The organism is Gammaproteobacteria bacterium, from assembly GCA_013816845.1.
Lineage (GTDB): Bacteria > Pseudomonadota > Gammaproteobacteria > DSM-16500 > DSM-16500 > Aquicella.
Window position 1 is genome coordinate 1 of record JACDDU010000003.1, and the last position, 115,343, is coordinate 115,343.

Annotated in this window: 113 protein-coding genes and 1 riboswitch (1 of these 114 running past the window's edge); of the genes, 52 read left to right on the forward strand and 61 right to left on the reverse strand. The window is 41.2% G+C overall.

The features are described from left to right. Positions 1-92 precede the first annotated feature (92 nt). The 12 genes from H0W64_05835 to H0W64_05890 all read right to left on the reverse strand — a co-directional run bounded on the left by H0W64_05835 (position 93) and on the right by H0W64_05890 (position 10,710). On the reverse strand, positions 93-1,379 hold the full coding sequence (locus H0W64_05835; GenBank protein MBA3661225.1) for a DUF2807 domain-containing protein: 1,287 nt from the start codon (positions 1,377-1,379) through the stop codon (positions 93-95). Positions 1,380-1,441: 62 nt separating this feature from the next. Further along, a complete protein-coding gene (locus H0W64_05840; protein ID MBA3661226.1) occupies positions 1,442-3,055 on the reverse strand; it encodes a tetratricopeptide repeat protein in 1,614 nt (537 codons plus the stop codon). Between the two features lie 7 nt (positions 3,056-3,062). Beyond that, on the reverse strand, positions 3,063-4,142 hold the full coding sequence (locus H0W64_05845; GenBank protein MBA3661227.1) for a hypothetical protein: 1,080 nt from the start codon (positions 4,140-4,142) through the stop codon (positions 3,063-3,065). A 214-nt stretch (positions 4,143-4,356) separates the two neighbouring features. After that, positions 4,357-5,454, reverse strand: coding sequence for a hypothetical protein (locus H0W64_05850; GenBank protein MBA3661228.1), 1,098 nt, complete (start codon positions 5,452-5,454; stop codon positions 4,357-4,359). After that, positions 5,454-6,542, reverse strand: a complete 1,089-nt coding sequence (locus H0W64_05855) for an FUSC family protein (protein ID MBA3661229.1) — start codon at positions 6,540-6,542, stop codon at positions 5,454-5,456. The genes H0W64_05850 and H0W64_05855 overlap by 1 nt, the downstream gene beginning before the upstream one ends. Before the next feature lie 76 nt (positions 6,543-6,618). Then, a complete protein-coding gene (locus H0W64_05860) occupies positions 6,619-7,332 on the reverse strand; it encodes a cytochrome c1 (protein ID MBA3661230.1) in 714 nt (237 codons plus the stop codon). Then, on the reverse strand, positions 7,329-8,567 hold the full coding sequence (locus H0W64_05865; protein MBA3661231.1) for a cytochrome b N-terminal domain-containing protein: 1,239 nt from the start codon (positions 8,565-8,567) through the stop codon (positions 7,329-7,331). The genes H0W64_05860 and H0W64_05865 overlap by 4 nt, the downstream gene beginning before the upstream one ends. Before the next feature lie 36 nt (positions 8,568-8,603). After that, the gene (gene petA / locus H0W64_05870; GenBank protein MBA3661232.1) at positions 8,604-9,209 is read right to left on the reverse strand and encodes a ubiquinol-cytochrome c reductase iron-sulfur subunit; all 606 of its coding nucleotides are present in this window, start codon (positions 9,207-9,209) and stop codon (positions 8,604-8,606) included. Positions 9,210-9,400: 191 nt separating this feature from the next. Then, positions 9,401-10,165 carry a twin-arginine translocase subunit TatC gene (gene tatC, locus H0W64_05875; GenBank protein MBA3661233.1) on the reverse strand — a complete coding sequence of 255 codons (765 nt, stop codon included), beginning with the start codon at positions 10,163-10,165 and terminating at the stop codon, positions 9,401-9,403. Continuing rightward, on the reverse strand, positions 10,128-10,325 hold the full coding sequence (locus tag H0W64_05880) for a twin-arginine translocase TatA/TatE family subunit (GenBank protein ID MBA3661234.1): 198 nt from the start codon (positions 10,323-10,325) through the stop codon (positions 10,128-10,130). The genes tatC and H0W64_05880 overlap by 38 nt, the downstream gene beginning before the upstream one ends. Then, a complete protein-coding gene (locus H0W64_05885; GenBank protein MBA3661235.1) occupies positions 10,306-10,488 on the reverse strand; it encodes a twin-arginine translocase TatA/TatE family subunit in 183 nt (60 codons plus the stop codon). Before H0W64_05885 ends, H0W64_05880 begins: the two co-directional genes overlap by 20 nt. 12 nt (positions 10,489-10,500) lie before the next feature. Next, the gene (locus H0W64_05890; protein MBA3661236.1) at positions 10,501-10,710 is read right to left on the reverse strand and encodes a twin transmembrane helix small protein; all 210 of its coding nucleotides are present in this window, start codon (positions 10,708-10,710) and stop codon (positions 10,501-10,503) included. 91 nt (positions 10,711-10,801) lie between these two features. Here H0W64_05890 and H0W64_05895 point away from each other — a divergent pair, with 91 nt between their 5' ends. From H0W64_05895 to H0W64_05920, 6 genes are all read left to right on the forward strand, one after another. Next, complete coding sequence (locus tag H0W64_05895) at positions 10,802-11,524, forward strand: SURF1 family protein (GenBank protein MBA3661237.1); 723 nt, start codon at positions 10,802-10,804, stop codon at positions 11,522-11,524. Between the two features lie 12 nt (positions 11,525-11,536). Further along, positions 11,537-12,532, forward strand: coding sequence for a COX15/CtaA family protein (locus tag H0W64_05900; protein MBA3661238.1), 996 nt, complete (start codon positions 11,537-11,539; stop codon positions 12,530-12,532). After that, entirely contained in the window at positions 12,525-13,382 is an 858-nt protein-coding gene (locus tag H0W64_05905) for a protoheme IX farnesyltransferase (GenBank protein ID MBA3661239.1), read from the forward strand. Before H0W64_05900 ends, H0W64_05905 begins: the two co-directional genes overlap by 8 nt. Before the next feature lie 13 nt (positions 13,383-13,395). Continuing rightward, positions 13,396-14,052 (forward strand): SCO family protein, encoded by a 657-nt coding sequence (locus H0W64_05910; GenBank protein ID MBA3661240.1) that lies wholly within the window; start codon positions 13,396-13,398, stop codon positions 14,050-14,052. Next, positions 14,045-14,890 (forward strand): phosphatidylserine decarboxylase, encoded by an 846-nt coding sequence (gene psd, locus H0W64_05915; GenBank protein ID MBA3661241.1) that lies wholly within the window; start codon positions 14,045-14,047, stop codon positions 14,888-14,890. Before H0W64_05910 ends, psd begins: the two co-directional genes overlap by 8 nt. 73 nt (positions 14,891-14,963) lie before the next feature. After that, a complete protein-coding gene (locus tag H0W64_05920; protein ID MBA3661242.1) occupies positions 14,964-15,248 on the forward strand; it encodes a hypothetical protein in 285 nt (94 codons plus the stop codon). 341 nt (positions 15,249-15,589) lie between these two features. Here H0W64_05920 and ppa read toward each other — a convergent pair whose 3' ends face one another. Then, a complete protein-coding gene (gene ppa, locus H0W64_05925; protein ID MBA3661243.1) occupies positions 15,590-16,123 on the reverse strand; it encodes an inorganic diphosphatase in 534 nt (177 codons plus the stop codon). Between the two features lie 111 nt (positions 16,124-16,234). Between ppa and H0W64_05930 the strand changes: the two genes are divergently transcribed. Both H0W64_05930 and folE read left to right on the forward strand, forming a co-directional pair. Next, a complete protein-coding gene (locus tag H0W64_05930; protein MBA3661244.1) occupies positions 16,235-16,576 on the forward strand; it encodes a histidine triad nucleotide-binding protein in 342 nt (113 codons plus the stop codon). A gap of 13 nt (positions 16,577-16,589) precedes the next feature. Then, positions 16,590-17,132 (forward strand): GTP cyclohydrolase I FolE, encoded by a 543-nt coding sequence (gene folE / locus H0W64_05935; protein ID MBA3661245.1) that lies wholly within the window; start codon positions 16,590-16,592, stop codon positions 17,130-17,132. A 7-nt stretch (positions 17,133-17,139) separates the two neighbouring features. Here the strand turns inward: folE and H0W64_05940 are convergent, their stop codons facing one another. The 7 genes from H0W64_05940 to H0W64_05970 form a co-directional block, all read right to left on the reverse strand. Further along, a complete protein-coding gene (locus H0W64_05940) occupies positions 17,140-18,360 on the reverse strand; it encodes a phosphopentomutase (GenBank protein ID MBA3661246.1) in 1,221 nt (406 codons plus the stop codon). Positions 18,361-18,370: 10 nt separating this feature from the next. Beyond that, positions 18,371-19,666 carry an MFS transporter gene (locus tag H0W64_05945; protein ID MBA3661247.1) on the reverse strand — a complete coding sequence of 432 codons (1,296 nt, stop codon included), beginning with the start codon at positions 19,664-19,666 and terminating at the stop codon, positions 18,371-18,373. A 191-nt stretch (positions 19,667-19,857) separates the two neighbouring features. Further along, entirely contained in the window at positions 19,858-20,649 is a 792-nt protein-coding gene (gene deoC, locus H0W64_05950; protein MBA3661248.1) for a deoxyribose-phosphate aldolase, read from the reverse strand. Continuing rightward, entirely contained in the window at positions 20,636-21,460 is an 825-nt protein-coding gene (locus H0W64_05955; protein MBA3661249.1) for a purine-nucleoside phosphorylase, read from the reverse strand. Before H0W64_05955 ends, deoC begins: the two co-directional genes overlap by 14 nt. Positions 21,461-21,503: 43 nt before the next feature. Further along, positions 21,504-22,547: a type I glyceraldehyde-3-phosphate dehydrogenase gene (gene gap, locus H0W64_05960; GenBank protein ID MBA3661250.1), complete on the reverse strand. Its 1,044-nt coding sequence runs from the start codon at positions 22,545-22,547 to the stop codon at positions 21,504-21,506. 25 nt (positions 22,548-22,572) lie between these two features. Then, entirely contained in the window at positions 22,573-24,618 is a 2,046-nt protein-coding gene (gene tkt / locus H0W64_05965) for a transketolase (GenBank protein ID MBA3661251.1), read from the reverse strand. Between the two features lie 61 nt (positions 24,619-24,679). Continuing rightward, positions 24,680-26,776: a sulfatase-like hydrolase/transferase gene (locus tag H0W64_05970; protein ID MBA3661252.1), complete on the reverse strand. Its 2,097-nt coding sequence runs from the start codon at positions 26,774-26,776 to the stop codon at positions 24,680-24,682. 284 nt (positions 26,777-27,060) lie between these two features. Here H0W64_05970 and H0W64_05975 point away from each other — a divergent pair, with 284 nt between their 5' ends. The 5 genes from H0W64_05975 to H0W64_05995 all read left to right on the forward strand — a co-directional run bounded on the left by H0W64_05975 (position 27,061) and on the right by H0W64_05995 (position 33,302). Further along, the gene (locus tag H0W64_05975; GenBank protein ID MBA3661253.1) at positions 27,061-28,227 is read left to right on the forward strand and encodes a methionine adenosyltransferase; all 1,167 of its coding nucleotides are present in this window, start codon (positions 27,061-27,063) and stop codon (positions 28,225-28,227) included. A 3-nt stretch (positions 28,228-28,230) separates the two neighbouring features. Next, positions 28,231-28,647, forward strand: a complete 417-nt coding sequence (locus H0W64_05980; protein ID MBA3661254.1) for a DUF3757 domain-containing protein — start codon at positions 28,231-28,233, stop codon at positions 28,645-28,647. A gap of 12 nt (positions 28,648-28,659) precedes the next feature. After that, positions 28,660-28,875, forward strand: a riboswitch (cobalamin riboswitch). Between the two features lie 24 nt (positions 28,876-28,899). Beyond that, on the forward strand, positions 28,900-30,810 hold the full coding sequence (locus tag H0W64_05985) for a TonB-dependent receptor plug domain-containing protein (protein MBA3661255.1): 1,911 nt from the start codon (positions 28,900-28,902) through the stop codon (positions 30,808-30,810). Then, the gene (locus H0W64_05990; protein ID MBA3661256.1) at positions 30,807-31,367 is read left to right on the forward strand and encodes a TonB family protein; all 561 of its coding nucleotides are present in this window, start codon (positions 30,807-30,809) and stop codon (positions 31,365-31,367) included. Before H0W64_05985 ends, H0W64_05990 begins: the two co-directional genes overlap by 4 nt. A gap of 63 nt (positions 31,368-31,430) precedes the next feature. After that, positions 31,431-33,302, forward strand: a complete 1,872-nt coding sequence (locus H0W64_05995; protein MBA3661257.1) for an ATP-dependent Clp protease ATP-binding subunit — start codon at positions 31,431-31,433, stop codon at positions 33,300-33,302. Here H0W64_05995 and H0W64_06000 read toward each other — a convergent pair. After that, positions 33,273-33,815, reverse strand: coding sequence for a cytochrome b (locus H0W64_06000; protein MBA3661258.1), 543 nt, complete (start codon positions 33,813-33,815; stop codon positions 33,273-33,275). The two genes, H0W64_05995 and H0W64_06000, sit on opposite strands and share 30 nt — an antisense overlap. 56 nt (positions 33,816-33,871) lie before the next feature. After that, a complete protein-coding gene (locus tag H0W64_06005) occupies positions 33,872-34,321 on the reverse strand; it encodes a hypothetical protein (protein MBA3661259.1) in 450 nt (149 codons plus the stop codon). A gap of 138 nt (positions 34,322-34,459) precedes the next feature. On the opposite strand from H0W64_06005, the gene H0W64_06010 reads away from it, so the two are divergent. After that, positions 34,460-35,128, forward strand: coding sequence for a carboxylesterase (locus tag H0W64_06010; protein MBA3661260.1), 669 nt, complete (start codon positions 34,460-34,462; stop codon positions 35,126-35,128). Between the two features lie 107 nt (positions 35,129-35,235). On the opposite strand, the gene H0W64_06015 is transcribed toward H0W64_06010, so the two are convergent. From H0W64_06015 to glyQ, 3 genes are read right to left on the reverse strand one after another with little or no spacing between them, the layout of a single operon-like run. Further along, positions 35,236-35,835 carry an outer membrane beta-barrel protein gene (locus tag H0W64_06015; GenBank protein MBA3661261.1) on the reverse strand — a complete coding sequence of 200 codons (600 nt, stop codon included), beginning with the start codon at positions 35,833-35,835 and terminating at the stop codon, positions 35,236-35,238. A gap of 59 nt (positions 35,836-35,894) precedes the next feature. Beyond that, positions 35,895-37,976, reverse strand: a complete 2,082-nt coding sequence (locus tag H0W64_06020) for a glycine--tRNA ligase subunit beta (protein MBA3661262.1) — start codon at positions 37,974-37,976, stop codon at positions 35,895-35,897. Next, positions 37,973-38,881, reverse strand: coding sequence for a glycine--tRNA ligase subunit alpha (gene glyQ / locus H0W64_06025; protein MBA3661263.1), 909 nt, complete (start codon positions 38,879-38,881; stop codon positions 37,973-37,975). The genes H0W64_06020 and glyQ overlap by 4 nt, the downstream gene beginning before the upstream one ends. Positions 38,882-39,036: 155 nt before the next feature. Between glyQ and H0W64_06030 the strand changes: the two genes are divergently transcribed. From H0W64_06030 to epmA, 3 genes are all read left to right on the forward strand, one after another. Further along, complete coding sequence (locus H0W64_06030) at positions 39,037-41,070, forward strand: M3 family metallopeptidase (protein MBA3661264.1); 2,034 nt, start codon at positions 39,037-39,039, stop codon at positions 41,068-41,070. Between the two features lie 66 nt (positions 41,071-41,136). Continuing rightward, the gene (gene efp / locus H0W64_06035; GenBank protein MBA3661265.1) at positions 41,137-41,706 is read left to right on the forward strand and encodes an elongation factor P; all 570 of its coding nucleotides are present in this window, start codon (positions 41,137-41,139) and stop codon (positions 41,704-41,706) included. Further along, a complete protein-coding gene (gene epmA, locus H0W64_06040) occupies positions 41,684-42,667 on the forward strand; it encodes an elongation factor P--(R)-beta-lysine ligase (protein ID MBA3661266.1) in 984 nt (327 codons plus the stop codon). Before efp ends, epmA begins: the two co-directional genes overlap by 23 nt. Before the next feature lie 83 nt (positions 42,668-42,750). Here epmA and H0W64_06045 read toward each other — a convergent pair whose 3' ends face one another. The 9 genes from H0W64_06045 to H0W64_06085 form a co-directional block, all read right to left on the reverse strand. Further along, entirely contained in the window at positions 42,751-43,680 is a 930-nt protein-coding gene (locus H0W64_06045) for an acyl-CoA desaturase (GenBank protein ID MBA3661267.1), read from the reverse strand. 155 nt (positions 43,681-43,835) lie between these two features. Next, on the reverse strand, positions 43,836-44,297 hold the full coding sequence (locus tag H0W64_06050) for an EVE domain-containing protein (GenBank protein ID MBA3661268.1): 462 nt from the start codon (positions 44,295-44,297) through the stop codon (positions 43,836-43,838). Positions 44,298-44,312: 15 nt separating this feature from the next. Next, on the reverse strand, positions 44,313-45,569 hold the full coding sequence (gene rho / locus H0W64_06055) for a transcription termination factor Rho (GenBank protein ID MBA3661269.1): 1,257 nt from the start codon (positions 45,567-45,569) through the stop codon (positions 44,313-44,315). A 203-nt stretch (positions 45,570-45,772) separates the two neighbouring features. Continuing rightward, entirely contained in the window at positions 45,773-46,096 is a 324-nt protein-coding gene (trxA, locus tag H0W64_06060; GenBank protein MBA3661270.1) for a thioredoxin, read from the reverse strand. A 102-nt stretch (positions 46,097-46,198) separates the two neighbouring features. Then, positions 46,199-47,482 (reverse strand): MFS transporter, encoded by a 1,284-nt coding sequence (locus tag H0W64_06065; GenBank protein ID MBA3661271.1) that lies wholly within the window; start codon positions 47,480-47,482, stop codon positions 46,199-46,201. Positions 47,483-47,502: 20 nt separating this feature from the next. Continuing rightward, on the reverse strand, positions 47,503-50,322 hold the full coding sequence (locus H0W64_06070; GenBank protein MBA3661272.1) for an AMP-binding protein: 2,820 nt from the start codon (positions 50,320-50,322) through the stop codon (positions 47,503-47,505). A gap of 9 nt (positions 50,323-50,331) precedes the next feature. Next, positions 50,332-51,546: an FAD-dependent monooxygenase gene (locus tag H0W64_06075; protein ID MBA3661273.1), complete on the reverse strand. Its 1,215-nt coding sequence runs from the start codon at positions 51,544-51,546 to the stop codon at positions 50,332-50,334. 58 nt (positions 51,547-51,604) lie between these two features. Next, positions 51,605-52,918 carry a Xaa-Pro aminopeptidase gene (gene pepP / locus H0W64_06080; protein MBA3661274.1) on the reverse strand — a complete coding sequence of 438 codons (1,314 nt, stop codon included), beginning with the start codon at positions 52,916-52,918 and terminating at the stop codon, positions 51,605-51,607. A gap of 17 nt (positions 52,919-52,935) precedes the next feature. After that, positions 52,936-53,505 (reverse strand): UPF0149 family protein, encoded by a 570-nt coding sequence (locus tag H0W64_06085; protein MBA3661275.1) that lies wholly within the window; start codon positions 53,503-53,505, stop codon positions 52,936-52,938. A 49-nt stretch (positions 53,506-53,554) separates the two neighbouring features. On the opposite strand from H0W64_06085, the gene H0W64_06090 reads away from it, so the two are divergent. Continuing rightward, complete coding sequence (locus H0W64_06090) at positions 53,555-54,067, forward strand: dihydrofolate reductase (protein MBA3661276.1); 513 nt, start codon at positions 53,555-53,557, stop codon at positions 54,065-54,067. Here H0W64_06090 and H0W64_06095 read toward each other — a convergent pair. The 3 genes from H0W64_06095 to H0W64_06105 are packed head-to-tail and all read right to left on the reverse strand — an operon-like array spanning position 54,064 to position 56,119. Next, positions 54,064-54,873, reverse strand: coding sequence for a symmetrical bis(5'-nucleosyl)-tetraphosphatase (locus H0W64_06095; GenBank protein MBA3661277.1), 810 nt, complete (start codon positions 54,871-54,873; stop codon positions 54,064-54,066). The two genes, H0W64_06090 and H0W64_06095, sit on opposite strands and share 4 nt — an antisense overlap. Positions 54,874-54,875: 2 nt before the next feature. After that, positions 54,876-55,670, reverse strand: coding sequence for a 16S rRNA (adenine(1518)-N(6)/adenine(1519)-N(6))-dimethyltransferase RsmA (gene rsmA, locus H0W64_06100; GenBank protein ID MBA3661278.1), 795 nt, complete (start codon positions 55,668-55,670; stop codon positions 54,876-54,878). Then, positions 55,670-56,119: a sel1 repeat family protein gene (locus tag H0W64_06105; GenBank protein MBA3661279.1), complete on the reverse strand. Its 450-nt coding sequence runs from the start codon at positions 56,117-56,119 to the stop codon at positions 55,670-55,672. Before H0W64_06105 ends, rsmA begins: the two co-directional genes overlap by 1 nt. Before the next feature lie 125 nt (positions 56,120-56,244). On the opposite strand from H0W64_06105, the gene H0W64_06110 reads away from it, so the two are divergent. Further along, positions 56,245-57,723, forward strand: coding sequence for a nicotinate phosphoribosyltransferase (locus H0W64_06110; protein MBA3661280.1), 1,479 nt, complete (start codon positions 56,245-56,247; stop codon positions 57,721-57,723). Between the two features lie 188 nt (positions 57,724-57,911). Here the strand turns inward: H0W64_06110 and H0W64_06115 are convergent, their stop codons facing one another. Beyond that, positions 57,912-58,676, reverse strand: a complete 765-nt coding sequence (locus H0W64_06115) for an aldo/keto reductase (protein MBA3661281.1) — start codon at positions 58,674-58,676, stop codon at positions 57,912-57,914. Beyond that, positions 58,648-59,862, reverse strand: a complete 1,215-nt coding sequence (locus tag H0W64_06120) for an FAD-dependent oxidoreductase (GenBank protein MBA3661282.1) — start codon at positions 59,860-59,862, stop codon at positions 58,648-58,650. Before H0W64_06120 ends, H0W64_06115 begins: the two co-directional genes overlap by 29 nt. 134 nt (positions 59,863-59,996) lie before the next feature. Between H0W64_06120 and mnmG the strand changes: the two genes are divergently transcribed. Genes mnmG through H0W64_06135 form a run of 3 tightly spaced genes read left to right on the forward strand, consistent with a single transcriptional unit; the run spans position 59,997 to position 63,311 of the window. After that, positions 59,997-61,889 (forward strand): tRNA uridine-5-carboxymethylaminomethyl(34) synthesis enzyme MnmG, encoded by a 1,893-nt coding sequence (gene mnmG / locus H0W64_06125; protein MBA3661283.1) that lies wholly within the window; start codon positions 59,997-59,999, stop codon positions 61,887-61,889. Then, positions 61,870-62,502 carry a 16S rRNA (guanine(527)-N(7))-methyltransferase RsmG gene (rsmG, locus tag H0W64_06130; GenBank protein MBA3661284.1) on the forward strand — a complete coding sequence of 211 codons (633 nt, stop codon included), beginning with the start codon at positions 61,870-61,872 and terminating at the stop codon, positions 62,500-62,502. Before mnmG ends, rsmG begins: the two co-directional genes overlap by 20 nt. 38 nt (positions 62,503-62,540) lie before the next feature. Beyond that, positions 62,541-63,311 (forward strand): ParA family protein, encoded by a 771-nt coding sequence (locus H0W64_06135; GenBank protein MBA3661285.1) that lies wholly within the window; start codon positions 62,541-62,543, stop codon positions 63,309-63,311. Here the strand turns inward: H0W64_06135 and H0W64_06140 are convergent. Further along, a complete protein-coding gene (locus H0W64_06140; protein ID MBA3661286.1) occupies positions 63,223-64,500 on the reverse strand; it encodes a hypothetical protein in 1,278 nt (425 codons plus the stop codon). The two genes, H0W64_06135 and H0W64_06140, sit on opposite strands and share 89 nt — an antisense overlap. A 180-nt stretch (positions 64,501-64,680) precedes the next feature. On the opposite strand from H0W64_06140, the gene H0W64_06145 reads away from it, so the two are divergent. The 4 genes from H0W64_06145 to ubiB are packed head-to-tail and all read left to right on the forward strand — an operon-like array spanning position 64,681 to position 68,520. Beyond that, complete coding sequence (locus H0W64_06145; GenBank protein ID MBA3661287.1) at positions 64,681-65,541, forward strand: UbiA family prenyltransferase; 861 nt, start codon at positions 64,681-64,683, stop codon at positions 65,539-65,541. Between the two features lie 17 nt (positions 65,542-65,558). After that, positions 65,559-66,317 (forward strand): bifunctional demethylmenaquinone methyltransferase/2-methoxy-6-polyprenyl-1,4-benzoquinol methylase UbiE, encoded by a 759-nt coding sequence (gene ubiE / locus H0W64_06150; protein MBA3661288.1) that lies wholly within the window; start codon positions 65,559-65,561, stop codon positions 66,315-66,317. After that, positions 66,317-66,949 carry an SCP2 sterol-binding domain-containing protein gene (locus tag H0W64_06155; GenBank protein ID MBA3661289.1) on the forward strand — a complete coding sequence of 211 codons (633 nt, stop codon included), beginning with the start codon at positions 66,317-66,319 and terminating at the stop codon, positions 66,947-66,949. Before ubiE ends, H0W64_06155 begins: the two co-directional genes overlap by 1 nt. Next, positions 66,946-68,520 carry a ubiquinone biosynthesis regulatory protein kinase UbiB gene (ubiB, locus tag H0W64_06160; protein MBA3661290.1) on the forward strand — a complete coding sequence of 525 codons (1,575 nt, stop codon included), beginning with the start codon at positions 66,946-66,948 and terminating at the stop codon, positions 68,518-68,520. Before H0W64_06155 ends, ubiB begins: the two co-directional genes overlap by 4 nt. A 3-nt stretch (positions 68,521-68,523) precedes the next feature. On the opposite strand, the gene dacB is transcribed toward ubiB, so the two are convergent. Continuing rightward, positions 68,524-70,032: a D-alanyl-D-alanine carboxypeptidase/D-alanyl-D-alanine-endopeptidase gene (gene dacB, locus H0W64_06165; protein MBA3661291.1), complete on the reverse strand. Its 1,509-nt coding sequence runs from the start codon at positions 70,030-70,032 to the stop codon at positions 68,524-68,526. 169 nt (positions 70,033-70,201) lie between these two features. Between dacB and H0W64_06170 the strand changes: the two genes are divergently transcribed. The 4 genes from H0W64_06170 (at position 70,202) to H0W64_06185 (ending at position 75,413) form a co-directional block, all read left to right on the forward strand. Beyond that, positions 70,202-70,399: a hypothetical protein gene (locus tag H0W64_06170; protein MBA3661292.1), complete on the forward strand. Its 198-nt coding sequence runs from the start codon at positions 70,202-70,204 to the stop codon at positions 70,397-70,399. Positions 70,400-70,408: 9 nt separating this feature from the next. Continuing rightward, on the forward strand, positions 70,409-70,645 hold the full coding sequence (locus H0W64_06175) for a hypothetical protein (GenBank protein MBA3661293.1): 237 nt from the start codon (positions 70,409-70,411) through the stop codon (positions 70,643-70,645). Next, positions 70,642-71,904: an MFS transporter gene (locus H0W64_06180; protein ID MBA3661294.1), complete on the forward strand. Its 1,263-nt coding sequence runs from the start codon at positions 70,642-70,644 to the stop codon at positions 71,902-71,904. The genes H0W64_06175 and H0W64_06180 overlap by 4 nt, the downstream gene beginning before the upstream one ends. A gap of 110 nt (positions 71,905-72,014) precedes the next feature. Beyond that, positions 72,015-75,413 (forward strand): NAD-glutamate dehydrogenase, encoded by a 3,399-nt coding sequence (locus H0W64_06185; protein ID MBA3661295.1) that lies wholly within the window; start codon positions 72,015-72,017, stop codon positions 75,411-75,413. A gap of 76 nt (positions 75,414-75,489) precedes the next feature. Here the strand turns inward: H0W64_06185 and H0W64_06190 are convergent, their stop codons facing one another. From H0W64_06190 to H0W64_06205, 4 genes are all read right to left on the reverse strand, one after another. Further along, positions 75,490-77,217 carry a hypothetical protein gene (locus H0W64_06190; GenBank protein MBA3661296.1) on the reverse strand — a complete coding sequence of 576 codons (1,728 nt, stop codon included), beginning with the start codon at positions 77,215-77,217 and terminating at the stop codon, positions 75,490-75,492. Between the two features lie 111 nt (positions 77,218-77,328). Further along, entirely contained in the window at positions 77,329-77,880 is a 552-nt protein-coding gene (locus H0W64_06195) for a 5-formyltetrahydrofolate cyclo-ligase (GenBank protein ID MBA3661297.1), read from the reverse strand. Between the two features lie 41 nt (positions 77,881-77,921). Further along, positions 77,922-78,251 (reverse strand): cell division protein ZapA, encoded by a 330-nt coding sequence (locus tag H0W64_06200; GenBank protein ID MBA3661298.1) that lies wholly within the window; start codon positions 78,249-78,251, stop codon positions 77,922-77,924. Beyond that, positions 78,248-78,454 carry a hypothetical protein gene (locus H0W64_06205; protein MBA3661299.1) on the reverse strand — a complete coding sequence of 69 codons (207 nt, stop codon included), beginning with the start codon at positions 78,452-78,454 and terminating at the stop codon, positions 78,248-78,250. The genes H0W64_06200 and H0W64_06205 overlap by 4 nt, the downstream gene beginning before the upstream one ends. Positions 78,455-78,712: 258 nt before the next feature. Here H0W64_06205 and dapF point away from each other — a divergent pair, with 258 nt between their 5' ends. Beyond that, positions 78,713-79,510, forward strand: coding sequence for a diaminopimelate epimerase (gene dapF / locus H0W64_06210; protein ID MBA3661300.1), 798 nt, complete (start codon positions 78,713-78,715; stop codon positions 79,508-79,510). Between the two features lie 52 nt (positions 79,511-79,562). On the opposite strand, the gene H0W64_06215 is transcribed toward dapF, so the two are convergent. From H0W64_06215 to H0W64_06275, 13 genes are all read right to left on the reverse strand, one after another. Then, entirely contained in the window at positions 79,563-80,303 is a 741-nt protein-coding gene (locus tag H0W64_06215; protein ID MBA3661301.1) for a hypothetical protein, read from the reverse strand. Positions 80,304-80,305: 2 nt separating this feature from the next. After that, a complete protein-coding gene (locus H0W64_06220) occupies positions 80,306-81,538 on the reverse strand; it encodes a hypothetical protein (GenBank protein MBA3661302.1) in 1,233 nt (410 codons plus the stop codon). Further along, positions 81,538-83,148 carry a hypothetical protein gene (locus H0W64_06225; GenBank protein ID MBA3661303.1) on the reverse strand — a complete coding sequence of 537 codons (1,611 nt, stop codon included), beginning with the start codon at positions 83,146-83,148 and terminating at the stop codon, positions 81,538-81,540. Before H0W64_06225 ends, H0W64_06220 begins: the two co-directional genes overlap by 1 nt. Beyond that, entirely contained in the window at positions 83,148-83,597 is a 450-nt protein-coding gene (locus H0W64_06230) for a hypothetical protein (GenBank protein MBA3661304.1), read from the reverse strand. Before H0W64_06230 ends, H0W64_06225 begins: the two co-directional genes overlap by 1 nt. A 119-nt stretch (positions 83,598-83,716) precedes the next feature. Further along, the gene (locus tag H0W64_06235; GenBank protein MBA3661305.1) at positions 83,717-84,688 is read right to left on the reverse strand and encodes a prepilin-type N-terminal cleavage/methylation domain-containing protein; all 972 of its coding nucleotides are present in this window, start codon (positions 84,686-84,688) and stop codon (positions 83,717-83,719) included. Positions 84,689-84,700: 12 nt separating this feature from the next. Further along, positions 84,701-85,465: a type II secretion system protein gene (locus H0W64_06240; GenBank protein ID MBA3661306.1), complete on the reverse strand. Its 765-nt coding sequence runs from the start codon at positions 85,463-85,465 to the stop codon at positions 84,701-84,703. After that, positions 85,466-86,527, reverse strand: a complete 1,062-nt coding sequence (locus H0W64_06245) for a type II secretion system F family protein (GenBank protein MBA3661307.1) — start codon at positions 86,525-86,527, stop codon at positions 85,466-85,468. Between the two features lie 8 nt (positions 86,528-86,535). Further along, positions 86,536-88,128 (reverse strand): Flp pilus assembly complex ATPase component TadA, encoded by a 1,593-nt coding sequence (gene tadA / locus H0W64_06250; GenBank protein MBA3661308.1) that lies wholly within the window; start codon positions 88,126-88,128, stop codon positions 86,536-86,538. A 213-nt stretch (positions 88,129-88,341) separates the two neighbouring features. Further along, on the reverse strand, positions 88,342-90,756 hold the full coding sequence (gene gyrB, locus H0W64_06255; GenBank protein ID MBA3661309.1) for a DNA topoisomerase (ATP-hydrolyzing) subunit B: 2,415 nt from the start codon (positions 90,754-90,756) through the stop codon (positions 88,342-88,344). 10 nt (positions 90,757-90,766) lie between these two features. Then, complete coding sequence (gene recF, locus H0W64_06260; GenBank protein MBA3661310.1) at positions 90,767-91,870, reverse strand: DNA replication/repair protein RecF; 1,104 nt, start codon at positions 91,868-91,870, stop codon at positions 90,767-90,769. 106 nt (positions 91,871-91,976) lie between these two features. Beyond that, positions 91,977-93,080, reverse strand: coding sequence for a DNA polymerase III subunit beta (locus H0W64_06265; GenBank protein ID MBA3661311.1), 1,104 nt, complete (start codon positions 93,078-93,080; stop codon positions 91,977-91,979). Between the two features lie 15 nt (positions 93,081-93,095). Then, positions 93,096-94,457: a chromosomal replication initiator protein DnaA gene (gene dnaA / locus H0W64_06270; GenBank protein ID MBA3661312.1), complete on the reverse strand. Its 1,362-nt coding sequence runs from the start codon at positions 94,455-94,457 to the stop codon at positions 93,096-93,098. Positions 94,458-94,596: 139 nt separating this feature from the next. After that, positions 94,597-95,007, reverse strand: a complete 411-nt coding sequence (locus H0W64_06275; protein MBA3661313.1) for a DUF4383 domain-containing protein — start codon at positions 95,005-95,007, stop codon at positions 94,597-94,599. 79 nt (positions 95,008-95,086) lie between these two features. On the opposite strand from H0W64_06275, the gene polA reads away from it, so the two are divergent. The 21 genes from polA to H0W64_06380 all read left to right on the forward strand — a co-directional run bounded on the left by polA (position 95,087) and on the right by H0W64_06380 (position 113,763). Further along, the gene (polA, locus tag H0W64_06280; GenBank protein ID MBA3661314.1) at positions 95,087-97,783 is read left to right on the forward strand and encodes a DNA polymerase I; all 2,697 of its coding nucleotides are present in this window, start codon (positions 95,087-95,089) and stop codon (positions 97,781-97,783) included. Positions 97,784-97,861: 78 nt separating this feature from the next. Then, a complete protein-coding gene (locus H0W64_06285; GenBank protein ID MBA3661315.1) occupies positions 97,862-98,728 on the forward strand; it encodes a hypothetical protein in 867 nt (288 codons plus the stop codon). Continuing rightward, positions 98,706-99,149, forward strand: coding sequence for a Holliday junction resolvase RuvX (gene ruvX / locus H0W64_06290; protein ID MBA3661316.1), 444 nt, complete (start codon positions 98,706-98,708; stop codon positions 99,147-99,149). Before H0W64_06285 ends, ruvX begins: the two co-directional genes overlap by 23 nt. Before the next feature lie 24 nt (positions 99,150-99,173). After that, positions 99,174-99,662 (forward strand): disulfide bond formation protein B, encoded by a 489-nt coding sequence (locus tag H0W64_06295; GenBank protein ID MBA3661317.1) that lies wholly within the window; start codon positions 99,174-99,176, stop codon positions 99,660-99,662. 258 nt (positions 99,663-99,920) lie between these two features. Next, positions 99,921-100,391, forward strand: a complete 471-nt coding sequence (locus tag H0W64_06300; GenBank protein ID MBA3661318.1) for a hypothetical protein — start codon at positions 99,921-99,923, stop codon at positions 100,389-100,391. 19 nt (positions 100,392-100,410) lie between these two features. Then, entirely contained in the window at positions 100,411-101,376 is a 966-nt protein-coding gene (locus H0W64_06305) for a pyridoxal-phosphate dependent enzyme (GenBank protein ID MBA3661319.1), read from the forward strand. A gap of 1 nt (position 101,377) precedes the next feature. Continuing rightward, on the forward strand, positions 101,378-102,535 hold the full coding sequence (locus H0W64_06310) for a PLP-dependent transferase (protein ID MBA3661320.1): 1,158 nt from the start codon (positions 101,378-101,380) through the stop codon (positions 102,533-102,535). Between the two features lie 105 nt (positions 102,536-102,640). Continuing rightward, the gene (locus H0W64_06315) at positions 102,641-103,072 is read left to right on the forward strand and encodes an ATP synthase subunit I (GenBank protein ID MBA3661321.1); all 432 of its coding nucleotides are present in this window, start codon (positions 102,641-102,643) and stop codon (positions 103,070-103,072) included. Then, positions 103,059-103,850: a F0F1 ATP synthase subunit A gene (gene atpB / locus H0W64_06320; protein ID MBA3661322.1), complete on the forward strand. Its 792-nt coding sequence runs from the start codon at positions 103,059-103,061 to the stop codon at positions 103,848-103,850. The genes H0W64_06315 and atpB overlap by 14 nt, the downstream gene beginning before the upstream one ends. 44 nt (positions 103,851-103,894) lie before the next feature. Further along, positions 103,895-104,194, forward strand: a complete 300-nt coding sequence (gene atpE, locus H0W64_06325; protein ID MBA3661323.1) for a F0F1 ATP synthase subunit C — start codon at positions 103,895-103,897, stop codon at positions 104,192-104,194. 28 nt (positions 104,195-104,222) lie between these two features. After that, on the forward strand, positions 104,223-104,693 hold the full coding sequence (locus tag H0W64_06330; protein ID MBA3661324.1) for a F0F1 ATP synthase subunit B: 471 nt from the start codon (positions 104,223-104,225) through the stop codon (positions 104,691-104,693). 2 nt (positions 104,694-104,695) lie between these two features. Then, entirely contained in the window at positions 104,696-105,232 is a 537-nt protein-coding gene (locus tag H0W64_06335) for a F0F1 ATP synthase subunit delta (GenBank protein MBA3661325.1), read from the forward strand. Between the two features lie 19 nt (positions 105,233-105,251). Further along, complete coding sequence (locus H0W64_06340; protein ID MBA3661326.1) at positions 105,252-106,805, forward strand: F0F1 ATP synthase subunit alpha; 1,554 nt, start codon at positions 105,252-105,254, stop codon at positions 106,803-106,805. Between the two features lie 9 nt (positions 106,806-106,814). Next, a complete protein-coding gene (gene atpG, locus H0W64_06345) occupies positions 106,815-107,678 on the forward strand; it encodes a F0F1 ATP synthase subunit gamma (protein MBA3661327.1) in 864 nt (287 codons plus the stop codon). 83 nt (positions 107,679-107,761) lie between these two features. After that, the gene (gene atpD, locus H0W64_06350) at positions 107,762-109,138 is read left to right on the forward strand and encodes a F0F1 ATP synthase subunit beta (protein MBA3661328.1); all 1,377 of its coding nucleotides are present in this window, start codon (positions 107,762-107,764) and stop codon (positions 109,136-109,138) included. Continuing rightward, positions 109,135-109,572, forward strand: coding sequence for a F0F1 ATP synthase subunit epsilon (locus H0W64_06355; GenBank protein MBA3661329.1), 438 nt, complete (start codon positions 109,135-109,137; stop codon positions 109,570-109,572). The genes atpD and H0W64_06355 overlap by 4 nt, the downstream gene beginning before the upstream one ends. A gap of 76 nt (positions 109,573-109,648) precedes the next feature. Further along, positions 109,649-110,755: an amino acid dehydrogenase gene (locus tag H0W64_06360; GenBank protein ID MBA3661330.1), complete on the forward strand. Its 1,107-nt coding sequence runs from the start codon at positions 109,649-109,651 to the stop codon at positions 110,753-110,755. 195 nt (positions 110,756-110,950) lie between these two features. Continuing rightward, positions 110,951-111,325, forward strand: a complete 375-nt coding sequence (locus H0W64_06365) for a hypothetical protein (protein ID MBA3661331.1) — start codon at positions 110,951-110,953, stop codon at positions 111,323-111,325. Between the two features lie 69 nt (positions 111,326-111,394). Further along, on the forward strand, positions 111,395-111,925 hold the full coding sequence (locus H0W64_06370; GenBank protein ID MBA3661332.1) for a YbhB/YbcL family Raf kinase inhibitor-like protein: 531 nt from the start codon (positions 111,395-111,397) through the stop codon (positions 111,923-111,925). Between the two features lie 32 nt (positions 111,926-111,957). Then, positions 111,958-112,863, forward strand: a complete 906-nt coding sequence (locus H0W64_06375; protein ID MBA3661333.1) for a pseudouridine-5'-phosphate glycosidase — start codon at positions 111,958-111,960, stop codon at positions 112,861-112,863. Between the two features lie 12 nt (positions 112,864-112,875). Continuing rightward, positions 112,876-113,763, forward strand: coding sequence for a phytanoyl-CoA dioxygenase family protein (locus H0W64_06380; GenBank protein ID MBA3661334.1), 888 nt, complete (start codon positions 112,876-112,878; stop codon positions 113,761-113,763). Between the two features lie 71 nt (positions 113,764-113,834). Here the strand turns inward: H0W64_06380 and H0W64_06385 are convergent, their stop codons facing one another. The 3 genes from H0W64_06385 to mnmE all read right to left on the reverse strand — a co-directional run. Further along, positions 113,835-114,461 (reverse strand): phosphoribosyltransferase, encoded by a 627-nt coding sequence (locus H0W64_06385; protein ID MBA3661335.1) that lies wholly within the window; start codon positions 114,459-114,461, stop codon positions 113,835-113,837. Positions 114,462-114,464: 3 nt separating this feature from the next. Further along, positions 114,465-114,833, reverse strand: a complete 369-nt coding sequence (locus tag H0W64_06390) for a hypothetical protein (GenBank protein MBA3661336.1) — start codon at positions 114,831-114,833, stop codon at positions 114,465-114,467. A gap of 98 nt (positions 114,834-114,931) precedes the next feature. Further along, a protein-coding gene (mnmE, locus tag H0W64_06395; GenBank protein MBA3661337.1) for a tRNA uridine-5-carboxymethylaminomethyl(34) synthesis GTPase MnmE crosses the window boundary here: on the reverse strand, positions 114,932-115,343 show its final stretch. 926 nt of this gene lie beyond the right edge of the window; the window shows 412 of its 1,338 coding nt (coding positions 927-1,338); its start codon lies beyond the right edge, outside the window; its stop codon occupies positions 114,932-114,934.

Here is a 115,343-nt window from a genome sequence, read left to right on the forward strand (position 1 = left end):
GCTGCGCTCCTCCCAGGAGCTACCTCCATACTTATTAGTAGTCTGGGAGGAGCGCAGCGAAACCCAGGACCTTTGAAACTGCAGAGAAATCTCTAACCCGCGCCCCAGCGTCGATTGACTGATCTCCCGGCGCGATGCCGTTTGGTTTTCAACTTTCCTATGACGGGGTAAATCTCACCGGTTGGCTGGATGAGGCAACTTGTTGCATAACCGGGTCCCCACATCGGGATCACGACGCCATTATCTCTTACAAATTGTGACAAGGCGTTCGGTGAGCCGAAGAAATAAACGCTGCCCGTTTGCGTGGCGGATGCAAAAATTTTATTGTTGGAAGCGACATTAATATGGGCTTGATCATAAGCACGGACAAAAGCTTCGCGCGTACAGAGATTACGTCCAAAGAAATGACTCATATTAAAAGCATTCACAATAAGACTGTTCGTTCGACCCGCCACACCGACGCGTGCCCGTTGTGATGTCGTAACGGCCAGTAACGAACTATTAACATTATCAGCAAACACACAAACCCCATCGCTTGCACGCACAGCTTTCAAACAAACAGGTCCGTTAATACTAATCTTACCGCCACCGTCAGCTAAGATACGTAATGAATCACTATTAGCACCAATGATGTTGATATCAACATTGCCGTGATGGAGGATGTTTGAAATACCCACATTACCCGCTAGACTTACAACGCCCCGGCCCTGGGTGAGAATATTGAGATGGGGCGTCATTGCACCAAAAACACTAATCGAACCGCCGCCTGCTTTATCGATGCGTCTGACATTCATATTACCTGATAAGTAAACATTGCCTAATCCCGACGGTGTCATAGTGATAGAGAGACCGCAACTTTGAATTTGCACCCCTTCAATCTTGCCGCATCCTGCTTGTGTTAAATGCGTTAAATTTTTAACACCGATGCGAATAATAACGTTTTGCATCGCCCGTGGTGCTTTCGGTATTTGTGTAACACACAACGTATCTCCCCGCATGTCGACTACGGTATTACGCACGCCTTCATTGGGCCCGTAAACGTAAACGGAATTATGGCCGTAAGTTGTGCCAAACAATTGGACTTGGAAATCACCATTGACTCTAATTTTTGTAAAATTGGGAACTTTAACCATCATCGTGCTCATGGCTGTGTTGAAGCCTGCTTCCCGATTATGAATTTCGGTTAAACTTGGCGCACCGGTTAAAAACCAACGATCCGCGCCACGTGTCCAAAGCTTTGTATTTTGGCTAATTCCCCCTTGTAGCCAAGTTTCTCTGGCCCAATCACCCGTCAAAGTGGGATTTTGATGGCGGACCGCGCAACTGATAAGTTGAAACAAGCATACCAACATCAAGGCCAGCGATAAAAAACGTTTCATGGTCATCCTTTTGGACAATAGGGAAGACAAGCAGAATTTAAAAAATTTATCATACCCCTTTTTTAAGTGCTAGCTAACTCGTTCCCTGCACTCTTTTGTAATATATATAGATGACCCGAGACAAGCTGTTTATTTTGTAATCTCATGGGGATGATTTGTTTTTTAATAATATTAAAATGATGTTGCTCTGCTAGGTAATCTAAATAAGTTTCACTATGCGCAAAACGACCAGAAGGAAGCATTTCAAATTGCACCTGCTGTGCAATTTCAGCATTAAATATAAAAATACCACCCTGTGAGAGCACTTTTGCAACACCTGTGAAGAAAGGAGCGACATCTCCGTAATAGACCAATACATCTGCTGCTACGACGAGATCAAATGAAAGCGACTCAGAAGCTAAGTAAGTAACCAAGTCAGATTGGATTAACTGATCATATATTTTTTTTTCTGCAGCAAGATCCAGCATATTCTCTGCGATATCAACCCCAACGAGACGGGATGCCAAGGGTTTAAACTGCGCGCCAGATAAACCCGTTCCGGATCCTAAATCCAAAACACGGATTGGTTTGGTAATAAGTTTCGTTTCTTGAAGGGCATGAAACAATTGCTCCGGAACTTGATAATGCAATACTTGCTGCAAATGAGCATCGTAATGATCAGCATAGGAGTTAAACAAAGAGCGCACGTAATCAGGAGGAGATGTCACAATATCTTTATTATTTGTCAAAATATGAATGGTATGAGTCACTGAGATATTGTCCGGATCTAAACGTTTCACTTCTTGAAAATGTTTTAAAGCCAAATCATTTTGACGCATCGCAAGATAAGCAAAAGCAAGGTTATGATGAGCATCAATTAAATCGGGATTCAGTTGAATTGATTGTAAATAATATTCGACCGCTTCTGGGAGTCGCCCTTGTTGCATTGCGATGACACCTAAATTAAATATAACCTGCAAATCAAGGGGCACTAACTCATGCGCTTTTTGATAAGTTAGGTGAGCTTCATTTAATTGACCTAATTTTAAATACGTTGTGGCAAGATTCACTTGCGTTTCAAAATGAAAAGGATGCTGGACTGCAATAACGGTAAAATATTGACGGGCTTGCTCGTAATTTTTTTGCATCATACTGAGGCAACCTGATTGAAAAAGTGCACCACTGTGCTTTTCTTCTAATGCAAGCACCGCTTCAAAAGCGGCTTTGGCACGATCAAGCTTCTGCATTTTTGTTAAAGCTAAGCCTAAATTATAATAAGCATCAACATAATCCGATCTTACATCAATAGCTTGTTGATACCATTTTACCGCTTCAGGAAATTGGAGCAGGGTTGCATTGATTGTGCCTAAATTATTCATTGCAGGGGCATAATTACCGTCGTATTTTAAAATATTGAGCAGTACCTTCGTCGCTTCCTCAAACAACCCTCTGCTTTTTAAAACATTCGCCAAATGCAAAGCAGGCGCAGAATCAGAAGTAAGCGCGACAACCTTTTCTAATGTTTCTTGGGCATGTGCTAAATCGCCTTGCTCTGCATAAAGCAAACCCAATCCATGCAGCGCAGTTACTTGATGAGGATCTTCGGTAAGGATAGCCAAATACCCCGTTTGCGCTTCGACCAATCGACCTTGTTGATGTAAAATTTGAATGGTATGAATAGCTGGCGTTTTTTTCATCGCGAAATCATTTTATTTTCTTAGCCGTTGGCTTTTGTATAACATTCTGTAAGTAAAGCAATGCTTGCAGTATAAAACAAGCAATCACAATATATTGACCATACTTTACGATATAGCCAATAAAAGGTTTCGTTGCATAAGGAATATAATAAGCCAAGCTAAATGCATACATGACAGCGATCGCAAAAGGCCGCGCCCATTGGGCGACGTGATAAGACCAAGCCGCACGTCCCCTGTTTCTCAGTAAAAGGAATACTCGGAGGATATCCACGGTTTCAATAATAATAAATAATATCGCAGAAATTGCCCAAATCAAGGTAACCACAGCTTCTGAATAACTATGGGTATTAATCATTGCCATTCCAGATAAAGCGAGCGCAGCATAGAGCAACACATATTCCACCTGGAATTGTTTAATTAAATTCTTGGAAGACATAATTTGCGTACGAACAAATACAAAAAATAAAACGACATAACAAAATAAGCCAAATAAAATGATACTTTGATACACGATGAGGGGAATACTTTCCCGCATAAGGTCAAAAAGTAAAATAGTTACTGCTTGAATATTTAAAACAATTAAAAATATATTGGCGTCGAACACTTCCAGCCCCTTCAAATAACGTTTCAGCCATCTTAGGGTTAATGGAAAAAAAATAATTAATAAAAAAATAACGATCAAAGTTTGTAAAAGAATAAAACCATAAAGCGTTGGCGCAATCTCAATAAATAGAATTAGAGGAAAAATGGTCCCCAAAATCCAAGTACCAGTTGCAAGTCCTAAAGAACCATCTGATAACGATAAGTCTTCATTCAAATAATTTTCAATTAAATTAGCGGCGAGATAAAGCCAAATAATAATAATCTCCATGCCGATCAATTTTGTCACCACGTGCGAAACATTAAATGCACTAAAAAAAACAATGGCCACCATGGATAAAGCTAATGGAATATAACCAACTTTACTTTGAGCTTTGGAATTTCTAAATAAAATTAAATAAACAAGGTGGGAAAAGAGCAACAATAAAAAGAACAAAACGAAATTAGAATTAGCATTCCAAACCCATCGTTCCCAAATTGATAACATGATATGTCCATTGGTCTATAGTTTGAGATATTATAATACAGATGACTCTATTTTCGAGATAAACTTACTACCGAGTTATGGATCACGTGATAAAAAAATCGTGTACTTTTAATTTTTTCTCCATCAATTGAAAAGATGCCAAGCCATTATCAATAAGATTCTGAAATTTGCTGAGTGATGCAAACCGGAGATAGTAATGATTACAATCTCGTTATCATACGCTCGGCAATAAAACAGGAGAGTTGACCGGTACATTCGGCAAAGTTAATAATAACTGCAATAGTTCATGACGTATATCTTTAAGATCCCGAACCACAGCAGTTGCGGTAAGGTAATCAGGAGACAAGTCGAGTAAATCAAGACTTTGTGGTAAGTATTTCTTTAACTCATTTTCAAGCTCAATCAAGTCTTGTGTAAAATCGCCTTCGGGAGAATGAAGTATCCCTTCCTGGAAATAATGCCTTAATGTAGCCAACAAATTTTGATTTTTTTGCAGTGTCTGAATTAATTGATCCCGTAAATTTGCTAAGAGTTCTGCGCTAAGGGGAAAAGAAGCCAGATAATTCATTGAGAAAATAAGTTCAGTCAAACGCCCTAAGTGGACTAGAAAATAACGATAGCCAGATCTCAATCCCATATTAAAACCGATGTCAAAAACCCATTCTGGATAAGGGCCGGGGTTAGCCTGCAAAGCATGCATGAAATTCAATCTACTTTGGATGAGTTGCGATCGGTCAGCTACTTCTTGCATTAATTGCCCCTCGATCGCACTGAGGTAGTTAGCCCCCCGTTCAATAACAGGCAACACGCCATTCCGAAAAGATTGAAAAAGAGATTGGGGAAAAATAAAACAACTACAAAATCCGCCGATCAATCCGCCGATCAATATTTGTAATAAATCACTCTGCAGACGCATCGTTGAAAAACCGGGATTAAAAAACATCATCAAAAATATGAATAACGGTATGAGTGCCAGGTTAAAAAGTTTATTGCGCAAGGGCTGCATAACAAGTGCAACGGTACCGGTCAGAAGATAGGTAACCATCAAAACAAAATAGGCAACAAAAAAATTATGTGTAATGATTAAAGTAAAATAGCCGCACAGATAAACCGTAATAATAATAATCAAACTTCTTAAAGCTGCAGTGATTGGCATGATGCGACTTGCTTGCACGACAAGGAAAGCACTCATTACGATCCAATAAGCACGCTCGCCAAAAAAATTAAAATAGGTTAAGAGAAATGCAGCACCGACTGCAATGCTGACGCGTAATGCGTATTGCAATGCATAATAGTAAGTAAGGCGATGCATCAACTCATCCCTTTCTTTAGTAAATTATTTTTTAAAACATCGCTTTCAGTCATAAAAATCTGTAATTGTTCTTGCAAAGCTTTTAACGTGGTCAAGTACAGCATCATCACGACGGGTTCGGGTGCAGTGACTTGTAATACACTAAGATAAATAGATTCAAATTGTTGGATACTTGCTTCAAGACGCGCTGTATCGACTAATAAAACATTTTTTTTGCCGCCATAAAACTTAGAAAGTTGAGAAAAAAGCATGTCAAATGATAGTTTGATGGCACGTAATTCTTCCTGACAGATAGAAAATACAGCTGGATCTGTCACACGGAAACGCAGCAAAGCAAGGTCTTGTACCATATCAAACATGAGTTGCATGCATTGCAAAGCTCTTTGGATCGATTGAGCTCGTATGTCGCCACCTTTTTTTCCTAAGAGAGAAGCAATGTAATAAACCTTTTTTGCTGACCAAAGAGCGCGCTGTTGTTCTGCATGAATACGTTTTTCAAAAAGATAAACATTTTCTGAATAACTTTCATTTAATAAAGTGGCAAAAATTTCTTGAATTAACCTATTGAGGTGCTGCATCAACATCATGATGTAAAAACCCAGCTTATCTTGAGTGAAGCGTCGAAAAAAAATGATTTGTAAAAAAAGCGCAATCGCTACACCACCTGTTACAAAAATTAACCTATCATCTACATTGTAGGAAGCTACGGGAAATATAGCTGCTAGCACAACGGTGAAATTAACAGCAAAAAAAGGGTAGAAATAACGGATCGTTTTAATAGTAAGGAGAATAATAATTACAGTCGTTAAGCATATAAAGCTTAGCGTTATAAAAAAAGGTACAGGGAGTTGAGATAGCGCGCCTATTATACCGATAACGCCGATCATCACACTTCCCATTAAGGTGAGCAGTACCATCCGCTTGGTAAAAGTCGCTCCTGGGGTGGCAAACCCTAATAGTAATGCACTAAGTACAATCCAATAACTTTCATGAGCGGATGATATAAGATAGAAAAATAACGCGATGAGACTGACGAGCGCAAGGTATGAAAGACGTTTGATGACAAGGCTACTATTGAGGAATTCCATTTCCAAGTCCTGGGAAGCGTGAGAGGTAGCCTAAAAACGCAGCGCGTAATACATTTACGCGCTTATCGAAGTACGTTTACTTTCTTCGTTTCACATCTTTCCAATATTCTCGTTTTAACATCAACATCAAGGGGAATAAAAGGGCTAAAAATCCTAATACCCACCAGCCTATACGATGTTGTTCTAAATAATAAGGTTCTGCGGCATAAGCTAAAAAGTTAACGACATCTGTAATTGCTGCATCATATTGTTCAGGGGTCATTGAGCCTTGTTTAGTAAGTTCAAGGTAGGAATAATATTGTAAATCGCCGTATAAAATACCAGGACTTTGTTTATGGGTCGTTAAGACTTGCTCGCCTTGATACGGCGCCAAAATATTAGGCATTGCAGTGTTAGGGAGCATCAAATTATTCGAGCCGGTAGGACGGGTAGTATCTTTATAAAAACTATGGAGATACGTATAAATCCAATCAGGGCCACGAATTTCAGTTTCCAAAGACAAGTCTGGTGGCGTTACGCCGTAAGGCCAATTTTTAACGTTAATGGGCATTTTAGCCAGCGTAATGCCAGCTTCTGCCGCTAACTTGTTATAACGTAAATAAACGAGCGTATGACAACTCATGCAATTGGTAGAAAAAAACTTTGCACCGCGTTTGATTGATTCAATGTCAGCTCGATTGATAGGAGCCTCTGTCACAACCAACCCGGGAAAAGCACTTTCTTCAGCCCAAAGCGTTGCACTTCCCAGAAAAAGTAAAATAGCAATGAGGCATCGCATTGTCTTCATCATGTCACCCGTTCTGGTACGCGTTTAGTTTTTTCAATGGAAGTATAAATTGGCATTAACAAAAAGAAACCGAAGTAGCCAGCCGTGAAAATCCGAGCAAGGATCGTGCGTACTGTTGAAACCGGTTCGCCACCCAAATAGCCTAAGCTAATAAAGCAAATGACAAAGATAACAATCGCAATTTTCGACAATTTACCTTTATACCGAATAGAACGAACGCGACTGCGATCAAGCCAGGGCAAGACGAACATAATAGCAATGGCGGCTGCCATGGTCATTAAGCCAAAAAATTTATTCGGAATGGCGCGCAACATGGCATAAAACGGAGTCATATACCAGACGGGAGCAATTTCTAATGGTGTTTGCAAAGGATTGGCGGGAATAAAGTTATCATGTTCAATAAAATAACCACCCATCTTTGGTGCAAAGAAAACAACAAGCGCAAAAACAAACAAGAAGACCACGACACCTACTAAATCTTTGACGGTATAGTAGGGGTGAAATGGGATGCCGTCTAAAGGGATGCCATTTTTATCTTTATGTTTTTTAATATCGATTCCATCAGGATTATTTGAACCAACCTGGTGCAGCGCAACCAAATGGACAAAAATGAAGATAGCTAATAAAAAAGGAATCGCAATAACGTGGAGTGAGAAAAATCGATGCAGTGTTACGCCTGCAACACTATAATCACCCCGCAACCAAATGAGGAGGATTTCACCTAAGTAAGGAATGGCACTCGCAAAGGAGGTGATAACTGCCGCACCCCAAAATGACATTTGGCCCCAAGGGAGTACATAGCCGGTAAATGCCTCGATTAACAGCATGAAATAAATCATCATGCCAATGAGCCAGACTAATTCGCGCGGCTTTTGGTAAGAACCATAGATGAGTGCGCGATACATGTGCAGATAAACAACAATAAAAAAGGCTGAAGCACCTGTTGTATGCATAAACCTAAGTAACCAGCCAAAACGCACTTCTCGCATAATATGCTGAACGGAAGAAAAGGAACTTTCTCCGGTTGGAACATACTCCATGACCAACCAAACGCCTGTGACAATTTGCATGACAAAGACGAGCAAAGAAAAAGAACCGAAATAATACCAAAAGTTAAAATTTTTTGGGGCGTAATATTCGGATAAATGTTTGGTCCAAAACTCACGCCAGGGATAGCGTTCGTAAAACCAACGCAGTAAGCGATTTTCACCTGATTTACCGTCTGCATGTTGCGTCATTGGCTACTTTCAACTCCTTCTTTTGCTTTTTTTTGGTTAGCTAATTGAAATGGCACCTTGAACGCCATCTTTATCTTCACCAATTGTAATTTCGGTTTCACTTAAATACATGTGACGAGGAATTTTAAGATTTAAAGGAGCGGGGACATCTTTGTATACACGCCCAGCTAAATCATATTTGGAACCGTGACAAGGACAGTAAAATCCACCTAACCAATCAGGCGCTAAACTTGCTACATCAGGACGATACGTTGGAACACAGCCCAAATGGGTGCAAATGCCAATACCCACGAAAATATCGGGCTTAATCGAGCGATGAAGGTTTTTACAATATTCAGGTTGCTGATCTTGTTCGCTCAACGGATCACGTAAGGTTGGATCAAGCTTGGGTAACGTATTCATCATTTCTGGATCGCGTAAAATAATCCAGATTGGCATACCACGCCAAGGCACCGTCAATTGCTCTCTAGGTTTTAAAGCACTAATGTCAATCTTGATAGGTTCTGCTGCAGCCTCAGTATCAGCGCTCGGCATCCAGTAAGAAAAAAACGGAACGGTTGCTGCCGCTAAGCCTATACCGCCTACTGCAGTCGTTGCGCGACGCAAAAAACACCGTCTTTTTAGGTCTATATCATCCTTCACGCTTGGTCCTTACTTGACTTTTTTAGTTCTAGGAGAGTTAAAGTTCGTAAGTTTAATCATTCAAAAATGAGATAGCTAGCGTTTTTTAACGCGCTATCGGGGGTAGAGTTATACCCATTTTGCAGGAACGATTCAAGTTTTCTGTTGGGATTGTAAATAAGACGTTAAGTTCATTCGGAATAGTTCGCTTTCTACAACACTTCCGAATCCTGAACTTGCTCTTCTTGCTTAACGAATCGGGTAAAGAATAAGCCCAGTTCGTAGAGTAGCCAGATAGGGATAGCGAGGATGGTTTGGGAAATCACATCAGGTGGGCTAAAGAGCATACCGATGATAAAGGCGCCTACGAGTGCATAAGGACGCATCTTTTTCAATTTCTCCCGAGTGGTCACTCGTAAAAGCACAAGCAGACACATCATCATGGGAATTTCAAATAAGACGCCAAAGACTAATAAAAGTTTAATCGTAAAGTCGAGGTATTCTCCAATGTCGGGACTTAGCTGAACACCGACTGGAGCAACTTGCGCAAGAAAATGAAACAACATGGGAAAAATGACTGTGTAGGAAAATACGATGCCTGCATAAAACAATACGATACTCGCTAGTAAGAAAGGACCGACTAAACGACGTTCGACACCATAGAGTGCAGGGGTAATAAAGGCCCATATTTGATAAAGAAAATAAGGCATGCTGATCAGTGTCGCAGTCAGTAATGCTAATTTAAAGGGAACAAAGAAAGGTGAAACAATTTGGGTCGCAATGAGATGGCCTTGGGGAATGTAACGCAACAAAGGGAGGGCGAGGAAATGATACAAGTCATTGGCAAAATAAAGCAAAACCGCCGCCAATAGTAACAAAACAATGCAGGCATTAATTAAACGCGAGCGCAGTTCAGTTAAAAACCGAATTATTTCAGGGTTACGATGGGTCGTGTTTTTGTTTTGGCTCTGTGTCATGCACTATATCATTTAATTCTTTTTTAAATCCTGAGAATAGACGACGAATCTTTCTGACTGCCTGAAATACAAATCGCCCAACTTCTGGCAACTGCTCGGGCTTAATCACTAAAAGTGCCACTAATAAGATGACCAATATTTCACTGAGGCTTATGTTCATCAATTTCCCCTTTGGGTACCTCTGGGTCTTCTTGCATGCCTTTACGGAAATTACGAATGGCAACTGCTAAATCATTTCCTATGTCGCGCAAACGATGGGTACCAAAAACCATCATGATCAGTAAAAAAACAATTAGTAATGAACCGAAATTCCGCATACCCATAACCAACCCTCCTCACCTTAAAATTGAATGGGGTTGAATCCACCCCAATGCAAATGCGACAAATAATAATATGAATAATAGTAGCGACAGACCAATTCGCCAGGTCAACGCTTTAACGGTGCGTTCGGAAAATCCCTGATCACGTACTAAATAAAATAGTGCACTTCCCAACGAAAAAAAGATGAAAACCAGCATTAAACAAATAATTATTTTGATTATCATGGCCATCACCCTTACAATCTCGCTGTTGTCGCGTTGGTGGTCGGTAAATCACGCGCTAGTATAGAGAGATAAAGCGAGAATTGCATCTTAAATGTCTACCCCTAAATCCTTCACCCTGAGCTCCAGTTGGTGCGTTGCTTTAATTTTATTATTCTTTGTAACCTGCACGGGTTTAGGCTTTTGGCAACTTCAACGCGCCCACGTGAAAGAAGCTATCCTGGCTGATTTTAAACGACGTATACAGGCCAAACCGTTTGATGAAAATACCTTGCCCGCACAGGGCGATTTGCGATTTTATCCCGTTGAAATCAAGGGTCACTATGATTACGATCACCCCCTCTTGCTAGACAATAAAACGCATGAGGGTCGCCTTGGTTATGAACTTTATGTACCTTTTAAGCCAGAAAATGCCACTGAACTTATTTTGGTCGATCAGGGTTTTATTCCACGAGGAAGTTCTCGTCAAACACTTCCCACCCTTCCTACCACGTCGAAAGCCCTTACCACGGTAAAAGGGTTACTCAACTTGCCTCCCGCTTATTTTGCGCTAGGCTCTATGCTGGAACAGTCAGCTGTGCATTGGCCTTTACGTATCCAATATGTCGACTTGATTGAACTTAGCCGCGTGACACAAAGGACTTTTTTTCCCTTTGTTATTCTTGCAGGTGACTCAGTTACTTCGTTTCAAGCTGAGCAAATGGTAACCATTACACCGGATCGACATCGTGGCTATGCATTGCAATGGTTTGCGTTAGCCTTGACCTTGTTGGTATTATCTGCCCTCTCCATGCGTGGCATAAAAAATAAAGAATGAGGATGCGGGGCGTTGGCACATTGGTTTATTTCTACAAAGTATCGAAAAAATACTAAATTATCACTTATTACTTTTACTGTTGTATGTGTTGTCATTTTATTGGGCGCTTTCACCCGCCTAACGGATGCTGGCTTATCGTGTCCAGACTGGCCGAATTGTTATGGCTTTATGACAGCGCCTCATACAACAAGTCAAATTGAAGATGCAGCCAAGCTTTATCCGGCTCACCCCGTTGAAACTAAAAAAGCGTGGACCGAAATGGTTCATCGTTATTTTGCGGGTAGCTCAGGATTATTAATATTACTACTAGCGGGCACCATTCTCTTTAACCGAAAAGCCAAAGATTTAAAATCGAAACTGATTGCGCTTGCGTTGTTAGGTCTACTGGGGATTCAAGTCGCATTAGGTGCATTGACAGTGACCGCAAAATTAAAACCCATCATTGTTACCTCCCATTTGCTGACTGGCCTTTCAATCCTTAGCATTTTATGGTGGATATATTTAGAAATTCACCTTCAAGATGATAGCTTTGTTGAAAAAAAATCAACGCGAGCCAAAGGATTTTTATGGATTGGATTGTTACTCCTTGTGATGCAAATCACATTGGGTGGTTGGGTGAGCTCCCATTATGCGGGACTTGCTTGCATTGACTTACCCTATTGCAACAACCAACTTTTACCGACACTTCATTGGCAACAATGGGGAAGTGACCTCATCACTATTCATATGCTACATCGAATGGGTGCAATCATTACCGGCACTTACCTTTTGAGCTTAGGCCTTTTCTTAATTAGAAATCCCGCCTTTCGAATCATAGGAATCAGTCTGTTGATCTTAACGCTTGTCCAATTAACTTTAGGCATCTTCAACATTCTTTGGCTCCGTCCTGTTTGGATTGCTATGTTGCATCATGCCACAGCGCTCCTTTTGCTTCTGACGCTTATCACCGCGCTTGTTAAAACAACATTTATGACGAGTAATCGTTACGGTTCATTGCATCATGCGTAACTATCTAACTTTATGTAAACCCCGCGTTGTTTTACTCATGTTACTCACCATGTGGGCAGGCATGTATCTAGCTACTACGCATCCCTTGCCTTGGTCATTATGGATCGCCGCAACCTGTGGTATTGCTTTAATATCGGGTGCATCAGCAACCATTAACCACATCATTGATCATCGCATTGATGCCATCATGGAGCGGACCAAACGCCGACCTCTTGTTCGCGGCGAAGTTTCGTTGCAAGCGGCCACCGTTTTTGCTGTACTCCAAGCCGTTATTGGTTTCCTCATTTTGTATTTTTTTGTAAATAGTGTGACCGCCTTGCTCACGGTGATGGCGGGAGTCGGCTATGCTGGTTTTTATTCGCTTTATTTAAAACGGGCAACTTCACAAAACATTGTGATTGGCGGTCTTGCTGGTGCCATGCCACCGCTTTTAGGATGGACTGCTGTTACGGGTACGCTTGATGCTGAAGGATGGCTCTTAGTATTAATTATATTTACTTGGACACCTGCGCATTTTTGGGCCCTTTGTTTACATCGATTTGAAGAATATAAAAAAGCAAATATTCCCATGCTCCCTGTAACGCATGGTATATTTTTTACTAAATTAAATATTATTTTTTATAGCTTACTCACCATTGCCTGTAGTCTATTGCCTTATGCGATAGGTATGAGCGGACCCATTTATTTGGCAAGTGCAGTCATCCTTGATGCCGGTTTAATAGCTTATGCATTGAAATTACAATTTGCCGAAAACAGTTTGACTGCTTTAAGAACTTTCCATTATTCACTTGTCTATCTAACTGGATTATTTATCATGTTATTACTAGATCATCATCTAGTTTTGAATTGAGAGCGCCTGACTCATGCAAAATTCACCTGTCATTTCAAACACCAAACTTATTACCCTCATCGTATTTATTTGTGCAGCCTTAATCACATCGCTATTTGTTTATCATAGTGCGCATAAAAAAGAATTAACGCAATTGAGCGATGATCGCGGTATTGTTTTTCCCGTTCCGCGTGACATCAAAACGTTTGATTTGCTTAAACACAATCAAGCTTCTTTCAAACCCGTTGATTTTCGCAATCATTGGACATTATTGTTTTTTGGTTTTACACATTGCACGACTATCTGCCCGACAACGTTACACATGCTTAAAAATGCTTATACCGAACTCCACCCTCGCTATCCCAACTTACAAGTGATTCTCGTTTCTTTGGATCCCCATCGCGATACACTCACCGAGCTTGCAGCGTATACCACATCTTTTCATTCTGATTTTGTCGGGGTGACAGGAAAGCTGCAAGAAATTCGTAAACTACAAAGTCAGCTCGGCGTATTCGCTGCACGTGATGAAGCAACCAGTGATGATGATTATCAAATCCAACATACATCTTCAGTCATGCTCATTAATCCTCAAGGAAAATGGGCTGGCTTATTCCAGTATGGAATGAGCAGCAAGGAATTCGTGCATGCCTTTAATGAAGCCATGCAAAAACAGATGCACGATCATGCTTAAAAAGCTGTTCGCTTATTTCCAATATATTTTACCGCAACATTTGCTTACGAAATTATTTGCAAGATTGGGACAAGTATCTACGCCTTGGGTTAAAAATAACTTAATTCATTCTTTTGTTAAATATTACCAAGTCGACCTCAACGAAGCCGTCATAGAAGATGTAACCAACTATCCTACTTTTAATGATTTTTTTATTCGTCATTTAAAACCCACTTGTCGTCCAATTAATCACGATGATAGCTTCGTCGTAAGTCCGGTTGATGGAACGATTGCTCAAGGGGGAAAGATTAGGAAAAACCAATTGTTGCAAGCAAAAGGGCACTCCTTTTCTCTGGAGGCTTTACTTGCTCATGCTAAAACCGCAGCTTTGTTTGAAAATGGTGAATACGAAACGTTTTATCTCGCGCCGCGTAATTATCACCGCGTTCATATGCCTTTTAGTGGCAAATTGTTAAGTGCAACATATATTCCAGGGCGACTGTTTTCCGTCAATAAAATTACCGCTGAAATCATTCCTGATTTGTATGCGCGCAACGAACGTTTAGTGATGCTGTTTGAGACCGAACTGGGTCCCATGGCCATTGTCATGGTCGGGGCGCTAATCGTCGGCGGCATGCAAACCATTTGGATGAATCGTCCCGTTAAATACACCTCGATCCAGGAACTTTTAATCCCTACTAACCTTGTCCTAAATAAAGGCGATGAGTTAGGATATTTCATAGTAGGATCCACCGTACTCTTACTTTTTGGTCCTCAGACTATTCATTGGGATCCAGAAACCCCTCGCTCCATCCACTTCGGTCAAAAAATTGCTACAAAAATCATTTCATTACATTAAGTTTCTGTTAAGAATAAATACTTACAATGGTCGGGAGCCATAAAAAATAATATTAACGAAATGAATGAAAGCTATGAAATTATTTAAATTTAACTTCAGCACTTTAGCCATGCTGATTATTTTATACTATGGGGTCTATTACCTTCTTCTCACTGAGAGTTTTCATACTTCTATTGCTGCTATCATTTCTTATTCAAATCATTTACCCTTCAAAGGTCATATTCTCGTCTTAGCTTTGCTGCCCATTTACATTGCCTTGATCATTTTTGGCGCAGCTATTTTGGCTGTTTACCTTGGGTATTTCGTTCAATACTTACTCAAGCGTCATAAAGCTTCTTTGATCAAACCCAATTCTTAAAAAAACCTGGTAAGATTTTAACCATAGATCATGTAAGTTTTTTACCATAAACGAGATAAGCTTGAGCTTACAAAGATCTGCACTGATCCTTCTATCCCATTGAAATAAAAAGCATTTGATATAATCCAGTTTCAATCCTTCAGGGATGGTCATTTTTTGCTAATTGTGGCTTTCAAAACCCTTTTGCTACGCTATAAAAGTTCACGGAAGATTTAATGGATTACAGCACACAGGGAAGATGAAGCACGGATGATACTCTGCCAAGGATAGGGCAGGAAAGGCTCGGACGCCTTGGGTAGGCAAAGAGGGGCAGTTTAATGATTAAACTGCCCCTTTTGCGTTTATGCAGTTTTCTTATAGCGTTCAATTCCAGCTAGAATTTCTTGAGCAGCACTTTTTTCATCTTGCCAGCCTTCAATTTTGGCCCACTTTCCTGGCTCTAAATCTTTGTAGTGTTTAAAAAAATGCTCAATTGTATTTAACGTATCAGACCCTAAGTCTTCAGGCTTATGGACATGCTGATAGCGTTTAGTCAATTTATCGATAGGCACACAGAGTATTTTCGTATCTTTACCCGATTCATCGGTCATGAGTAACATCCCTACCGGTCGAGCTCGAATAATACAACCAGAGTGCAATGGATAAGGCGAGATCAATAAAACATCCACAGGGTCGCCATCTTCCGACAACGTATGAGGAATAAAACCATACTCACAAGGATAAAACATTGCGGTGCCTAAAAATCGATCTACTGACACCAAGCCTGTTTCTTTATCTACCTCGTATTTCACAGGTGGAGCATTGGAAGGGATTTCTATTACCACATTAATATCTTGTGGAACAGCCACGCCTGGTTTGAGATTTTCTAATCCCATAAAAAATTCCTCTTAACTATCACGCAAAGTGGTTTATGATTGCGTGCTAAATTGTATTCGCAAAAGTTGTCAAAGATATAGCCACAATTATAGATAAGCAAGGAGTTTTGTATGGATTGTTTATTTTGCAAAATAGCTGAAGGCACAATCAATGCTCAAATCATTTACCGCGATGACAGCGTTATTGCGTTTGATGATATCATTCCTCAAGCTCCGATTCATAAACTTATCATCCCGCTCAAACACATTGCCACGCTAAATGATTTAAAAGTAGAGGATACACAGCTTGTCGGCCACATGATTAAAACTGCAGAGCACCTTGCAAAACAATTGAGTATCGCCGAAGAAGGCTATCGCGTCGTCCTCAATTGTAATGAAGCGGGTGGCCAAACGGTTTTCCATATTCACGCACATTTATTAGGTAATCGGCCTATGCTATGGCCCCCAGGTTAGAGTACTCCTTATGATGGAAACCTATTTTAAAAAAATTATCGAAACACTAGGCGAAGATCCAAATCGTGAGGGTTTAAAGAACACCCCCAAACGTGCAGCGCAAGCATTTGCTTTTTTAACCCAAGGTTATAAACAATCTGTAACCGATATTGTTAATGGGGCTTTATTCCCCTCGGATAATGACGAATTGGTCTTGGTGAAAAATATCGAACTTTATTCATTATGTGAACACCATCTATTGCCCTTTATTGGCAAGTGTCATGTGGGTTATCTACCTCAGGGAAAAATTTTAGGCTTATCAAAAATTGCGCGTTTAGTAGATATGCATGCGCGGCGCTTACAAGTTCAAGAAAATCTCACGAAAGAAATTGCCGAAACCATCTATGACATCACTGGTGCTAAAGGTGTCGGCGTTATTATTGAAGCACAACATTTATGCATGATGATGCGTGGTGTAGAAAAACAAAATTCGACAATGACGACAGCTGTCACCTTGGGATTAATTCGTGACGATGCAGGCTTAAGATCAGAGTTTTTGAGTCTAGTGCGAAATTAAATCAGACTTAAGCTAAAAAATTCTCGCCGTAAAGAAGAGGTTGTAATCCTAAATGGGTCGCAACACTTTGCCCAATATCTGCAAATGATTTTCGTTTTCCTAAATTCTTAGATTGAATACCGGGCCCAAAGACAAGCACCGGGACATGCTCACGTGTATGGTCGGAACCTCGATAAGTTGGATCGCAGCCATGATCAGCCGTAATGACCGCAATATCACCTGGGCGTAATAATTCTTCAAAATGAGGTAAGGCGGCATCAAAATCTTCCAAAGCTTTCGCATAACCCACGACATCACGCCGATGTCCATACAGCATATCGAAATCGACAAGATTAACAAATGTAATGCTACGATCAGGCGCTATCATGCTTTCAGCAATGAACGTTGCAAAGAGAGCCGGATTACCATGTGCTTTAACTACTTTTGAAATGCCGTGATGAGCATAAATATCAGCGACTTTGCCAATCGCAATGACTTCCCCACCTTGTTCAATTAAATGATCCAACAAAGTAGGTGCAGGCGGCGGCGTTGCATAATCACGACGGTTGCCCGTCCGGTAATATTGCCCAGGAACACCTTCAAAAGGACGTGCGATGACACGCCCCACATTAAATTCATCGACTAACCCGCGCGCATACTCACAGACTTCATACAACCGGGTTAAACCAAATGTACTTTCATGCGCAGCAATTTGAAACACGCTATCCCCTGAAGTATAAACAATGGGCATGCCTGTTTGTTGATGACGCTCACCTAACTCTTCAATAATTACGGTGCCTGACGCATGTTTATTGCCTAAAACACCCGGTAGCTGAAACCGTTCAATGAGTTTATCCAAGAGTGTTTGAGGAAAGGACGGATAATTTGGTGGAAAGTATCCCCAATCAAATAAAACAGGAACACCGGCCATTTCCCAATGACCACTTTGTGTATCTTTACCTAAACTTAATTCTTCAGCGCAGCCATACATCCCCGTAATTTTTGAATTTTTATCAAGGCCTGCAACATCATGACCGCGACTTATTTTTGCAGCCGCATTCAAACCTAAGCGGGTTAAATGGGGTAAATTTAAAGGGCCAGATCGAACATTTGGTTTATCAGCACGCCCCTCAGCACAAAATTCGGCTATATGGCCAAGCGTATCTGCGCCGACATCACCATACTTAACCGCATCGGCCGTCGCACCGAGGCCAAAGGAATCCAACATGATAATGAATGCACGAGGCATCCCTAATCTCCTATGAAGCTTGTGATTTACAATAAGTTTCGCGCATAAAAAAAGTAGCAAGCAAAGCTAGCGTAAAGGCAACTGGCAATATCAACATAGCAAAATTAAAATCGAGCGCAGTATAATGAATGACACCATTTTGTACTTCATGCGCCCCCCGTGATTTCATAAGCCATCCAAACGCAGGTTGGAAAATAAACCCCCCCACCATAATACACACCGAATCGATGCTAACCGCTGTGCTGGTTAGATAAGAAGGATTCAGTTCCGCAATAGCAGGGTAAGAAAGCACTTGGCAACTCGTTACAAAGCCGATTAAAAAAAACAAAAACACGACGGTCGGCAACGCTAAATTCGGTGCGTACATTAAAATGAAAATAACAATAAGGGATAAGACTGCCCCAATCCGCATGGGTAAAATCCGCAATCCGATTCGATCAGAAAACCAACCGAAAGCAGGAGAGCCTGCCATCACGCCGACAAAGAAAAAAGTTGTGGCATAAGAGGCTTGAACCAGAGAAATGTTGCGCACTTCAACTAAATAATGCATCCCCCAAAGCGCACCGAGTAAAAAGACGGGCAAATTCATGAGCGAAGTATAAATACCCCCTAACCAATTTTGCGGATTCATGGCAGAGAGTTGAATGCATTTCCACAATCCAAGATTTTTTAACCGTTGCATATCTAAATGCGCTTCTTCATGAGCATCAGGCGGACGGTCAACCACGACTAAAGCAATGGCGATGAGAATAACTACCCCAAGAATGCCATCGATAAATACAGCTTCCCGCCAATTTCCTAAGGCTTGCACTAATAAAGCAAACGGCGTTTGGGCAACTAACCCTCCTAGCATCGCCATCACAACGATGAGCCCGGTCACCAAAGCCATGCGTTGGGGTGGAAACCAGCGTGATGCAATTCTGATACAAGCTAAGAAACAAAAAGCTGCACCTGTCCCAACCAAGAACCGACCTACCGCTGCTATACCAAACGAATGCGCATAACCAAAAACGAAAGTACCCAGTGTCGAAATGAAAATAGAAGCGATTAACAATTTTTTGGTGGAAAATCGATCAAGGAGCATGCCGGCGGGGAAGAGAAAAATGGCATTAGCATAAAAATACATAGAAGATAACTGGCCCACTTCAATTGCATCGACACCAAAATCTTCCATAAGCGGAATAGCGATAGAATTAAAAAAATTGAGCTGGATAAAGGCATAAAAGAAGAATAACGATGCGGTTAACGTCACTATCCAGGCGCGGGTGGTGTGATATGTTTTGGGGTAAGGAAGCGTACTTTCCATCTTATTTTTATAGACTCCGGGGGCTTAAGAATGCCGACATTCTAAACTTAATCCCTTCCCCCTGTCAGCCTCTTTGTCTATGAATCGGAATCTGATGGGTCGGGTGACCCCGAGAAAAGAAGTTTATTCTGAATTAAGCTTCGCTCGAACCGAGAAAGCAACAAAGTTAAGGCTATGAATGTCTGCTTTCGTTATATCCTCACGCTACTTAGCTCATCGACTAATTTGCTGGTACCGATGCGGAAAGTATGGGGACTCACCCACTCAGGCCCCATGATATGGTCAGCGAGGGAAATATATTGAGCCGCTTGCTCTAGGGTCTTGATACCCCCTGAGACTTTCACGCCTAAGGGTCGCACTGTTTGACCGTTGACGTGCTTAACAACTAAAAGCAAGGTTGCTGCTGCTTCTAATGATGCACCAGGTCCATTTTTCCCGGTGGATGTTTTGACAAAATCAGCGCCTGCACTGAGTGCATCATGAGCTGCGTCGGCAATGATGGCAAGATCAGCAAGGATGCCTGTTTCTAAAATGATTTTTAAGCCAAGCCCCGGACCACAAGCGGTTTTACAGGCGGTAACAAAATCTTGGGCATAACGCCTTTCCCCGGCAAGATAACGATGATAGGGGAATACAACATCAATCTCATCTGCCCCATCTCGCAGTGCACATCCAATTTCAACTAACACTTCTTCTAAAGTTAATTGAGCTTCAGGAAAATTGGCGACCGTAATCGCTTTTAGGGGAAGCTTCCCAATACTTGCCTTCACCATTCTTACGAAGGGCAAACCAACGCATAATCCTGCGACAAATCCGTAAGGGGTTTCAACCTGTTCACATAAAGAAGCGATAGTTTGCTCGGTGTCGGATTCATTTAAACTCGTGTAATCGATGACAGCTACTATTCTTTGTTTAAGTTCATCGTCTATTTTGATGGTATTTAATTCACTAATATATTGGTTGGTGACTTCAGACCATTCCATTCGCTGTAACATCCTTTATGAATTCCGGAATTAATTTAATTAATTTGCGAGCAGCTACTTCACCAAACTGTAATGTATGTTCATGAGTAATTTTTTCATCCGAAAGCCCGGCCGCCGCATTGGTAATTGCTGCAATGCAAGCAACCCGCATGCCACAATGCCTGGCAATGATGACTTCAGGTACGACAGACATGCCGACAGCATTGGCACCTAATGTCATAAACGCACGGATTTCTGCGGGTGTTTCAAAACAAGGACCAAGGGTTGAAAGATAGACACCTTTGGATAAAGGAATATGGAGACGACCTGCTGCCTCTTCCATGACTTCTTGTAAATCCAGGTCATAAGCATTTTCCATCGGTAAAAAACGCGGCCCAATTGATTCATCATTTGGCCCAACTAAGGGGCTGCCCGGTTGAAAATTAATGTGATCGGTAATCATCATTAAATCGCCTGGACCTGCTTCACGCAACATGGACCCCGCAGCACAAGTCACAATAAAAATACTGCATCCCAAGTTTTTTACAATGCGAACAAGCGTCCTTATAGGAGCGTAAGATAAACCTTCATATAAATGCAATCGTCCACGAAGACAGACGATGGGAACGCCATTGAGATAGCCCATAACAAGTAAAGAAGCATGTCCTGCAACTTCACTACTGACCAATCCTGGAATCGCTTGATAAGGAATGGAAATAGGATTCTCTATTTGCTCTGCAAGAGAGGCAAGCCCCGATCCTAAAATAATACCAATTTTTGGTACGAAATCACGCGGCGCATAGCGGTGAATTACAGCCATGATATCCGTCATCGAAGGGGCAGCCATATCTATCTCCATTTCTCTTACATTATTGTTATTGGGTGCCTGTTGATGTCTTATTAGCCGGAACTTGTTGTAAGTTCATCCAAGCAAAGGCTACATCAAGCATACGATTTGAAAAGCCCCACTCATTGTCATACCAAGCCAAGACTTTTACTAGTTTACCAATGACTTTAGTGCCAACTTTATCAAAAATGGCTGATGCATCATTATGATTAAAATCGATGGAAACTAGCGGCTCTTCATTAAAATCAAGAATGCCTTTCATCGGGCCGCTTGCAGCTTTCTTCATAATATTATTAATCTCTTCCACCGTAGTTTCACGTTTCGCTTCAAAAGTTAAGTCGACTAGCGATACATTGACGGTAGGCACGCGAACAGCAAAGCCATCTAATTTTCCATTGAGTTCAGGTAGCACTAAACCCACAGCTGAAGCAGCCCCGGTCTTGGCTGGAATAATTGATTGGGTTGCAGAACGTGCACGACGTAAATCACTGTGATGGACATCAAGCAAACTTTGGTCGTTGGTGAAAGCATGGACTGTATTCATCAAGCCACTCACTAAGCCCACGGTTTCATTAAGCGGCTTTACAATACTTGCTAAGCAATTGGTCGTACAAGAAGCATTCGAGATTACAGTATCAGTGGTTTTTAATACGTGATCATTCACACCAAAAACAACCGTAGCATCCACATCGGTTGCAGGTGCTGAAATAATTACTTTTTTTGCGCCGGCTTCTAAATGCATTGCAGCTTTTTCACGTGTGGTGAAAAGACCCGTACACTCAAATACAACATCGACATTCAATTCTTTCCATGGGAGTTTTTTTGGATCCCGCTCAGCGACAACCCGAATTTTATCGCCGTTAACCACCATGTTTTGACCTTCAATACTTACTTCACCTGGAAATTTATGATGAGTGCTGTCATAGCGGGTGAGATGGGCATTGGTATGAACATCACCTAAATCATTGATGGCTACAATTTGAATATCGGGATGACGGTTATTTTCATAATGTGCACGTAAAATATTGCGACCAATTCGACCATATCCATTAATTGCGATCCGAATCGTCATATTTATTCTCCTTCATTATTTAAATTTAAATGCTCGCTGATTTAAAATTCTTGCCACTGTCGACGCTTTGTGGGGAATATAGTACTGCTTTTGTAGTGCGAACTACATGTTCTACGGTGAAGCCAAACGCTTCAAAGACATCTTTATCTTTAGCTGAAGCACCATACGTATCTATTCCTATAATGGCACCTTCTGGGCCCACAAACTGATGCCAAAATGCACTCGCCGCAGCTTCAATGGCAACGCGCTTGGTTAAATGTGGGGGCAAAACACTGTGACGATATGATTCACTTTGCTGTAAAAAAGTATCTGTTGAAGGCATGGAAACAACCCGAACCCTAATTTGTTCTTGCTGCAATTGCTTGGCAGCTTGCATTGCAAGTTCAACTTCTGATCCAGTTGCAATTAGAATGACATCCGGCGTGTTGACATCTAATAAAACGTAACCCCCATACTGAATCTGATTTAATTGCTCACGATTACGCATTTGATGCGGAACTTTTTGGCGTGTGAAAATTAAACTGGTCGGACCTGCGCGTTTTACAGCCTCCAACCAAGACACCATCGTTTCAACCCCATCGCAGGGCCGCCACACGGAAAGGTGCGGCATAATACGCAAACTAGGCAAATGCTCAATAGGTTGATGCGTTGGTCCATCTTCCCCTAAACCAATGGAGTCATGGGTATAAACAAACACAACGCGTTGTTTCATAAGCGCCGCCAAGCGAATTGCATTTCGGGCATAATCTGAAAAGGTTAGGAACGTCGCACCGAAAGGTAAAATGCCTCGATGCAAAGCCATACCATTTAAAATGGCCGACATGCCAAACTCACGGACACCGAAATGAATGAAACATCCTGCGGGATCTTCTTTGGAAAAAACAGTGCGGCCTTGCCAATCAACGCCATTGGATTCGGCAAGATCGGCAGAACCACCCATCAATTCGGGCAAGAGTTGAGCCAATTGAGACAAGCTTGATTTAGAAGCCTTGCGTGTTGCGACGGATTCTTGTTTTGCATCCGCTCCAGCAATCAATTCTTGTGATATTTGCTGCCAATTCGGTGGCAATGCTTGATCCATAACTCTTAGAAATTCGGTAGCAAGGGCTGGATGTTTTTCTTGATAATTTTTAAATAAAGTAGTCCAAGCAAGCTCTGCTTCTGCGCCACTTTTACGTTTATCCCAAGACGTGTAAATATCCTGGGGAACGGAAAATGGAATATGAGCCCAATCAAGATGGGTGCGCACCGCTTCAATTTCATCGATACCCAGTGCTGCCCCATGCGTTTCGGCCCTGCCCGCTTTGTTTGGCGAGCCCCAACCTATGGTCGTTTGGCAGCAAATTAACGTGGGTCTTTCTGTTTCATTTTGTGCCGCAATAATCGCTTGGTGAATCGCATCTCGATCATGCCCATCAACAGCAGGAATAACATGCCAATGATACGCTTCAAAACGAGCCGGCGTATTATCCGAAAACCAGCCCGACACTTCGCCATCAATTGAAATGCCATTGTCATCATAAAATACGATTAATTTGCCTAAGCCAAGTGTGCCGGCAAGTGAACTCACTTCGTGTGAAATACCTTCCATCAAACAGCCATCACCCACAAAGCAGTACGTGTAGTGATCCACCAAATTAAAACCGGGGCGATTATATTGGGCAGCTAAGTGTTTTTCTGCAATCGCCATACCGATCGCATTGCCTAACCCTTGCCCCAATGGTCCTGTCGTTGTTTCCACGCCGGGTGTTTCACCTTGTTCAGGATGACCAGGCGTTTTAGAGTGGAGCTGGCGAAATTGCTTTAAATCTTCAATTGATAAATCAAAACCTGTGAGATGGAGTAATGCATAAAGCAGCATGCTGCCATGGCCATTGGAAAGCACAAAACGATCACGATTGGACCACTGCGGATTTTCCGGATTAACACGAAGAAAATCGTGCCATAGCACTTCGGCAATATCAGCCATGCCCATCGGCATGCCGGGATGTCCGGAGTTTGCTTTTTGTACGGCGTCGATACTTAAGAAACGAATTGCAAGCGCTCTCTCTTTGCTGGTACATAAAGACATGCTGGGCCTTCTGCAGTTGGTCAATGTTTTGCGCATCTTACCCGAAATAGAGAACAAAATACTATATTTCCGACCCATAAAACGCAGTAAATTGCTGCGCAAGACTTTGGGTTTCGGGGTTTTTAATCAATGAATGAAGCTGACCGAGCTGCCAAGCCATTGTTTTTAAATTAACCAGCACGTAGACCGGTGGGGTTAAAACAGATTCCAGGATGAGGTGCGAGGAGTGCGGTTTTTTCACTAATTTTAACTTTGTGTTAGCCGGATAACGAGCCAAAAGCCAATCTTTCGTAAAAATAGCGCGTTCTTTGGCTCTTATCATGGCAGCCATGGCTTCTGGATTGACGAACAAAAAACCTGTTCGTGAGTTCAATAGATAAGCGTTAATACTGTTACGAAAAACTTTCTCGACCATAATATTTTCCGTGGTTATATCAGCTAGGGTATCAGCCGTTTCAATAAATAAAGGACGGATAGGGTGAGAAAACTTATTAAAAAAATAAGGATAAAAAGAAAGACCACTTGCTGCAGGTACGGGTGCTAAGTGTAAATAAGCTCGGACCGTGGGCGCTATGTCGATAAGTGATGCGATTTGGAGTAATCGTTTACCCGGTAAATTCATGCCAAACATTTTAAAACCGAGTACGATTCGGTATTGTTTTAAACTTAAAATATCTGTGCCCTGACCATAAGAAGTATCGAGCGCATAGTTTGAAAGTGCAGTCGCTGTATCGTGTCGTTGGTAAATGGGTAATAATTTTATTTGCGCGGGATCGCCTTGAAAAGAATGTTGGTTAATAATGCGATCGTTTGGCAATCCCAAGGTCACACCATGGTCAGAAAAAACAACAACCATACTATTTTCTAGTAAATGCGCTTTTTCTAAAAAAATTAATAATTTTCCAAATTGTTCATCAAGTTTATTTACACTAGCTTGATACCGCAACGCACTGAGTGCATTTTCGTTTAAAGCACTACTTGCCCATGTATAAGGCCAATGCGCGAGACATAAATGCAGTGCTAGAAAAAGCGGTTTATTCGGTTCTTTTACGATTTGTCTGGCAAGCATATTCAAGAAATCATTGGGTTCATAAGTATGACTAACAGCACGATTAGCATATTGGTAAGGAAATAAATACCGACTGATGGATAAACGCAATAATAAGTTACTTAATGGAAAATCACTTAATGTCGCAATCAAAAATTCAGCTGCTCCACTTTTAGGTCCAATCACCTGATCAAACCCATAAGCTTCAGTAATATCATTGAAACGCGGTTCATCAGTTGCATAAAGTGTTTGGTAGCCGGCAAGCTGCAATTGTCTGGGTAATAATGTGTTCTTCAAAACGGCATCCGCATCTGACAAATTTATCCGCGCATGATTTTCTTTAGGATAACGGCCGGTTAAAATTGCCATCCATGCAGGATACGTTCTTGCAAGCGGCGTATACGCCGTATCAAACACTTGACTGGTTTTTAAGAATTGATCGAAAGCGTTGGTGGGTTGCGCACTTTTATTATAAAAATGCACATAGTCCGGACGTAATGAATCCAAACCAATAAAAATGATATGCGGTTTTGAACTTGGAGAAGATGACCCAGTCAGCGAGGAGTTGAAGAGGTCGAGAATGGGAATGACACTTAGAAGAAGAAAAAATAAGCCCAGCAAACGGTATTGCTTCATGCGCAAGCAAGCGTAATAAGCAAGTAAAGTTAGCACTGCAAAAAACAACCCCAAACTCAAGATAACAAAGTACATAAAGATAGAATGAGAGCTTAGCTGTGGAAATATAGCAAAAAAAGAGTGCGGGTAGAGTGCTTGATTCATCATTAACAGGGATATGATGCTCAAAATCCACAAACTTATTCCGAGCATCTGCAGTGTTGAATGAGAACGTTTTGTGAATGCATTAATAGATATTGTTAGAAAATAAATAAATGCAACGAATACCATGTAAGCCAACAACTGCAGCACGATGAATTGTAAGAGAGGCAACAATACAACAGGTTTCCACAGAGCAGAACGCATCGGACTTGACGCTAAGCTATCCATCAATCCAGCCACGTGATAATGAATCATAAAAAAAATGATTTGCGCTACAATCCAAAATATCGTTAGGTAGGTTAATCGAAATAACAGTAATTTATGCGCATGCATATAGAGCTCCCTTGCAGGTAAGGATACTGTAACAAGCAGTAGCTTAGTGGCTCTACCTTTTATTCATGGGTAAATTCATAGTACATGCTAAGCCTTGCGCAAGTCTTAGATTTACCTTGAGCATACGCCAGTATTTCCTAGTCAAGCTCATCTCTATCCCGAATATTCCACTCATAGTGATAGGGAGAGAAAGATAAGTGTCGCAAGGCAATCCAAACTTTTAAACCCGAGTGACAACAACTCAGTCTTGCTGGGGAAAACATTCAAAGGCTACAATGGCAGCTATGAATGAAAATAATTTTTTGTTTACCTCGGAATCTGTTTCCGAAGGTCATCCCGATAAAATCGCCGATCAAATATCTGATGCTATTTTAGATGTTGTTTTAACCCAAGATCCCCATGGACGCGTTGCCTGTGAAACTTTAGTTAAAACTGGTCTCGTCTTTATTGGCGGCGAAGTGACGACCTGCGCTTGGGTCGACACCGAACAGATAGCACGCAATGTTGTTCACGATATTGGTTATATCAGTTCTGAAGTGGGGTTTGATGCTGCATCTTGTGCCATTATTGCTGCAATTGGTAAACAATCACCTGACATTACTCAAGGGGTTGATAAGGATGAAAAAGCTTTGCAAGGAGCGGGCGATCAAGGAATTATGTTTGGTTATGCGAGCAATGAAACTGAGGTTTTCATGCCAGCGCCCATTACCTATGCACATCGGTTAATGCAACGCCAAGCCAGTTTACGTAAGAATAAAGTATTGTCATGGTTAAGGCCGGATGCAAAATCGCAAGTAACATTCCTTTATGAGAATCAACAGCCCATTGCCGTCAAGAGTATTGTCCTCTCCACTCAGCATGACCCTGACATTCAGTACGACGCTCTAAAAGAAGCAGTCATTGAGCAAATTATTAAACCTGTTATACCTGCAAAGTGGTTAAAGGATACAACTTATTTTATTAACCCGACTGGACGTTTTGTGATTGGTGGTCCACAAGGTGACTGCGGCTTAACGGGACGCAAAATCATTGTCGATACATATGGTGGGATGGCGAGACACGGTGGGGGATGTTTTTCCGGCAAGGATCCATCCAAAGTTGATCGATCTGCCGCCTACGCTGCCCGTTATATTGCGAAGAACCTGGTCGCTGCAGGATTTGCAGATCGATTAGAAATACAATTATCTTATGCGATCGGCATTTCAAAACCCATTTCTGTTACGGTTGAGACGTTTGGCACCGGCAAGATTTCTTCTCAGCATTTAGTTAAATTGATTGAATCACATTTTGATTTAAGTCCTTTTGGGATTATCACGATGTTAGATTTACTCCATCCCATTTATCAACCTACGGCAGCCTATGGTCACTTTGGGCGCGAAGATTTAAACTTGAGTTGGGAAAAAACGGATAAAGCTTTTGAACTTCGTGATGCTGCAAAATCAATGAGGTAAAAAATGAGAAATTTATTATTAAGTTTTATTTTAATTACATTGAGCGGGATGAGTGTTGCAGAAGTTTGTCCTACGGTTCAAGCTATTAAGCGCAATCAAATCCAGGGGTGGAAAGCCTACGACAGCGACGAAGGCACACTACTTTCTGCAAAACGTACGATCCAATTTAAAAAGGATGTTGCAACCTTTGCACTCGCCGAACTTTCCAAACCAGAAACGCGTAAGGGCAGCATTCATTGTTATTACAGCAATGAAAGTGGCGCAGCATTGGAAGCTTATCTCGCCAAAAATCATCAAGTGAAAGTTGCCAATCAACTCGCTTGGTATAAAGTAACGGGCGCAATGCATTGTGCCGCCCCATTACATCAATGTCAGTTTCAGGCGACTAATCAACCACTGCATCATTTAGCCAAAAAATAAGTTCCTTGACCTACCTTTCAGTTTTCCGTAGATTCCTGCACTGCGATGTATCAGGTGTCGGGAAGTCGGTTTAAAGCCGACGCTGCCCCCGCAACGGTAATCACTTTTTTTCATTTCTTTATCTTGAAAAATAATCAATACGCAATTTGCCACTGTACTTAAAAGTATGGGAAGGAGTGTATTGACGATGTGAAAGCCCGGAGACCGGCCTGCTACATAACAATATCTTACTCACCGTAGCGGAGGGCTTTCATGAGTATACGCAAGACGTTATTCATTTCTCTTTTTTTTGCTGGAAAGGTTATTGCATCAGACTCACCTGATTACACCGTACCAACCATTGTTGTTAAATTACCTTTGCAAAGACTGTTCGATACAAGCGGTCAAAAGACTATGGTGTCGCCCGCCTTAATTCGATCATCAGGCGCTGTGACACTGGGTCAAATATTGCAAAGCTCATCAAGTATCAACTTAATTGATTCTACAGGGAATGGCAGTCAGGCTGCCTTAAGCTTACGCGGCTTTGGTAGCAATGCTTCGAGTAATACATTGTTACTTATCAATGGCATTCCTATTTCCCAACCTGACATGGCTACACCCAATTTAAATTTAATTCCTATCAGCGACATACAGCGCATTGAAATTATTGCTGGGAGTGAAAGCGTCTTATATGGCGATCAAGCTGTGGGTGGCCTAATTCATATTAATACCTTGAATCGTCCGCCTTCGCACAGTCTCTTCTCTTGCAGCACCGGTAGTTATGATCAAAAAAATTGTTATGCTGCGACTTATCAACATTACAGAAATCTTTATTACAAATTATTTGCAAATCATCAATTTAATCTTAATTATCGTAAACATAATCGTTATGAACAAAATCAAATAGTAGGCGCTCTCAATGCTATAACGCCCACTTATCAATGGCGTTTTGATTTAAACGTTAATCAAGAAAACCTGCAATTTCCGGGTGCACTCACAACCGCTGAAGTACGCGCTAATCGTCGTCAAGCTAATAATGACATTGATTTTTTTAAGGATGATCAGGTTTATTTTCAAGGTAAATATCTACAAAACCTTTGGCAGGGTTGGCGCTCGACAGTTGATTTTGCACGTCGGCAAATGCAAGGTCATGGCATTTTATCAATGCCTTTCAACCAATCTCGCTTAACGCATTACATAAAGCCTGAATGGGAAGGTGCAATTAAAACCGTTCAAATTAAGACAGGCATCGAACTGCAAGATGATCAATATCACTTGGGAAGTGCATTTGGTTTAACTGAAAACCGTCAACAAAAATATAGTAGTTTTGGTTTAGTCAATTGGCCTTTGCAACCATTATTAAGCCTGAGCGCAGGATTACGTGGCGCAATGCAAGTTAGTCAATTGGATACGCAAAGCGATACCCATTTCATTAATCGAGCGATTGCCTCCACGTTAGGAATGACTTATAAGCCTTCTGCTCATCAGCAATTTTATCTTAGGCGGGCAGGAAGTTATCGCTTTCCCAAAGCGGATGAAAATTCTTTTACGAATGGTGATGTTGGAAGTTTACATCCGCAGCGTGGAATTGCCTATGAAACAGGAAGCCATTTCCAATTAAAGCAATGCGAGATTGATATTAATTTTTATCAACTTAATTTACGTGATGAAATTGCCTTTGACCCCCTGCAAACTCCACAAACTCCTTTTGGCAGTAATACTAATCTCCCTCCTACAAGACGAACGGGCGTTTCAACAACACTGGGTCGCAATTTAACGGATCAATTACACTTAAGTGCACAATATCATTTTGTCAATGCTCGATTTGATCAAGGAATTTATTCGGGTAAAAGAATCCCTCTTGTTTCTGAAACTATTTTATTAACTAACCTTTCCTATCAATGGCATGAGCACTGGCAATTTTATGTGGAAGCACGTTACACAGGTTCTCAATATCCAGCGAATGATTACGCCAATATTGCCGGACGACTTGGAGGATACACACTTTTTAATGCTAATTTGCATTATCACTTCAAACAATGGGACGTTGCCTTACGACTAAATAATTTATTAGGAAAAGCTTATTATCTCTATACTGTTTATCAAACAAATCCTCAGCAAGTATTTTTTTATCCAGCAGCTGAGCGAAATGGTTTGCTTACGATTCAATATACTTTGACATGATTAAACCTTTAGAAAAAAAATATCATGCTTTCTTTCTATCGTCACTGTGCCATGGCGCTTTACTTTTGTTTGGCGCCTATTATGTCTCCTCACCGCTTTCTCTTCCTTTTAAGGATGAACCGACTACAACATATCTTACTTGCGTTGCACAACCTTTACCGCCCGCCCAAACTAACGCTTTATCTCCTATGAAAGAAAAAAACATGACTTCTTCATCGCGACCAAAAAAAATTATTTCATCTGCTAATCCATTGCAACAAAAATCAAATCCACCCCTAAACCAATCCATGATATTAACGTTGCTTCATCAAGCCATAGCAAACCATCAGTTTTACCCAGAAGAAGGAGAAATCTTCCAGCAAAAAGGGAGTGTTATCTTACGTTTTGTACTTTCTCCCGCAGGAAATTTAAATGAGATAAGAATTATCAAAAGCAGTGACTTTCCAGCACTGGATCATGCAGCAACCATGGCAGTTCAAGCAGCCTCCCCCGTGCGTGAAGCTGGGCGTCTGCTAACCACAAGCCATGTCTTCACAGTGAAAGTTAAGTTTGGTTAATGAAGTCTAGTGTAATGGAAGAGATGGATTTATAGTAATGAGATCTTACTGGGAAGGTTAATTATGAAACAAGCACTTCTTTCATTCTGCACGTTGGTTGAATTTGAACCTAGTCAAGACAGTGAGTTTGCATTTACAAAGCATCCGCAGTTACCAACTTGTGTAGATATTCTTGCTCGTCTTGCCAGCCATCATTTAATACTCAATGTTAATTTGGACTTGGATTTACAACTGGGTTTTTTAAAAGCGTGTTTGGGTCACTTTCAGCAAGAAAACACCCCATCCATTTTACAACTCGCTAAGATCATGCATATTGATCTTAGTGGTATCTTAACAACCACCCAAGAAAGTTTGCTCACTAAGGAAATATCAATTGGGCTTACCAAGGCCATCGAGCAATCCCATATATTAATTTTGAGTTTTTCTTATGCCACCCTCTTAAAAAAACAATTCCATTTACAAAATTTACAAAATCAAATTTTAAGTTTAATAAAGCAACCGCAGATTCGCATTATTTTATTTAACACAGAACATACAGCTCCTAACAATATTGATTTTACTCAGATACAACTTTTGCCACCTTTACAAACTGATTTGCTAATAATATTAAAGCAAAAACGTAATTTACTTGAAGCCCACCATCAAGTCGTTATTCCTGATCTTGTTGTGCAAGAGGCATTTTTGCTCGCTGTTCGTTATTTCGGTTTAGAATATGCTCATTTGCAAGCGGAGCATTTGCTTGACAGTAGCGCTGCACGAAAAAGAGCGGCGCGTTTACCTGAACAATCCAACATTCCGAACGTGCTTGATCTTGAAACCCTTCTAACTGTGGTTTCGAATTTGACGCAAATACCCGCGCATCATTTGCAACCTCAATTTAAACTTGCGGAATTCATTGATGATATGCAGCAGCAAATCTTTGGCCAAGACGCGGCAATCAAACTTCTTGGCGAAGGGTTAATGGAAACCTGCGCAGACTTAGATCGAAAAAGCGCACCCCTTGAGACTTTTTTATTAGTAGGCGCACCGCAAGTAGGAAAGCGTACAGCGCTACTTGCTTTGATTCAGCATTTATTCAAACAACAAAACGTGATGCATTGGCTGGATCATTACAATGAAGCCGCATCTTTTACACAGTCTACCGTATTACGTCAATTTGATTACCAGCAACCCTTAACATCGCAGGTTCAATCACGGATTCCAATGCAATTAAAAGAAGCGATTCAACAAACACCTTACGGTGTATTTTTCTTTGCAAATGTTGATCAAGCGCCTGCTTCGGCATTGCTTGGCTTAAAAGATATTTTAACCACAGGTATGTTACGGGATGGCAATCAACATTATGATTTCCGTCAATCGATTATCATTTTATCAACAACACTGGGTGCTGCACGTCTAAATGAATTAACGCATGCTTTTGAACCAGAAGGCGCTGAACTCGATCTGATGCAGTTGGTTTTAAGCGAATCCCAACCTCACCCTTTTTCTATACTTGCAGATTATACTCCGCATGAATTAATTGAAATTGTTTTACCACACCTCTTAGAAAAATTACCGACCTTTTTATTGGATCGTTGCCGTATTGTTCCATTTCTTCCCCATACTAAATTTTCCATTGAAAAAATTATTACTGTAAAACTTTTCAAATTAGCGCAGCAGTTAAAATTACGCTATGACATTGAATTGAGTTATGCACCCGAAGTCATTCGATTTTTGTCACAAGAAATGTTACTCAAGCAAGAAGAAAATAAAGAAGCGAGTACTCATATTGAAAAAACGTTACAGCAAATTTACAACTGCATTGAACAAGCCATTGCTTCACGCGGGGAGTTTAAAAGTCTTCCCCAACAATTATTTTTACGGCTCAATGAAACTGGACAAAATTTGCGTTACGACTGGCATACTCTAACCACCATAAGGCAACATGCGTCTTAAAATATTGTCACGTTTAATAAAATGATGATAAAGCGCAGCAAGCACATGCACTGAAACCAATACAATAATTATGATCGCTAAATTGTTATGGATAAAAAACGAAGCAGAGCTAATGGTTTTACTTTGGGCGATGGGCAACATGAAATTAATTCCGCCTAGGTGGGGAGCTTTTCCCGCGGCTGACGAACCAATCCAACCCGCTAATGGCATCGCCAAAATACAAAGATAGAGGGTGTAATGAACCAGATATTCACTCAAGCGTTGCCACATCGGCGTACCGGGGGGTATCATCGGTTTCGGATTTATCGCACCCCAGAGCATGCGCAACACCACGAGAGCAAAAATAGTAATCCCTGTCATCTTATGAAGATTATAAGCAAAACCTGCATAAGCCTTAGGAATATTTTCTAAAAAATACCCATAAATTAACATTGCAATAATTAAAAGTGCAATCAGCCAATGAAAAAACTTAGCCACACTACCATACGAAAATAAAGAATTACGATAACTCATCCTTGCACCTTAAGCTTAAGCAGCAGAATTATTCTGCTGCTTTGGGTCATTTTACTTTAAACGTTAGAAGTGTATGTGTAGGTGAAGTTGGCAGGTGCTGCACCACATTGTGTTGAAGGATCGAAATGGGCATTGGCACCGAGTTGGGAATTAACAATTGCGCATACACCGGGTGGCATACCAGGAATGGTAACGGTATAAGTATTAGTGCCTGCAGAATCAATCGTAATAGAAGAACCCCAAGGTGTCGTCAACCCATTTGCGGGTAACAAGGGTTTAATGGCATTGGTACTGACTGAAGCCGAATACGTTCCGGTTGCTTGCGCAAGACTGTCAGAAGCCGCAGCGATGGATTGAATTTGCGATATTGTATTATTAGCTTGCTGAGAGGTATTTGCAGATTGGTAATAACGCACTGACATGACAATAATCATGGCTGCAATGGCCAGCACTAGCATGATTTCAAGCAGGGTGACACCCAATATTGATTTAGAAATTCGCTTCATAAAAAACTCCCTTCTTTCGCATGATGCCCTGCCCAAAAAGCGTGGCGCATTTATAAATTAAACTTGAGCAATTATTATGGTATTTTTCAGCCAGACTAAGCAAGTGTTGTCATTAAGTTATTTAAAGAAGGTTTCATCATGACAAAATCGCAAGAAGACTTACTATATATCGAAATTAATCCCGATATGACCGCAAACTTTAGTGTCATTTGGCTACATGGTTTAGGCGCTGATGGAAATGATTTTGTTCCTTTTGTTGAAGCCTTGCAGTTGCCCCAAGCCTTACCGACGCGTTTCATATTTCCTCATGCCCCCATCATGCCGATTACCATTAACAATGGGTACGCTATGCGGGCTTGGTACGATATTTATTCGGTGGATATCAACGCCCGATTAGATGAGCAAAAGATGACAAGTTCAGTTGCTTTAGTTCAAGGTTTAATTGAACAGGAAATAAATAAAGGGATCCCAGCTAAGCACATTATCTTAGGCGGCTTTTCGCAAGGTGCAGTTATTGCTTATTTAGCTGGATTATCCTCCGCTCATTCCCTTGGCGGTATCGTCGGCTTATCGGGATATTTACCCAGAAGTGCCGTGCAAGCCAATGTTGCAAATCAAGATACACCGATCTTTATTGGTCATGGAACCGAAGATCAGATTGTATCTTATGCATTGGGAAAAGCTGCGTGCATGTATTTAAAGGAAAGAGGCTATCCTGTGAGTTGGCACAGTTACCCCATGGCTCATACTGCTTCACCGCAAGAAATTCATGATATCCGAAATTGGTTACTTAAAGCTTGGCAGTAAGACAAACATTATCTTAAATAGAAAGTTTACAAACTACGTGACTGAGCTACGTATGATATTTGATCGTAGCCCAGAGAAAACTTTGCGAGACATTCCATATTTTGTCTTTAATCAAAAATAAACGACACGCCTATGGTATAGAGATCACCTGTGCCACTTGCATTGTTTCCTGTTAATCGTTGCCATTGGCCAACGACTGCAAATTCTGGATTAAAATAATATTGACCCCCTAAACCGAGATACAAACCGGTTGCACTATTGGAACTATTTCCAATGGCATAAGTATTGGCCAACGTTTGATTCTTGACAGTGCGGCTCGAATAAATTCTGCCCACGCCTAACTTGGCAAAAGCTTCAAAACCGCTATCGGTGAAAGGAATTATCCCTTTTCCAGCAAGCGCGGCTGAATAGTTTTTGTCTTGAGCGATCTCTGTATCAGAAGCTTTAATGGAGGTATTTGTGTAACGCGTGACGCCTAACTCGCCCGCAAAAAATGGCATGAATTTATAACCTAAATTAACATTACCTCCCCAACCACTTTGAGTAGAAGTCGTCCCTTCTGGATTACTTTTATTTGAAAGATGAGAAGAGCCACCATTTAATTCAAGATACCAACCGTAAGGTACTGAAAGCATTGCAGACACTGGTGTTGATAATAAAATTGTTGTAGCAAGCCCGATAGAACTTAAGCGTTTAAACCATGCCATGCCTTTGATCTCCCTCTACTCAGTTGTTTTTCAATCGATTTCTAATTTTGCTCGCAATTTTACTGTAACAAAGCAATATCTGCCACTTGTAAAAATAAAGCGCGTAATTTCCCTAATAATAAAATACGGTTTTCACGTTTTTGTTTGTCGTCACTCATCACCATAACTTGATCGAAAAAGGTATCAATGGGTTGACGCAATTGGGCAAGCGATAATAAAACTTCATCATATTTTCCTGCTGTAGAAAGTGCTTTGATCACGTCATATTTTGATTCGAGTTGCTGTGATAAATCTTTTTCAGCAACACTTTCAAATAGGGCAGGGTTAATGCTTTGCGCGGCAATTTGATCAGTATATTTATTTAAAATGTTACTAACACGCTTGTTTGCAATACTAAGCGCATTAGCTTCATTTAACTGTTTAAAGCTTCGCACCGCTTTTATTCGCGCATCAATATCTAAGGGATTATGAAGATGTAGAGCACTCACCGCTGCAAAAATATCAGAACTCACGCCTTGCTCTTGATAAAGCACGCGCATGCGCTCTTCTATAAAAAGTAAAACATCGGCAACGGCCTCTTTATTGTCTAAAGCTTCCGCATAATTGTCATAAGCTACGGAGAGAAGAGTACGCAAATCAATATTAAGCTTTTTTTCAATGAGGATACGCACCACCCCAATGGCTGCGCGTCGCAATCCAAAAGGATCTTTGTCGCCTGTGGGCGGTTGATTAATGCCAAATGTTCCGACTAACAAATCAATACGATCAGCGAGAGCGAGTAAACTCCCCAATACTGTTTCAGGCAATTGATCGCCCGCAAATCGAGGCAAATAATGTTCTTTGATGGCCGTAGCCACAGCGGTTGTTTCGCCATCATGCAATGCATAATAGGATCCCATGACACCTTGCAACTCAGGAAATTCGTTCACCATCAAGGTGGTTAAATCACTTTTTGCTAATAATCCAGCATGAAGCGCATCTTGCTGAAGATTGAATGGTTCAGCCATCAGTGTCATCAGCTTTTGCAACCGCTCTGCTCGATCTTTCAACGTACCTAGTTTTGCCTGGAACACAACACCTGCCAGTGCATCAATCCGACTTTTTAAGGTGTTCTTTTGATCCGTTGCGTAGAAAAAAGCAGCGTCAGCCAAACGCGCGCGTAAGACACGTTCATTGCCACGTACTACCTGCGCTACCTTTTTACTTAAAATATTGCTAATGAATATAAAATGCGGCAATAGTTTTTGAGCCGCATCTATTATAGGAAAATAGCGCTGATGATCTTCCATCGATGAAATCAAAACTTCTTGCGGTAATTTTAAAAATTCAGCTTCAAAGGATCCTAAACAGGCATTAGGCCATTCGACTAAGCCCGTCACTTCATCTAACAATGCGTCATGCATTACAACTTCGGCATGACTTTTTAATAATGATTTAACGATGGAAAAAGATTGGTCTTGAATCGCAAGACGCCGCTTTGCAAAATCTGCAATAACAAAACCTTCGGTATTTAATAACGATTCGTACATTGAAGCATGGGGGATCGTAATCCATCCCGGTGCATAGAAACGATGTCCTCGCGTTGCGCGACTTGCTTGCAACCCAAATAATTGGCCGTGAACAATCTCATCGCCATAAAGCATGATAACGCTATGCACAGGTCGAATAAATTCAATATCACTTGTTCCCCAACGCATTTTTCTTGTAATCGGTAAACCTTCAACAGCCCGCTGCATAATAGGCGGCATTAACTCACTAATTTTTTTTCCGGGTACGCTTTGCTGATTCGCAACCCAACTGCCTTGATCATTTTGAATGACAACTAATTCTTCGACTGTAATACCCTGACCGCGTGCGAAACCGAGACATGCAGGAGTTGGCGCGCCATTTGTATCGTAAGCTTGTGCGACAGCAGGACCCCGCTTTTCAATGAGTTGGTCGGGTTGTTGCGCAATTAAGCCTTTAATTAAAACAGCTAATCGTCTCGGTGTTGCAAATTGCAGCACCGAATCAAAAGTCAGGGATTCCTTTTTTAAACCTTGGAGAATAGCTGCAGAAAGTGCATGACTTATCTTCATCAGCTGCTTCGACGGAATTTCTTCTGTTTGAATTTCTAATAAAAAATCATCCGACTTCATCATGTGCTTTTCTCTTGCAGTAAAGGAAACCCCAGTGTTTCGCGAGATTCGTAATAGCGCGTCGCAACCGCCTTAGCAATGCGTCGAATTTTCAAAATATGATGTTGCCGCTCCGTAACGGATAAGGCACTTCTTGCATCTAACAAATTAAAAGTATGAGAAGCTTTTAAAACCATTTCATAGGCTGCAAGCGGTAACCCTTTTTCGATTAAACGCTCGCTTTCTTTTTCGTAATGTTGAAATTGTTGTGTAAGCGCTTTTACATCAGCTTCTTCAAAATTATAATGGGATAATTCAACTTCAGTTTGATGACAAATATCACCATAAGTTACACGGCCTTGAGGGCCTTCATGCCATATAAGATCATACATATTGTCTACGCCTTGTAATGCCATAGCGAGACGTTCAAGTCCGTAAGTAATTTCTCCGGTGACAGGTTTGCAAACTAAACCACCCACTTGTTGAAAATAAGTGAATTGCGTCACTTCCATGCCATTCAACCAAACTTCCCATCCTAACCCCCACGCACCTAAGGTCGGGGATTCCCAATTGTCTTCAACGAAACGTATATCGTCTAGTAATAAATCAATGCCTAAAGCCTCAAGTGATTTGAGATAAAGATTTTGGATATCATCCGGAGAAGGTTTTAAAACAACTTGAAATTGATGATGTCTTTGTACCCGATTAGGATTTTCGCCATAGCGACCATCTGTAGGTCGACGACTAGGTTGGACGTAAGCTGCACGCCATGGCTCAGGGCCAATCGCGCCAAGAAAACTTGCGGTATGAAAAGTGCCTGCGCCCACTTCCATATCTAAAGGTTGTAAGAGAATACATCCTTGTTCACTCCAGTAACTGGAGAGCGTTGCAATCATACCCTGAAAGGATTTTAAATCTGTTTTATCCATGGTTAACGGTCGCCAAAAGGTAGAATCTTCTATAAGATGAGTCGCGATTATAGCACTCTTATTTTTGGTGGGGAGTGTTATCCTCATACTAGATAAGGTTTTTATTCTTTATTCAAAACATCTATTAAAAACAAGCCTCTGCTTTAAGGAGTATCATGCCAAATATTTTTCCAGTCGATACTTTGCCTCGTTTTACGACTATTGATCCTGCCACCATTGAACCGCAACTCAAACAATGGCTAGACTTAAATAGATCAAAACTTAAGCAGATTTTAGCGGAAGCGACTTCTCCCACCTGGGATAATTTAATGCTTCCGCTTGAAGAAATGAATGATGTGTTAAATAAAGCTTGGGCGCCTATTTCTCATTTGCATTCAGTCTTAGAAACCGATGCGTTACGTCAAGCTTATAATGCTGTCGTGCCGCTTTTAAGTGAATACCACACCGAAATATCGCAAAACGAAACTTTATATCAAGCCATTGCATCCCTTGCAAAAAGTGAAGCATTTAATCAATTAAATAATGTCCAAAAAAAGATAATTGAAAATGATTTACGGGATTTCAAATTATCCGGCATTCATTTACCGACTGAAGATAAAAAACGATTGGCTGAATTACAAAAATCGTTAACCCAACTAACAACACTCTTTTCACAAAATATTTTAGATGCAACGGGTGACTACTATCTTCATGTGACCGATGAAAAAAAAATGGCAGGATTGCCACCGCAAGCATTGAAGTTGGCCGTTGATGCAGCCGAGGCGCGGGGTTTATCCGGTTATGTTTTTACGCTTGAATATCCTTCTTACTCCACAGCGCTCAAGTTTCTAAAAGACCGTGAAATTCGCAAAACATTGTATGAAGCCTATGTTACACGCGCTTCTGATCGAGGTCCCGCTGCTAACAAGTTTGATAATTCCAAAGTGATGGAATCTATTTTGGCGAATCGACATGAGATGGCAAAAATATTAGGCTTTCAAAATTTTGCGGAATATTCCTTAGCCACTAAAATGGCAAATGACCCGCAACAAATTTTAGATTTTCTTTACGATCTACTTAAACGCAGCCGAAAACTTGCTGAAACCGAATACCAGGCAATCAAAGATTTGGCAAAAGCGACCGATGGTATCGATCCGCTTGAATCATGGGATACTTCCTATTATTCAGAAAAATTACGCGAAGCGACTTTCAACTTTTCCCAAGAAGATTTGCGTCCTTATTTTCCTATCAATCAAGTTTTAGCGGGCATGTATGATTTAGTTAAAAAGTTATATGGCCTTACTATTGTTAAAGTTTCCGATGTTGATATCTGGCATCCTCATGTCGAGTTTTTTGCAATTTACGATGAAACAAAGGCACTTCGGGGTGGATTTTATATTGATTTATATGCCCGTTCTCATAAGCGTGACGGCGCTTGGATGGATGATTGCCTCAACCGCAAAAAGAATGCCAAAGGCTTACAATATCCCGTTGCTTTTCTTACGTGTAATTTCATGCCCCCCATGGATGATAAGCCTGCATTACTTAATCATGATGAAGTCTTAACTTTATTTCATGAATTCGGTCATTGTCTCCATCATATGTTAACCAAAGTTGATTACCCCTCGGTTGCAGGAATCAATGGTGTCGCGTGGGATGCGGTTGAATTTCCTAGCCAGTTTATGGAAAATTTTTGTTTAGAGAAGGAACCGCTGAATACCATCGCGCGTCACTACCAAACCGGGGAAAAATTACCCGATGCTTTGTATCAAAAAATACTAGCAGCAAAATATTTTCAAACAGGTTTGCAAATGGTTCGCCAATTAGAATTTGCTTTGTTTGATTTTTTACTTCATCTTAATTTCGATCCAACATTACCGAATCAAATTCAAATTATTCTAGATGCTGTGCGTAAAGAAGCTGCTGTATTGAGTATTCCAGAATTTAATCGCTTTCAGCATAGTTTTTCACATATTTTTGCCGGTGGTTATGCAGCTGGATATTACAGTTATAAATGGGCGGAAGTTTTATCCGCGGATGCTTACGCGCAATTTGAAGAACGCGGTTTGTTTGATCGCGAAAGTGGGCGATCCTTTATGGAAAATATTCTCGAAGTCGGTGGAACCCGCGAACCCATGGCATCCTTCATTGCCTTTCGTGGTCGCAAACCGACCATCGATGCATTATTGCGGCATAGCGGAATTAAGTAACCTACTCTATTTGCACCCTCTCCTTACGTGGAGGTATGATAAGGCCACTTTTTTGGGGGAGTATGCATGAGTACGTATGGTTTAAACGAAATTCGAAGTGGCATGAAACTAATTATTGACGGTGATCCTTGCATCGTTGTGGATAATGAATTTGTAAAGCCCGGCAAAGGACAAGCTTTCAGCCGATTGCGTTACCGCAATCTCAAAACAGGCAGAGTCATTGAGCGCACTTATAAGTCAGGCGATAGTATTCAAGCAGCGGACGTGGTAGAAATTGATGCTCAATTTCTTTACTCTGACGGCACCGAATGGCACTTCATGGCGCAAGAAACTTACGAGCAATATGCTATTAATGAACCTGAAGTTGCAGATGCTAAACTCTGGTTAAAAGAACAATCCGATTGCAAATTAGTTCTATGGAATGGGACGCCTATCATTGTAACGCCGCCTATTTTTGCAACGTTAAAAATTGTTGAAACCGATCCAGGTGTACGCGGTGATACTTCTGGTGGAGGCAGCAAACCAGCGAAGCTAGAAAGTGGAGCAGTTGTCCGGGTGCCTTTATTTATTCAAGAAGGTGAAGTTATAAAAGTTGATACCAGGACTGGGGACTATGTTTCTCGCGCCAAAGACTGATCAAGCTATAGCGTGGCAACCTTCCGCTTCATTGACTCATTTACGTTTACGCGCAGAAATTCTACAGCGTATTCGTCAATTTTTTAGTGAGCGTCAAGTCTTAGAAGTTGAAACACCGTTGCTTTGTCAAACGTCTGTGACAGATCCTTTCATTGAAAGTATCCCTGCTTTATTCAAGCTACAAGCAAGCGCTGAGCCTTCCATTCACTACTTACAAACTTCGCCTGAATATGCGATGAAGCGTCTCATTGCCTCAGGTTCTGGCGATATTTATCAAGTTACCAAAGCGTTCCGTCAAGGGGAGGTTGGACGCTTTCATAACCCTGAATTCAGCATGATTGAATGGTATCGCATGGGCTTTGATCATTATGCCTTAATGGACGAAGTGAATGATTTCTTACAAGCAGTCGTACAGACCCAACCTGCTAAGCGCCAAACTTATCAAAGCATATTTATGGAATACTTGGGTATTGATCCTCAGGCCACTACCGTGAATGCGTTACAGCATTGTGCCAAAGCGCATCACTTGCAAGTCGAAGCAAACATTGAAGATGTTGATACCTGGCTTAATCTTTTAATGAGTCATTGTATTGAACCCCATTTAGGCAAAGACCAACCTCTCTTTATTTATAATTTCCCTAAAAGTCAGGCAGCGCTTGCTAAAGTTACGGGTGAAGTCGCATCTCGTTTTGAAGTTTATTTAGCAGGTGTTGAATTGGCCAATGGCTTTCATGAATTGCAAGATGCCCATGAGCAGCGGTTGCGTTTTGAAAAGAATGGAGCTGAACGGCATCGATTGAGTCTACCTGCAATGCCAGTGGATGCGTGTTTCCTAGCAGCATTACACTATGGGTTACCGAATTGTGCAGGCGTTGCATTGGGGCTTGATCGATTACTGATGTATGCTACACAAAGTCAGCATATTGGTGATGTTATTAGCTTTGATTTCAGTCGAGCTTAAAGTGTTGCATTCATGATTTAAAAGCTTGAAATGCTTGCCTATAAAGCAAAGCCTTCCAAGCTTTAGTGTTTATTAAAAACCGATTATCCCTCTTCCACCAAATTCTTTTCTAAAACCGACTTGGGCACATTACGAACATCCCAAATGATACCCATTTTCTCAAAGAGCTTTAAGATGTAATAAGTAATATCGATTTCCCACCACATGAAACCTTGACGTGCAGCAGCAGGATAATGGTGGTGATTGTTATGCCATCCTTCCCCTAGCGTCATGAGCGCTAAAAATAAATTGTTGCGGCTGTTATCTTTGGTTTTAAAACGTTTCTTACCAAAGACATGTGACAATGAATTAATCGAGACCGTGGTATGAAAGAGCGCAATAGTGGATATACAGAAACCCCACACGATCATTTGTCCCCCTGTTGTCCCTAAATCAGGAAAGAAGTTGTGCAGGAAAGAACCTACCGCCCATAGGCTTATGAAAAGGAGTGCCGGAATGAAAGCATCAAAACGATCTAAAAATACTAATTCTGGAAAACGAGCCAAGTCACGGACCCGCTCCGGGTTGTAATTATAGTATTTTTTAGACATAAACCAACCCATGTGACTCCACCAAAACCCATGCTGAACGGGAGAATGGGCATCTTCCGGCTCATCTGCACACATGTGGTGCTGCCGGTGATGAGCTGCCCACCAAAGGGGACCGCGTTGCACACAACTGCCCGCAATACAGGCAAAAACAAATTGCCAAAACCGATTAGTTTGGTAGGTTTTATGAGAAAAATAACGGTGATAAAAAGCGCCGATAGAAAAAATCCGAATAAAATAAAGCGCTAAGGCGACACCCACCGCGACATAACTCACACCCACCCAAAGAACCAATAAACAGCTAAGATTCAAAAGGATAAAAGGAACAGATCGTAACCAATCAATGCGATCTGGATATTTTTTTAAGTCAGGATCGAATTTATTTTCATTAGCGATCCACTTGGCAAGGGTGGCCCAAATTTTCATTCACTTTACTCTCTAATATGTATGAGTTTGAGGCACATACTAACAATATTTTAATGAAAATACATTTTTTCTGATGACAAGCCAAGGCTTGAACGAGTTATTGCTTAATAAAAGAACATAAACGAATGGCTAATTTTTAATCATCCTGTGTAGATCTACTTCGCCATCTTCAAAATAGCGCGCCATTGTTTTGCTGTTACCGGGGTGATGGATAGACGATTACCTTTCCGAAAAATAATCATTTCAACAAGCGCCGGGTTTTGTTTAAGTTCAGTCAAAGATAAAAAGCGCGGGAACTTTTCCGTTAACTTAACATCCACGCAAAACCATTTGGGTTTATCAAGCGTTGAAGTGGGATCATAATATTTTGAAGACTCATCCCACGCTGTCGCATCGGGATAACCCTTTTTAACCACCGTCACAATGCCTGCAATCCCTGGTGGTTCACAACTTGAATGATAAAAAAAACCCTGGTCCCCAACTTTAATTTCATCGCGCAACATATTGCGCGCTTGAAAATTACGAACGCCGTCCCAAGGTTCTGTTTGCTTGGGACGCTTTTCAAGGGTATCAATGCTAAATGTTGTAGGTTCTGATTTAAAAAGCCAGTAATTCAAAGAAAAATCTCAAATTTAAAATCGCTTCATTGCATCAAAAAATTCAGAGTTTGTTTTAGTGTCTTTCATCTTATCGACAAGGAATTCCACCGCACCTTCTTCCATGGGATGTAACAATTTACGTAAAATCCACATTTTTTGTAAATCTTCTTTAGGAACAAATTTTTCATCGCGACGGGTACCGCTACGGTTGATATTGATAGCAGGATAAGTTCGGCGCTCAGCAATACGGCGATCTAAATGAATTTCCATATTACCCGTACCTTTGAATTCTTCGTAAATCACATCATCCATTTTTGAACCTGTTTCAACTAAGGCGGTTGCGATGATGGTTAGACTGCCACCTTCCTCAATATTACGAGCTGCACCAAAGAATCGTTTTGGACGCTGCAAGGCATTGGAATCTACACCGCCAGTTAAGACTTTTCCAGAAGCAGGAACAACCGTGTTATAGGCACGCGCTAAGCGTGTAATAGAATCAAGTAAAATAACTACATCACGTTTATGCTCAACTAATCGTTTAGCTTTTTCGATGACCATTTCTGCAACTTGGACATGGCGATTAGCGGGTTCGTCAAATGTACTTGCGATAACTTCCCCTTTCACGGAGCGGGACATTTCTGTTACTTCTTCAGGACGCTCATCAATCAATAAGACAATGAGGTAACACTCTGGATGATTATGTGCAATCGAGTGAGCGATATTTTGCAACATCATTGTCTTGCCTGCTTTCGGCGGCGAAACAATTAAGCCACGCTGGCCCTTTCCGAGCGGCGCAATCAAATCTATAACACGCGCGGTAATATCTTCTGTACTACCATTACCACACTCCATTCGCAAAGGTTGATCTGCGAATAATGGCGTGAGGTTTTCAAATAATACTTTGTTTTTGGCATTCTCTGGTGCTTCGAAATTAATTTCGTCAACTTTTAATAAAGCAAAATACCGTTCACCTTCTTTGGGCGGACGAATTTTTCCTGCAATCGTGTCGCCCGTACGTAAGTTAAATCGTCTGATTTGACTAGGTGAAACATAAATATCATCTGGACCTGCAAGATAAGAACCTTCTGCTGAACGTAGAAACCCAAACCCATCTTGTAAAATTTCAAGGACACCATCACCATGAATATCTTCACCGCGTTTTGCATGTTCTTTTAATATCGAAAAAATGATTTCCTGCTTTCTTGAGCGGGCCATGTTTTCCAGCCCATATTGTTCAGCCAACGTAATAAGATCAGCTGCACTGTTCTTTTTAAGCTCAGTTAAATTCATAGTATTTTCAAACCCTAAATAGATATTGTGATGTTATGTAATATAAGAAGTGGACTTTAAAGCAGCCTTTACCCAATCACATGATAACCGGAAGCACATTGGATTTTGGTGATAAGGTAAAACGAGGTTATCTACGCGATAAAAATAACACTAATTAAATAGAATTTCTACTACCTCTAAAGCATATTAGCTATGTCTATAAGCTAGATGTGATTATTGATAAACTGGACTAAATCACTTTTATTAAGCAAACCTACATGGGTTGCTTTGACTTGCCCATCTTTAAAAAGAATTAAAGTCGGAATGCCTCGAACACCAAATTTAGGCGGTGTGGACGAATTGCTATCAACGTCTAATTTAACAAATTTAACTTTACCCACATAATCTTGTGAAACCTCATCAATTAAGGGGGCTAATGCTTTACAAGGACCGCACCATTGCGCCCAAAAATCAACGATGACAGGAACATTAGATTCAATTACTTCTTTTTCAAATGAGTCATCAGTTACTGCTAAAATACTACTCATGGTAAACCCTTCTTTATTTCTTTCGGTTAAAACTATAGAGACTTTTGGCAAGAATTCAACTATTTTTCGATGCTCACCCTGAAATTCCATCGCGCAAGACGATTATTCGGCACTTTGCAACGTGAGAGGAACGTTCACAAATAACAATAGAATGGCCCCACTCATAAAGAAAAATAAGACAGAAGCCATGCCAATGCGTTGCGAATTAGTTAGTAAAGTTAAATACCCCAAAACCCAAGGTCCGATGAATGCCGTAATTTTGCCAGATAATGCATATAACCCAAACATTTCTGCAGTGACCATTTTATCTGTCATTAACCGAACCATCATAGAACGGCTCGCTGATTGAACGGGACCCACAAATAAACACAATAAGAGTGAGGTTATCCAAAACAATGTTTTACTCTCAAGTAACGTCATGGGGATGCCTAACATCATCAAGCATACTAAACAAAGTAATACTGTTTTTTTAGAGCCTAAGTAGTCATCAAGGTAACCTAAAGCAAATGCACCGACTCCGGCAGTCACATTCATGGAAATACCAAATAATAAAACTTCTTGAAAACTGAGCCCATAGACGCCTGCTGCATAAATTCCGCCAAAAGCAAAGAGTGTATTTAGTCCATCTGTATAAAGCATATGAGCAATGAGATATAACATCATATTTTTTTCTTGTGGTAGTCTTTTCACCGTATCCCATAAAGCCTTGATCCCTTGCGTCACTGCAGTTGGTAAAGGGTTGGTGGTGGTTTTGATATCAGGGATCATGAAGAACAGAGGGAGCGCAAATACGCTAAACCACACTGCTACAAAAGGACCACAGATACGAATTTGTTCTGCAGAGGCTTTGTCGAGTGAAAAAAAATCCCCGCGAATAAAAAAAATCAATGCAAGTGAAAGGGCGAAAATTCCGCCTAAATACCCGGCGCTCCAACCATATCCGGAAATACGGCCTAAATAACGATCCGGTGCAAAAATGGGTAAAAAAGAATTATAGAAAACTAATGCGATTTCATAACCAACGGTGCCGACGACCATACAGGTTAAAGTAAAGAAAATGGACTGAGGCGAGGGATAAGCAAACCAAAGCAGGGCGGCCGCAATCACAGCAATTAAAGTAAAACCGAACAACCAACCCTTGTGATGACCACCGCGATCTGCAATCGCCCCAAATAGGGGGCTTCCAAATGCAATGATCATTCCAGCTATAGAAATTGCCGTGCCCCATTGATACGTGCCGACAATTGGATCCGTTGCAATTTTACTGGTGAAGTAAGTCGCAAAAATAAAAGTTGTAATAATGATAGGAAACGAAGCGCAAGCCCAATCATATAAACACCATGCAAAAATAGCTTTGTAAAGTGTACGTTTAGATGCAACCTGCATAACACCTCATTGCAACCTTGTTAACTTGGCGGGAGCTTAGACGCGACCGTTTGCGCGGCAATAAAATCAAGTGAAGGTTCGCCACAATGTTTAGCAATTTCGGCACGCACCGCATTTCGTAGCTTCGTCACATCTTGCCATTCATTCCCTGACGGTGTAATGGGCTCATTTATTGTAACCCAGACTGCATGAGGTTTAAGTAATTTCTCATCATCGCGCAGGATAAAACGCGTACCCTTTAAGGCGATTGGGCAGATAGGCGTTTGTGTTACTGCCGCAATTTTAAAAGCCCCCAACCGAAAAGGTCGAAGTCCCGCTGCATAACTAAACGTTCCTTCCGGAAATATTAAAATAGAAGCACCAGAATTTAAAGCAGCTTCGATGGTCTTGGTGTCTTGTAAACCTTCAGCAAAATCAAGACGATTAACGGGTAACATTTGTAATTTTCGAACGATGGATCGTAAGAATGGAACACTCAACAATTCTGCCTTACCGACAAATAAAGTATTGAGCGGTAATATTGTTATTAAAACAAGTGGATCAATATAGCTTGCGTGGTTAGAAGCATAAATCATCGGCGTTGATGTTAAGTGTGCTTGTCCTTTGACTTTCAAAGGACAGAAAGCAATTCTTAAGATAAAACGACTCCATCCTTTAATTATTTTTCGATAAGTGATGGGAGAAACTAAGTAAGTGAACGCGTAGAGTATGGGAAATGATAAACAAATCCAAAGGAAAAGATAACTGGTGTAAATCAATTGGAAAAATTGTTTAGTACGCAGGAGAATAGTTTGACCGACGCTGCCGGCGCCTAATTTTGCAACTTGCAACCAAGCGGGGGCCTGTTTTTTTGCTAAACGTCCTTCAAGGTACATTTGTTTACATGCGGCGCGCTGTAACTTTCCACTGGAAGTTTTTGGTACCCGATAAGGTGCAACGAGAATGATATGATCAGGCACAATATCTAATGCTTGATCGATTGCTGCTTGAACAGCCGCTTTCATTGCATTTTTAACATCGGCTTGCGTAGCACGCGTTTCCGCAACCACAATCAATTGCTCCGTCCCCCGTATCGGATCTGTGGTGCCAAAGGCAATGACGCTCCCCTGGCGAATGCCTTGAACCCGACCCACGATTTCTTCAATTTCTGCAGGATATAAATTACGTCCGGCTTTAATAATAAGATCTTTAACGCGACCTGTTAGGTAAAAGGCACCATCAGCTTGATAAGCAAAATCACCGGAATTAATCCATCCCTGCCGCAACACTGCTTGAGTTGCCTTTTCATTTCGATAGTATCCTTGCATGCTGGATGGGCCACGAAACTGTAATTGGCCGACGGTGCGATCCGGTAAGGGTTGGTCTTGTTCATCGACAATACGAACTTCATGTCCTTCTATTGGTTCGCCACAACTTACATATGTGAGAGAATCTTTAGCGTTCGAGGGCACAGCTTTTCGATGATTTTCAAATTGTTTTCGATCAACCTGATCCAGATGAAATTTTTCCTGCCCTTGCGGAATGAGCAAAGCAACAGTAGATTCTGCTAAGCCATACACGGGTAAAATGGCTTGTTCATTTAAGCCATAAGGGGCAAACTTTTCTGCAAAAGCTTGCAGTGTGCGCGGATAAATTTTTTCAGCCCCATTGACCGCCACACGCCAAGAGGATAAATCCAAGCCCTCAAGAAGAGCCGGATCAATTTTACGAATGCAAAGCTCATACGCAAAATTGGGGGCGCCTGAAAGGGTGCCGCGATGATAGTGAATCGCCCATAACCATTTTTCAGGATGGTTTAAAAAACTAAACGGGGTGAGCAAGACTAAGGGGACACCAAAATAAAGACTCCCTAGCCACATGCCGATTAAACCCATATCGTGATAAAGGGGCAACCAACTGACAGTGACATCTTCAGGTCCGACCTGAATGGCCTTGCCGTAAGCTTTAATATTTGCAATTAAATTAGCATGACTCAACAACACACCCTTTGGGTCGCTGGTACTGCCAGAAGTATATTGAATGAATGCTGCATCATCGGGCTTGGCATCAAACGGTTCAGTTAAAGGTTTATCTTGCTGCAAATCCTCAGGGGTTACGACCCATTTTAAACTGGGGACAAATGATTTAAGAATTTGGCTTAAACGTGATGCTTCTTGAAAAGTAATTAAAACACGTACTTGAGCATTTTTTAAAATACGAGCTTCAGTTTGCGCATAAGCTTCTAACATGTGCATACGAAATGGTGGATAAATGGGTACAGGAATCGCACCTGCCAATAACGTCCCATAGAAAGTATAAAAAAAATGGGGGGAAGTCGGCTGCATGATTGCGACAGTTTCTTGTTCGGTAACGCCCAATGCACGCAAGCCTCCCGCTACTATTAAAGCTCGCTCATACAATTCCCCATAAGTAATAATTTCTTCTTGACCATTTTCATGTTGGAAAAAAATATGGGATTGCGAGGGGGCATGTTCGGCAAAATATTTCAATGTATCAATCAGTGTTGTTACACCGGCAGGTTGAAAAATACCTTTTTGATGAGCGGGTTTATGACTATGCCATGTTTTTCGAAAAGACGCATGCGGCGGAGCACTTTGTAAATAGAGAGCAATGTCATTCAGCGTGCTTGCGCTCGCTAAGAGTTGATCGGGTAATTCGATTGCAAATTTCTTTTCTATACGACGAAATAATTCTGCACGCGTTAAGCTATCCATGCCTAAATGTTTGGAAAGCATCGTTTCCATTCTTATGGTGCGATGAAAAGGTTCTTGAGATTCGATCAGCAATTGCGTTGCAATAGCAATCAATTCACTTTCGATATCAGGTTTGGATGTTGTCATGCGCAAATATTACCTGTGATTAGCTGCGGATAAAAACGAAGAGATTCCCATCATTTGTTTTAAGAAACGACGTTTAAGCGGTGGGAGTAAATTAAAAGCGACCATTCCAATTGACAGGACCGAAGGTGTCCATTGATGGAGCGGTCCATGAACCATATCGGTTAAGCGTGCGGTAAAATTAATCGCGGTGGATTGATGCTTGGCAATGTATTGGTTAAATTGCGGGGCCAACGTTGCGAGATCATGAGGATGATGGTCATGTTCCTTGAGCATTTTAGCAAGACAAGCTACTTCCCATAAAGCAAGGTTGAAACCTTGGGCCGCAACAGGTGAAATTGTATGAGCCGCATTCCCCAGCAAAATAACATTCGACAAGTTGGTTTGCTCAGCCCGGAGGTGACGTAAAGGATAAGTAAAACGCATTCCGGTATGGATAAATTTACCTAATCTAAAGCCAAAAGCCTCCTGCAATGCCTGACGAAAATTTTCTTCTGACATGTCTAAAAGTTGCTGCGCTTCATTCTTACTCGTGGTCAAAATCGTCGCGACGGGAAATCTCGCTAATGCTTCATCCTCTTTCGTCGCCTTCATCGGTAATAGGGCTAAAGTGCCATCATTTGTAAATCGTTCAAATGCTACAAACTGATGAGGTTTGGATAAATAGATGTGTGTGACTATTGCGATTTGTTGTAAGACTTTTTCTTCCGTTTGAATATGCATCATGCCACGCACTACCGAATCACTTCCATCTGCACCAATCAAGCAAGTGCCGCGCAAAACTTTTTCACCCTCTTCTGCTTTACAGTGCAAAGTAATGTTTTCAGCTTGTCGCGCTATCGTTTGCACAGTGGCTGGGCGATAAACTGTGCAATGAGATAATTTCAAAATAACTTCATTTAATGCCTTTTCAATATGTCGTGCAGGGATAAGATAGCCCAATGTATCCAGCTTTAAATCATTACGGGATAATCGAACGCTGCCAAAATGACCTTTGCGTGAAACATGCACTTCGTGAATAGGTGCAGCCTCTTGCGCCACGGAATCCCAAACGTTTAAGGTTTTTAAAAAGGTAACGCTTGCATGATTTAATGCAAATAATCGAGCATCTTGCAACTGCGGAGATTGACGTTCGATGAGACCAATGGAGTAAGGTGTACCACGCAAGGCGAGCGCAAGGCTTAAACCTACTAAGCCACCGCCGACAATGATTAAATCATGCTGCATGTTTAAAACCTTCGTTAGCTGATTTAATAATGAGGAGACTAAAGCTTGCAGATCCAGTTTATCCAGCACCTGCCATGATTGCTTCAATTTCTTCAATGGTTTTAGGGATGGCTTGACTTAAGACGGTATGTCCAGCCTCAGTAACTAAGACATTATCTTCAATGCGCACGCCAATATTATGGAAGCGTTTAGGCGCACCAGAGTCTGCTGCAATATAGAGACCGGGCTCAACCGTCAACACCATGCCAGGCTCTAAAGTTCGCCATTTATTGTTAATTTTGTATCGTCCAACATCATGAACATCTAATCCTAACCAATGTCCCGAGCGGTGCATGTAGAAAGGAAAATATGCTTGCTGCTCAATCAATTCTTCGACATCTCCTTTTAACAGCCCCAATTCAACTAAGCCTGCTGTTAAGATTTCAACGATCGTATGTTGTGCTGCTAAGAAAGATTCGCCGGGTTTAATAGTTTTGATCGCAGCCAATTGAGACGCAAGGACTAACTCATAAATTTGCCGCTGCTCTTTTGTAAACTGACCATTGGCTGGAAAAGTACGTGTTATATCTGAAGCATAATTTTGATATTCAGCGCCAGCATCAATTAAAATTAAATCGCCATTTTCAATTTTATTATTGTTACTAACATAATGTAAAACACAACTATTTTTACCCGCGCCTACAATGGAACTATAAGCAGTGGAACGCGCGCCTTGACGAAAGCAGGCATATCTAAATTCCGCTTCCAATTCATATTCATGCATAGCGGGCTTACATGCTTTCATGGCGCGAACATGTCCTTCATGGGAAATATCCACCGCACGTTGCATCAATTTTATTTCCTGCGGGGTTTTAAATAAGCGCATTTCATGAAGCGATGGACCCACATCAACAAAAGTGGTAGGAAATTCCATGCCACCGCGTATTTTGGCTTTGATTTCATTCATCGCTCGCAGAATGATTTGATCTAATATTTCATTTTGACCAATAGGATAATGAATACTTTCTCTATCACTTAAGAGCTCAGGCAAAAGTTCTTCAAATTGTTCAATTGGAAAAGATTGATTAGCTAAGAAATGTGAACACGCACCATCTTGTCCAGCACGCGGACCGTGCCATATTTCTTTATCTTTATTACGCTGGCGATTAAATAAAATATATTCGCCTTCGGCACGGTGTGGAGCAAGAACAAGGACAGCTTCTGGCTCTTCAAACCCAGTGAGATAATAAAAATCACTATTCTGACGAAAATCGTAAAGTGCATCGCCATTACGTGAAATTTCTGGAGCTGAATGAAGAATGACAATGGCACGATCGCCAACTTCCTGCATGAGTGCTTTACGGCGTTTGGCATATTCATTCATTGAAATCATTCCACCACTCTCCCAAGTTAATGCAAATGTTTATTCGTATCGAGCGCTTCAGCTTGAACTGAACTTTCGTGCAAATCTTGATAAAGTAAGATGATAGCCATTCGTACATACTCAATGAGTTCTGTAAAAGCTACTTCATCTTCCTCGCTTGCCACCACATCTTCATAATTCATTTTAGCAATTTCAATAATATCGTTAATAGCTTCTGTCGCGTCACTTGCTTCACGCCCAATTATTTTGACGTCAGCTATTTTTAATCCAGTTAAAAATCCCTGGCACCATAGCGTTAAAGCTTCAGCACGTTCTCGTAAATTTTCTTCCTCATCTGGCAGCAGTAATTGAAATTCAAGTAAAAATTCTTGGAGTTCATGCGCACTCATGTCATAAAGCTTTTGTAGAACTTGATGCGTTTGCGGCGAGGCTTCTTCTCCTGCGACTAAGGTTTGCCAAGCGGGATGATCAGCATGAGGGTCGCCACATAAAATACCGCAAATCAACCCATGAACTTGAGAAGGATGCAATTTAAGGGTGGTTTGGTTGAGGATGTCACTTACATCATTATAATGAGGGGAAAGTTTATCTTTCATGGGCCCTACCAAGGTATAAAATGAATCATAATAAACGAAAACAACGACGATGAAAAATACCAATCCTTATCTTTCAGCCATTGTTGCCATGGGTGAAAACCGTGTTATCGGTAACCATAATCAATTACCTTGGCATTTACCTTCTGATTTGAAGCACTTCAAAAATCTGACCGCGGGGCATATTGTCCTCATGGGCCGCAAAACTTTTGCTGCCATCGGAAAACCTTTACCCAATCGTACGAATATTGTACTTTCGCGCGATCCTGATTTTAGTGCAGGCGATTGTGAGGTTTTTTCATCAATTCCACAAGCCCTAGACTATGCAGGTCGTTTCAATAAAGAAATTTTTATGATTGGAGGTGCTGAACTTTATGAGCAAACGCTTCCCCTCACGCATCGTCTTTATCTAACCTTAGTGCACCACGCGCCTACAGGTGATGCCTATTTTCCACCATTGAACATGCAAGAATGGCAGGTTTTAAATCGAGAAGATTGCAAAGCTGATGAGAAAAATGCATATCCCTATTCATTCTTAACGTTAGAAAAAAAAGGGATAAGTTAACTGCAATTAACTTGAAAAATTTGCCGGTCTTCCAAGCGAAGAGCCGTTAAACACTTGCCCCAAACGCAACCTGTGTCCAAGGGAAATAAATGAGGAATGCTGACTTCACCATTCAATGCAGCCCAATGACCAAAAATTAATTGGCCGGCAAGCGGGACGCGCGTGGGCAATTCAAACCAAGGAATTAAATCAGCAGGCTTTTGATCGGGGCGTCCCTTGAAATTAAAGTTAAGACTCCCATCTGCATAACAATAGCGCATGCGCGTAAAATAATTAATGATACAGCGCCAGCGCGCCATGCCTTGTAAATTATCTTGCCACAGGGCTGGTGTGTCGCCATACATTTGCGCTAAGTATGTTTTGAATTGAGAACCTTGTAAATTTTCCTCAACTTCATGCGCCAATTTTTTAGCTTGCGTCAAATCCCATAATGGAGCAACACCTGCATGCGTCATGATAAAACCTAAGTGTTGATCATGGTGCAAAAGGGGAAGGTGGCGAAGCCATTCCAATAAATCTGGAAATATTTTGGCTTGCATTAAGCTATCAAGCGTATCGAAAGGTTGTTTTTCTTTGCGTGCAAAACCTCGGGCCATTAAATATAAATCATGGTTTCCAAGTGTCACAATATGACGCTTACCTAAACCATAAATAAATTCTAATACTGCTTGCGATTCAGGACCTCGGTTCACTAAATCGCCGGCAAACCAAAGTGTATCCGTATCTGGATTGAAATTAATTTTCTCAAGTAGTTTTTGTAAGGGTTGATAACATCCCTGTACATCGCCAATGGCATACGTCGACATGATTATTGGCCTTGTGCTTTTACCATGCTAATGGCATTGCTAAGCAGGACAAATTGTTGCATCGATAAAGTTTCCGGACGCAAATCAGAGGCAATACCGACTGTCTCCCATACTATTGCGGGGACAATATGTTTCAAACTATTGCGTAACGTCTTGCGGCGTAAATTAAAGGCTTCGCGTACAACCGTAGTAAACAATTTAAAATCTTGGGCTGGATAGGGTAATTCACGATATGGCACTAACCGCACAATACTTGATTGTACTTTGGGTGGTGGATAAAAAGCTTCAGGGCCAATGTCAAACAAGATTTCACCTTGGCAACGATACTGCACCATGATACTTAATCGACCATAGTGTTCATCATTAGCTTGCGCAACCAAACGTTCAGCAACTTCTTTTTGCAACATAAAAAGCATATCGCCAATGACATCGGCTGAATTTAATAAATGAAAAATAAGGGGCGTTGAAATGTTATAAGGAAGATTACCAAAAACCCGTAACATTCGCGCGTCTATTTTCAATTGACGAAAATTAAAAGTCAAAGCATCCGCTTGATGAATGACTAAATCCCCATACCGATGAGCACGATCTTGCAGTGCAGGAATTAAATCATAATCAAGCTCTATAGCATCCAATTGTTTAGTTTGCTGCAACACAGCTGTCGTTAAGGCCCCTTGTCCGGGGCCAATTTCCACAAGGTGTTCAGTGGGTTTAATGTGTAACGCATTCACGATTCGTGCAATGACATTTTTATCACATAAGAAATGTTGACCAAAACGTTTCCGGGGTTCTGGCATCAGCGTAAACGCGCAAGCATCGTTTTTGCGGGAGCGAAACCATTGTTCGCTGATTTTTGGAACCAATTTAATGCAAGACCTTTATTCACCGGCGTGCCTAATCCATAGAGATACATTTGACCCAAACTATATTGCGCACTGGCTAGACCATGGTTAGCTGCCTTTTGGTAATAGTACAAAGCTTTGCCATAATCGCGCGGTGTTCCTTTCCCGGCTGCGTAAAGGTAACCCAGCTCATTTTGCGCAAAAGCGTCATCGCTGCCTGCTGCACGATTAAAATAGTAAAATGCTTTTTCGTTGTCTTGGGGCACACCGCGTCCTAGTAAATAACGCACACCCATATCACTATTGTTTTCACCCGCAAAATATTCAGAACCTAATCTTCCAGTTGAACACCCAGCCAACAATACCGATAATCCAAATAAAAATAGCAGCCGTTGCATCGTCATAGCGAAACCTTCTTCATGAAGTTGAGATAGCCATTATAATGGGACAGGGTGCGATTGAAAACGATAAGCGTGCCAGTGGAGTTATATCAGACAAATAGAGCTCCATTGAGACGCCCGACACACAGATGATATACGAGGATAAAAAAGTGAGTTTTACAACCTATACACCGCTTCTAACTGACTTTTACCAACTCACCATGGCTTATGGTTACTGGCGTTTGAAACAACATGAAGATCGAGCAGTCTTTCATCTTCTCTTCAGAAAAAGCCCTTTTCAAGGGAATTATGCCTTAACGTGTGGTTTGGGAAGCGTCATTGATTTCTTGCAATCTTGGCAATTTGAAGCAAGTGATATTGATTATCTTGCATCTTTGCAAACCCATGCGGGCGAGCCTTTGTTCCCTCAAGATTTTCTCGACTACCTTAGTAAAATGCGATTTCAATGTGATATTGATGCGATGCCAGAGGGCACCCTTGCCTTTCCGCATGCACCTATTTTACGAATCGAAGGTCCCTTGCTCCAATGTCAACTTCTAGAAACGCCGCTATTAAATATTATTAATTTTCAAACTTTGATCGCCACTAAGGCAACGCGGGTGTGTCGTGCAGCAGCACCTCATCCTGTCATTGAATTTGGCATGCGTCGTGCACAAGGTCCGGATGGTGCACTCTCTGCAAGCCGCGCTGCCTACATTGGTGGGACATGTGCAACATCCAATACGCTCGCGGGAAAACTTTACGACATTCCCGTGCGCGGTACTCATGCTCATAGTTGGGTGAGCGCGTTTGACGATGAATTATCATCATTCACTGCTTATGCTGATGTCCTACCGCAAAATTGCGTATTACTTGTCGATACGTATAACACGTTACAGGGTGTTAAAAATGCCATTCAAGTCGGTCAAAAATTACGAGCAAATGGTGATGATTTAATCGGTATTCGCTTAGATTCAGGCGATTTGGCTGACTTAAGTATTAAAGCACGCAATTTACTTGATGCAGCAGGTTTTACTGAAACGACTATTTTGGCAAGTAATACTTTGGATGAGTACGTGATCAAGAGCCTCAAAGAACAAGGCGCAAAAATTAATGCTTGGGGTGTAGGAACCAACCTCACGACCGCCTACGATCAACCCGCGCTCGATGGCGTTTACAAGTTATCTGCCTTGCAAAATAAACAGGGAGAATGGCTATATAAATTAAAATTATCAGAACAAGACATTAAAATTTCAAATCCCGGACGTCATCAAGTTCGGCGTTTTTTTTATAATGAAAAATATTTCATTGATGTCATTTATGATTTAAATCTCGGTATTTCTGACACACCGGATGCAATTTTATTCGATACAGATCAAACTTTAAAACATCTAAATGATGTAGATGGCTTTGTCGATCTCTTAAGTCCACTCTTTCGCAATGGTCAATTAATCAATGCACCGCGCTCTATTCACACCATTCGTCATGAGGCAAAAAATGAAATGGATATTTTTGAAAGTAATGTGGGTGAGCAAACTTATCTGGTGGGATTAGAAAAAAATCTACATTGCTTAAAACAAACTTTGATAAAAAAACGCAGGTTGAATGAGAGCTCATCATCAAAATAAAGCCAATGGGTTTTATTACTTGATCGAGGTTCTTTCAATATTAATAGGCTAGGATCAACTACATTAACCCTTTTAATTTCTTAGTAGGCTAATAAAATATAGATTGAATGGAACCTATGATAATCATCAAAACAACACTCCATCTTGGTCTTCAATGATTGGTAACAAAGCTGCACGTCTAATGTATCTTATGACTCAATGGCAAGAGCAACTTGCGCATTTTCTTTTAAATGCAGAGGATTAATCGTCCCTATAATGACACTGGTGACGCCTTGTGTTTGTAACGCAAATTGCAGCGAAGTTTTAGCATCTAAATGACCGCTATTAAAAGCCTTCTTAATAAAAATGCCTTTTTGCGTCCGCCTCGCTTCATCAATAACCTCTTGCTCTGCTTGACTAGCTAAATTATGCGTAACCATCACCACGTCTCCTACGCTTAACGCCCGTAATCCACCCACAATAGTTTTTGATGAAAAACCATAAGCACGAATTTTGCCTAATGCTTTCAACTTCATGAGGGTGTCAAAGACGCGATCTTCTTCGATAATTTTAATATCATCGCCTGAGGAGTGAATTAATAAAATATCAAGATAATCAGTTTGCAATTTTTTCAAACTCTCTTCGACGCTTTTAATCATGCCCGCTTCAGTAAAATCAAATTCAGAACGACCCTTTTCAAAACGCTCCCCAACCTTCGTGCAAATAACCCATTTTGAACGATTGGTTTTGAGCAACTTACCCAGACGCGCTTCACTGCTTCCATATGCTGGTGCAGTATCTAATAAATTAATACCCACCTCTAACGACGCACTTAATAAATTTTTGATTTCATCATCCCTGGGCAAAGTAAAATGTTGTGGATATTTAACACCTTCATTTCGTCCAAATTTAACCGTGCCTAAACCCAGCACGCTTACTTCGATATCAGTTTGACCTAAGCGACGTTTTTGCAAAGTACATCTCTCCTATGGGTTTAGCCTGATTAGCTCTAGGCCAATGAAAAAGTGGAGCAAGGCACGTTGGTCGCGGCTGAATTGATTGGGAGTTGAGATAAGCAATTACTTCATCCGCAAGATTGGGTGCCAAAACGAGTTTTGTGGGCCACCCTAAAATAATATTATTCATGCATTCAACGGAAGAAGATTCAGGTTTTAAACCCTGCGGATGTTTGGCTTCAGCACGATCGATTGTAAGGGTTGCAAATTCTGCACCGGAAAAATCAAGCCACGGAAAAAGCGTTTGCAATTCTTTTCGCGCTAAAAGAATTTGAGCTTCACGGGTGTGCTTAACGCCCTCTTCTGCAATATTGCCTCCCAAATACCAACACCATTCGCCACTTGGTAAACGATGACTCGTTATAGTCATGCGGGGGCGAGCGCCGATTCCTAAACAATGCCCAAAAATCGCATGTTGAAAAGGCATTTTGACCAATACCATGTGTAGCGGTCTACGTTGCATGGTAACTTTTTTTTCTGGCAACGCTGCCAAGATCTTTTCATTGCCCGCTCCCGCCGTGAAAATATAAGATTGAGCCTGCACCTGTAACGTTTGCTCACTTGACTTCAATAACATGCCCCGTAAATGCCCTTGATCAAACTGAAAAGCTTCCTGACCGAATGCATCAATTTTATAGACCGGTTGGTCGCAACTGAGCTGAGCGACAAGGCTTGGTACATCAAGCACAGTTTCGGCGAGTGCATAAACTTCACCCTTAAATGCAGAATCTTGAAAGACCGTGGGGTAATCTGCAGGTTGTAAACGTTCCACTTGGCCACGCAAAGCAGTTTGCGCCATAAATCCCGTTAATTTTCCCGTGAACCTATTGGTCGACCATAAGTATTGTCGGTCGGATAGCACGCTCACATCACTTAAATCAATTTCGCCAACGCCTGCTAAACAAGCATGAAATCGATCAGGCATGGAAGCGAGGGCCTTCGCATCTTGAGTGAGGATACCTTGCAATGCATACTTCATCCCGCCATGAATAATGCCCTGGGAATGCTGAGTTTGCGCTCCGCCCAACAAATGCGTCTCAAACAAAACCGCGGTTAAGCCTAGCTTGCGAAGACGATTCAATGTCCATAAGCCCGCAACGCCCCCCCCAAAAATGGCGATATCTACCGTTGCTGTTGCTGTCATGCTACCCCTACCTTCTATTGATCATAATTTTTTCATATTTGGGCATATTTGTGCCAGGATTGATTAAATATCCCTAAATATTTTGGCGCGAGGACGGTATGATATATCCCTTTCACCGAAAGTGCAGTGACCTGATGACAAATGTTTTAAATCGATTTGATGTAATTGTAGTGGGGGGCGGTCACGCCGGAACGGAAGCAGCCCTTGCCGCGGCCCGTACGGGCGCCAGTACTTTATTACTTACCCACAACATTGAAACGCTTGGGCAGATGTCATGTAACCCGGCCATCGGCGGCATTGGCAAAGGTCATCTTGTGAAAGAAATTGACGCTCTCGGTGGTGTAATGGCTAAAGCCATCGATCTCGCAGGCATTCATTTTCGTATTCTGAACGCCAGCAAGGGACCCGCGGTGCAAGCTACGCGCGCGCAAGCCGATCGGCTTCTTTATAAACAAGCCATACGGTCTCATTTAGAAAATCAGCCCAATCTTTGGCTTTTTCAACAAGCTGTGGATGACATTCTCTTAGAGAGCAATCAGGTTGCAGGCGTGATCACGCAAATGGGTTTAACATTTTATAGTAAAGCGATTGTATTGACCGCGGGCACGTTTCTCGACGGCAAAATTCATATTGGCCCGCAAACGTATGCAGCCGGTCGCGCCGGGGACATGCCCGCCCAGCGTCTCGCTTTAAAATTACGTGAATTAAATTTGCCTGTCGGACGACTAAAAACGGGCACACCACCGCGCATTGACGGTAGAAGTATTAATTTTGCTGTGCTTGCTTCCCAACCTGGCGATGAACCTACTCCCGTTTTTTCATTCTTGGGGAATAGGGAGGAACATCCCCAACAAGTCCCTTGCTACATTACCCACACCAATGAAAAAACGCATGAGTTGATTCGTGCGTCTTTAAAAGATTCGCCGCTTTACACGGGCCAAATTGAAAGTACAGGCCCGCGCTATTGCCCTTCCATTGAAGATAAAGTCGTACGTTTTGCTGAAAAAAATACGCACCAAATTTTTGTTGAGCCAGAAGGATTGACGACGACCGAATTCTATCCCAATGGAATTTCAACAAGCTTACCCTTTGCAAGCCAAGTTGCATTTATTCGCACGATTCATGGCTTTGAACAAGCTCACCTTACCCGGCCGGGCTATGCGATTGAATATGATTATTTTGATCCGCGTGGATTAAAAATGTCGCTTGAAACCAAAGCGATCCCTGGCCTTTTTTTTGCAGGCCAAATCAATGGCACAACCGGCTATGAAGAAGCTGCTGCGCAAGGTTTAATTGCAGGATTAAATGCAGCTCGCTTCAGCCAAAATTTACCATCCTGGTCACCGAGACGCGATGAAGCTTATATTGGTGTCTTGATTGATGACTTAATTACGCGAGGCACGACAGAGCCTTATCGGATGTTTACAAGTCGCGCTGAATATCGATTATTACTTCGCGAAGATAATGCTGATCTTCGTTTGACACCCAAAGGTTATGAATTAGGTTTAGTTGATGAGACCCGTTGGCAATACTTTGAAAAGAAACGAGAAGCAATCGAGCAAGAAGAGCAACGCTTACATGCCACGTTTGTTCACCCTCATACAATGGGTGCAAATAAAATTGCACCGCTGCTTCAGCAACCCCTTGCACGCGAATACCGTTTATTAGATTTGTTACGACGACCCGAGATCAGTTATGCAAGCTTGATGCAAGTAGAAGAATTTGGTCCTGGTGTAACTTGTCAGCAAGCAGCCTCACAAATTGAAATTCGAGCAAAATACGCAGGTTATATTACGCGTCAAGAAGAAGAAATTGCCAAATGCGTGCGTCAAGAGACGTTAAAAATTCCTGCTGATTTTCCGTATGAAATTATTAGTGGATTATCGACAGAAATTAAACAAAAATTGGCATTAGTTAAACCAGAAACGCTAGGACATGCTTCACGCATTCCCGGCATGACTCCTTCTGGCATCTCTTTAATTTTGATTTATTTAAAAAAGAATAAACATGTTACCTCAGCTGCGTGATTTGCTTCCAACCATTTTACTTAAAAATGGCATTCAAGCGAGTGAGAAACAGCGCGAGCAATGGATAGCGCATTTAGAACTTATCACCAAATGGCATCGCATCGTTAACCTCACTGCCATTCTCGATTCGCGCGAAATGATTGACTTACATCTCATCGATAGTTTAACGCTCTTGCCCTTCTTGCACGGGACGCGTTTAATTGACATTGGTAGTGGTGCAGGTTTGCCGGGCATACCGCTCGCAATTATGGAGCCTGCAAAAAAATGGGTATTGCTTGAGAAGAATAGCAAAAAGAGTCGGTTTTTAGTGCAAGTTATTGCAGAACTCGGCTTAACCAATGTGGAAGTACAATGTGCTCGCGTGCAAGATTTTCATCCAGCGCTCGGTTTTGATACTATCCTTGCACGTGCTTTTACAGATTTGAATAATTTCTTAACTTGGACTAGTCATCTACTTGGTCCAGATGGTCGATTCATCGCAATGAAAGCGCGCATCACTCAAGAAGAGTTAACGAACATATCCGATGAATTTGTTTTAATGCAATCTTCAGCCGTTTCGATTTCCGGTCGAGATGTTGAACGGCATATTTTATCTTTTACTAAGAAGCGTTGACCAAGGATTGCAATGTCACGTTTTTTAAAGGAGGCAGTGTGGGAAAAATAATCGCGATAGCCAACCAAAAGGGAGGTGTTGGCAAAACTACGACGAGTATTAACTTAGCCGCATCATTTGCTGCCATGAAACGCAATGTCATGCTGTTAGATTTAGATCCGCAAGGTAACGCAACCGTGGGAAGTGGTTTAGGTAAAGACGCCATTCAATACACGATTAATCAAGTGCTATGTCGTGAAATTGATGTGCAAACAGCTATATTACGCTCCACGAGCGGTTTTGATGTTTTAGCAACGAATCAAGAATTAATTGTTGCCGAGATGCAAATGCTGCAAGAAAAAGATAGAGAATTTCGATTAAAAAATATTTTAGCGCCGATTGTATCAAACTATGATTATATTTTAATTGATTGTCCGCCTTCACTTAGCATTCTAACCGTTAATGCATTGGTCGCAGCCCATTCTGTTTTAATTCCGATTCAATGTGAATATTTTGCATTAGAAGGCTTGCGGGGTTTACTGAGTACAGTCGACCAAATACGTACCACGATTAACGAACATTTACATATCGAAGGTTTGTTACGCACGATGTACGATGGGCGGAATCGATTAGCTTTGGATGTTTCCAAAGAATTGTTAGAACATTTCAAAGAACAAGTTTATCGCACCGTTATTCCTCGCAATGTTCGTTTGGCAGAAGCGCCCAGCCATGGCATTCCCGTTATTCATTACGATGAAAAATCTCAAGGTGCAATTGCTTACCTTGCTTTAGCGGGTGAGATTCTACGACGGGCAGCGGGTGCGGAATAGCGACCTTATCTAAACATTTTAATCGATAGGTATTGATTGCAGTCGCAACGATTGCAATCACACCACTTATCCCCATTAATTCTTTCGGAAATAAGTAAACATTTTCATGGATAAGAAGATAACCCAATAACATAAGAACAAAGCCAACACAACCTAATATCATGCCTGCTAACCGATTATACCAAATGCTCAATCCTAAACACGCGAGCGTAACAATCAAAAGAAAAGTTAACTTTACATTACTTACTGATACATAAATCATAGCAAGTAAAGTATAGGCTATAGCGTCTTGATTTTTATGAGCGCGTAGCGCATACGTAAAATGCGCCAAAAAAAATAAACTGATCATGAGGAGTAAGGTATTACTTAAAATAGCGGGATAAAAATCGAACTGCTGTTTTACGCTCAAACTACTCGTATACAAGCCCAATGCTATACCGATCAATAAAAATCCACTTAAAAGAAAAAATAATAAAGCAGGCCTTTTAACCCATAACGTAAAGGCAGGGAAGAGATAATTACTCAACCCCATGATTAATAAAAAAAATAAAAAAAGATAATAATGAATCATCAAATCATTGCTAAATTGATAGCTATATCCTACTGCGGTGATTAATTTCCCAAATAAAAAAGGTGCAATGCCGCAGAAAAAAATGATTGAGTATAAAACGACAATGCAAAATAAACTGCCTAACACTGTGACCTGTTGATTGCGTAAATACAAAAAACTAAGTGCAAGCAATATTATAATTTCAATTTTGATGCCTGGCGAAATTCCTTGCACATCCATTGCATAAGTAAAATAAGCGCGAAGTAAATTGTCATGATGAATAACGTTGATATAAGTAAGGTTATATCCTTCCCCTTGCGTGACGATCAAATCAATAATCGGTGCTAATAAAATAATAAAAACGGTAGCTGCCATCATGCGAATAATGTGGAGCGACGAACATTTTGTTGAAATACGAAACACTAACAAAAACAAAATGAACATGACATGATAAAAAAACGTGAAGTGCAGTAATTCAAGCCCAAGCAAATTGGCTGGCAAATTAAAATGATTAACGCGCTGTGAAAAACACTCAATAAAGTTACGCAAAATAACGGCTGATAAAAAAATGACATAACAATGTAATAAAGAGGTAGGTGCTTGCTCGCATTTTGTAATTATATTTTTTAAAATCTGCATGATTAACCTATTTGCTCAATAATCTTATATGAGGGTACTGCGTAATTTGATCTATCATCGGCACTTTCCTGACGCAACATGAAGTCGCATTGCTTTGCAAGCCTTCTCCGAGCTACGCCGCGTCGCTAATCACTTTCTTGCGTCAATAAAAATAATCAATAGCAAAGAGGACCTTATAGCATGCGATGTTTCATTCCACATTGTATTACAGTGCTCATAGCTGACATGCGTTGGCTTAAAATTGCGCATTATATGTGGATGGTCCTTCTAGGCGTCGCTTTAGGTATACACTTATATCCTGAGTCTTTGACGTATTATTATGAGTTAGCGCTTCCTCTCCTTTGTTTCGGAATAAGTCTGGTGTTTGCTGCTTTATTTGCGATTATCCACAATAACATTGCCGACGTTGCCATTGACGCCGTTAACCATCCGCACCGACCTTTACAAAAACAGGCTATTGCACTTAACCATTACCTCGGGATTAGCTATGTTGCTTTTATAATATCATTAGCATTTGCATGTGCTTGCAGCCACACAACGACCTACGCCATCTTGATTGTTATGGCCCTTTATCATGGCTATTCCACACCACCTTTGCGTTTAAAAAGGTTTTTGTTCATTTCAAAAGCTATTCTTGCTGTGAACACTTATATTCTATTCTTAGCAGGCTTTCTTTTAGTGCAACCTAATCTCGCGCTATTTCCAGCGATTATTACCCCATTCTTTCTTCTTGGCGTGACGCTTTCAGCTTCTCTTATCGATCTTAATGATGTTAAGGGTGATTGGCAGGGAAACATTAAAACATTGCCTCTGGTGCTGGGGCAAAGAAATTGCAAACTTTTGATTGGTCTCAGTTTAATGCTAACTTACACATTCACTTTCTTTTTTCTTTCCAAAACAGCCCCCTGCTTATGGCTTACCCTCGCTGGACTTTGCATTGTACAAATTGCGCTCGTTACCACAAGAACTTTTCATGAAGTTCCGTTTTTTATCACCCATTTATTAACTCTAACCTGTTTAATCAGTATAATGCTTACCTAATTTCACGAGTGAAACGCATGGATCATCAACCTAAAGACAAACAAACGCATTTCGGTTTTCGCCGTGTTTCAGAAGACGAAAAAACTAATTTGGTCACTGAAGTGTTTGCCTCCGTTGCCCCTAAATACGATTTAATGAATGATCTCATGTCGTTTGGGTTACATCGCCAATGGAAACGTTTTGCTGTCAATGTTGCAAATATTCGTTGGGGTCAGCGTGTGCTTGATGCAGCATCTGGGACGGGCGATTTAGCGTTTCGACTGGCCAAAAAAGTAGGCCCGCAGGGCATTGTCATTGCAACCGATATTAATGGACCCATGTTGAATCAGGGCCGAGATCAATTCATTAATGGTGGGATGCAAACTTCCATTGAATACGTTCAAGCAACGGTTGAAGCTTTGCCTTTTTTAGACGATTACTTCGATTGCATCACTATTGCCTTCGGCTTACGCAATGTTGTTGATAAACCGGCTGCCTTAAGTGAGTTTTATCGCATCTTAAAGCCAGGTGGCCAATTACTTATTTTAGAATTTTCAAAACCACATTCCGCATTATTAAATAAAGTTTATGATTTTTATTCCTTCAATATCATTCCTAAATTGGGTGAATTCATTGTCAAGGACCGCGCAAGTTATCAGTATTTGGTTGAATCCATTCGCATGCACCCTGATCAAGACGCTTTAAAAACATTAATGCAACAGGCCCATTTTGATGATGTTAAGTACTTCAATTTAAATGGTGGAATTGTTGCACTTCATCAAGGGAAAAAATATTAATGATTAATTTCTCCGATGTCCTGCTGAATAAAGTAACGGATGGAATTAATAAGCTTTTGCGTTTAGATAATGAATCTGAACAACGGTTGAACCATCTACAAGGGAGAGTTATTACTATAACGTTATTGCCCCTTCATTTTACTTTTCAATGTATTTTTGATGACACGGGTGTGCATATTGAAAAAGGTTCAGCATTGACTCCAGATACAACTATTTCCGGCACACCTTTACAAATGATGGCAATGTTCTTAGCGCGCGAAACCCGCCATCGTTTTTTTTCAGAAGATTTAAAAATGACGGGGAATGCAGAGGTCGGCCAGCAAGTCGTGCATTTATTTGACGCACTCGATATTGATTGGACAGAACATCTTTCCCGAGTCATTGGCGATGTTCCAGCTTATCATCTCCAACAAACTTGGAAAGAAATTCGTCAAACCATTCAAAATATTAATGTGGCCCTTACTGCAGACATCAAAGATTATGTTCAAGAAGAAGCTTTGTGGTTTCCCACCCGCCTAGCCCTTGATGATCTATTTCATGACATTGATGAATTACGCATGGCTACTGATCGGCTTGAAGCAAAAATTAAACTTCTTGCCTCAAGTCGTCCCGCTGATGAGAATGCCTCATGAAAGTATTCACCCGTTTATTTCGTTTAATAAGAATTAATTATATTTTAGCTCGTTACAATATTGATGAACTCGTTTTGGGTACGCATTGGTTTTACCCTATTCGCTTCATGGTCTTGTTTAATCCTTTCTTTTGGCGCTTTAGTCAAAAACTTCCACGGGGCGAGCGTATTCGTCGTGCACTTGAAGACTTAGGTCCTATTTTTGTTAAAGTGGGTCAAATCATCTCCACCCGACGCGATTTAATACCCGATGACATTGCAATCGAGCTTGCCAAATTACAAGATCGTGTTCCACCTTTTCCGGGTGGCCAAGCTAAGGCATTAATAGAAGAATCATTGGGGTGCCCCATCGATGTTGCTTTTAGCGAATTTGATAAAGAAGCATTGGCTTCAGCCTCAATTGCACAAGTCCACGCTGCACGACTAAGGCATGGCGAAGATGTGGTCATTAAAGTACTTCGTCCTGGCATTCGAAAATCTATTGATCGTGATATTGATTTACTGTTTACCATAGCAACGCTCGCTGAACGCTATTGGAATCGCGCCCGTCATTTTAAACCCCGTGAGATTGTAACGGAAGTTGCTCAAACGCTTTATGACGAGCTTGATTTAACACGTGAAGGCGCCAACGCGACGCAGTTACGCCGTAATTTTGTGGATAGTCCACTTTTATATGTTCCAAAAATTTATTGGGATTATTGTCGCGCCAATGTTTTAGTCATGGAAAGAATTTACGGCATTCCAATTCATGACATTAAACGGATTAAAGAAACCGGTGTCGATATGAAAAAACTTGCCGAGCGTGGCATTGAGATTTTTTTCACTCAAATTTTCCGAGATAGTTTTTTTCATGCTGACTTACATCCTGGTAATTTATTTGTTTCGATTGAAGATAAAGAAAATCCCCTGTTTATTACCGTTGATTTTGGCATTGTCGGATCATTGAGTCATAAAGATCAGCGATATTTAGCCGAGAACATGATCGCTTTTTTCAAGCGAGATTATCAACGGGTTGCGGAACTTCATATTGCATGTGGTTGGCTACCGCCGGATACGCGAATCGATCAATTTGAAGGCGCCATTCGCTCCGTATCAGAACCGATTTTTGAGCAACCGCTGCGTGATATTTCTTTTGGCCAATTACTTTTGCGACTCTTTCAAGTCGCACGTCGTTTTCATATCAATATTCAACCCCAATTGATTCTTCTCCAAAAAACATTATTAAACATTGAAGGTTTGAGTCGCCAGCTTGCGCCAGATTTAGATTTATGGGGTTGTGCTGCCCCGCAAATTGAAAAATGGTTAAAAAAACAAATTGGCACCAAAGCTTTTTTTAAACGAGTTCGGGATCAACTTCCCTTATGGTCTGAACAATTGCCTGCCTTACCCTCTTTATTACATGAAGTTTTGAGTGAAAAGAAACAACAGCAAGAACGCGCACGGTTTATGCTCACCACCGATGCCTATCAACTGACGCCTCCGCCAACGCCGCATAAAATGGCATACATGCTCTATGGTGCAACGATTGCTTTAGCTGGCGTCGCGATTGGATATCTTCTCCACTTCACTTAAAAATTAACGTTTATATCGCGTTAGGGCTGTTACGATTTGATCTTCCATACCTCGATACTGCCAAGACAGACCTTTGGGTCCATTGACGATGATGACAAAAGCGAGCGGTTCGTTATCAGCGCTGATTGCATAGCCCGCAAGACTTACAACACCTGAAATGGTTCCAGTTTTAGCGCGAACTTTACGAGCAATATTACCCATACGATGTTTTAACGTTCCATCAACACCAGCCACGGGTAATGCAGTAATAAATTCTGCACTGGTTGCAGTATGGTGAAAAGCATAATCTAAAACTTGCATCATTTGTGCACTTGACATGACGTTTTGAGGCGAGATGCCAGAGCCATCTATTGCACGTAATCCTGCCGGCTTCATTCCAGTATGCTTGGCAAGAATTTGCGAAACTGCTAAGCCACCGTTTTCCCAACTTCCAGGTTTTTTAGAATAAAGTTGACCAATCTTTTTAAACAGAGCACCCGCAATCACATTATCCGATTTTTTTAACATTTCATTAATCATAGTCGTTAGAGGTTCTGAAGCGTGTTGAGAAATTAAGGATAATCGTTTGGGTGCGGTATTAAAGCCTACTGTACCTTGGACGCGAACACCAAGGCGGATGAGTAAATTTTTAAAAAGCGAACGATTATATTCATTTACATCAGTAATCACATAACTAACGCCCCATGCATAAGGACCTTTGGGCATGCAGCCGCCAACATTAATCACTTTATCGGGTGTGGTCGTTAAATGCAGCGCACAATTTTTGATGCGATTATTTTTTGTGACGACGCTATTCTTTATGGTTGGATAAAAATATTTTGGATAGGTAACCACTTGCGCACTTTTACCAACAAGCTTTGCGGGTTCAATTTTAAAGGCCAAACAATTTCGATTAATGATGCTTGCACTAATTGGAGCAGCATAACAATATTGTTTATCTTTAACGTCCCAACCCGGCCCATAAACACGTTGATCATACGCAGTTTGATCAATGTACACATTGCCCGAAATAGCAGAAACATGGTGGCTTTTAAGAGCTAATAATAAATTAACTAAATCATTATACGTTAGGGTTGGATCACCGCTTAAAGCGATGTAGAGGTTACCCTGCAACACGCCTTTTTTTACATCTTTTGCATCAGTCAGCAGTTGGGTGGCAAATCGATATTGGGGACCAAGGTAAATAAGGGCAGCTTCTGCGGTTAACACTTTAAGGGTGCTAGCAGGAGTCATAGGCGAATGAATGTTACGGGTATAAAGCACTTCTCCCGATTTCATCGACTTTACAAAAACTGAAATAGTTGCCGTCGCGCCTGGAGCTCGCACAATTTCATTGAGTTCAGTGGTGAGTCGTGAAGCGCCGTTTAAAAAACTCGGCCCCCAATGGAATACTTTATAAACAACTTTTTTTGTCACAGTGGTTTTTTTGGTAATGCGTTCTTTTGCAAATGTGAGATTGCAGCTGCTAAGTAGAACAATCCCTATGCTGAGAAAAAGGCAGACAATTCTCATTAAATCTCCCTGCGCCCTGTGATTTTATTATACAGATGGTGAAATCCGTTTACTTTTATTTTGTTCTTTTGTTTAATCAGTTGCTAGCTCATTTTATCAATTTAATTTTCACTGCCATTTTTAGTTGTGTGCTATACTCTCGAACTCTTTTTTAGGCGGGGACAGCTTAATGTCTTTCATCAAAAAATGGCTCAATTTATCTTATTATATTAGCGAGCTGGATCAATTTCTGGCGCAGCTTGCACATCGTTTTCCGACTCCCTCGAAATCGCAACAAAAAGAGGTAGAAAAGTATCAACGCATTTTTAAATGCCGCGACAATCCAATCCCCGCAGCGCCGCCCAAAAAATTGTGGGGCAAGTTTTAAGGATTTTTTATGCGACGATTTTTTAGTCAACTCATTCCTTTTATTTTCATTGGCGTAGCCCTAGTAGCACTTGCTTTTGGCATTTTCCTCTTAGCTTATTTATTTTTTATTGGCGCAATTGTCGGCTTTGTGCTTTTTTCCCTTGCATGGCTTAAACAGAAATTTTTTCCGCCCAAAGCGGTGGTTAAACTAAAGTCGCCTCGCCCCCCGCGCACCATTGATTCCGATGATTGGAAGGAATTATGATCGCGAAGTCATCCCCTATTCGCGCTTTATTGTTTATCATTTTTCTCGACCAAACCTACCTCACCATCACCTTTCCCTTAATAACGCTGATATTTTTTGATCCCCACAGCCGTTTGTTTCTGCCGGAAACTTCTTATGCCGCGCGCAGTATGTGGTATGGCTTATGCATTTCACTGCCTAACCTCATCAATTTATTTTTTGCGCCCTTGCTTAGTACGTTATCTGACGAGTGGGGGCGAAAAAAAATCCTTATCATTGAAGTTTTTAGCGCTTGTCTTTTTACCTTCATTGTAGGACTTGGCATCTATTTCGGAGCGCTTTTATTAGTGCTGCTTGGTTTCGTAATCAAAGGGGCTTTTGTCCGCGCCAACCCGACAGCGCTCGCAATCATTGGCGATACCGTTTTACCGCACCAAAAAATTATATATATGGGTTATTTACAATTCGCTATTTCAGTGGGGGCCGCTATTGGTCCTTTCCTAGGTGGCTACTTTGCCATCCGCTACGCCTTTCCCACTCTTAATTTCGCCTTACCTTTTTTTGTTGGGGCAAGTCTTGCAGCGATCAACACTTTAATTGTGATAAGGAAAATGCCAGAAACCAATGTTTCGCGTCAGTCTTTTAAAGCTTCAAAGGATCGTTTTGCAGCTTTTAAAGCCGTTTTGACTCACCCTGGAATTTTACAAATTTCGCTCCTTCTTTTACTCATTCAAGCCAGCTGGAGTACTTATTATCAATTTATCCCCCCCTTATTAAAAACACGCTACCACTTTAACTCAGCAGAACTCGGTGAATTTATTGGTATGATTGCCTTTTGGTTAGCCTTAACCACCGGTCTGGGCTTGAAAATATTGCACAGATTTTGCTCAATTCGCCTTATGCTTTTCTTGGCAACGACGCTCGTATCCTTGGGAATTTTATTCACTTTAGGTATATGCCTTTGGCATGGTCCGAAATTATTAATCTGGTTAAGTGCTTTCCCAGTAGCAGCTGGTGACGTAATTGCCTATACATGCTTAACCGCACTTTATTCAAACATAATACCTGCGGAAAAACAGGGAAAGGTGATGGGCGTTGGATTTGTCGTGGTGAGCGCCACCTGGGCCTTCACGGGATTCTTTGGCGGGTTACTTCTCAGCATTCATCCCTTGCTTCCCCTTGCGATTGCTCCCTGCTTCGCAATTAGCGCCTTCCTGCTACTTCATGCGAATTTTGGCAAAAATTTACTCCCAAGCACCATTCAGAGCACAATGAATTGACACCCTTAGTACTTTTAGTAAAAGATAAATAATGGCATAGCTTAAAAATTGGGGCTGTCTTTGCAAACCCAATCACCTTAACGCTTCTAACGCCCTAAAGGGATGGTTCGATGTCAACTTCATGGAAAAAACAATTCGAAGCATTATTGCATCATCGATATGCTCTCAAACGCGCCAATAGTTTATCTAAAAAATATGGTAGTAAATTTTCTGCAAGCTATAGTGTTGATTATCCTGCCTCCATGGCAGTGGATGATATTGATTATTTAGAAAAGTTATCCGATGAAAATCCAATCGCAATTAACTTTTATTATTCTGCAGACCCTAAGGCAGAATATCCGCTTCATTTACGTTTATTCCAATGGCAAAAACCGATTCCACTTTCTGATATCTTACCTATTTTTGAAAATTTAGATTTACGAACGGATAATGAGCGTCCTGATTCAATTGTTTTTGGAACCGGGCAAACGATTTGGATTAGTGACTTTGCTGTCACGTACAAACGACCTATAGCAATTGAAGAAATTCGTTCGTTATTTCAAGAAGCCTTCATCAAAATTTATTTTGGTGCGGCAGAAAACGATGGCTTTAATAAATTAATTTTAGGTGCTGCGCTTACTTGGCGCGAAATAATGATTTTACGCGCATATGCTAAATACTTACGGCAAGTGTTATTCAGATTTAGCCAGTCTTACATTGAAAAAGCATTAGTTGATAATGCTAGTATTGCACGTAATTTAGTCCTCTATTTTCTAACCGCTCATAATCCGGATAAGAAATCCAAAAGGGAATTTGAAGTTGAAAAAATTGAACAACGTATTTTACAAAGCTTAGAGAACGTTCGTAGTTTAGATGAAGATCGTATTATTCGTCGTTTACTTGACGTTTTAAAAGCTACACTCCGATGTAATTACTTTCAATTAACTGCAGATAAACAACCGAAAGATTATTTTTCTTTTAAATTGGACTCACGAAAAATACCTGAACTTCCTCAACCGTTACCTTTATATGGCATTTTTGTCTATTCGCCACGTTTTGAAGCCATCCATTTACGTTATACGAAAGTTGCGCGGGGCGGTATTCGTTGGTCAGACCGCGTTGAAGATTTCCGTACGGAAATTTTGGGATTAATGAAAGCCCAAGTCGTAAAAAATGCTGTGATTGTACCGTCGGGTGCAAAAGGCGGCTTTGTTTTAAAACAAACCTTCCCCCATCGCGAAGAGCAACAGTTGGCAGTGATAGCTGCTTATAAAGCATTTATTTCTGGTCTACTAGACATCACCGATAATATTGTCGGAGAGAAAAATATCCATCCTAAACAAGTCGTTTGTTACGATGATTTCGATCCCTACCTTGTTGTTGCCGCTGATAAAGGGACAGCTTCTTTTTCGGATTTAGCCAATGAAATTGCCGAAAGTTATCATTTTTGGTTAGGCGATGCTTTCGCATCTGGCGGCAGAACAGGGTACGACCATAAAAAAATGGGTATTACAGCAAGAGGTGCTTGGGAATCCATTAAACGTCATTTTCGTGAGTTAGGTATTAATACTTATCAAGAAGTCATTTCTATTGTTGGCATTGGTGACATGAGCGGTGATGTATTTGGCAATGGCATGTTGTATTCAAAAAAAATAAAACTGATCGCAGCCTTTGATCATCGCAATATTTTTATCGATCCCCAACCTGATCCCGATATTTCATATCGCGAACGCGAGCGTCTTTTTAATTTGCCCATTTCTTCTTGGGAAGATTACAATCCAAAACTAATTTCAAAAGGTGGTGGAGTTTTTAAGCGCACTGTTAAATCCATCACGCTAACTCCCCAAATTAAACGTGTTCTTGATATACAAGAAAACTCACTTGCCCCAACTGATTTGATTCGCGCGATTTTAAAAGCTCCTGTCGATTTACTTTATAATGGCGGGATTGGTACCTACGTTAAAGCAAGTACTGAGACCCAAGCTGAAGTGGGTGATAGAACTAATGATTATTGTCGTATTAATGGCAATGAATTACGTTGCCGTGTTGTAGGCGAAGGGGGCAATTTAGGGTTTACCCAATTAGGCCGTGTTGAATATGCTTTAGCCGGGGGATTAATCTTTACCGACTTTATTGATAATTCTGGTGGTGTCGATTGTTCAGATCATGAAGTTAATTTAAAAATTTTGTTAAACCAAGAAATTCAAAAGAAAAAGTTAAGCGAAAAGAAACGTGATGAATTATTAATGTCTGTTACTGATGAAGTTGCGGACCTTGTCTTATTTGATAATTATGCCCAAGCCTTAGTCATGAGTTTTTCCGCCTTTCATGCGAAACAAAACATGGGCTTACATATTAATTATATAAAAGAATTAGAAACCTTAGGCATTCTTAATCGTGAAATTGAATTTTTGCCCAGTGAAAAAGATTTGAGTGAAAGAAAAGCGGCAGATATTGGCTTGACCCGCCCAGAACTTGCCATCTTACTTGCGTATACTAAAATTCATATCAAACAAGCGTTACTCAATTCCAATTTGCCAGAAGACCCCTATTTAAGAAAAAATATTACGAGTGCCTTTCCCTTTTCTATTCGTAAAAAATATCATGCCGCGATGCAAGATCACCGTCTCGCGCGCAACATTATTGCAACGCAACTAAGTAATCAAGTGGTTAATGGTATGGGAATCACTTTTGTTTATCGCATGCAAATTGAAACAGGGGCTTCCATTCCTGAAATTATTCGAGCCCACGCCGTTGCAGCTAATGTGTTTGGTACCAAAGATATCCGTATGCTCATTGAGGGATTAGATTTCAAAATTCAAATGAGTGAGCAATACGAAATGCTTTATAACATCCGTCATTTAATTAATCTCTCCACCCGGTGGTTTTTGCAAGGCAACCACATGCGCGGTAACTTACAATCCATTATCGATCACTATGCAACGCATATTAGTACGCTGAAAGATTTAACACCAAGTCTCATGTCCGGTGTTACGAAAGACTATCTTGAGACCTTAACCACCCGTTTCATGGCAGCCGGCCTGCTTGAAGGCACCGCAAAAAAAATTGCCACCTATCGCGCTATTTATACTTCACTCAACATCATTGATGTTGCAACACGCTATAAATTTAATCTGATCAAAACAGCGCAAGTTTATTTTGCTGCAGGTGAACGCGTTAATCTCTTATGGTTTCGCGACCAAATTGCCAATGATGCACGCGTCGGTCATTGGAATGCCTTAGCACGTTTAACTTTACGTGATGAATTAGATGTTGCCCAAAGGGCTTTAACCATCGCTATTATGCACCATGACAAAAAAAACCTTACGCCCAAAACTTTAATCACCGATTGGACGCGTGAAAATAGCAATGCTTTAAAAAAATGGGACCGCTTACTAAATATGTTACATAGCCAATCCGATGTGGATTACACCATGTTTTTTATCGCAATGCGTGAACTCATCGCCCTCATCCTTGCTAGTCATGAATTAAAATTAAAAACGCCGGAAATGCTTAGTTTGAACGTGTAAAGAACGAGTCAGTATGCGAGATGAGCGAGCACCTCTGCAACCGAGACATTAACGCGCATGGTCGAGAAAAAAATTTCTAGATCCGGGCTCCGGGTCTTTTTTCCTGCATCCATTTATCTTGAACCAAAGTTTTTAATGCTTGATGTTTTTCTTCTGTTAAAGGCAAATAAGGCGGAAAAAACTCAACGCCGTAAAAACTAATTAAGTGCAGTAATTCTTCTTTTCGATAACGCAAAGCAAAATTCCAAATCTTATTTCCATCTTTGGTCGTGTTTAAAAGACCAAGCCATTGGATCCAATCAATTTTAGGATCTTGTTTAACATCTTGATTGATCGCAACACCTGTTTTACTGCTCGTATAAGCAAGCATAATTAAAGCATTGATGATGGCTTGATCCTTGAAATGAGGACCATCATTAAAAGACATAATTTTATTCCAGCGTTCTTTATCTGTATGCGGTTGAGCAATTTGTTCATAATATTTTTTAAATAAAAGATAATACAAACGATCTTCTGCAGTACGACCAATTTTGTCATCGACTCTTAAGACGTTAGGAAAAAATAATTGTTGGTCGTCAGTGAGGCAATGATTTAAATAAGTTTCTAAACGATCTTTCGCATAGTAAAATTTTTTAATGGGCGTCAAATCAAAGTCATGTACTTTTGTAATAATTTCCTCAAGCATCCGCAATACATCGTAATCACCAACTGCTTTTGCTTCTAGTTGCAAGGATTGTAAAGCCGGTATGAATTCTTTAAAAACAAAATCACGTCCTGCTTTCCCAAGATAGGTTCCCCAAAAAGCGTGACCCCAATCGTGTACGCTTAAAATAAATTCTGGACATACGCTACCATGCGCTTTGGTTAAACCTGACTTGACTAAGTTTGAATGTAAAGCAACAGGATGTTTGTTATCAGCATGGAGCTTGAGCAATGTCTTTTCATTAACCGAACCAAAAGTCGGATACATATGTAAAGGAGCAGGAGAAATTTGTTTTAATAAAAAATTAATAATTGAAGTAGAGGGTGTATAAAAATTAAAGTTTATATTTTTTAAATCAGTTTCATTTTCGCAAAAAGACTGGGGCTTCGTCGTAATGATAAATGGAATATTGACGCATAGCGCGCCTACAAAGCGATAGTTCTTATTATTCGGATGATTTGGAATATTTAATAACCATTGTTCACTGGCGGGCAATGATAAAATGAAATTAATAAAAGTTTGCTGATGAAAGGGTAATTTCAATTCTTTAAAATTTTCACCCACCTGATGCACATAGTCTTCACCGACACCGGTCAGTTGCAGGGTATGAGTCTTGCTGTTTAAAGCTACTATTTTTTCAACTTGCATTGCATCTTGATAGTGTTGTTTAGCAGTTACAAAATGATAAACAGACATACCTTGCCAAAACGGAATTGTTTTATTTTTAATAAGATAAAGTAAATATAAATGACACGTTGGATGAGTAAAAATAGATGCAGTTTCATCCCCTTGTTGAATTGCTTTCATTAATGTTTGAATCATTTGATCATTAATCGACAGCCCCAAAAGGAAATTTTTGATCGTTTGATTTTTACTAATAAATTGCATGAGAGAATCAAAATCAGGCTCGGGGAATGTATTTTTTTCATTTGGGGTGAGTTGCGTTTCTGCCCTTGGATTAGCTGCGAAGCCAGTAAAATTCTTTAAATTAAATTGTTTAAAATCGAAAAAAGCTGCCTTGGATTGTGTCGAATACCAACGAACAGGGAGGATTGGCTTTATTAAACCTCTGGATCTTGATAAGACTTCTTTTTGAAGCAAATTGCTCCTTGAATTACTCGGTTTTCGCACCAAGGCTGTGTTTCGAAACATTAAGTTACCTGCATTGTTAATATAATAGCCAGAAATAGATCAAATTTTATACTAATTTGCTCACATTTTGCAATCAATGATCTTCTGTTCAGTAATAATGCCTTGTAAAACAATGTCCCAAGGGTCAAAAGGAAGCGTTTCAGATACACCTTGTGCTGCAAAACCTAAGCCTAACAGGATAGGAGGCACGATATTTAGATTAGCGAACGTTCGATCATAATATCCACCGCCCGTCCCTAATCGATGTCCCTGTAAGTCAAAGGCGATGAGCGGAGCGATTACAACTTGTAAATCATTGGGAGATATAGGATTTTCGATGTTTATCGGTTCTAAAATATGATAACGGTTGTAATGAAGCGGATCCCCGTAAGCGAAAGGTAAGAATTGAAGTGTTTTAGTGTTAGGGATTAAGGCGGGGATGTAGCATGATTTTTTGGCTTGCCAAATTGCTTCGATGATAGGAAATGCGTCAAACTCATGCTGGGTTGGTAAGTAGCAGGCAAAGTGATCATGGTTGTTAAACCACACAGATTGCTTAAATAATTTCGCCGCAGCAATTCCCGCCTCTTCCCGATATTTTTTTGGAATTTGAGCACATGTTTCTCTAAACACTTTGCGCAAACTCAGTTTAGAATTCAGCATAAGGCGAAAAATTATTCACTGCTATAAATAAATTCTGTTTGCTGTGTGGGATCAAAAGCTGTATCGATTTTATCTTGAAGCTGTGTGATTTTATTGTTAATTTTATCCATCAATGCATTCTTTTGCTCATGCATCATTAAAAATTGATGGGCGACATTGAGCGCTGTGATGATAGCAATTCTTTCTAAATTGATCGCTTTTCCAGAATCACGAACTTCTGACATTTTCTCATTTAAATACTCAGCTGCAAGCTGCAATGATTTAACTTCGCCTTCAACGCATTTGACTGGATAGAGCTTACCTAGAATTTCGATAGTTGTTGTGACGGTTTGTTCGGTCATGGCATTTTCCCAAGAGCTTTTAGCTTAGAAACCAATGCTTCGATTTGGACGAAAGCTTTTTTCTGCTTATCCACTAGCAATTCCTTTTCGCGTGTCAGAAGAAATTTACCTTGATTGAGTTGCACATTAGATTGCTTCAATTGATTGTGCTGATCTAGCAAGTTTTTAATGTGTTTCTCGAGACGTTGTAATAAGTCTTCCATGATTAGTGAACCTTGCTTAATTTTAAGACTTTAAATCGTGTACTTCCTGCATGTATCATATACTAAACGATAAATATATAGAAACTGCGCACTGCGAGCAAATTAAACATCATGTTAAGATTCATTATTTTATTATTTCTATTGAGTACATTATTAGCCTGTGGTCAATCTGGGAAACTTTATTTGGTTGATCAAAAAACGGAAACGCTCACCGTAGCTGACACTTATCCCAATCCAGATTAGCCGAAGGACCATCCAATGAATAGAGTGGTACGCTTCACCAAAATGCATGGCCTGGGTAATGATTTTATGATCATTCATGATCATGATCTTTTTCATCATCGTGAAACACCCTTCGATATCAAAGCGTTGGCCGATCGTCATACGGGCGTTGGCTTTGACCAAGCTTTGATTTTCATCAAACATGATGCCTTAGAATTTGAATGTCGTATTTTTAACAGTGACGGCAGTGAAGCTTTACAATGTGGTAATGGATTACGTTGTGTAGCGCGATTTATTCATGAAAATAAATTAACGGATACCAAGTCTTTTTCGATCAAAACCAAAGCGGGTCTTTTTCCCATTCTCATCGATAGCTATGACCAAATCCGCATTGAAATTGGTATTCCTGAAGTCAAAGTTCAATTAACCCAATATAAACTGACAACGGGCCAACCGTTTCCACTCAGTTTGATTTCAACGGGTAATCAACACGCGATTGTTAAGGTTGATACACTCAATCATAAAAATACACTGCGCTTTGCGCAATCCATTGCAAATCGACACGTTGAAGGAATTAACATTGGTTTTATGGAAGTGCAAAACGCGCATCACATTCGACTGCAGACGATCGAACGTGGCGTGGGTGAAACGCTGGCTTGTGGCAGTAATGCCTGCGCTGCCGTTGCTGCTGGTATTAGTAATGGCTGGTTAACAACACCCGTTCATGTCGAATTTCAAAAAGGCATGTTATGTATAGAGTGGCCTGATCAACAAGCACCAATGGCTTTAATTGGTCCGGCAAGCCAAGTTTATAATGGAGAAATTTCGGTTTAAAGGCCAAGGTGCAAGGTTAGCAAAAACCTTCTTAACCAACTTCAAGTTTATTTCAAATAATCGGTACTAAAGAAATGCGACGTCTAAGCGCACCTTTCTCGAGGATAACACCACCTTTATCAATTGAAACAACCCGGGATTGATCCATGGGAAGCACATCTCCCACCTGTACACTATACAAATTGCCCTGCAACCCTAGCACTGCACCCCATCGATACTGTAATTGAGAAACTGAAATGACTGTATACGGAAGTTCATTAGCTTGGAGCGTGGGTGGTGGCGGTGCAATATTGAGGGGTGGCGTAGTCGTTGCGGTGGTGGAATTTACCCCACCCGTTGGCGTAATGAGTGTTTGCGCATACGCTCCCGGTGTCACGACCGGCGGTGGTTTTAATAAATCAACAATACTCTTCTCAGCCGTAAGCGTGTCTAATTTAGCTGACATGATTGCTTTATTCGTTTCAGCAATATCACGCACGATACGTAGCATTTGTAATTCATTCAAAGCGGTTAAGTATTTAGATTCTGTTTCTTGCTGCATCTGCTGGATAGCTGCTTCTTGGGGCGTTAAAACAGAAGGTCTCGGCAGGGGTGCAGATTGAGGTGCACTATTTTGCAAAGTTGGCATGACGACAGCAGGTACTTTATTGACTGGGGTGCTTGGTGAGGAAGGTGTTGCAAGCAAGGCATAAATTTGCCACAGCAAAAACAGTAAAACCAATATAAAAACCACCACAGTAACTTTTTGCCGTGTGGACATCGAAGAAAGTAATTGTTTTCGATTTGCTGTCATGGTTAATTACCCAGTGCTTCCAGTGATATTAAGCCCGTGATTGATCCATCATTAATAGTTAAAGCTACACTTTTTAAGACAAAAGGTAAATCTTTGAACTGATCGCCAATTAAATCCAAAACGATGGGGGAAATTTCTTCCAAAGTTATTTCAAGTAACATTGTAGTATAAGCACCGCGATTCACAACTTCATTTATTTTAATGTGATTGCCTGGATAAACAGTTGCGAGATTATCAACAAAATGTCCCATCACTTGTTTAAGGGGATAAATGGTATGGGGAATCGAGCGATTCGTTAGTTTTTCATTCAGAATGACGTAAACACCCTCCGGTCGCAAATCAATGGTTGCATTATTGACTGCAGCCCACTTAAATAACGTTTCAATCTTTCCGCCTCGCGTCGTTACCGCTGCAGTAAATGCGCCCGGGGTGTAATCAATAGTGTTGGGTTTCCATCCTGGCAGCGTAAACATCAAATTTAAACTTTCCATCATATGCACCATTGCATCTTTCGGTGCAGGGGTGCGTAAGTCACTATTGAAGTTCAGATAAGGATTGGTGGTAGTCATTTGTTGGATGATTTCGGGTTGCCTTTCCAGAAGATAAGAGTAAGCAAACCAAAGCAATGCAAGTATACCCATCACCCCAAAAAATTTACGATACGGAAAAACGCCGATGCCTTGCGCTTTGAGAACTTGGTCTACCAATTGGAGCTGGTACATTTTTAACAAGGGTAACTTAGAAAAAATAGGCTCATCTAAGCGTGTAAAGGATTTAACCGAACTTGTTTCGAAACTAAATTTACCTTCTTCTGGCGTATCAGTGATCGGTACATCACCAAAGATGTAAATTTCAAAATCATTTTTTTGGGTTAAAAAAATGATTAATTCTTCAGAAATACTTTCGAGAGGAAAACTACCGTCTAAATAAACACTGCTATTTTTTACAATAACTAATAAGGCTTCAGTCGTCCCTGGTATCGCCTCGCAATAAATCATATCAGCAGGACGTTTAAAATAATGCCATATCGTTTCGCCGAGTAAATAGCCACGGTCGGGAGAAAAAGCAACTTCGTATTGATTCGTAGCTTTACGTTGGAGGGTAATGTATTCGCCGTAATTTTGGCTTAATAAAAGAATATCTTTTTTAAGCTGTGTTTTGTTACGCGCAGCTAAAACATCACGATAAGACGGTATAACAAAATGTTCGCCATCTTCCCGTGTGATGTAGGGCATTATGCAGCGCTTCCACCACTAAGTACGATAGGGGTGATCAATACGATGGTTTCCGTATTAACTTGCTGGGCAGCTTTTCCACCTAATGCTTGTGAGGTAATAAATTGGTTCGCACCAGCCCGGTTGGTTAATTGCCTAAAGCCCGCCAAAATGAGTGTGTCACCGGATCGAATAACACTCTTTTGATTAAAATGTTTTTCGGTAATATTAGGTAACTGTATTTGCGAATTACCCGTGCCTGAAGTTGTAAAGCCATCATTGGTAGAAAGATCTGCATTAACTTGCAGATAAATTTTGTCATGAAGAATTTTGGGTAAAATATAAAGCGTTAAGCCGGTAATCACGGTACCCGGTGTAACTTGAGATGTTACCGTGCCTACATTGGTTGTACCGCCCGTACTACTACCCGTACCCGCAAGCGAAGTATTTTGGATACTCGCAACATAACCATTTTGTTGAACAATACGCACAACTGACACTTGGTTATTCAAACATACAACCCGGGGCTCTGTGACAATGGATGCTTTGCCTTGCTGATTCAAGGCATTAAGCAAGATGGTATAGGAAGGGACTTGACCCACTTTTGAGGGATCAACTTGGGTACCAAATTGGGGTACAGAAATAGGGATGGTTGAATTTGCGATTTGTCGTTGATCTGATAGCGCTCGGATGGCAACGGGTGTCCCATAATTTGCATTAACCACAAAAGGCGAATTATGAAATGCACTCACAATTAACTGCCAATCAATACCAAAGTCCCAATCATTTTCTAATCGAACATCTAAGACTTGAACTTTAACTAAGACTTGTTTTGAAAGATTATGATTAAAGTTGCTAATAAATCGACTAACGAGTTCTAAGTTGGTCGGCCGGTCTCGAACCGTCACAGAACTCGTCGATTCTGAAACCATTACCCGCCCTTCAGGGGATAAAAGTTCTCGTATGGTGACGTCCAAATCTTTCCAAACAGAAAGGGTCCCCTTTAAATTACTATATTCAGAATCAGATGAATCTGAGCTGACATAGTTTGAAACTTGAGCGCCCGCAGCGCCAGGCTGAGAAGTATTGGCACCCGCTGCACTTCCGGTATTTCCTAACAAGTAATCCGACGAGCCCGGCATGAAAGCGATGTCAAACGTACGGGTTACGAATTGTTGCCAATAAATTTTATTCTTTTGGATGGTATAAACATAGCCGGTTTTTACAGCTAATAAATCTAACGCACCTTTAACCGTCCCTGAATAATTCATCGTGACGCCTAAGGCTGGATCTAGACCATTTTGATATTTAGTTAAAATGCTGGTTCCTGCACCCAAGGCAATAGTACGGCTATAGTAAGAAAAAGGTAATTGATCACCCCGAATAATGATCGGCGCTTTCATCCACGCAGGATCATGCGACAAGCTGATTGGCGTGGTATCAACATAGAGTCCTTTGTTAACCAATAACGAGGGGCTCTCCTTCCCTGAAGCGTCTGAAATTTTACGCGCGGCTTGCGTTTTAAGTTTTACATTCGCAATATTGCCTTCCGTTTGATTATAAAGTGGAGAGTTGCAGGCCGTTAATGCAATCGACATGCTTAAAAGCAAGAGAAACCATTTTTTCAACATTACTTCGTTCCTAATTTTGCTCTTGGGACAACGGTTACAGTGCGATTTGACATGTACATGATTGCTTGTAACGGGAAAGGTTCCAAAAGTTTTTCAACAACGTTAGGTAAGCTAGCACCCGTAACGCGTCCATCAAAATTATAATCAAAAGGTGCTTTCCAAATAACTCGCCAATGATAGCGACCCATGATTCGCTCTAAATTTTCCTTTAACGAACCACTAATACTGACTGCATAAACAGCTGCAGGTTGCCCTAATTTTGCATATTGATTGGGAAATTTGGTACTACTATAAGCTACAGGGATAAAAGCCGTTTTAGGCTGTACACCCGTTTGAAAAAAGGGTTCGCGTGGAATTGCCGAATCGGGTTTTGCAACTTGCCAACCTGCTAACGCCACTAACGGAAAGGAACAAATGACAGTTACGACAACGCTTACAAATCTCTGCATGGTATGGCATCTACCTTCATTTCCATGATCCTAATGCCCCAAGATATCTGTAAAATTAGGTGTTAGCAAGCATGAGCTTTTAGAGTATAAAAGATTTTTATCAAAATCCTAAGGAATTGTTAATTGCCATAGACTTGAAAATTCGAACCTGACGGTTCATTATTTATTGCACAACGTGTCACAGCCATCAATGAAGAATATCTACCCCACGCATCAGTTCTTCCTGGCCAGTTCAACGGGCCTGGCTCTGTAACCACATGTAAACACACCCGCCAGTAAGCTGTTGCACTCGCATCATTAACCGCATTTGTTGTACAAACAGGCGTAACTGTTGAACCTTCACATTTAGGCGGCGTTTTGTTCGTAGGCGATAATGCACCACGATTTGACGTTGCATAAGCGGTGAAACTACTAATGGGAAAGACATCTAAAACATCATTCTCATAAACACCGCTTATTTGAATGGGAACCACAATAATCCTAGGGGTCATCTGCGTCCCATTATTATCAACCGGGCAACTGGGTACGGGTACGCAAGCGCCAGGATGGTAGACGCCGGCAAAGTTAATAGCTGTCGCATTATTTAAATTTTGTCCTGGAATATTCACCGAAGCGACAACCTTACAATTACCCGTGGTACACGTTCCCACAGCGGGAGGCGTTGCAGTCGATGCGGTGACATAGCCAAAAGGAAGTAATCCTGCAATGGCTTTTGCAGCAGCTGCAGCTGAGGCTGACGTTGAATTTGCAACAGGAATGGTCGTATACACATATAACAAACGGGGATTAGAGGCGTTGGTCGTAGGATAACTATAAATTTGGTAGATCTGTCCCCAAGGATTGTTAAGTGTTGTAGAAGGTAAATATTTACCTTTTAAGTCTGTATCAATCGTAGCTGGCCATTTTCCATTGTCCACATAGTAAGAAAGTCCCGCATTCAAAATTTGTTGCATTTGCGCACTGGCTCTTGCAATTCGTGTCGATTCTGCTTGTTGCTGTACGTAGCTAATGCTTGCAAAAATAATAATGCTGATGATCACCATCACCAGCAATAATTCAATCAAAGTAAAACCAGTTTGGTGTTTTTTCATACCCGCCTCATTTTAACTGCCACATGTATAATACTGTGTTCCACTCTGATAACCACTCAGCAAGTTCAGTATGGGATCAGTGGTATACATTTGTCTAAATTGTTTAACCGTGGGTGTCGTCGCCCAATAATTATTATTGGCTCGGGAGCTTGGATAAGAAGGCAATTTTGTGAAAACAATATAATCACCACTTGTGGAACCCGCTGCGACTTCCGTGCAAGGAAGTACATATCCCCAACCGCTCACAAAGTTAGAGGTACAGTCCGCTCCCAAGATATTCTTATATTGAGGAATAAGCTGACTGTTATTTAACTTTACCGCGACTTGAGCTTGCCAAATTGTAATTGAACCAAGGGATTTAGCATCACCATTAGGCTGTGTTCTTACGGGTAAATTTCCCAACGTATCGTTAATCTGATTAAATTGCAGAATATAACCTTGCCCCGTGCTTTCACTGTCAATCAAGGGGTTCACTTGCATTCGATTATTGGATAAAGTGAGATATCCTTCATTCATTAAAGATTCAAGGGTAACAGGCACATAGACCAACGGATTTTTAACATTGAAGTTAGCTGTAGCGCAATTAGCTCTAAAATATTTTTCTAAGGTTTGAAAAAGCAAATCTACATTAGCTTGCAATTGGAAAACATCTGCATCTCGTCGATAAGATAGATATTGCTGAAGACTTAGCACAATAATGGATGCCCCAATCACCATAACTAATAGAATTTCGAGAAGTGTGATCCCTAACTGGGGCTTGTAAGAATAACGTTGCACTTAGGTACCCATTGCCATGCCAGTTAAGTAAATGCCTTGAACAATCATAATAATCAATCCGCCCCCGATCACTAAAAAAGTGCCGCCTAAAATTCTTGAAATTAATTTTAGTGTTGTGGTTGCTTGTTCAGTCCCTCTGACCCCCATCCGTACCAGACCATGCTCAAAGCCTTTTACCTCCGCCATAACTCGCAAGCGCATGAGATCTGCATCACTGATTAATCCCGTGGCTAAGACTTCGGCGATATTAGTTTTACCCATACTTAACAAATGTTCCATCATAACAAGATGGGAATGAGTGTAAGGGTTGGCTTGGTACTGCATAACTTTAATAGCGGATTTAAAAACAACACCATTAGCTACCAATAAACCCAATGTCTCTAATAATCGTGCAGAGACTAACTTTCGATAAAAAGAAAAAGGAGGGAAGCGATCTAAAAAAGGCCGAAACTCGCCCACATAATTGGTCATGAGTCGACGAAACAGTAAAATGACAACAACAATAACAATCAGCGTCACCCACCACCAATTCTCAATGAAGGTCGCAAGCTGGATTAAGTGTTGACCTGAACTGGGCCATTGATCATACGGTTTAATTAATCGAAATTGTGTGAACACTTGTTTATCTAAATAAACAATAACGCCGCACGCAATACAAATGACAATAATGGGATAGGTGAGTGCGCCGACAAATGAGCTTAAGGCAACACCTCGCTGTGAAAGCATATTGATAGCCGATCGCATTGTTTGCGCCAATGCACCACCTGCTTCACCCACCCGAATAATTTCAACGACGTTCATGGAAAACCACTCACGCATCCCTTCCGCTAAGGGTTGGCCTTCAGCAATTTTTTGTGAGATTGAAATTGAAACTTCGCGGGTTAAGCCAGTTGTTACTTGTCCCATCATTTCAACAGCGCGGTTTGCAGGAATTCCATCATTAATTAGCAAATAGAGATCTTCTAAAAAAGCTAATTGATATTTAGTACCAAATTGAAAACGACGAATGCCTAGGGTGATTCGCTCGGATATATTGCGTAATTCGTCAAATGATAGTTCCATTCCTGCTCCTATTGATAACGATAGGTTTTAGCTTGGGTCGCAGGATTAATAGGACCAACGACTTTTTCAGCATCAAAAGGGTCACAAAGTCCTTGTTGAATTAAATCAATTGCACGATCCCGAAAGTCCATCCAGCCATTTGCCTTTAAATATTTTTCCCAGTTTAGCGTATCGCACTTCTGAATAAATTGGCGACCTTCTTCATCAACCCAAATGACTTCGGCAACGACTAAGCGTCCGCCAACACCAGAGCGATTGCAAGCAGCGCAACCATTACCGCGAGCTTTGGCGCGGTCAAGAATTTCAGCACCCAATACCGCTTCCCAATTAGCAAGATAAGGTTGATGTTTAGGAGAAGATCGTAAGGGTATTGCGCAACCCTGGCAAACTTTAGCAACCAAGCGTTGACACATCAAGCAACGTAAAACACTACTATCGCTTAATAGAACGGGTGAAATACCCATATCAACTAAACGCGTCACAATTGCTGTTGCTCGATTCGTGTGGACGGTCGTCAAAACTAAATGGCCGGTAATTGACGCGCGAACCATGACATGTGCCGTATCTTCATCGCGCATTTCTCCCAAAATAATGACGTCAGGATCCATACGTAAGGCAGCCCGTCCCATGCTTGCAAAGCTGCGATCTTCTTTTTCTGTATTGACAGGAACTTGAGTCGCAGGCTCAACAACTTTTTCGACGGGATCTTCAATGGAGTAAAGCTTTTGACTTGGATCGACCATTTCCATGCAAGTTGCAAGGGTCGTTGTTTTACCAGACCCTGTAGGACCTGCAACGATAATAGCGCCGAAAGGTAACTTCATTGCCATTTTGATGATGTTAATTTGATCTTGGGTATAACCTAATTCTTCTAAAGACTTGCCACGCTCTTCCCCCGTCGCAAGAATACGCATGACCATATCAAAACCGCCATGGGCAGGAACACTGGCTAAACGAAGTCGGATATCTTGACCATTAATTTTTAATGGCATAGAAGCATCTTGCGGCACCAGGGGATTGAAATGGGAAGTGGCATGATCGGTTTCTTTGTTGAAAGCAACGGAAGCAATTTCTCGCCCTAATTTCTCAGACCATTCCGCATATATACGTAACTCACCATGTTGGCGCATTCGAATTTTGGTGTAAGTTTGTCGAACTTGAATATGAATATCACTCACATGTTGAATAACTGCTTCATAGACTAGATCGCGCAAATGACGTTGTTGATCACTAAAAGAGACTGTGGTCTCACCTTTCAACCTGCGCACACTATCTTCTTCTTCACCACTTGCAAGTAGCAAACTCAGCAAGGCACGGGTCGCTGCATAGACTTGCCCCGGATGGATGCCTTTAGTCAACATTAAGGATTTACAATTTTGAACCGTGCGTGAAGTCGGGTCTGCGGAAAGAATGATGGCACTTTTTAAAACGACAATATTAGCTTGTTCTTTACACCAAGCCAGCATTTCATCCATCACTTTATCTTTAGTATCTAAATCCGATGGACTACTAATGACTTTCGTTTTAGTCGCAGCAGCGTACTGTTCCAGAATGGGTTGTTCCTTTTGGCCCCCGCCTGGTGTAACAGTCACCTCAGCCATAGATTTTAACTCCCCAGCACACGCTATTGAAAAGACAGATACTCTTTATTATAGAGCTTTTTGCAAGGTTTGGCCGGATTTAGTATGGATTAAGCTATTGATTTTGAAACTTAAGATTATTTTATGATCATTTCTGAAGGGTAAGATGAACAAACCTTGCCAGGCGTTGCCTCAAGGTTTGTTCATCTTTTTTTCACTCAATTTACACATTTATTACACATCTAAATTTGTAACATCGAGGGCATTCAATTCAATGAACTGGCGTCGTGGCTCTACTTCATCACCCATGAGGGTAGTAAAAATTTTGTCAGCAGCAACGGCATCTTCGACTCTTACCTGTAATAACAAACGCTTAGTCGGGTCCATGGTCGTTTCCCAAAGCTGATTGGGATTCATTTCTCCTAAACCTTTATAACGTTGGATGCCTTGACCTTTTTTAGCCTCTGCTAAGAGAAAGGCGACTGCATCTTTGAGGCTTTTTACCGCTGTCCGCTTACCATCCCTTTCCACATAGGCATCCGGCTTAATAAGCTGCTGGAAGCGACCACCGTATTCAACGAGTTTTCTGTAATCTTGTGAGGAAAATAAATCTTTATGGGTCAAATAATGGTGAATAACACCGTGGGTTGTAACATTAAGAAAGGGAAGCCACCAGTTACGCTCTTCATCGAGATTTAATCCGAACTCGTAATAGGCGGTTAATCCATATTCTTTATTCAATTGCAGAGTAAGGCGTTGAATTAAACTTTCCATTTCTTCTTTATTTGAAAGCTGGGCTTCGCCTAAAAAGGGTTGGTACATTAAGGCTTCGACAAATTCTTTGGGATAACGTTTGGATAAACGTTGAACAATGTACATTGCGTTGCGGAAATCTTGCACGATATCACCCAGGCTCTGCTCTGTAATTTGGGAGCCGTCGCCAGGGAAAAGTGAAGCTTCTTGGAGTGAAAGCTCTAGCAGTAAGTTTTCTAATGATTTTTCATCCTTCACGTAGCGTTCCTTTTTGTTTTTGGTGATTTTGTATAAAGGAGGCTGGGCAATATAAATATAACCGCGCTCAATAAGCTCTGGCATTTGTCGATAGAAAAAGGTGAGGAGCAAAGTACGAATGTGAGAACCATCCACGTCAGCATCAGTCATGATGATAATGTAGTGATAACGCGCTTTGTCAGGGGTATATTCCTCACGTCCAATACCGCATCCTAACGCTGTAATTAATGTCCCTACTTCAGCAGAAGATAACATCTTATCAAAACGAGCTTTTTCAACATTGAGAATCTTACCTTTTAAAGGAAGAACTGCTTGACGCTTACGATCACGTGCTTGTTTTGCCGAGCCACCTGCCGAATCTCCCTCAACAATAAAGAGTTCGGATTGACTGGGATCTTCTTCTTGGCAATCCGCCAATTTACCGGGAAGGCCCGCTACGTCTAAAGCACTTTTACGCCGTGTTAATTCACGAGCTTTTCTTGCGGCTTCACGAGCACGAGCTGCATCGATAACTTTCGAGACAATGCATTTGGCATCCTGAGGCGATTCCAACAAAAAATTTTGAAATTTTTCAGACATTAACGATTCAACGACGGCTTTAATTTCTGAAGAAACAAGCTTGTCTTTGGTTTGAGAAGAAAACTTCGGATTGGGCATTTTAACGGATAAAACAGCCGTTAATCCTTCGCGAAGATCTTCGCCCGAAGTGCTGACTTTTTCTTTCTTAGAATAACCTTCTTTTTCGATATAATTGTTTAAAACACGAGTCAAAGCACTGCGAAAACCAGCTACATGAGAACCACCATCCCGTTGAGGAATGTTATTGGTGTAGCAAAACAACTTTTCTTGATAAGTGTCGTTCCATTGCAGTGCGACCTCCACCCAAATTGAATCTTTTTCAGCATTAAAATAAAATATCTTGGGATGAATCGCGCTTTTGTTCGCATTTAAGTCTTCTACAAACCCTTTTAAACCGCCGTGATAGGCAAATTGTTCTGTTTTTCCACTTCGCTCATCGGTTAAGTGAATCTTAATCGTACTGTTTAAAAAAGCTAGTTCACGCAAGCGCTTAGCTAAAATATCGTAACTAAATTGAATGTTTTTAAAGGTTTCAGCGCTGGGTTTAAATCGTACTTGCGTGCCCCGTTCTTTCGTTTCACCCACAAGGTTTAAAGGCGCAGCAGGATTTCCGGAATGATAATATTGTTCGTACACTTTATTATGGATGCGAATGACTAAATGCAGCTCTTCAGAGAGTGCATTAACGACTGAAACGCCCACACCGTGTAATCCGCCTGAAATTTTGTAAGAATCGTTGTCAAATTTACCCCCAGAATGCAAAACGGTCATAATGACTTCCGCGGCGGAGCGTCCTTCTTCTGGATGAAGATCAACGGGAATGCCGCGACCATTATCTTTAACCGTGACCGATTCATCACTATGGATGGTCACCCAGATGGTATCGCAAAAACCTGCCAAGGCTTCATCAATTGAATTATCAACCAGTTCAAACACCATATGGTGCAAACCTGTCCCGTCTTCAGTGTCTCCAATATACATTCCGGGACGCTTACGGACAGCATCTAAGCCTTTAAGCACTTTAATTTTAGAAGAATCGTAATTTTCGGCAGTATTCATTGGCACTTTTCTACTCCATTCTTTTCTCAGCTACCTGACCGTGTTCCACGTGAAACAATTTCATCGGGACGCAACGTGGGGTGTTAATTGCATCACAAATTGTTTCACTCTCTATGGCAGTTATAAAAATTTGTGTTTGCTGTGTTGCTAGCAAGGACATCAGCTCTTGGCGATTTTGGGTATCTAACTCTGAAGGTAAGTCATCAATGAGGTAGATCATACCCTTATTTGTGTGCTGCGCTAATAGCTTTCCTTGGGCGATTATCATAGCACAAATTAGCAATTTTTGCTGACCTCTTGATAAAAAATGCTTCACTGACAAGCCGTTCATCGTGATTTCTAGGTCCGCCCGATGCGGGCCGTATTGCGTATAACCAACGCCAAAATCCATCGCCGTGGAGTGCGTTAAAACCTGATGCAAAGTCTTATTTTGATCCCATCCCTGCTTGTAATGAAGCTGAATATCATCGGTTTGAAGCAAAGCACGCACTGTGTGGACTAAAGCTTGACCCAAGGATTGGGTGTACTGCTCTCTTTGTTGATTAAGCAATAATCCATGCTTAACCATCTCTTCTGTCCAAACGTCAAGTTCGCCACGGGTGCGTCCCGCACGTAATACTGCGTTTCTCTGCTTTAAAGCGCGTTCATAATGTCGCCAGCAAGGAAAAAACGATTCCTCCGCATAAAACAGCCCCCAATCCAGGTATTTTCGACGAAAAGTAGGCCCTGATTCAAAGAGCTGGTGGGATTGCGCATTAATCATGCGTAACGGTAATAAAGTGGCAAGCAAGACTTGTGAAGATACATCTTCCTCAGCCACACGAATTCGCGCAGCACCTGTGGTTTCACGCTCAACGCCAATAGGAATTTGACGTGTATCTGTTTGTTCGAAGTGAGCAAAAATAGAAAATTTAGGTGAAGCGTATTTGATAAGGCGGGTTGCGGTGGCAGTTTTGAATGATTTCCCTGTACTTAAATAATGAATGGCTTCAAGTAAGCTCGTTTTACCACTGCCATTATTGCCAAAGAGAATATTAAGCCCATGATGCGCAGGAGCAAGCTCAGCGTGAGCTAGGTTTCGAAAATCGTTCAGACGTAACAATGAAATGGTCATAGGGTTCGAATTATAAGGTGATGCCTATTATGCCACCACCTGCTGGCTCACGCTGCATGATACCAACCTGGCTCAACGGTAAAGTCCCATTAATGCTTAGTGTGTTTTATAAGCGCATTGGCATAACGACATATAAACTATCATCTCCCTCGGTGGGCTCAATCAAGACCCCGTTGCTAGCATCTGTGAAAACCCAACGAATACCTTGCGTGGTAATAGTGGACATGACATCCAGTAGATAAGCCACATTAAAACCAATTTCCATTTGATTGCCCGTATAATCTAATGGCACCGCTTCTTCTGCTTGCTCTTGATCGGAGTTATTCGCTGTAATCCGCAATTTGCTAGGCTCAAGTTGAAAGCGAACCCCACGGAATTTTTCATTGGATAAAATAGAGGCACGCGTCAGCGCTTGTTTAATCATTTCACGATCGCTGGTTGCGACCAGCGTTCCGCGTGGAATAAGGCGAGTATAGTCAGGATATTGAGCATTTATTAGTTTAGTGGTAAAAACAAACTCAGGGGTTGCCACTTGAAAACGACTTTCGCCAATTGAAATGGTTGCCTGCGACTCGTTGTCGCCACTCAATAGCCGCGATAATTCTAATACACTTTTACGCGGCAAGATAAGGCGCGCTTTAGCGTCTCCAATACCTGCATCCGTAATGCTGGTTAACGCAAGGCGATGCCCATCTGCAGCAACACATTTAATGGTTTTCTCATTGATATCCAAATAAGCACCATTCAAATAATGGCGCACATCTTGCTGGCCCATCGCAAATGATGTTTTGGTTAAAATGTTTTTAAGTAACGATTGCTTTAAAGGAAAGACGACAGGGTAGGCTTCATCTTCTAAACTAGGAAAATCTTGAGGCGGCAAGGTGTTTAGCATAAAACAACTTTCACCCGCGCGAACAACCAGATAATTTTTTTCAAGTGTTAATCGTAACGCCATGCCTTCTGGCAACGTACGGCAAATATCAAATAATTTACGCGCAGAAACTGTCGTCGTTCCTTCTTGCGTCATTGATTCAAGATGCACAAACCCGATTAACTCTATTTCTAAATCAGTCCCTGTTAAGCGCAGCTGACCCTCTTTAATACTAAGCAGGACATTAGATAGGATGGGTAAAGTTTGTTTTTTTTCAACAACACCGCTAATCGCTTGCAAGGGTTTTAAAAAGGCTTCACGCTGAACCAAAATATCCATGACGCAATCTCTATTTTAAGTAGTTAAAATTCGTAATAAATTCGTATAATCTTCTTCGATATCAGAGTCAGTCTTACGTAACCCCGCAATCATCCGACACGCATGCAATACGGTCGTATGATCACGACCTCCAAAAGCATCGCCGATTTCTGGCAAACTATGATTGGTTAATTCTTTAGCAAGCGTCATGGCGATTTGTCTGGGTCGCGCAACGGAACGATTACGGCGCTTTGAAAGCAAATCAGCGACTTTAATTTTATAATATTCTGCAACAGTACGCTGAATATTTTCAACGGTTACTAACTTATCCTGTAGGGCGAGTAAATCACGCAGTGCTTCTTTAACAAAATCTAGAGTGATCGCTTTGCCCGTGAAGTGGGCATTAGCAATAATACGTTTTAACGCGCCCTCTAACTCTCGCACATTAGAACGAATGCGTTTGGCGACAAAAAATGCGACTTCGTAAGGTAGATCAATATTAGTTTGTTCAGCCTTACTCATTAAAATGGCAACACGTGTTTCGAGCTCAGGCGGCTCAACTGCGACCGTTAATCCCCAACCAAAACGAGACTTTAAGCGCTCTTCCACCCCATTTATTTCTTTTGGATAGCGATCGCAAGTTAAAATAACTTGTTGTTGACTCTCTAAAAGCGAGTTAAAGGTATGAAAAAACTCTTCTTGTGATCGATCTTTCCCTGCAAAAAACTGGATGTCATCAATTAATAATGCATCCACTGAACGATAATACCGCTTAAATTCATTCATTGAATTGGTTTGCAAAGCTTTAACCATATCCGCTACAAATCGCTCCGAATGAAGATAAAGAATTTTGGCACGCGGATTGTTACTGATAATTTGATTACCAATGGCGTGCATTAAATGCGTTTTGCCCAGTCCAACGCCTCCATATAAATAGAGCGGGTTATATGCAACAGCTGGATTTTCAGCAACTTGCAAAGAAGCAGCTTTGGCTAATTGATTCGATTTACCTTCAACAAAGTTAGTAAACGTAAAGTTAGGATTAAGATTACTCTGATAAACAGCATTATCTTGATAGGAAAACGAAGCTTTCGTGCTCGGAGCCTGAGGGTCGCGCTTATAAGGCGATTCAAATTTGGTTAATGCCACTGCCCCCTTTGTTCCAATTTCAAGAGAAACTGTCGGCACTTGATGATCACTGAATTGAGTAACCAGCTCGTTAATTCGGTTTAAAAAACGTTCAGCAATCCAATCCAAAACAAATCGGTTGGGCGCAAGCAGCACTAATTTCCCTTCAGCAACTTCGGCTTGTAGCGGTCTGATCCAAGTATTGAATTGCTGAGAAGGAAATTCATTCTCAAGCGAATGCAAACATTTATCCCAAAGCGATGCGCTCACTTGAAACTTCTCCATCATTCATTAAATAAGGACCAGCATAACTACACTATCCCTACAGGCAAAACAAGGCTGCATTCTTTGAGGAACAATGCAATAACAGAATGTTGTGCAAACTAAGTTCTATTCAGAAAATTGATAGTTACGGCCGCTTGAATTTAGCTGCGAAGCCTAAATACAAAGAAACCAGTGCAATGCCGACGTGCAAAAAGTTATCAGCCGTATTGACATGCATTAGATATAAATCGTGGCGGAAAAATCCAAGGATCGCCACTAACCCATAAAAAATACCGAAAATTTTAAAGTAAAGTCTCGTGTAGTACACAGAAGTTGCAGCCATGATTGCAACCACACCGCTGGCTAAATGAACAATATTATGAATCGAGTTCCCATAAATAAGCCAAATAACAATCCGCCGGGTGTAAACGCAGGCAGGAAGCCAGCAACCCCTGCAAAAATTAAAGCGATACCAAATAAAACTGCAATCATCCTTAACATACCAAAAACTCCTTTTTAGTTGCCTCATGATTATAATGAAAATTGCATTGAACACCAGGAACTCTTTTGTTAACCTTGCGCAAGCGCAAAATTCGACTTATTTTAACCAACGCTTCTAATCCTCGAGAAACATCATGCCAAATCCAACAAAACCCCTTGTTTTAGTGGATGGATCCTCTTATTTATACCGTGCCTTTCATGCACTGCCTGCTTTAACGAATTCCAAAGGATTTCCTACAGGTGCTGTATATGGCATGGTCAATATGCTTAAACGATTAATTTTAGATTATCAGCCTGACTATATGGCGGTCGTTTTTGATGCGAAGGGAAAAACTTTCCGAGATGATCTCTATAAAGAATACAAAGCAACCCGACAAGAAATGCCAAGCGACTTATCGCGGCAAATTCCGCCGATCCACGAAATTATCAAAGCATTAGGTCTCCCGATTATTATGATCGAGGGTGTCGAAGCCGATGATGTAATCGGAACCCTCGCAGAACGCGCTAAAGCCACAGGATTTTCCACGATCATTTCAACGGGTGATAAAGATTTAGCACAATTAGTTGACGAGCATGTCACGTTAATTAACACCATGAGTAATACGCTTTACGATCCTGTCACCGTAAAAGAAAAATTTGGCGTTCCCCCAGAACTCATGATTGATTATCTAACGCTGGTGGGAGATACGTCAGATAACATTCCAGGGGTACCATTAGTCGGCCCAAAAACGGCCGCGAAATGGCTTATCCAATATGGCTCATTAGATAACATTGTCGCGAATGCTGAAAAATTCACTGGCAAAACAGGTGAAAATCTTCGCAATTCTATTCCTAATTTCGAATTCGTTAAATCATTAGTCCGAATCAAACTTGATGTTGAAGTCCCTTTAGAATTCAAACAACTTGCCATTCAAGCTGCGGACAAAACCAGTCTTATTTCTCATTACAAAGAAATGGAATTTAAAACATGGCTGAATGACTTACTATCTGAAACCAAAGAAGATAATCAAAAAAATTATGCCGACTACCAGTTAATTTTAACCGCCGAAGCTCTTGATCATTTTATTGAAGTCTTACAATGCACTGCATTTTTTGCCTTTGATGTTGAAACCAATCAATTTAACAATTTGCATGCAGATTTAGTTGGTTTCGCTTTCGCAACTGCACCAGGTCAAGGCGTTTATATTCCGGTTGGCCATTGTTACTTAGGTGCGCCAACTCAATTATCAAAAGCGGTTGTACTCGCTCAATTAAAACCAATCTTTGAGAATCAAAAGATCGCGAAAATTGGTTATAACTTAAAATATGCCGTAGAAATTTTGACGAATCATGATATTGATATACGGGGTGCAACGCACGACACCATGGTTGCAGCCTACGTTCTAGACAGCACCAGCAGCACGTACGATATCGATAACTTGGCTTTAAAATACTTAGGATGGCGGACCACTTCTTTTATTGATGTTGCCGGGAGTGGCGTTAAGCAAATTGCTTTTGATCAAGTTGAACTTTCGGCTGCCAAAACTTACGCAGCAGAAGATGCTGATTTAACTTTACGTTTACATAGCATGCTCATGCCGCGTATCGAGCAAGAGCTCGGTTTGAAACGAATTTACGAAACTATCGAAATGCCGCTTGTTCCTGTGCTTGCGCAAATTGAAGAGACAGGTGTTTTAATTGATGCAGAAAAATTAGCTGAACAAGGTCGTGAGTTACGTACCACGCTTGATTCTCTGGAAACAAAAGCTTATGCCTTAGCGGGCAAACCTTTTAACATGAACTCCCCCAAGCAATTACAAGAAATTTTATTTCAAATTTTGAAATTACCCGTGCTTCAAAAAACTCCGACCCGTCAGCCTTCAACTGCCGATGGTGTACTGCAAGAATTGGCGCAAAATTATGAAATGCCCCGGCTCATTATTACCTATCGTAGCTTAAGTAAGCTTATTTCCACTTACATCAACAGTTTGCCGCAACAAATTGACGCGAAAACCGGCCGTGTTCATACTTCTTATCATCAAACTGGCACGACAACCGGTCGCCTTTCTTCCTCTAATCCTAATTTGCAAAACATTCCCATACGTACCGTTGAAGGACGAAGAATTCGGAAAGCGTTTATCGCAGCTCCTGGATATAAAATATTAAGTGCCGACTATTCTCAAATTGAATTACGTTTGATGGCACATATTTCAGAAGATCCTAATTTACTCTACGCCTTCAATCATGACTTAGACATTCATACAGCGACAGCAGCTGAAGTCTGGGATATGAAATTAGAAGAAGTAACACCAGAAATTAGACGAAGCGCTAAAGCAATTAATTTTGGTTTGATTTATGGGATGTCGGCATTTGGTTTAACCCGACAACTGAACATTGATCGTCAATCAGCACAAGATTATATTGATCGTTATTTTACGCGCTATCCAAATGTAAAAGCATACATGGATAACACGCGCCTGCAAGCCAAAAAACAAGGTTACGTTGAAACACTTTGGGGAAGACGTTTGTACATCCCAGATATTAATGCAAGTCAAATGATGCGCCAAAAAGCTGCTGAACGTGCAGCCATTAATGCACCTTTACAAGGGAGTGCGGCTGACATTATTAAGCTTGCAATGATTCATGTAAATCAAACCTTATCGCAAGATAATCTCGATGCAAAAATTATTATGCAAGTTCATGATGAATTAGTCTTCGAGGTAGCAGAACAAGATGTCGATCGTTTAAAAATCATGGTTCAAGAAAAAATGGCTGGGGTCATCAGTTTAAAAGTTCCCTTGGTCGTCGCTACTGGTATTGGCAACAATTGGGATGAGGCTTCTGCTCATTAGAGCCCGCAAGATTGCGACCATGTGACACTCAGCACTTGGCTTTGCTATGATTGACTCAATCAGCAAGGAAGCTAACTCATGACAACTAATATCTGGCCTTCTCACCCTTCGACTTATGGGCAATTAATCAGACGCAGTTTTTATCTTTATCGCATTAGTTTCCGTCAAGTATTATTTATTACAATTTTACTGGGCGTAACAGCTTTTTTACCTCGTTTTATGGGTAATTTTACTGGCGAAGATCTTATTGTTTCCTCTTCATGGTGGGATCCGCGCAGAATATGGCTGATAGCTGTGGATCTTGTGGCTATTGTCTTATTCGTCGCCATGCTATGGCGCATCAATGGCATGATACGCGAGAAGCATGAACCGCTTAGCGAAGATTTCACTCAGGGTGCAAAGAAGGCTGTTAGTGTATTTGTTGCAGCTTTCATCCAAGCACTCATTCTTTTTGCCTTAGTTATTGTTCTTTTTAGCTTTATTACCGTGCTCTATCGGTATCAATTGCTTTTTTCGCAAGATTTTTGGGGAATATTATTTACACTGGTTATTATTGGCGGCCAAGCTCTCTTAATTTTCTATGTCGCAACGCTGTTCCTCTTTGTAATGCCTATTATTGCAGTGGAAAATAAAGGAGTATTACACGCCATAGAGAAAAGTATAAGTTTGGTTTGGAATCATTGGTGGCTTACAATTTCTGTGCAAATGACGCCCTGGCTTTGTTATGCCCTCGTTATGATTGCTATCAAATATTTGCTCCATATTGATGTCCATATTTATTTTATTTACGATGATTCGCGTCATTTAGGTTCGAGTTTCTTGCAACTTGCGATGTTTATTATTTTCATTCCATGGGTTGCATCCTTATTATTAGTACAATTAAAAGACTTAGAATTGCGAAAATCCATACGACAAGCTGAGCATGCAAAAAAAATATCCCTATAAAATATTGCTGGCTTTTGATTTTGGCATGAAGCGTATTGGCGTTGCCATCGGCCAAACCATCACGCAAACCGCAACTCCTCTTACTACGCTCACCGCTAAAGAGGGTGTACCACCGTGGACGGAGATCGCTAAAATCATTAAAAAATGGCGGCCTGATGCATTAATCGTAGGCATTCCTTTAAATATGGATGGCACGCCGCAATCGATTACCCTTTCTGCAAGAACGTTTGCCGAAAATTTAATGCAGACGTTTGATTTACCCGTGCTGGAAATGGATGAGCGACTAACAACGAAAGATGCACGCGAACAATTATTTACCCAGGGCGGCTACCGAGCATTGCAAGATGGACAAGTAGATCGAGTCGCTGCACAATTGATCCTCGAAAATTGGTTTGCCGAAAATTTAAATCTGAACGAATAATCGTTAAAGCTTAGGTACCACACTATGTCTATACGCTCACTTTATCTATCTGGATTCGCCCTGGTCGCGCTACTTTTAGCCTTTAGCATTTATTTGCAAGTGGTTGATGGCATCATGCCATGTCCCTTATGCACCCTACAGCGCTTCACCTTTGGCTTGCTAGGCCTCACTTTTTTTCTGGGAATTGTTATTGCAAAAAGTAAATGGGGTCGTCATTTTACTAACGCATTACTCGTGTTTTGGTCGAGTCTAGGGCTCTTTTTAGCCGGCCGACAAATTTGGTTACAGCAATATGGTAATGCTGAAAGCAATGAATGCGGCGTTAGTTTGCAATATATGCTACAAGTTTTACCTTTCGATCAAGTCATGCAACGAGTCTTTGCAGGCAGTGCCGAATGCACCCAGCGAGGTTGGGAATTCTTACATTTAAATATGGCTGAATGGGCGAGCATCTGCTTTGGTTTCTTTTTATGCATGAGCCTTTATCTCCTGTTTAAGGCGAAAAAAAGCTGACGCTTAGAAAAGTATATTTCATCCCGCTTCATCGCAGCTCTAAAAGATGAGCCGGTGAAAATTGCAAAGCGATGAATACATTAATCGTTAGTTATTTCGAGTTAGGACAAAACAGGTTATAACTTCCACAGAACATACGATCCAAGCTTGGATCACCGTTCTGAAACACATAATTTCCATCTGACTAATTTTTCGCTTTCATCACAGCACCGGAAAATGGTTATACTGTTACACATTATTCTTTCATAGATATTTATAATGCTTATCAAACAAATTGGGTTTTGTGCAGCACTCTTTTTAGGAGCGGGAACCATAGCGCTCAGTGATCCAAATCCCTTTGGCCAAACTATTCAAATTCAAACGCGTTTACATGCATTTGTGGGACGGCCCACTTGGCTGATTGAAATTCGTGATCTTGATCACAATGAAACCATTCCATATCTTTATGATTTTGACGGGGGACGAAATCTGTGGTTACTTTTTACGCGTGGTCGGAATTATCTCATCACCGCCTCTACACTCAGTTTTAGCCCTTATTCAGTACGTCCCTATCGTACTAAGAAAATTTATAATTTTTGTGGCCTAGAAAGCCAGGGTAGAATTTGGCGAGGCCAATCGTTAACTGTACATCTTGAAGGTGAGTTATCACCTAACCGGAATCGGTATCGTTGTAACGTAACTTCCTACAAAGATACTAACTTTACTATCTCTACACCTGATTATGACTAAATAAATGGAAAGGAAAGATATGGTCCTCAACAATATTCTCGAAGCAATTGGCAAAACCCCAGTTGTGCAATTCAATCGCATTGGCTCTGACTTAGCTTGCAAGTTATTTGGAAAATGTGAATTTCTCAACCCTGGTGGCTCTGTCAAAGATCGCATTGCGGTGAAAATGGTCGAAGAAGCAGAGAAGTCTGGCCAAATCAAACCCGGTGATACGCTCATTGAAGCAAGTTCTGGCAATGCTGGAATTGGCTTCGCTCTGGTTGGCGCAGTCAAAGGCTATCAAGTCATTATTACAATGCCTGCGAAAATGAGCCGCGAAAAAGAAGTCATCTTAGAATCATTGGGCGCCAAAATTTATCGCACCCCAACTGAAGCAAAATGGGATGACCCAGACAGCCATCTTTCTTTAGCAAAACGTTTGCAACAAGAAATTCCCAATGCGCATTGGCTTAACCAATACAGTAACCTCAATAACCCTGCTGCACATTATGAATTGACTGCGCAAGAAATTTTAGATGACATGGGGGATAATTTAGCGATGGTCGTGATGGGTGTGGGAACGGGCGGAACTATTTCAGGCGTTGGCAAACGTTTAAAGGAAGCAAATCCCGCGATCCACATCGTAGGTGTTGATCCCTACGGCTCTATTCTTGGTGGTGGTCATGATCTTCAGCCTTATTTGGTTGAAGGCATAGGCTATGATTTTTTCCCAGAAGTTTTGAATGACCAAGTCATCGATGAATACATTAAAGTCCATGATGAAGACTCATTTTCGATGGCGAGACGCATGATGCGGGAAGAAGGTTTGCTCGTTGGTGGCTCGGCCGGTACAGCCGTTTGGGCTGCGTTGCTCGCCGCTCGTCGTCTCAAAGAAGGTCAACGTTGTTTAGTTATTTTACCAGATGGCATTCGTAATTATTTATCTAAATTTGTTGATAATAATTGGTTAAAAAGTCAGGGATTTCACTTTCAAGACAAGGATTGACATGGACAAACCCAAAGAAAATATTGCGACACGCGTCATCCATGCTGGGCAAGCCCCCGATCCCAGTACAGGCGCTATTATGACGCCCATTTTCGCCACTTCAACTTATGTGCAAGAAAGCCCAGGCAAGCACAAAGGGTATGAATATTCGCGGACACACAATCCTACTCGCAAAGCGCTTGAAGCCTGTATTGCAGATCTAGAATCGGGACCACGGGGATTTGCGTTTGCATCAGGCATGGCAGCCATTGCAACTATTTTAGAATTATTGAAACCCGGCGACCATGTGGTCGTCTGCGATGATGTGTACGGCGGTAGTTATCGCTTATTTGAACGAGTCAGAAAATTTTCAGCAGGGTTAAGTTTTTCTTTTGTTGACTTAACTGATGCTGCCAATTTAAAAAATGCTATTAAAAAAGAAACACGCATGGTTTGGGTTGAAACACCGACTAATCCCATGTTGAAGCTTATTGATCTGAAGGCAATTAAAGCGGTCGCAAGTGACAACCAGCTACTTACCGTTGCAGATAATACGTTTGCCACACCTATTATTCAGCGGCCAATAGAATTTGGATTTGATATTGTGGTTCACTCCGCTACCAAATATTTAAATGGCCATTCTGACGTTGTGGGTGGTGCGATTGTTACCGAATCAGACGAGCTAGGAGAAAAAATTGCATTTTTGCAAAATTCAGTCGGTGCCATTGCCTCTCCCTTTGATAGCTTTTTAATTCTTCGCGGCTTAAAAACCTTACATGTGCGTATGCACGCTCATGCAGAGAATGCGATGTTGCTTGCCAATTGGTTACAACAACATGAAGCAGTTCAAGAAGTTATTTTCCCTGGCCTTCCTAGCCATCCGCAATACCAACTGGCAAAATCGCAAATGTTACTACCAGGGGGAATGATTTCCCTCAAACTCAAAAAAGATTTAGCTGGCACAAAGCGTATGCTTGAACGGTGTCATCTTTTTGCACTCGCCGAAAGTTTAGGCGGCGTTGAAAGTTTAATTGAACATCCAGCTTCCATGACACATGCAAGTTTACCGGTTGCCAAACGAGAAGAATTGGGCATTACGGATAATTTAATCCGCCTTTCTGTAGGCATCGAATCGGCGATCGATTTGCAAAACGAATTAGCCTACGCCTTGAAAGCTTAATTGGACGCGGCGTGACACCACGCCGTATTAACCAAACTTCCCGGAAACAATTGCCAAGGTCCCGGCACTTCTTTATACTCCGCAATCTTGCTGGATTAGTCATCAATGGCCACCAAATCACTCCAAGCTGTGATCCAAGGAAAAGCTTATCGGCTTGTGCTTTGGCAACTATGTGGTGTGCTGATCTTAGCAGTAGGGGCTTTCATCATTCGTGGACAACATGATGCGATTTCCGTTTTTGCCGGCGGCTTAAGTTACGGCTTGCCGAATTTGATATTCGTTTGGTTAGTATTTCGATACGTAGGTGCCCAACAAATTTATCATTTTGTCGCAGCTTTTTTTATTGGCGAAATGTTAAAAATGATTTTTTCTGCACTCTGTTTTGTACTTATTGTGAAATACTTGCCAGTTAGTTTATTATCCGTCCTCATTGGCTTAGTGGGTGCCATGGTGTCGTTCTGGATTGTCTGTGTATGGCAATTTTCAGGACCAACAATGACAACAGCAACTGAGGAGCGGGTAGATGGTCGAGGCTAGTATGATTACCCCTGGACAATATATACAACATCATCTTGAGCATTTAACGCTCAATTTAAAAACCATGACCATTGGTGAGGGCGGTGGCTTTTGGTCACTCAATCTCGATACATTAATTGTATCGATTACAATCGCATTCGCGCTATGTTTTTGCATGCGCTATGTTGCAAGCCGTATGAAAGAAGTACCAGGGAAACTGCAAAATAGCGTTGAAATTGCACATGAATTTGTCAATGATTCAGTCCATGAAATTTTCCATCATAAAAGCACCTTCATGCCGTCACTCGCATTGACGCTTTTTCTGTGGATATTCTTCATGAATGCGATGGACTTGTTACCCGTAGATTTAATTCCTAAAATCGTGGGGTTTTTTGGTGTACCTTATTTTAAAGCAGTCCCCACTGCGGATCCCAATGCAACCTTTGCCATGTCGATTTCTATTTTCTTACTGATTATCTTTTTCAATTTGCGCGCAAAGAAAGGTAAGCTTTTAAAAGAAATGTTGACCTTCCCTTTTGGACCTTATTTGTTTCCTATTAATTTTATGTTTCGGCTGATCGAAGAATTCGTAAAGCCCATCTCACTTGCTCTGCGACTTTTTGGCAACATGTTTGCAGGCGAATTAATTTTCATCTTAATCGCGATTATGCCGTGGTGGATGCAATGGCCGCCAGGAATTTTGTGGTCTATTTTTCATATTTTAGTCATCACCTTACAAGCCTTTTTATTCATGATGCTGGCTATTATTTACCTGAGCATGGCGCACGATGCGCATTAAAAAATTTAAATTGTTAACCATTAATTGAAGAGTGAGGAGGATCCATGGATATCGTGAGCATTGTAGGCCAAGTACAAAGTTATAGTGTTTTGGCTGCCGGTCTTTTAATCAGCTTAGCATCCCTTGGGACTGCAATTGGCTTTGGCGTTTTAGGTGGTAAGTTTTTAGAAGGTGTTGCAAGACAACCTGAACTCGGCCCTATGTTGATGATTCGTATGTTTATCGTTGCAGGCTTGGTTGATGCGTTCGCGGTTATTTCGATCGTTATGGGTTTAATTTTATTCTTTGCAACCAATCCATTTTTAAATGTTGTTCTTAACACAGCACGACCTGCGGTTGGCTAAAATTATTTATTTTTAGCGAGGAAAAATAATGGATATTAATGCCACAATATTTGGCCAATTTATTACTTTTGCAATTTTTGTTTGGTTTACGATGAAGTACGTTTGGCCTCCTGTCATCAAGACCATTCATGATCGCGAGAAAAAAATTGTATCTGGCTTACAAGCTGCCGAGCAAAGCAAGCGTGAACTTGAAATGGCTGAGCACAAGGCATTTTCCGTTATTCGCGAAGCAAAACAACAAGCAACGCAAATTATAGAGCAAGCAAATGTTCACTCAGCAAGGCTCGTCGATGAAGCAAAAGGCCAAGCCAAAGAAGAAGGCAAGCGTATCATTGAAATGGCGCAAGGTGAGATAGAAAAAGAAATTGCGCAGGCGAGAGAAACATTGAAGAACAAGCTTGCACTCCTTGCCGTCACCGGTGCAGAAAAAATTATTGAACGTAATTTAGACGCCTCCGTTCATGATGATTTGCTAAACAAACTGGCAGCTGAGATCTAACCATGGCAAGTTTCATTGGTATCGCACGACCTTATGCCCGCGCGGCTTTTGACTATGCACGTGAGCAGCAGGCTTTTGAAAGCTGGAAAGTTTTTCTTGATATGGCAGCTCTTGTTATGCGCGATCAAGCAACACTGTCCTTACTTAAGAATCCAGACTTCACTGTAAAGCATTGGTCTGAGTTATTAGAAAATATCTTAACGCCGTATTTGGATACAGAACGGCGAAATTTTTTACGACTCATTGCTCTTCATAATCGCTTTACCGCCATACCTGAAATTGCTGAATTATTTAATACGTACTTAGCGCAATACGAAAAAGAAAGCACGGTTCGTATTGTCACTGCAGTTGATTTAGATGCCACGTATAAACAAAAGTTAACGGAAGCATTGACGAAACGCTTGTCACGTACTGTTATATTACGCGAAGAAATTGATCCAAATATCATGGGTGGGGCCATTATTCACATTGGCGACCGTGTGATTGATGGGTCGATTCGTGGCAAGTTAACACGCTTACTGGAAGACCTGACCGGGTAAATTTTTGAAGGTAAATACTATGCAAGTAAAACAATTAAGTCCCACCGAAATTAGCGAGCTAATCAAAGAACGCATTGTCCATTTTGACTTAAGACCTGAAGTTCGTACTGAAGGCAAAATTGTCAGTGTAAAAGACGGTATCGTCCGTTTAACCGGTCTAGCAGATGTTATGCAAGGGGAAATGATTGAATTTGCTGAACAAACTTACGGTTTAGCACTGAACCTTGAACGGGATTCAGTTGGTGCTGTTATTCTCGGTTCTACCGAGGCTTTATCAGAAGGTCAAACTGCTAAATGTACCGGTCGAATTTTAGAAGTACCAGTGGGTGAAGCCTTACTTGGTCGTGTTGTGGATGCCTTAGGAAATGCCATCGATGGTAAAGGTCCTATCCATTCAGCGTATTCATCACCCGTAGAAAAAGTAGCGCCCGGCGTTGTCTTCCGTCAACCTGTTTCCCAGCCGTTACAAACAGGGATTAAAGCAATCGATTCCATGGTTCCAATTGGAAGAGGTCAACGTGAATTAATTATTGGTGACCGTCAAACAGGTAAAACAGCAATTGCTATTGATGCCATTATTAATCAGCGCGATACCGGTGTGAAATGTATTTATGTTGCGATTGGTCAAAAAGCTTCTTCCGTTGCAGCGGTTGTCCGAAAGCTTGAAGAACATGATGCAATGAAACACACCACGATTGTTGCAGCAACAGCTGCGCAACCTGCTGCAATGCAATACATTGCACCTTATGCAGGCTGTGCCATGGGTGAATACTTCCGTGATCGCGGGGAAGATGCCCTTATTATTTACGATGATTTAACCAAGCACGCTTGGGCTTATCGTCAAATTTCATTATTGCTGCGTCGACCACCAGGTCGTGAAGCGTATCCCGGTGATATTTTTTATCTCCACTCGCGCTTGCTCGAACGTGCTTCCCGCGTGAATCCAGTTTACGTTGAGCGACAAACCGATGGAAAAGTCAAAGGAAAAACCGGTTCACTTACCGCACTGCCTGTCATCGAAACACAAGCGGGCGACGTTTCAGCCTTTGTATCCACCAACGTGATTTCTATTACTGATGGACAAATATTTTTAGAAACTGATTTATTTAATTCAGGTATTCGTCCTGCGATCAATGCCGGCTTATCTGTTTCGCGTGTCGGTGGCGCTGCCCAAACAAAGATTATGAAAAAATTGGCCGGTGGTATTCGTATTGCGCAAGCGCAATATCGTGAATTGGCTGCCTTCTCGCAATTTTTGTCAGACTTAGACGAAGCAACCCGTAAACAACTTGAACGTGGACAACGCACCACTGAAGTCATGAAACAAAAACAATACCAGCCACTTTCTGTTGCAGATATGGCGACCGTTTTATTTGCTGCTGATCAAGGTTACTTAGACGATGTTCCGGTGAATCGTATCGCTAACTTTGAACAAGAACTTTATGCTTATTTGCAGACCAATTATAAAGATTTCATGCAAAAGATTAATGATACCGGTGATTACAATGACGAAGTGATCCAAACCTTACGTACTTTATTAGAAAGCTTTAAAACTACGCAGTCGTGGGATTAAGAGGCGCTTATGGCCATTGCAAAAGAGATACGCCTAAAGATTCACAGCATTAAGAATACGCAAAAAATTACAAAAGCCATGGAAATGGTGGCAGCAAGTAAAATGCGTAAAACGCAAGATCGGATGCAAAAAGCAATTCCTTATGCAAAGAAAATTGCAGAAGTAATTAGTCATGTTGCCCGCGGTCATGCTGAATACCAACATCCTTATATGCAACAACGCCCCGTTAAACGTGTCGGTTACATTATCGTCACCACTGATCGTGGGCTTTGCGGCGGTTTAAATAGCAACTTATTAAAACTTGCTGTGAAAACTATTAAGCAGCAATTTGAGCAGCATATTGAAGTTGATTTATGCTTAATTGGCAATAAATCCATGAGCTTCTTCAAACGTGTTGGTGGCCATATCGTTGCCTACAAAAAAGATTTAGGCGATGCACCTTCGCTCAGTGACTTAATTGGTGTTGTAAAAGTAATGCTGGATAATTATCTTGCTGGAACTATTGATGCCCTTTATCTCGCCTCCAATGAATTTGTAAGTACCATGCGTCAAGAACCGCGCATCGAACAATTGTTGCCGCTTACTCCTTCAGAAGACACGACTATTCAACATCATTGGGATTATATTTACGAACCTGATAGTGCGCCGGAATTGTTAAATCGACTGTTAACTCGCTATGTTGAATCCATTGTCTATCGCGGGGTTATTGAAAATATTGCCTGTGAACAAGCTGCACGTATGCTTGCAATGCGAAACGCAACCGATAACGCTTCTGATTTAATGGCAAGTTTACAATTGGCCTATAACAAAGCAAGACAAGCAGCGATTACCCGAGAGTTATCTGAAATTGTTGCGGGTGCATCAGTTCTCTAAGTGCTGAGCAACATAATAAAGAACATTGGAATATATTGTTAAGAAATTGAGCGAGACATTGATTGAGGTAAGCCATGACACAAATGAATGAAGGTAAAATTGTTGAAATTATTGGGGCAGTCGTAGACGTTGAGTTTCATAACGAAGAAGTTCCAAGAATTTATGACGCGCTCAAAGTAAACGATGCAGGCCTCGTGCTTGAAGTTCAACAACAACTTGGCGACGGTGTCGTACGTACAATTGCCATGGGCACCACTGACGGCTTGCGTCGCAGTATGTCAGTGAAAAATACGGGCAAGCCCATTTTAGTTCCAGTCGGCAAACCAACACTGGGTCGTATCATGAATGTTTTGGGTGAGCCTATAGATGAAGCAGGCCCCATTAACACCGATCAACATTTACCGATTCACCGTCCACCACCATCTTTTGCTGAGCAAGCGCCCGCCCAAGAATTATTGGAAACGGGCATTAAAGTCATCGACTTAATTTGTCCTTTTGCAAAAGGTGGCAAGGTTGGTTTATTCGGCGGTGCCGGTGTGGGTAAAACGGTTAACATGTTGGAATTAATTCGTAATATTGCCATCGAACACAGTGGTTATTCCGTCTTTACGGGTGTGGGTGAGAGAACTCGTGAAGGGAACGATTTCTATTTGGAAATGAAAGAATCAAATGTATTAGATAAAGTTGCACTCGTTTACGGTCAAATGAATGAGCCGCCAGGTAATCGATTACGCGTTGGATTAACCGGGTTAACTATTGCCGAAGGTTTCCGTGATGAAGGGAAAGACGTCTTATTATTTGTGGATAATATTTTCCGTTATACCCTCTCGGGTGTTGAAGTATCAGCTCTCTTAGGTCGAATTCCTTCGGCTGTAGGTTATCAACCAACCCTAGCTGAAGAAATGGGTGTGTTACAAGAACGGATCACTTCAACAAAAACAGGATCAATTACCTCCGTACAAGCGGTTTATGTGCCTGCGGATGATTTAACCGATCCATCCCCTGCAACCACCTTTGCCCATTTGGATGCAACGGTTGTCTTATCAAGGCAAATTGCTGAATTAGGTATTTATCCTGCTATTGACCCGCTCGATTCCACCAGTCGTCAGCTGGATCCATTAGTCGTTGGCCAAGAACATTATGAAGTTGCACTTGCCGTCCAAAGAACTTTGCAACGCTATAAAGAATTAAAAGATATTATCGCCATTTTAGGGATGGATGAGCTTTCAGAAGAAGATAAGCAAATCGTTTCTCGCGCTCGTCGCGTTCAACGTTTCCTTTCACAACCCTTCTTCGTCGCTGAAGTTTTCACCGGTACGCCCGGACGTTACGTTTCAATTAAAGAAACGATTCGGGGTTTCAAAGGTATTTTAAATGGTGAATACGATCAACTTCCCGAGCAAGCTTTTTACATGGTTGGTAGCATTGATGAAGCGGTCGAAAAGGCTAAGACATTATGAACGTCCACAAGTTGCATTTAGATATTGTCAGTGCTGAACGGCAAATTTTTTCAGGCGATGTCTCAATGGTTTTTGTTTCTGGTGAGCTAGGCGAATTAGGCGTAGCACCAGGTCACTCTCAATTACTCACAACACTTCGTCCTGGTTATGTCCGCGCCATTATGGCTGATCAGAGTGAAGATGTTTTTTACATTTCTGGTGGCATGTTAGAAGTTCAACCTTATATCGTTTCAGTATTAGCAGATACTGCAATGCGCGCGACCGACATTGACGAGGCACAAGCTATTGCTGCGAAAGAACAAGCAGAACGCGTTTTAGCGGGCAAATCTTCTGCCATGGATGTTGCGAAAGCAACAGCTGAACTTGCCGAAATAACAGCACAAATTCGTGCTGTACAACGTTTGAAAAAACAAGCGCGCGGTGAGCGCGCTTAAGCGACATCTGCTTGACACTTTTTTCATTCGTCATATTGAAATGCTGAATTACCGGTACTGAAAAGGAGTTGCGGTCATGGTCGAAGTGGTGGCGAGTCAATCTAATCAATCCGAACGTTTTCCCCGTAAAAGGGTTCGCTACACCGTCCTCGATAGCCTCATGCGTTACGCAGAATATCTAGGCTTCGGCGAAATTCATACCAAAATAGACAATAAAACCGGTTTAAAAGCGATCATAGCGATTCATAATTTGAAGCGAGGTCCCGCGATCGGTGGCGCGAGACTCGTCGCTTATCAAACCGTGGATAAAGCCATGGAGGATGCCTTACGTTTAGGCTATATGATGAGTTATAAAGCTGCTATTAATAATTTAGCCCATGGTGGTGCTAAAGCTGTTTTGATTAAGCCAAAGGAAATTAAAGATCGCGAGGCTTATTTTGAAATGTTTGGCGAATTTGTAAATGAGTTAGGTGGACGTTATGTTACTGCTGTCGATAGCGGTACAAGTCCACTGGAAATGGATATTATTGCGAGAAAAACCCCATACGTTACTTGTACTACCAAATCCGGGGCAGACAGTGATCCCTCTCCTCTCACAGCCCTAGGTGTGCGTCGAGCAATTGAAGCTGCAGTGCGTTTTAAATTAGGTCGAGAATCATTAGCGGGCATCCGTGTCGCAATCCAAGGCGCAGGCCACGTAGGTTATTACTTATCGAAAGAATTAAAAGCCTTAGGCGCGGAAATTACCGTAGCTGATATCAACATTAAAGCTATCCAGCGGTGTGTCGATGATATTGGTGTTTCGGTCTGCCATCCGGATGAGATTTATCATGCTGATGTAGATGTCTTTGCGCCTTGCGCACTTGGTGCAGTCCTTAATCTCAAAACCATCAAGCAATTACGCGCAAAAATAGTGGCGGGTTCTGCTAATAATCAATTAGCCCACCATCATTATGGTGCTTTACTCCATGAACGCGACATTCTTTATGCCCCTGATTTCTTAATCAATGCCGGTGGGTTAATTCATGTTGCCGTTATTTATGACCATGGTGATATGAAAAAATCGATGGAACAAATTAATAATATTTACCATACCGTTTACGATATTTTTGAACGCGCTGATCATGAAAACCGTGCAACAAACGAAATAGCAGAAAAAATTGCGCGTGACCGGCTGACTTAGATCCTTTGAAACCCCGGTCATTTTATTTGGTGTTAACGCATCTCCCCATCATTTAACAAGGTCTTCTTCCAGCCAAACTTGGAGATCTTGTTAACCCAGCCATGGCATGATCAACCATCCCAACCCGCCCGCTACCTTCACTTTCTAACTATGTTATGCTCATCGATTATCTCTCTGAGCACAAGGAAGTGTTTTATGTTCATCAAAAAGATCATTCTCTCCGTATTAGGCAGTTCTGCATTAATTTCGATGGGTTTTGCGCAAAGTGAACAAACGCTGACAACCACTCAAACCGTAGTGGACCGTCCTATCATTGTCACTGCCGTTCCTGCGCCGAAAGAAGTAATCGATACACCTTCTGGCTTCATCAACTGTTTTACGATTAAAGAAGGTTGGTATCAAGATGTTTGGCTTGCAGAACATCGAGTTTGCCAATATGAAAACTCTCCAAGTGGCGTTGCTTGGGTCGAAGGTTATTGGGCATGCAGCAAATACAATATGGATGAAAAGAAATGCACCACGTGGGATTGGAAAGCAGCGCGATGGGAAAAGACCTTATCGGTTTATTAATTTAATCTAGTAAGACTATAGGATGTCATCTCAGTTTAAACTGGGATGACAACTTTTCAGGATACATTCATGAAAAAGATTTTCATCACCCTTATTTTGATGCTCTTTTGCCCTGGAATTCATGCTGAAATAACGCCGCAGGATAATAATTTATTTTTAATGAAGAGTGGCTCTTTCCACTCTCAAGGCAATTTATTAGATCGCTATACTTGTGACGGCAGAGATATATCTCCGCAATTATCTTGGGAAGGAATCCCTTCACAAACGAAATCTTTAGCATTAACTTTTGTTGATTTAGACGCACCATCAGGATCATTTTATCATTGGGTTATTTACAATATTCCTCCGCAAGTTAATAGTTTGAAAGAAGGGATTTCCCTTTTTCCACCACCTATCGTAATGGGAATGAATAGTTGGAATAAAAAACAATATAATGGTCCGTGTCCTCCTGCAGGCGCAACACACTATTATGTATTTACACTTTATGCTCTCGATCAAATGCTAACACCTGCAAAAAAATTTAATATCAATCAATTGATGAATCAGATACAAAAACATTTACTAGATAAAATCGAGTTAGGTGTAAGCTACGGCCGATAGAAAACCTGACATAAAAAACTAAGGAATCGGTAATGCAACAATTTTTTGAATATTCACCGGAAGTTGAAGATGCACTCAAACATAAAAAACCTATTCTTGCCTTGGAATCAACAGTTATCACCCACGGATTGCCCTATCCCCATAATCTAGAAACCGCCCAAACGCTAGAAAGAATTGTAAAAGCCCATGCCGTCGTCCCTGCAACCATTGCAATTATTAAAGGTAAAATTAAAATTGGATTAACCCCCAGTGACCTTGAATACTTAGTCCATGAACCCAACGTTTTTAAAGCGAGCACTCGCGATCTACCCTACCTTTTAAGCCAAGGTTTAAGCGCGGGTACGACCGTCGCTGCGACGCTTTATTGTGCTGATGCCGCCGGCATTAAAGTTTTTGCAACAGGCGGAATTGGTGGGGTGCATCGAGGGAGCGAACAAGATGTGTCTGCAGATTTAATTGAATTGGCAAGAACACCGATGGCAGTTGTTTCCTCAGGCGTTAAGGCTATTTTAGATTTACCTAAAACCTTACAATTTCTAGAAACGTTCGGTATTCCTATTGTGGGTTATCGTACTCATACCCTTCCAGCATTCTACACAGCTGAAACAAATTATAAATTACCCGCACGTATTGATACGCTTCCTGAGTTAGTTAAGCTGTTGAAAGTGCATTGGCAGTTAGGCATGACTTCTAGTATTTTAATCGCAAATCCTATTCCAAAAGAAGATGAAATTCCCGTGGAATACATTGAACCTGTTATTAATGAAGCATTGCGACAAGCCGCTGAAAAAGATTTGCAGGGCAAAGAAATAACGCCTTTTATTTTGAACGAAGTGATGCATGCGACGGAAGGAAAAAGTTTACAAGCCAATATTCAATTATTGAAAAATAATATTACGCTGGGTGCCATGCTTGCACATGCTATAGCAAATATTTAAGGAAATAATGTCATGATTACCACTCGATCTCCGCAATCAACGTTGACGACAAGAAGCATTTTGACTGCGCAACAAAAACAAAGTTATCAACACGATGGCTATTTAGTTTTAAAAAACTTTATTACTGAAGACCTTTGTGAAATGTTAGTTGAGCATGCTCGAAAATTAATTGAAAACTGGGATGAAACTGGTGTTCGCACTATTTTTTCCACACTTGATCAACATCATGAAAAAACACTTTATTTCTTAGAGTCGGGCGATAAAATCCGTTTCTTTTTTGAAGAAGGTGCGATTAATGAAGATGGCGAATTAAAATCAAATAAACTTTACAGTATTAATAAAATTGGCCATGCACTGCATGATTTGGATCCGATTTTTAACTGTTTTAGTCGCCTTCATAAAACTGCAGTACTTTGTAGGGATTTGGAAATTATTGATCCAATCATTATTCAATCAATGTATATTTGCAAACAACCTTTTATTGGGGGCGAAGTGACGCCCCACCAAGATAGCACTTATTTATTCGTCCAAGATCAACCCATCACTGGCTTATGGTTTGCGTTACAAGATGCTACCATCGACAATGGTTGCCTATGGGTTATCCCAGGTGGCCATCAAATCCCTCTTAAAACACGAATGCTGCGCAATAAAAATAATCGTATTGCCTATGAAGTTTATGATGACACGCCATGGCCTATGGAAAAAATGATTCCTCTCGAAGTCCCACGTGGAAGTTTAGTTGTTTTGAACGGCTTGCTGCCCCACATGAGTAAAGAAAATATTTCTCCTATTTCAAGGAACGCCTATTCACTTCATGTGATGTCAAAACATTCGGAATACTCAGCTGATAATTGGTTACAACGGCCGAAGGATAATCCTTTCCGTGGGTTTTTAGGGTAGTTTGGTAACGATCGGGTGGCAGTCCCAGGTTTCGCTTCGTTAAACCCGGGACTACTGGCAGTGAAAGTTTCTCATTCTAACAATGCTTGGACCTCGCTATCTTCCGTTTGCGTAAAATCGTCATACCATGCACCGACTGCGACCAGGGAATCGGGTTGTAAGGGGCAGATAACTTGATCGACTAAGGGGGCAAAGGAATGAATCATTTCCGCATCGGCAACGGGGACGGCTAAGATAATTTGTTTGGGAGATAATTGTTTCAATGCAAGAATTGCTGCACGCATGGAAGCACCCGTCGCGATCCCATCATCAACCAGGACGACTACCTTATTGGCGAGGACGAGTGGAGTCTTATTATGTCGATATAGGTGTTCGCGTCTTTTTAATTCTTTTCGTTCGTTTGAAATCTCTTCGTTAATATCCGCTTGATCAATATTCAAATCGCGAATAATTGATTCGTTAAACACACAAACATCGGGACTGGCAATGGCGCCCATCGCAAGTTCTTCATGGCCAGGAACGCCTAATTTTCTGACGATAAATACATCTAACGGCGCGTTTAGAGTTTTAGCAATAACAGATGCAACAGGAACACCACCGCGCGGTAAGGCAAGCACCGCATCAACAGAGAGTGATGAAGCTCGTAAAATCTCCGCTAAAACTTGGCCTGCCTGCGCGCGATTACGGTATTTTTTCATTGCTTAAGTTGCAGTTTGCTCTCTAACGGTGGTGGTTTTAGTTGTTTCAACAACGGTTGGTGGATTGATCGCATGTACGATATTAAAGATGCCACCAATAACACCAATAGCAACAATGATACGAGCTAAAATTCGCCAAATAAACGTTGAGTTTTTAGCACACCGCCAGACGCATATTGCACTAAATAACGTATACGGAAATTGAATCGCCATGATCTTATATTGATAGTTCATATAATTAAAGTCAGGCATAGCCAATGAGAAAATTAATGTAATGAGTAGTGCGATAAGAATGCCGAATAAAACATAGACAATCCAAAATGCCTTGGCAAGCGATGCCTCGCCTCTCCAACTTCTTGCTAATAAATCCATGTTACTCTCCTTGGGTAAATGCAAATGTCACTTATTTTACAATATTTTCGCAAGAGAGGGTTATAGTTCAGTGGTCTTTCGAAAAAAGTGAAGCGGATCTACTTACCAATGCAGAAGTTAGAAAAGATATGACCTAACAAGTCATCTGAGGTTATTTCACCGGTTATCGTTGCAAGCGCAAGGTGGGCTAAGCGCAATTCTTCAGCAGAAAGTTCGATGGAATGGTGGTGAGCTAATTGTTCTAAACCGGTAAGAACATGTTTTTTGGTTTGAACAAGCGCTTCTAAATGGCGACGTCTTGCATAAAAAGAACCGCTCGCTTCTTGTGGTTGCCACCCGATGCAACGCTTAATTTCATTTTTCAATAAGGTGAGACCAGCTCCGGTTTTAGCTGAAAGGTGAATGATGACTTGATCTTTTAATGTTTGAACAAAGGGCTCGTGCGGTGTTAAATCAATTTTATTTTGTATTAATAAAATGGGACAATTCGCTTGCTCCATTTTCCAATCA

What these genes read in the sequence shown, in the direction of transcription:
- H0W64_05835 (MBA3661225.1), bottom strand. Translation starts at nt 1,379, where the DNA reads ATGAAACGTTTTTTATCGCTGGCCTTGATGTTGGTATGCTTGTTTCAA.
- H0W64_05840 (MBA3661226.1), bottom strand. Translation starts at nt 3,055, where the DNA reads ATGAAAAAAACGCCAGCTATTCATACCATTCAAATTTTACATCAACAA.
- H0W64_05845 (MBA3661227.1), bottom strand. Translation starts at nt 4,142, where the DNA reads ATGTTATCAATTTGGGAACGATGGGTTTGGAATGCTAATTCTAATTTC.
- H0W64_05850 (MBA3661228.1), bottom strand. Translation starts at nt 5,454, where the DNA reads ATGCATCGCCTTACTTACTATTATGCATTGCAATACGCATTACGCGTC.
- H0W64_05855 (MBA3661229.1), bottom strand. Translation starts at nt 6,542, where the DNA reads ATGGAATTCCTCAATAGTAGCCTTGTCATCAAACGTCTTTCATACCTT.
- H0W64_05860 (MBA3661230.1), bottom strand. Translation starts at nt 7,332, where the DNA reads ATGATGAAGACAATGCGATGCCTCATTGCTATTTTACTTTTTCTGGGA.
- H0W64_05865 (MBA3661231.1), bottom strand. Translation starts at nt 8,567, where the DNA reads ATGACGCAACATGCAGACGGTAAATCAGGTGAAAATCGCTTACTGCGT.
- tatC (MBA3661233.1), bottom strand. Translation starts at nt 10,165, where the DNA reads ATGACACAGAGCCAAAACAAAAACACGACCCATCGTAACCCTGAAATA.
- H0W64_05880 (MBA3661234.1), bottom strand. Translation starts at nt 10,325, where the DNA reads ATGAACATAAGCCTCAGTGAAATATTGGTCATCTTATTAGTGGCACTT.
- H0W64_05885 (MBA3661235.1), bottom strand. Translation starts at nt 10,488, where the DNA reads ATGGGTATGCGGAATTTCGGTTCATTACTAATTGTTTTTTTACTGATC.
- H0W64_05890 (MBA3661236.1), bottom strand. Translation starts at nt 10,710, where the DNA reads ATGATAATCAAAATAATTATTTGTTTAATGCTGGTTTTCATCTTTTTT.
- H0W64_05895 (MBA3661237.1), top strand. Translation starts at nt 10,802, where the DNA reads ATGTCTACCCCTAAATCCTTCACCCTGAGCTCCAGTTGGTGCGTTGCT.
- H0W64_05905 (MBA3661239.1), top strand. Translation starts at nt 12,525, where the DNA reads ATGCGTAACTATCTAACTTTATGTAAACCCCGCGTTGTTTTACTCATG.
- H0W64_05910 (MBA3661240.1), top strand. Translation starts at nt 13,396, where the DNA reads ATGCAAAATTCACCTGTCATTTCAAACACCAAACTTATTACCCTCATC.
- psd (MBA3661241.1), top strand. Translation starts at nt 14,045, where the DNA reads ATGCTTAAAAAGCTGTTCGCTTATTTCCAATATATTTTACCGCAACAT.
- H0W64_05920 (MBA3661242.1), top strand. Translation starts at nt 14,964, where the DNA reads ATGAAATTATTTAAATTTAACTTCAGCACTTTAGCCATGCTGATTATT.
- ppa (MBA3661243.1), bottom strand. Translation starts at nt 16,123, where the DNA reads ATGGGATTAGAAAATCTCAAACCAGGCGTGGCTGTTCCACAAGATATT.
- H0W64_05930 (MBA3661244.1), top strand. Translation starts at nt 16,235, where the DNA reads ATGGATTGTTTATTTTGCAAAATAGCTGAAGGCACAATCAATGCTCAA.
- folE (MBA3661245.1), top strand. Translation starts at nt 16,590, where the DNA reads ATGGAAACCTATTTTAAAAAAATTATCGAAACACTAGGCGAAGATCCA.
- H0W64_05940 (MBA3661246.1), bottom strand. Translation starts at nt 18,360, where the DNA reads ATGCCTCGTGCATTCATTATCATGTTGGATTCCTTTGGCCTCGGTGCG.
- H0W64_05945 (MBA3661247.1), bottom strand. Translation starts at nt 19,666, where the DNA reads ATGGAAAGTACGCTTCCTTACCCCAAAACATATCACACCACCCGCGCC.
- deoC (MBA3661248.1), bottom strand. Translation starts at nt 20,649, where the DNA reads ATGGAATGGTCTGAAGTCACCAACCAATATATTAGTGAATTAAATACC.
- H0W64_05955 (MBA3661249.1), bottom strand. Translation starts at nt 21,460, where the DNA reads ATGACGGATATCATGGCTGTAATTCACCGCTATGCGCCGCGTGATTTC.
- gap (MBA3661250.1), bottom strand. Translation starts at nt 22,547, where the DNA reads ATGACGATTCGGATCGCAATTAATGGATATGGTCGAATTGGTCGCAAT.
- tkt (MBA3661251.1), bottom strand. Translation starts at nt 24,618, where the DNA reads ATGTCTTTATGTACCAGCAAAGAGAGAGCGCTTGCAATTCGTTTCTTA.
- H0W64_05970 (MBA3661252.1), bottom strand. Translation starts at nt 26,776, where the DNA reads ATGCATGCGCATAAATTACTGTTATTTCGATTAACCTACCTAACGATA.
- H0W64_05975 (MBA3661253.1), top strand. Translation starts at nt 27,061, where the DNA reads ATGAATGAAAATAATTTTTTGTTTACCTCGGAATCTGTTTCCGAAGGT.
- H0W64_05980 (MBA3661254.1), top strand. Translation starts at nt 28,231, where the DNA reads ATGAGAAATTTATTATTAAGTTTTATTTTAATTACATTGAGCGGGATG.
- H0W64_05985 (MBA3661255.1), top strand. Translation starts at nt 28,900, where the DNA reads ATGAGTATACGCAAGACGTTATTCATTTCTCTTTTTTTTGCTGGAAAG.
- H0W64_05990 (MBA3661256.1), top strand. Translation starts at nt 30,807, where the DNA reads ATGATTAAACCTTTAGAAAAAAAATATCATGCTTTCTTTCTATCGTCA.
- H0W64_05995 (MBA3661257.1), top strand. Translation starts at nt 31,431, where the DNA reads ATGAAACAAGCACTTCTTTCATTCTGCACGTTGGTTGAATTTGAACCT.
- H0W64_06000 (MBA3661258.1), bottom strand. Translation starts at nt 33,815, where the DNA reads ATGAGTTATCGTAATTCTTTATTTTCGTATGGTAGTGTGGCTAAGTTT.
- H0W64_06005 (MBA3661259.1), bottom strand. Translation starts at nt 34,321, where the DNA reads ATGAAGCGAATTTCTAAATCAATATTGGGTGTCACCCTGCTTGAAATC.
- H0W64_06010 (MBA3661260.1), top strand. Translation starts at nt 34,460, where the DNA reads ATGACAAAATCGCAAGAAGACTTACTATATATCGAAATTAATCCCGAT.
- H0W64_06015 (MBA3661261.1), bottom strand. Translation starts at nt 35,835, where the DNA reads ATGGCATGGTTTAAACGCTTAAGTTCTATCGGGCTTGCTACAACAATT.
- H0W64_06020 (MBA3661262.1), bottom strand. Translation starts at nt 37,976, where the DNA reads ATGATGAAGTCGGATGATTTTTTATTAGAAATTCAAACAGAAGAAATT.
- glyQ (MBA3661263.1), bottom strand. Translation starts at nt 38,881, where the DNA reads ATGGATAAAACAGATTTAAAATCCTTTCAGGGTATGATTGCAACGCTC.
- H0W64_06030 (MBA3661264.1), top strand. Translation starts at nt 39,037, where the DNA reads ATGCCAAATATTTTTCCAGTCGATACTTTGCCTCGTTTTACGACTATT.
- efp (MBA3661265.1), top strand. Translation starts at nt 41,137, where the DNA reads ATGAGTACGTATGGTTTAAACGAAATTCGAAGTGGCATGAAACTAATT.
- epmA (MBA3661266.1), top strand. Translation starts at nt 41,684, where the DNA reads ATGTTTCTCGCGCCAAAGACTGATCAAGCTATAGCGTGGCAACCTTCC.
- H0W64_06045 (MBA3661267.1), bottom strand. Translation starts at nt 43,680, where the DNA reads ATGAAAATTTGGGCCACCCTTGCCAAGTGGATCGCTAATGAAAATAAA.
- rho (MBA3661269.1), bottom strand. Translation starts at nt 45,569, where the DNA reads ATGAATTTAACTGAGCTTAAAAAGAACAGTGCAGCTGATCTTATTACG.
- trxA (MBA3661270.1), bottom strand. Translation starts at nt 46,096, where the DNA reads ATGAGTAGTATTTTAGCAGTAACTGATGACTCATTTGAAAAAGAAGTA.
- H0W64_06065 (MBA3661271.1), bottom strand. Translation starts at nt 47,482, where the DNA reads ATGCAGGTTGCATCTAAACGTACACTTTACAAAGCTATTTTTGCATGG.
- H0W64_06070 (MBA3661272.1), bottom strand. Translation starts at nt 50,322, where the DNA reads ATGACAACATCCAAACCTGATATCGAAAGTGAATTGATTGCTATTGCA.
- H0W64_06075 (MBA3661273.1), bottom strand. Translation starts at nt 51,546, where the DNA reads ATGCAGCATGATTTAATCATTGTCGGCGGTGGCTTAGTAGGTTTAAGC.
- pepP (MBA3661274.1), bottom strand. Translation starts at nt 52,918, where the DNA reads ATGATTTCAATGAATGAATATGCCAAACGCCGTAAAGCACTCATGCAG.
- H0W64_06085 (MBA3661275.1), bottom strand. Translation starts at nt 53,505, where the DNA reads ATGAAAGATAAACTTTCCCCTCATTATAATGATGTAAGTGACATCCTC.
- H0W64_06090 (MBA3661276.1), top strand. Translation starts at nt 53,555, where the DNA reads ATGAAAAATACCAATCCTTATCTTTCAGCCATTGTTGCCATGGGTGAA.
- H0W64_06095 (MBA3661277.1), bottom strand. Translation starts at nt 54,873, where the DNA reads ATGTCGACGTATGCCATTGGCGATGTACAGGGATGTTATCAACCCTTA.
- rsmA (MBA3661278.1), bottom strand. Translation starts at nt 55,670, where the DNA reads ATGCCAGAACCCCGGAAACGTTTTGGTCAACATTTCTTATGTGATAAA.
- H0W64_06105 (MBA3661279.1), bottom strand. Translation starts at nt 56,119, where the DNA reads ATGACGATGCAACGGCTGCTATTTTTATTTGGATTATCGGTATTGTTG.
- H0W64_06110 (MBA3661280.1), top strand. Translation starts at nt 56,245, where the DNA reads ATGATATACGAGGATAAAAAAGTGAGTTTTACAACCTATACACCGCTT.
- H0W64_06120 (MBA3661282.1), bottom strand. Translation starts at nt 59,862, where the DNA reads ATGACAGCAACAGCAACGGTAGATATCGCCATTTTTGGGGGGGGCGTT.
- mnmG (MBA3661283.1), top strand. Translation starts at nt 59,997, where the DNA reads ATGACAAATGTTTTAAATCGATTTGATGTAATTGTAGTGGGGGGCGGT.
- rsmG (MBA3661284.1), top strand. Translation starts at nt 61,870, where the DNA reads ATGTTACCTCAGCTGCGTGATTTGCTTCCAACCATTTTACTTAAAAAT.
- H0W64_06140 (MBA3661286.1), bottom strand. Translation starts at nt 64,500, where the DNA reads ATGCAGATTTTAAAAAATATAATTACAAAATGCGAGCAAGCACCTACC.
- H0W64_06145 (MBA3661287.1), top strand. Translation starts at nt 64,681, where the DNA reads ATGCGATGTTTCATTCCACATTGTATTACAGTGCTCATAGCTGACATG.
- ubiE (MBA3661288.1), top strand. Translation starts at nt 65,559, where the DNA reads ATGGATCATCAACCTAAAGACAAACAAACGCATTTCGGTTTTCGCCGT.
- H0W64_06155 (MBA3661289.1), top strand. Translation starts at nt 66,317, where the DNA reads ATGATTAATTTCTCCGATGTCCTGCTGAATAAAGTAACGGATGGAATT.
- ubiB (MBA3661290.1), top strand. Translation starts at nt 66,946, where the DNA reads ATGAAAGTATTCACCCGTTTATTTCGTTTAATAAGAATTAATTATATT.
- dacB (MBA3661291.1), bottom strand. Translation starts at nt 70,032, where the DNA reads ATGAGAATTGTCTGCCTTTTTCTCAGCATAGGGATTGTTCTACTTAGC.
- H0W64_06170 (MBA3661292.1), top strand. Translation starts at nt 70,202, where the DNA reads ATGTCTTTCATCAAAAAATGGCTCAATTTATCTTATTATATTAGCGAG.
- H0W64_06175 (MBA3661293.1), top strand. Translation starts at nt 70,409, where the DNA reads ATGCGACGATTTTTTAGTCAACTCATTCCTTTTATTTTCATTGGCGTA.
- H0W64_06180 (MBA3661294.1), top strand. Translation starts at nt 70,642, where the DNA reads ATGATCGCGAAGTCATCCCCTATTCGCGCTTTATTGTTTATCATTTTT.
- H0W64_06185 (MBA3661295.1), top strand. Translation starts at nt 72,015, where the DNA reads ATGTCAACTTCATGGAAAAAACAATTCGAAGCATTATTGCATCATCGA.
- H0W64_06200 (MBA3661298.1), bottom strand. Translation starts at nt 78,251, where the DNA reads ATGACCGAACAAACCGTCACAACAACTATCGAAATTCTAGGTAAGCTC.
- H0W64_06205 (MBA3661299.1), bottom strand. Translation starts at nt 78,454, where the DNA reads ATGGAAGACTTATTACAACGTCTCGAGAAACACATTAAAAACTTGCTA.
- dapF (MBA3661300.1), top strand. Translation starts at nt 78,713, where the DNA reads ATGAATAGAGTGGTACGCTTCACCAAAATGCATGGCCTGGGTAATGAT.
- H0W64_06215 (MBA3661301.1), bottom strand. Translation starts at nt 80,303, where the DNA reads ATGACAGCAAATCGAAAACAATTACTTTCTTCGATGTCCACACGGCAA.
- H0W64_06220 (MBA3661302.1), bottom strand. Translation starts at nt 81,538, where the DNA reads ATGCCCTACATCACACGGGAAGATGGCGAACATTTTGTTATACCGTCT.
- H0W64_06225 (MBA3661303.1), bottom strand. Translation starts at nt 83,148, where the DNA reads ATGTTGAAAAAATGGTTTCTCTTGCTTTTAAGCATGTCGATTGCATTA.
- H0W64_06230 (MBA3661304.1), bottom strand. Translation starts at nt 83,597, where the DNA reads ATGCAGAGATTTGTAAGCGTTGTCGTAACTGTCATTTGTTCCTTTCCG.
- H0W64_06235 (MBA3661305.1), bottom strand. Translation starts at nt 84,688, where the DNA reads ATGAAAAAACACCAAACTGGTTTTACTTTGATTGAATTATTGCTGGTG.
- H0W64_06245 (MBA3661307.1), bottom strand. Translation starts at nt 86,527, where the DNA reads ATGGAACTATCATTTGACGAATTACGCAATATATCCGAGCGAATCACC.
- tadA (MBA3661308.1), bottom strand. Translation starts at nt 88,128, where the DNA reads ATGGCTGAGGTGACTGTTACACCAGGCGGGGGCCAAAAGGAACAACCC.
- gyrB (MBA3661309.1), bottom strand. Translation starts at nt 90,756, where the DNA reads ATGAATACTGCCGAAAATTACGATTCTTCTAAAATTAAAGTGCTTAAA.
- recF (MBA3661310.1), bottom strand. Translation starts at nt 91,870, where the DNA reads ATGACCATTTCATTGTTACGTCTGAACGATTTTCGAAACCTAGCTCAC.
- H0W64_06265 (MBA3661311.1), bottom strand. Translation starts at nt 93,080, where the DNA reads ATGGATATTTTGGTTCAGCGTGAAGCCTTTTTAAAACCCTTGCAAGCG.
- polA (MBA3661314.1), top strand. Translation starts at nt 95,087, where the DNA reads ATGCCAAATCCAACAAAACCCCTTGTTTTAGTGGATGGATCCTCTTAT.
- H0W64_06285 (MBA3661315.1), top strand. Translation starts at nt 97,862, where the DNA reads ATGACAACTAATATCTGGCCTTCTCACCCTTCGACTTATGGGCAATTA.
- ruvX (MBA3661316.1), top strand. Translation starts at nt 98,706, where the DNA reads ATGCAAAAAAAATATCCCTATAAAATATTGCTGGCTTTTGATTTTGGC.
- H0W64_06295 (MBA3661317.1), top strand. Translation starts at nt 99,174, where the DNA reads ATGTCTATACGCTCACTTTATCTATCTGGATTCGCCCTGGTCGCGCTA.
- H0W64_06300 (MBA3661318.1), top strand. Translation starts at nt 99,921, where the DNA reads ATGCTTATCAAACAAATTGGGTTTTGTGCAGCACTCTTTTTAGGAGCG.
- H0W64_06305 (MBA3661319.1), top strand. Translation starts at nt 100,411, where the DNA reads ATGGTCCTCAACAATATTCTCGAAGCAATTGGCAAAACCCCAGTTGTG.
- H0W64_06310 (MBA3661320.1), top strand. Translation starts at nt 101,378, where the DNA reads ATGGACAAACCCAAAGAAAATATTGCGACACGCGTCATCCATGCTGGG.
- H0W64_06315 (MBA3661321.1), top strand. Translation starts at nt 102,641, where the DNA reads ATGGCCACCAAATCACTCCAAGCTGTGATCCAAGGAAAAGCTTATCGG.
- atpB (MBA3661322.1), top strand. Translation starts at nt 103,059, where the DNA reads ATGGTCGAGGCTAGTATGATTACCCCTGGACAATATATACAACATCAT.
- atpE (MBA3661323.1), top strand. Translation starts at nt 103,895, where the DNA reads ATGGATATCGTGAGCATTGTAGGCCAAGTACAAAGTTATAGTGTTTTG.
- H0W64_06330 (MBA3661324.1), top strand. Translation starts at nt 104,223, where the DNA reads ATGGATATTAATGCCACAATATTTGGCCAATTTATTACTTTTGCAATT.
- H0W64_06335 (MBA3661325.1), top strand. Translation starts at nt 104,696, where the DNA reads ATGGCAAGTTTCATTGGTATCGCACGACCTTATGCCCGCGCGGCTTTT.
- H0W64_06340 (MBA3661326.1), top strand. Translation starts at nt 105,252, where the DNA reads ATGCAAGTAAAACAATTAAGTCCCACCGAAATTAGCGAGCTAATCAAA.
- atpG (MBA3661327.1), top strand. Translation starts at nt 106,815, where the DNA reads ATGGCCATTGCAAAAGAGATACGCCTAAAGATTCACAGCATTAAGAAT.
- atpD (MBA3661328.1), top strand. Translation starts at nt 107,762, where the DNA reads ATGAATGAAGGTAAAATTGTTGAAATTATTGGGGCAGTCGTAGACGTT.
- H0W64_06355 (MBA3661329.1), top strand. Translation starts at nt 109,135, where the DNA reads ATGAACGTCCACAAGTTGCATTTAGATATTGTCAGTGCTGAACGGCAA.
- H0W64_06360 (MBA3661330.1), top strand. Translation starts at nt 109,649, where the DNA reads ATGGTCGAAGTGGTGGCGAGTCAATCTAATCAATCCGAACGTTTTCCC.
- H0W64_06365 (MBA3661331.1), top strand. Translation starts at nt 110,951, where the DNA reads ATGTTCATCAAAAAGATCATTCTCTCCGTATTAGGCAGTTCTGCATTA.
- H0W64_06370 (MBA3661332.1), top strand. Translation starts at nt 111,395, where the DNA reads ATGAAAAAGATTTTCATCACCCTTATTTTGATGCTCTTTTGCCCTGGA.
- H0W64_06375 (MBA3661333.1), top strand. Translation starts at nt 111,958, where the DNA reads ATGCAACAATTTTTTGAATATTCACCGGAAGTTGAAGATGCACTCAAA.
- H0W64_06380 (MBA3661334.1), top strand. Translation starts at nt 112,876, where the DNA reads ATGATTACCACTCGATCTCCGCAATCAACGTTGACGACAAGAAGCATT.
- H0W64_06385 (MBA3661335.1), bottom strand. Translation starts at nt 114,461, where the DNA reads ATGAAAAAATACCGTAATCGCGCGCAGGCAGGCCAAGTTTTAGCGGAG.
- H0W64_06390 (MBA3661336.1), bottom strand. Translation starts at nt 114,833, where the DNA reads ATGGATTTATTAGCAAGAAGTTGGAGAGGCGAGGCATCGCTTGCCAAG.